General features: G+C 32.4%; 102 protein-coding genes and 2 tRNA genes (2 of these 104 cut by a window edge). 58 read left to right on the forward strand and 46 right to left on the reverse strand.

Going from position 1 to position 115,343, the window contains the following annotated elements:
* From MHM83_RS04320 to MHM83_RS04365, 10 genes are all read right to left on the reverse strand, one after another.
* Positions 1-213 carry the beginning of a DUF4126 domain-containing protein gene (locus MHM83_RS04320; RefSeq protein ID WP_239178542.1) on the reverse strand. Its footprint begins 360 nt before the window's first position, so only the first 213 of its 573 coding nucleotides appear in the window; the start codon lies at positions 211-213; its stop codon lies off the left edge, out of view.
* A 78-nt stretch (positions 214-291) separates the two neighbouring features.
* Positions 292-2,256: a protein-disulfide reductase DsbD family protein gene (locus MHM83_RS04325; protein ID WP_047790330.1), complete on the reverse strand. Its 1,965-nt coding sequence runs from the start codon at positions 2,254-2,256 to the stop codon at positions 292-294.
* 25 nt (positions 2,257-2,281) lie between these two features.
* A complete protein-coding gene (gene tilS / locus MHM83_RS04330) occupies positions 2,282-3,595 on the reverse strand; it encodes a tRNA lysidine(34) synthetase TilS (RefSeq protein WP_159616922.1) in 1,314 nt (437 codons plus the stop codon).
* Between the two features lie 11 nt (positions 3,596-3,606).
* A complete protein-coding gene (locus MHM83_RS04335) occupies positions 3,607-4,431 on the reverse strand; it encodes an alpha/beta hydrolase (protein WP_239178545.1) in 825 nt (274 codons plus the stop codon).
* Positions 4,431-4,943, reverse strand: a complete 513-nt coding sequence (locus tag MHM83_RS04340; RefSeq protein ID WP_239178547.1) for a hypothetical protein — start codon at positions 4,941-4,943, stop codon at positions 4,431-4,433. The genes MHM83_RS04335 and MHM83_RS04340 overlap by 1 nt, the downstream gene beginning before the upstream one ends.
* Positions 4,944-5,009: 66 nt before the next feature.
* A complete protein-coding gene (gene pabB, locus MHM83_RS04345) occupies positions 5,010-6,326 on the reverse strand; it encodes an aminodeoxychorismate synthase component I (protein ID WP_239178549.1) in 1,317 nt (438 codons plus the stop codon).
* 230 nt (positions 6,327-6,556) lie between these two features.
* Positions 6,557-8,995, reverse strand: a complete 2,439-nt coding sequence (locus tag MHM83_RS04350) for a sodium-translocating pyrophosphatase (RefSeq protein ID WP_239178551.1) — start codon at positions 8,993-8,995, stop codon at positions 6,557-6,559.
* A gap of 120 nt (positions 8,996-9,115) precedes the next feature.
* Complete coding sequence (locus MHM83_RS04355; protein WP_239178553.1) at positions 9,116-9,643, reverse strand: inorganic diphosphatase; 528 nt, start codon at positions 9,641-9,643, stop codon at positions 9,116-9,118.
* A 104-nt stretch (positions 9,644-9,747) separates the two neighbouring features.
* Positions 9,748-12,276, reverse strand: coding sequence for a DUF5686 family protein (locus MHM83_RS04360; RefSeq protein ID WP_073182570.1), 2,529 nt, complete (start codon positions 12,274-12,276; stop codon positions 9,748-9,750).
* Positions 12,277-12,353: 77 nt separating this feature from the next.
* Positions 12,354-13,334 carry a pyruvate dehydrogenase complex E1 component subunit beta gene (locus MHM83_RS04365; protein WP_047790318.1) on the reverse strand — a complete coding sequence of 327 codons (981 nt, stop codon included), beginning with the start codon at positions 13,332-13,334 and terminating at the stop codon, positions 12,354-12,356.
* A 215-nt stretch (positions 13,335-13,549) separates the two neighbouring features.
* On the opposite strand from MHM83_RS04365, the gene MHM83_RS04370 reads away from it, so the two are divergent.
* From MHM83_RS04370 to MHM83_RS04500, 27 genes are all read left to right on the forward strand, one after another.
* Positions 13,550-14,290, forward strand: a complete 741-nt coding sequence (locus tag MHM83_RS04370; RefSeq protein WP_073182571.1) for an electron transfer flavoprotein subunit beta/FixA family protein — start codon at positions 13,550-13,552, stop codon at positions 14,288-14,290.
* 105 nt (positions 14,291-14,395) lie between these two features.
* Entirely contained in the window at positions 14,396-15,349 is a 954-nt protein-coding gene (locus MHM83_RS04375; RefSeq protein WP_073182572.1) for an electron transfer flavoprotein subunit alpha/FixB family protein, read from the forward strand.
* A 148-nt stretch (positions 15,350-15,497) separates the two neighbouring features.
* Positions 15,498-16,106, forward strand: a complete 609-nt coding sequence (locus MHM83_RS04380) for a bifunctional nuclease family protein (protein WP_239178555.1) — start codon at positions 15,498-15,500, stop codon at positions 16,104-16,106.
* Positions 16,107-16,121: 15 nt separating this feature from the next.
* Complete coding sequence (locus MHM83_RS04385; RefSeq protein ID WP_073182573.1) at positions 16,122-17,867, forward strand: NupC/NupG family nucleoside CNT transporter; 1,746 nt, start codon at positions 16,122-16,124, stop codon at positions 17,865-17,867.
* Between the two features lie 105 nt (positions 17,868-17,972).
* On the forward strand, positions 17,973-18,155 hold the full coding sequence (locus MHM83_RS04390) for a hypothetical protein (RefSeq protein ID WP_047790313.1): 183 nt from the start codon (positions 17,973-17,975) through the stop codon (positions 18,153-18,155).
* A 114-nt stretch (positions 18,156-18,269) separates the two neighbouring features.
* Positions 18,270-19,094, forward strand: coding sequence for a thymidylate synthase (locus MHM83_RS04395; RefSeq protein WP_047790312.1), 825 nt, complete (start codon positions 18,270-18,272; stop codon positions 19,092-19,094).
* A 64-nt stretch (positions 19,095-19,158) separates the two neighbouring features.
* Positions 19,159-19,344: a hypothetical protein gene (locus MHM83_RS04400; protein WP_047790311.1), complete on the forward strand. Its 186-nt coding sequence runs from the start codon at positions 19,159-19,161 to the stop codon at positions 19,342-19,344.
* 18 nt (positions 19,345-19,362) lie between these two features.
* Entirely contained in the window at positions 19,363-19,848 is a 486-nt protein-coding gene (locus tag MHM83_RS04405; protein ID WP_159612989.1) for a dihydrofolate reductase, read from the forward strand.
* A gap of 56 nt (positions 19,849-19,904) precedes the next feature.
* Positions 19,905-20,798: a gliding motility-associated ABC transporter ATP-binding subunit GldA gene (gene gldA / locus MHM83_RS04410; RefSeq protein ID WP_239178558.1), complete on the forward strand. Its 894-nt coding sequence runs from the start codon at positions 19,905-19,907 to the stop codon at positions 20,796-20,798.
* 282 nt (positions 20,799-21,080) lie between these two features.
* Entirely contained in the window at positions 21,081-21,656 is a 576-nt protein-coding gene (locus MHM83_RS04415) for a DUF4255 domain-containing protein (RefSeq protein ID WP_047790308.1), read from the forward strand.
* A gap of 6 nt (positions 21,657-21,662) precedes the next feature.
* Positions 21,663-22,733, forward strand: coding sequence for a hypothetical protein (locus MHM83_RS04420; RefSeq protein WP_239178560.1), 1,071 nt, complete (start codon positions 21,663-21,665; stop codon positions 22,731-22,733).
* 29 nt (positions 22,734-22,762) lie between these two features.
* Positions 22,763-24,916 carry a phage tail sheath C-terminal domain-containing protein gene (locus tag MHM83_RS04425; protein ID WP_239178562.1) on the forward strand — a complete coding sequence of 718 codons (2,154 nt, stop codon included), beginning with the start codon at positions 22,763-22,765 and terminating at the stop codon, positions 24,914-24,916.
* A gap of 44 nt (positions 24,917-24,960) precedes the next feature.
* Positions 24,961-25,407, forward strand: coding sequence for a phage tail protein (locus tag MHM83_RS04430; protein ID WP_047790305.1), 447 nt, complete (start codon positions 24,961-24,963; stop codon positions 25,405-25,407).
* Positions 25,407-25,844: a phage tail protein gene (locus MHM83_RS04435; protein WP_047790304.1), complete on the forward strand. Its 438-nt coding sequence runs from the start codon at positions 25,407-25,409 to the stop codon at positions 25,842-25,844. Before MHM83_RS04430 ends, MHM83_RS04435 begins: the two co-directional genes overlap by 1 nt.
* 1 nt (position 25,845) lies before the next feature.
* Positions 25,846-26,007, forward strand: coding sequence for a DUF5908 family protein (locus tag MHM83_RS04440; protein WP_164505160.1), 162 nt, complete (start codon positions 25,846-25,848; stop codon positions 26,005-26,007).
* Complete coding sequence (locus MHM83_RS04445; protein WP_239178564.1) at positions 26,007-26,693, forward strand: CIS tube protein; 687 nt, start codon at positions 26,007-26,009, stop codon at positions 26,691-26,693. Before MHM83_RS04440 ends, MHM83_RS04445 begins: the two co-directional genes overlap by 1 nt.
* A complete protein-coding gene (vgrG, locus tag MHM83_RS04450; RefSeq protein WP_239178566.1) occupies positions 26,694-28,439 on the forward strand; it encodes a type VI secretion system tip protein VgrG in 1,746 nt (581 codons plus the stop codon). It abuts the gene before it with no gap.
* Between the two features lie 4 nt (positions 28,440-28,443).
* On the forward strand, positions 28,444-28,734 hold the full coding sequence (locus MHM83_RS04455; RefSeq protein ID WP_173359354.1) for a PAAR domain-containing protein: 291 nt from the start codon (positions 28,444-28,446) through the stop codon (positions 28,732-28,734).
* 2 nt (positions 28,735-28,736) lie between these two features.
* On the forward strand, positions 28,737-29,150 hold the full coding sequence (locus MHM83_RS04460; protein ID WP_047790300.1) for a GPW/gp25 family protein: 414 nt from the start codon (positions 28,737-28,739) through the stop codon (positions 29,148-29,150).
* Positions 29,151-29,158: 8 nt separating this feature from the next.
* Entirely contained in the window at positions 29,159-32,335 is a 3,177-nt protein-coding gene (locus MHM83_RS04465; protein WP_239178568.1) for a baseplate J/gp47 family protein, read from the forward strand.
* Positions 32,323-35,523: a hypothetical protein gene (locus MHM83_RS04470; RefSeq protein ID WP_239178570.1), complete on the forward strand. Its 3,201-nt coding sequence runs from the start codon at positions 32,323-32,325 to the stop codon at positions 35,521-35,523. The genes MHM83_RS04465 and MHM83_RS04470 overlap by 13 nt, the downstream gene beginning before the upstream one ends.
* A 45-nt stretch (positions 35,524-35,568) precedes the next feature.
* Complete coding sequence (locus MHM83_RS04475) at positions 35,569-40,680, forward strand: PKD domain-containing protein (RefSeq protein ID WP_239178572.1); 5,112 nt, start codon at positions 35,569-35,571, stop codon at positions 40,678-40,680.
* Positions 40,680-42,542 carry a contractile injection system tape measure protein gene (locus MHM83_RS04480; RefSeq protein ID WP_239178574.1) on the forward strand — a complete coding sequence of 621 codons (1,863 nt, stop codon included), beginning with the start codon at positions 40,680-40,682 and terminating at the stop codon, positions 42,540-42,542. Before MHM83_RS04475 ends, MHM83_RS04480 begins: the two co-directional genes overlap by 1 nt.
* Positions 42,543-42,566: 24 nt before the next feature.
* A complete protein-coding gene (locus tag MHM83_RS04485; RefSeq protein WP_239178576.1) occupies positions 42,567-43,658 on the forward strand; it encodes an eCIS core domain-containing protein in 1,092 nt (363 codons plus the stop codon).
* A 12-nt stretch (positions 43,659-43,670) separates the two neighbouring features.
* On the forward strand, positions 43,671-47,933 hold the full coding sequence (locus tag MHM83_RS04490; RefSeq protein ID WP_239178578.1) for a DNA/RNA non-specific endonuclease: 4,263 nt from the start codon (positions 43,671-43,673) through the stop codon (positions 47,931-47,933).
* 12 nt (positions 47,934-47,945) lie between these two features.
* Complete coding sequence (locus MHM83_RS04495; RefSeq protein WP_083574792.1) at positions 47,946-49,286, forward strand: ATP-binding protein; 1,341 nt, start codon at positions 47,946-47,948, stop codon at positions 49,284-49,286.
* Between the two features lie 11 nt (positions 49,287-49,297).
* Entirely contained in the window at positions 49,298-50,119 is an 822-nt protein-coding gene (locus MHM83_RS04500; protein ID WP_073182591.1) for a hypothetical protein, read from the forward strand.
* Between the two features lie 4 nt (positions 50,120-50,123).
* Here MHM83_RS04500 and MHM83_RS04505 read toward each other — a convergent pair whose 3' ends face one another.
* Both MHM83_RS04505 and dnaE read right to left on the reverse strand, forming a co-directional pair.
* Complete coding sequence (locus MHM83_RS04505; protein WP_047790294.1) at positions 50,124-50,480, reverse strand: hypothetical protein; 357 nt, start codon at positions 50,478-50,480, stop codon at positions 50,124-50,126.
* An 8-nt stretch (positions 50,481-50,488) separates the two neighbouring features.
* Positions 50,489-54,862: a DNA polymerase III subunit alpha gene (gene dnaE / locus MHM83_RS04510; protein WP_173359363.1), complete on the reverse strand. Its 4,374-nt coding sequence runs from the start codon at positions 54,860-54,862 to the stop codon at positions 50,489-50,491.
* A 239-nt stretch (positions 54,863-55,101) separates the two neighbouring features.
* Between dnaE and MHM83_RS04515 the strand changes: the two genes are divergently transcribed.
* From MHM83_RS04515 to rimM, 3 genes are all read left to right on the forward strand, one after another.
* A complete protein-coding gene (locus MHM83_RS04515; protein ID WP_028891302.1) occupies positions 55,102-55,293 on the forward strand; it encodes a cold-shock protein in 192 nt (63 codons plus the stop codon).
* Between the two features lie 171 nt (positions 55,294-55,464).
* Positions 55,465-55,968: a 30S ribosomal protein S16 gene (locus tag MHM83_RS04520; protein ID WP_047790292.1), complete on the forward strand. Its 504-nt coding sequence runs from the start codon at positions 55,465-55,467 to the stop codon at positions 55,966-55,968.
* Positions 55,969-55,984: 16 nt separating this feature from the next.
* Positions 55,985-56,512, forward strand: a complete 528-nt coding sequence (gene rimM, locus MHM83_RS04525; protein ID WP_173359428.1) for a ribosome maturation factor RimM — start codon at positions 55,985-55,987, stop codon at positions 56,510-56,512.
* Here rimM and MHM83_RS04530 read toward each other — a convergent pair.
* The gene (locus MHM83_RS04530) at positions 56,509-57,012 is read right to left on the reverse strand and encodes a GNAT family N-acetyltransferase (protein ID WP_073182593.1); all 504 of its coding nucleotides are present in this window, start codon (positions 57,010-57,012) and stop codon (positions 56,509-56,511) included. The genes rimM and MHM83_RS04530 overlap by 4 nt on opposite strands.
* Before the next feature lie 52 nt (positions 57,013-57,064).
* On the opposite strand from MHM83_RS04530, the gene MHM83_RS04535 reads away from it, so the two are divergent.
* Positions 57,065-57,655 carry a PhnA domain-containing protein gene (locus MHM83_RS04535; protein ID WP_239178580.1) on the forward strand — a complete coding sequence of 197 codons (591 nt, stop codon included), beginning with the start codon at positions 57,065-57,067 and terminating at the stop codon, positions 57,653-57,655.
* A gap of 20 nt (positions 57,656-57,675) precedes the next feature.
* Positions 57,676-58,029, forward strand: coding sequence for a hypothetical protein (locus MHM83_RS04540; RefSeq protein WP_159489035.1), 354 nt, complete (start codon positions 57,676-57,678; stop codon positions 58,027-58,029).
* A 4-nt stretch (positions 58,030-58,033) separates the two neighbouring features.
* Here the strand turns inward: MHM83_RS04540 and MHM83_RS04545 are convergent, their stop codons facing one another.
* Together MHM83_RS04545 and MHM83_RS04550 are read right to left on the reverse strand one after the other, a co-directional pair.
* Entirely contained in the window at positions 58,034-59,089 is a 1,056-nt protein-coding gene (locus MHM83_RS04545; RefSeq protein WP_125066673.1) for a nucleoid-associated protein, read from the reverse strand.
* 33 nt (positions 59,090-59,122) lie between these two features.
* On the reverse strand, positions 59,123-59,722 hold the full coding sequence (locus tag MHM83_RS04550) for a ribonuclease HII (protein ID WP_239178582.1): 600 nt from the start codon (positions 59,720-59,722) through the stop codon (positions 59,123-59,125).
* 70 nt (positions 59,723-59,792) lie between these two features.
* Here MHM83_RS04550 and MHM83_RS04555 point away from each other — a divergent pair, with 70 nt between their 5' ends.
* Positions 59,793-61,751: a putative porin gene (locus MHM83_RS04555; RefSeq protein ID WP_239178584.1), complete on the forward strand. Its 1,959-nt coding sequence runs from the start codon at positions 59,793-59,795 to the stop codon at positions 61,749-61,751.
* Between the two features lies 1 nt (position 61,752).
* Entirely contained in the window at positions 61,753-62,004 is a 252-nt protein-coding gene (locus tag MHM83_RS04560; RefSeq protein ID WP_047790285.1) for a hypothetical protein, read from the forward strand.
* Here MHM83_RS04560 and MHM83_RS04565 read toward each other — a convergent pair.
* The 3 genes from MHM83_RS04565 to MHM83_RS04575 all read right to left on the reverse strand — a co-directional run bounded on the left by MHM83_RS04565 (position 61,966) and on the right by MHM83_RS04575 (position 65,344).
* Positions 61,966-62,334 carry a GNAT family N-acetyltransferase gene (locus MHM83_RS04565; protein ID WP_239178586.1) on the reverse strand — a complete coding sequence of 123 codons (369 nt, stop codon included), beginning with the start codon at positions 62,332-62,334 and terminating at the stop codon, positions 61,966-61,968. The genes MHM83_RS04560 and MHM83_RS04565 overlap by 39 nt on opposite strands.
* A 130-nt stretch (positions 62,335-62,464) precedes the next feature.
* Positions 62,465-63,949, reverse strand: coding sequence for a Na+/H+ antiporter NhaC (gene nhaC / locus MHM83_RS04570; RefSeq protein WP_047790283.1), 1,485 nt, complete (start codon positions 63,947-63,949; stop codon positions 62,465-62,467).
* A gap of 195 nt (positions 63,950-64,144) precedes the next feature.
* The gene (locus MHM83_RS04575) at positions 64,145-65,344 is read right to left on the reverse strand and encodes an aminotransferase class I/II-fold pyridoxal phosphate-dependent enzyme (protein WP_239178588.1); all 1,200 of its coding nucleotides are present in this window, start codon (positions 65,342-65,344) and stop codon (positions 64,145-64,147) included.
* Positions 65,345-65,507: 163 nt separating this feature from the next.
* Here MHM83_RS04575 and MHM83_RS04580 point away from each other — a divergent pair, with 163 nt between their 5' ends.
* On the forward strand, positions 65,508-65,966 hold the full coding sequence (locus tag MHM83_RS04580; RefSeq protein WP_159489047.1) for an Lrp/AsnC family transcriptional regulator: 459 nt from the start codon (positions 65,508-65,510) through the stop codon (positions 65,964-65,966).
* On the opposite strand, the gene MHM83_RS04585 is transcribed toward MHM83_RS04580, so the two are convergent.
* From MHM83_RS04585 to MHM83_RS04600, 4 genes are all read right to left on the reverse strand, one after another.
* Positions 65,961-67,061 carry a DUF4407 domain-containing protein gene (locus tag MHM83_RS04585; RefSeq protein WP_239178590.1) on the reverse strand — a complete coding sequence of 367 codons (1,101 nt, stop codon included), beginning with the start codon at positions 67,059-67,061 and terminating at the stop codon, positions 65,961-65,963. The genes MHM83_RS04580 and MHM83_RS04585 overlap by 6 nt on opposite strands.
* A 163-nt stretch (positions 67,062-67,224) precedes the next feature.
* A complete protein-coding gene (locus MHM83_RS04590) occupies positions 67,225-68,652 on the reverse strand; it encodes a M56 family metallopeptidase (RefSeq protein WP_239178592.1) in 1,428 nt (475 codons plus the stop codon).
* Entirely contained in the window at positions 68,652-69,020 is a 369-nt protein-coding gene (locus MHM83_RS04595; protein ID WP_047790279.1) for a BlaI/MecI/CopY family transcriptional regulator, read from the reverse strand. Before MHM83_RS04595 ends, MHM83_RS04590 begins: the two co-directional genes overlap by 1 nt.
* 136 nt (positions 69,021-69,156) lie before the next feature.
* A complete protein-coding gene (locus MHM83_RS04600; RefSeq protein WP_239178594.1) occupies positions 69,157-70,545 on the reverse strand; it encodes a dipeptidase in 1,389 nt (462 codons plus the stop codon).
* A gap of 101 nt (positions 70,546-70,646) precedes the next feature.
* On the opposite strand from MHM83_RS04600, the gene MHM83_RS04605 reads away from it, so the two are divergent.
* Positions 70,647-70,728, forward strand: a tRNA-Leu gene (locus tag MHM83_RS04605).
* A 271-nt stretch (positions 70,729-70,999) separates the two neighbouring features.
* Here the strand turns inward: MHM83_RS04605 and MHM83_RS04610 are convergent.
* Both MHM83_RS04610 and MHM83_RS04615 read right to left on the reverse strand, forming a co-directional pair.
* A complete protein-coding gene (locus tag MHM83_RS04610; RefSeq protein WP_239178596.1) occupies positions 71,000-72,064 on the reverse strand; it encodes a PD-(D/E)XK nuclease family protein in 1,065 nt (354 codons plus the stop codon).
* A 29-nt stretch (positions 72,065-72,093) separates the two neighbouring features.
* A complete protein-coding gene (locus tag MHM83_RS04615) occupies positions 72,094-72,345 on the reverse strand; it encodes a helix-turn-helix domain-containing protein (RefSeq protein ID WP_239178598.1) in 252 nt (83 codons plus the stop codon).
* Positions 72,346-72,433: 88 nt separating this feature from the next.
* On the opposite strand from MHM83_RS04615, the gene MHM83_RS04620 reads away from it, so the two are divergent.
* Complete coding sequence (locus MHM83_RS04620; RefSeq protein WP_239178600.1) at positions 72,434-73,186, forward strand: hypothetical protein; 753 nt, start codon at positions 72,434-72,436, stop codon at positions 73,184-73,186.
* 309 nt (positions 73,187-73,495) lie between these two features.
* Here MHM83_RS04620 and MHM83_RS04625 read toward each other — a convergent pair whose 3' ends face one another.
* From MHM83_RS04625 to MHM83_RS04640, 4 genes are all read right to left on the reverse strand, one after another.
* Positions 73,496-73,942: a hypothetical protein gene (locus MHM83_RS04625; protein ID WP_239178602.1), complete on the reverse strand. Its 447-nt coding sequence runs from the start codon at positions 73,940-73,942 to the stop codon at positions 73,496-73,498.
* Between the two features lie 2 nt (positions 73,943-73,944).
* Entirely contained in the window at positions 73,945-74,397 is a 453-nt protein-coding gene (locus tag MHM83_RS04630) for a helix-turn-helix domain-containing protein (RefSeq protein WP_239178604.1), read from the reverse strand.
* Positions 74,398-74,417: 20 nt separating this feature from the next.
* Complete coding sequence (locus MHM83_RS04635; RefSeq protein WP_239178606.1) at positions 74,418-74,981, reverse strand: hypothetical protein; 564 nt, start codon at positions 74,979-74,981, stop codon at positions 74,418-74,420.
* 93 nt (positions 74,982-75,074) lie between these two features.
* The gene (locus tag MHM83_RS04640) at positions 75,075-76,055 is read right to left on the reverse strand and encodes a phage integrase SAM-like domain-containing protein (protein ID WP_239178608.1); all 981 of its coding nucleotides are present in this window, start codon (positions 76,053-76,055) and stop codon (positions 75,075-75,077) included.
* Positions 76,056-76,590: 535 nt separating this feature from the next.
* Here MHM83_RS04640 and MHM83_RS04645 point away from each other — a divergent pair.
* Together MHM83_RS04645 and MHM83_RS04650 are read left to right on the forward strand one after the other, a co-directional pair.
* Positions 76,591-76,672, forward strand: a tRNA-Leu gene (locus MHM83_RS04645).
* 901 nt (positions 76,673-77,573) lie between these two features.
* Positions 77,574-79,964, forward strand: a complete 2,391-nt coding sequence (locus MHM83_RS04650) for an outer membrane beta-barrel protein (RefSeq protein WP_239178610.1) — start codon at positions 77,574-77,576, stop codon at positions 79,962-79,964.
* A 10-nt stretch (positions 79,965-79,974) separates the two neighbouring features.
* Here MHM83_RS04650 and MHM83_RS04655 read toward each other — a convergent pair whose 3' ends face one another.
* The 4 genes from MHM83_RS04655 to MHM83_RS04670 all read right to left on the reverse strand — a co-directional run bounded on the left by MHM83_RS04655 (position 79,975) and on the right by MHM83_RS04670 (position 83,177).
* On the reverse strand, positions 79,975-81,072 hold the full coding sequence (locus MHM83_RS04655) for a helix-turn-helix domain-containing protein (RefSeq protein ID WP_159612940.1): 1,098 nt from the start codon (positions 81,070-81,072) through the stop codon (positions 79,975-79,977).
* 15 nt (positions 81,073-81,087) lie between these two features.
* The gene (locus MHM83_RS04660; protein WP_159612938.1) at positions 81,088-81,783 is read right to left on the reverse strand and encodes a hypothetical protein; all 696 of its coding nucleotides are present in this window, start codon (positions 81,781-81,783) and stop codon (positions 81,088-81,090) included.
* Between the two features lie 140 nt (positions 81,784-81,923).
* Positions 81,924-82,628: a M48 family metallopeptidase gene (locus MHM83_RS04665; protein ID WP_239178613.1), complete on the reverse strand. Its 705-nt coding sequence runs from the start codon at positions 82,626-82,628 to the stop codon at positions 81,924-81,926.
* 144 nt (positions 82,629-82,772) lie between these two features.
* On the reverse strand, positions 82,773-83,177 hold the full coding sequence (locus tag MHM83_RS04670) for a hypothetical protein (protein ID WP_239178615.1): 405 nt from the start codon (positions 83,175-83,177) through the stop codon (positions 82,773-82,775).
* 221 nt (positions 83,178-83,398) lie between these two features.
* Between MHM83_RS04670 and MHM83_RS04675 the strand changes: the two genes are divergently transcribed.
* The 18 genes from MHM83_RS04675 (at position 83,399) to MHM83_RS04760 (ending at position 102,971) form a co-directional block, all read left to right on the forward strand.
* A complete protein-coding gene (locus tag MHM83_RS04675; protein WP_159612932.1) occupies positions 83,399-84,328 on the forward strand; it encodes a T9SS type A sorting domain-containing protein in 930 nt (309 codons plus the stop codon).
* 794 nt (positions 84,329-85,122) lie between these two features.
* Entirely contained in the window at positions 85,123-86,910 is a 1,788-nt protein-coding gene (locus MHM83_RS04680) for a ParB/RepB/Spo0J family partition protein (protein ID WP_159612918.1), read from the forward strand.
* Positions 86,911-87,160: 250 nt separating this feature from the next.
* The gene (locus tag MHM83_RS04685) at positions 87,161-87,322 is read left to right on the forward strand and encodes a hypothetical protein (RefSeq protein WP_159612916.1); all 162 of its coding nucleotides are present in this window, start codon (positions 87,161-87,163) and stop codon (positions 87,320-87,322) included.
* 17 nt (positions 87,323-87,339) lie between these two features.
* On the forward strand, positions 87,340-88,176 hold the full coding sequence (locus MHM83_RS04690; RefSeq protein ID WP_159612914.1) for a DUF932 domain-containing protein: 837 nt from the start codon (positions 87,340-87,342) through the stop codon (positions 88,174-88,176).
* Between the two features lie 108 nt (positions 88,177-88,284).
* A complete protein-coding gene (locus tag MHM83_RS04695; protein WP_159612912.1) occupies positions 88,285-88,701 on the forward strand; it encodes a hypothetical protein in 417 nt (138 codons plus the stop codon).
* A gap of 353 nt (positions 88,702-89,054) precedes the next feature.
* Entirely contained in the window at positions 89,055-89,459 is a 405-nt protein-coding gene (locus MHM83_RS04700; RefSeq protein ID WP_239178617.1) for a hypothetical protein, read from the forward strand.
* Positions 89,460-89,573: 114 nt separating this feature from the next.
* Entirely contained in the window at positions 89,574-90,341 is a 768-nt protein-coding gene (locus MHM83_RS04705; RefSeq protein ID WP_159612908.1) for a DUF6577 family protein, read from the forward strand.
* A complete protein-coding gene (locus MHM83_RS04710) occupies positions 90,334-91,443 on the forward strand; it encodes a nucleotidyl transferase AbiEii/AbiGii toxin family protein (RefSeq protein WP_159612906.1) in 1,110 nt (369 codons plus the stop codon). Before MHM83_RS04705 ends, MHM83_RS04710 begins: the two co-directional genes overlap by 8 nt.
* Before the next feature lie 5 nt (positions 91,444-91,448).
* Entirely contained in the window at positions 91,449-92,867 is a 1,419-nt protein-coding gene (locus tag MHM83_RS04715; protein ID WP_159612904.1) for a hypothetical protein, read from the forward strand.
* Between the two features lies 1 nt (position 92,868).
* Positions 92,869-93,780, forward strand: a complete 912-nt coding sequence (locus MHM83_RS04720) for a hypothetical protein (protein ID WP_159612902.1) — start codon at positions 92,869-92,871, stop codon at positions 93,778-93,780.
* A 738-nt stretch (positions 93,781-94,518) separates the two neighbouring features.
* Positions 94,519-94,863 carry a single-stranded DNA-binding protein gene (locus MHM83_RS04725; protein ID WP_159612900.1) on the forward strand — a complete coding sequence of 115 codons (345 nt, stop codon included), beginning with the start codon at positions 94,519-94,521 and terminating at the stop codon, positions 94,861-94,863.
* A gap of 75 nt (positions 94,864-94,938) precedes the next feature.
* Positions 94,939-95,388: a JAB domain-containing protein gene (locus MHM83_RS04730; RefSeq protein ID WP_159612898.1), complete on the forward strand. Its 450-nt coding sequence runs from the start codon at positions 94,939-94,941 to the stop codon at positions 95,386-95,388.
* A gap of 11 nt (positions 95,389-95,399) precedes the next feature.
* Positions 95,400-95,597: a hypothetical protein gene (locus tag MHM83_RS04735; RefSeq protein ID WP_159612896.1), complete on the forward strand. Its 198-nt coding sequence runs from the start codon at positions 95,400-95,402 to the stop codon at positions 95,595-95,597.
* A gap of 432 nt (positions 95,598-96,029) precedes the next feature.
* Positions 96,030-96,410: a BfmA/BtgA family mobilization protein gene (locus MHM83_RS04740; protein ID WP_159612894.1), complete on the forward strand. Its 381-nt coding sequence runs from the start codon at positions 96,030-96,032 to the stop codon at positions 96,408-96,410.
* 11 nt (positions 96,411-96,421) lie between these two features.
* Complete coding sequence (mobB, locus tag MHM83_RS04745; protein WP_239178619.1) at positions 96,422-97,453, forward strand: MobB family relaxase; 1,032 nt, start codon at positions 96,422-96,424, stop codon at positions 97,451-97,453.
* A gap of 5 nt (positions 97,454-97,458) precedes the next feature.
* The gene (locus MHM83_RS04750; protein ID WP_159612890.1) at positions 97,459-99,039 is read left to right on the forward strand and encodes a type IV secretory system conjugative DNA transfer family protein; all 1,581 of its coding nucleotides are present in this window, start codon (positions 97,459-97,461) and stop codon (positions 99,037-99,039) included.
* Between the two features lie 203 nt (positions 99,040-99,242).
* Entirely contained in the window at positions 99,243-102,347 is a 3,105-nt protein-coding gene (locus MHM83_RS04755; protein WP_239178621.1) for an HsdM family class I SAM-dependent methyltransferase, read from the forward strand.
* Positions 102,348-102,350: 3 nt separating this feature from the next.
* Positions 102,351-102,971 (forward strand): hypothetical protein, encoded by a 621-nt coding sequence (locus MHM83_RS04760; protein WP_159612886.1) that lies wholly within the window; start codon positions 102,351-102,353, stop codon positions 102,969-102,971.
* Between the two features lie 107 nt (positions 102,972-103,078).
* Here MHM83_RS04760 and MHM83_RS04765 read toward each other — a convergent pair whose 3' ends face one another.
* The 8 genes from MHM83_RS04765 to MHM83_RS04805 all read right to left on the reverse strand — a co-directional run bounded on the left by MHM83_RS04765 (position 103,079) and on the right by MHM83_RS04805 (position 110,241).
* Positions 103,079-103,270 (reverse strand): hypothetical protein, encoded by a 192-nt coding sequence (locus MHM83_RS04765; RefSeq protein ID WP_239178624.1) that lies wholly within the window; start codon positions 103,268-103,270, stop codon positions 103,079-103,081.
* Between the two features lie 70 nt (positions 103,271-103,340).
* Positions 103,341-104,195 (reverse strand): DUF4138 domain-containing protein, encoded by an 855-nt coding sequence (locus MHM83_RS04770; protein ID WP_159612884.1) that lies wholly within the window; start codon positions 104,193-104,195, stop codon positions 103,341-103,343.
* A gap of 31 nt (positions 104,196-104,226) precedes the next feature.
* On the reverse strand, positions 104,227-105,156 hold the full coding sequence (traM, locus tag MHM83_RS04775) for a conjugative transposon protein TraM (RefSeq protein ID WP_159612882.1): 930 nt from the start codon (positions 105,154-105,156) through the stop codon (positions 104,227-104,229).
* Positions 105,157-105,186: 30 nt separating this feature from the next.
* Positions 105,187-105,801 carry a conjugal transfer protein TraK gene (locus tag MHM83_RS04780; protein ID WP_159612880.1) on the reverse strand — a complete coding sequence of 205 codons (615 nt, stop codon included), beginning with the start codon at positions 105,799-105,801 and terminating at the stop codon, positions 105,187-105,189.
* An 11-nt stretch (positions 105,802-105,812) separates the two neighbouring features.
* Positions 105,813-106,637, reverse strand: coding sequence for a hypothetical protein (locus tag MHM83_RS04785; RefSeq protein WP_239178626.1), 825 nt, complete (start codon positions 106,635-106,637; stop codon positions 105,813-105,815).
* 5 nt (positions 106,638-106,642) lie between these two features.
* Positions 106,643-107,275 carry a conjugal transfer protein gene (locus tag MHM83_RS04790; RefSeq protein WP_159612876.1) on the reverse strand — a complete coding sequence of 211 codons (633 nt, stop codon included), beginning with the start codon at positions 107,273-107,275 and terminating at the stop codon, positions 106,643-106,645.
* Positions 107,276-107,279: 4 nt separating this feature from the next.
* Positions 107,280-109,682, reverse strand: a complete 2,403-nt coding sequence (locus MHM83_RS04795) for a TraG family conjugative transposon ATPase (protein WP_159612874.1) — start codon at positions 109,680-109,682, stop codon at positions 107,280-107,282.
* 271 nt (positions 109,683-109,953) lie between these two features.
* The gene (locus tag MHM83_RS04805) at positions 109,954-110,241 is read right to left on the reverse strand and encodes a hypothetical protein (protein ID WP_086030969.1); all 288 of its coding nucleotides are present in this window, start codon (positions 110,239-110,241) and stop codon (positions 109,954-109,956) included.
* A 189-nt stretch (positions 110,242-110,430) separates the two neighbouring features.
* Here MHM83_RS04805 and MHM83_RS04810 point away from each other — a divergent pair, with 189 nt between their 5' ends.
* Positions 110,431-111,060: an N-acetylmuramoyl-L-alanine amidase family protein gene (locus MHM83_RS04810; protein WP_159612869.1), complete on the forward strand. Its 630-nt coding sequence runs from the start codon at positions 110,431-110,433 to the stop codon at positions 111,058-111,060.
* A gap of 107 nt (positions 111,061-111,167) precedes the next feature.
* Here the strand turns inward: MHM83_RS04810 and MHM83_RS04815 are convergent, their stop codons facing one another.
* The 6 genes from MHM83_RS04815 to MHM83_RS04840 all read right to left on the reverse strand — a co-directional run.
* Complete coding sequence (locus tag MHM83_RS04815) at positions 111,168-111,830, reverse strand: ATPase (RefSeq protein WP_159612867.1); 663 nt, start codon at positions 111,828-111,830, stop codon at positions 111,168-111,170.
* Positions 111,814-112,566, reverse strand: a complete 753-nt coding sequence (locus MHM83_RS04820) for a hypothetical protein (protein ID WP_159612865.1) — start codon at positions 112,564-112,566, stop codon at positions 111,814-111,816. Before MHM83_RS04820 ends, MHM83_RS04815 begins: the two co-directional genes overlap by 17 nt.
* A gap of 3 nt (positions 112,567-112,569) precedes the next feature.
* The gene (locus tag MHM83_RS04825; RefSeq protein ID WP_159612863.1) at positions 112,570-112,854 is read right to left on the reverse strand and encodes a helix-turn-helix domain-containing protein; all 285 of its coding nucleotides are present in this window, start codon (positions 112,852-112,854) and stop codon (positions 112,570-112,572) included.
* Between the two features lie 295 nt (positions 112,855-113,149).
* Positions 113,150-113,887 (reverse strand): RteC domain-containing protein, encoded by a 738-nt coding sequence (locus MHM83_RS04830; RefSeq protein ID WP_239178803.1) that lies wholly within the window; start codon positions 113,885-113,887, stop codon positions 113,150-113,152.
* Between the two features lie 135 nt (positions 113,888-114,022).
* Complete coding sequence (locus MHM83_RS04835; protein ID WP_159612859.1) at positions 114,023-115,279, reverse strand: MFS transporter; 1,257 nt, start codon at positions 115,277-115,279, stop codon at positions 114,023-114,025.
* A 6-nt stretch (positions 115,280-115,285) separates the two neighbouring features.
* Positions 115,286-115,343, reverse strand: partial view of a DUF1304 domain-containing protein gene (locus MHM83_RS04840; RefSeq protein WP_159612857.1) — the end only. It continues 305 nt past the right edge of the window; the window shows 58 of its 363 coding nt (coding positions 306-363); its start codon lies beyond the right edge, outside the window; the stop codon is at positions 115,286-115,288.

The raw sequence follows: 115,343 nt of genomic DNA on the forward strand, positions 1-115,343 counted from the left end.
AGGAATATAATATGCAAATATTTCTAATATTGTAGCTACACCTAATGCTATAATAGTAGGGGTACTTGCTACCCACAGCCAGTTTTCATTTAATGGAATAACATTGTAATATCCTGCTAAGCTTAACGTAAATAGAGGTAAAAATACTCTAAACCCTACGGAAGCAGCTAAGCCAATTCCTAAAAATATGCTGATAATAGTTTCCGGTGTCATATATTTTTTATTGAAAGATATAAAAAAAGCCTCTTTTTTAAAAAAGAGGCTTTTAAATATATAATATTTATATTATAATTAGTTAGAGTTAAATCTATCTAAACCAGTTTTTAACCAATTATAGTATGTTCCGTGATCTGTATATTGTTGAGGTGAGTTTAATATTTCAAGTTCAGGACTCATTAGTACATAAAATGGTTGAGAAGCTGTTTTAAAGTTAGCAGACTGGAAAGTAGCCCATTTATCACCATAGGTTCTAATTCTTTTTACTTTCCCATTAGATTTAATAAAATCAAATTGCTCTTCTTCTGGTAACATTCTTTGATGATCATCAACATATAATGAAATTAATACATAATCATCATTTATTAATGAGTAGATATCTGGTTGACTCCATATGTTTTCTTCCATTTTACGACAGTTAACACATGCCCATCCTGTAAAATCTAATAAAACAGGCTTGTTAACAGATTTTGCGTAAGCTATACCTTCATCAAAATCTTTAAAACAGTTTAAGTTTAAAGGACATTGATTGTCTTTTTTGTATATACTATGGAATTTAGGTGGAGCAAACCCACTTAATAATTTATTTTGACTCCAAGAAGGGTTTTCCATTACACCAGGAGCTAAGTATACTGCTAAAGCTAAGGCTCCAATTCCTACTAAAACTCTAAATAAGGTCATTTTACCATACCTTTTTCCTATGAAACCAAATAAGTACAGTGCTAAAAGGAACGCAATTAAAGCCCATATTCCAATAAAAATTTCTCTTTTTAGTATTCCCCAGTGTCCTACTAAATCAGCATTTGATAAGAATTTAAATGCAAAAGCTAATTCAATAAATCCTAAAACAACTTTAACAGTATTTAACCATCCACCAGATTTTGGTAACGTGTTTAACCAGTTAGGGAACATCGCAAAAAGAGCAAAAGGTAAAGCTAATGCTAAACCAAAACCAACCATACCTACAGATAATTGCATTGCTCCTCCACTTAATGATCCTGCTAATAATGAACCTAAAATAGGTCCTGTACAAGAAAATGATACAATAGCTAAAGTTAATGCCATGAAGAAAACTCCAAGAACGCCTCCAACATTTGAAGCGCTATCTGCTTTATTACTCCAAGAACTAGGTAGTGTTAATTCATAAAAACCGAAGAATGAACCTGCAAAAAATATTAGTATTACAAAGAAAAATAGGTTTAACCATATGTTTGTTGAAATACTATTTAATATTTCAGGATCTAAAGTATCTAAGAAATGAAAAGGAAGACTTATTAAACCATAAATTAATACGATGAAAAAACCGTATAGGATAGCGCTACCAACACCTTTTCCTCTTTTTTCTGTACGTTTTGTGAAAAACGATACAGTTAAAGGAACCATTGGAAATACACATGGAGTTAGGAAAGCTAATAATCCACCAACAAAACCTAATAGGAAAATATTTAAAAGACTATTATCTTCCTCTTCTTCACCAGTATTTGTGTCTGTTGAGCTTTTTAATAAAATTGTATTTTTTAAGTCTAAATTTAAAGTTTGAGATAGTTCTTTACTTTTGTCATCAACTTCAGCAACTGTTTGTGCTACTTTTTCACCTGTTAAAGAAAATGTAAAATCTTCATCAAAAGGTAAACAGTATTCTTTACAAACTTGGGCATCAAGATTTAATGTAACTTTTGTTAAAGTTGAGTCTGAAACAGTAATTCTTTGAATTAACTTACCTTCGTCAACAAAGAAGATTTCATCTTTTCCCCAGATTTCACTAAACTGAGTTTCTGTTTCACTTTCTTTTGCTTTACCATTTAAGGTATATCCAGATTGTCCTTCTGCTGGTGCAATTGTCATAGGTAGTGAAGCATCTTCAGGGTTATATTGAGAATATAAATGCCAGTCTTCAGCAATTAACACGTCAAAAATTAAGTCGTACTCAGTATCAGAGATTTTCTCTACCTTAGGAGTAACAACTACGGGGTTATCGTCAGATTGAGAATAAACCGCTAAACCTATGAATAATAAAAATAGAGTAAAGAATTTTTTCATTCTATATGTAGTTTGATGGGGTTAATTAAATACTAATTTTTAATAGTTTGGTTGTTTTTTCTGTTGGTAAAAAGCGTCTATCTTGTCGTTTTCCTACTATCCAAATAACTTCGTTTTTACTAGAACAGAGCAACCAAATTTTATTTTTGTTTACAATTGATATTTTTTCGTCTTTAAAATATTTACTTACTTTTTTTCGACCTATCATTCCTTTAGGATAAAAAAAGTCGCCGGATTTCCACCGTCTGAGTTTTAGAGGGAAGTTAAGAAGTTCATAATCAACATAAATGTTTTCTTTATTAATGTTAGTTTTTTTTAGAACTTTTTTTAGTTGCAGCTTTATCGGTGCTGTAATTTCTTTGTTTTCCTCCCTAATAATGAAATATTCCTTTTCAAAGGAACTTTTTTCATTAGTGCGTAAAAGTAATAAAAAATCTCTGTCTTTCAACAAAGTATAAAATTTTGTTAAAATCTGCTTGCCAGATTGTGCATAAATCAAGTTGTAAACATCGTTCCATTCCGTGAATTTATAGGACTTTAGCAGCTGGTAGAGGTATGCTTTTGGGTTGGATAACTTTAACAGTTTTTCAATATTTATTTTTAATAAATCTCCCTCTTTTGAGACAATTTCATGGGTAATGTCCGCTATTTTATCATCAATAATTTGTTGAGACTCTTTTAAATGATCAATTGTTTTATTGAAGTTTTTTAAAACGCTGTCATTCAATTCTTTTAGTGTAGGTACAATCTGGTGGCGTATTTTATTTCGAAGATATTTGGTTTCTGAATTACTTTCATCTTCACGCCATTCAATATTATTGTTTTGGGCAAAGGTTATAATCTCTTCACGAGAAAAAATAAGTAAAGGTCTAATGATATTTTTATTAATTGGAGGAATTCCTGTTAAGCCTTCTAAACCAGTACCTCGAGAGAGATTAATTAAAAATGTCTCTAAATTATCATCAGCATGATGGGCTGTTAATATATAATCAAAATTATTTTCTTTACTTAGGGAGTCAAACCAACTGTAACGTAACTCTCTTGCTGCTAGTTGTGTTGATAATTTATTTTTAGTAGCATATTCATTAGTGTTAAAGCGTGTTGTAAATGTTTGAATGTTCAAACTTTTTCCTAATTCTTTAACAAAGAGTTCATCTAAATCACTTTCTTTTCCTCTTAGTTGAAAATTACAGTGTGCTAACGAAATATTAAATTGTAGTTGATGTAAGAGGTGTGTTAGTACCACACTATCAACTCCTCCAGAAATAGCAATTAGTAACTTTTTTTCTTTTAAAAAAGAAAATTGTTCGTCAATATGTTTTGCTAATTGTTGGAGCATGTGAATAATAATTATTGTAATTGAGTGTTTAGCCAGCTTACAACATCTTGTAGCATTTCTTCTTTACATAAGTCATTTTGTAACTCATGATATCCTCCTTCGTATAGTTTTATACTAGCTTTAGGCGTATTGTTAGCAAAAGCCTCCGTGCCTTTATAATCAATAATTTTATCGCCTGTACCGTGTAATAGTAACATTGGTGTTTTTAAAGAAGGTGCATTTTCAATAGCCCATTCACCAGCATCAATAAAGGATAAAGAAAAATTAGGGCTCACCTTATCATGAACTAATGGGTCATTACTATACTTTTCAACTTCAACAGGATCACGAGATATATCGTTAGCATCTAACTCATTTCCTAAAGTCACTGAGGGAGCTATTTTTTGCATTACTTTTCCTAACGAAAGTTTCCAAGCAGGTGGCTGAAAAGCTAAACGTAAAAAAGGACTGGTAGCTATAACACCGTTTAGATGATGTTTTTCTCTAAGCGTGTAATTAATTACAGTGTTGCCTCCCATAGAGTGCCCATATAAAAACGTAGGTTTATCACCAAAAACCTCTTTAGCTTTATCAATTAGTTTAGTTACACTTTCTAATACATAGTTGTAACCTGGGTTGTGTCCTCTTTTTCCTATTGTTTTTCCATGGCCAAAGTGATCAAAAGCAATTACCCCCAAATTATTATCGGTTAGTTTTTTTGCAACATGTTTATACCTTCCAGAATGTTCTCCCATTCCGTGAACAATTACCACTATGGCTTTTACAGTTTCTGGTTGCCAATACTGACCAAAAAACTCAGTTTTATGAAAATTGAATGTGAATGTATGGTGTGTCATTAGTCTCTTGTAATGTTTCCGTCTTCTAAAATATTAAAAATAATAGTAGAAGGAGAGTCAGAAATATATTCAACTAATTCAATACTATTTTTATTAAGAGTAGAGGTGGTTTTTAACATTCCTTCCGCAATTTCGTCATAAGCCAATACTTGACTATTAATTATATTAAATTGTTTATCGTAAGTTACCAGCATAGAGATTAACTCAGTATTATTTGGATAGAAATAATATACTACTGATTGAAAGCTTTCTGATATTTTTGGGAGATAGGAAACACCAATTTTAGCATTCTCTTCATCTAATTGCTCTTCAAAAATTGAAGGAAGTTTTAAAAGCTCTTGTTGTGGTTTTGTTAATAATTTACCCTCTACATGATTGCTAAAGTTTGTGCTATCAACCAAAGGAACATTTTTAGTAGGATAGTCGTTTAAAAACGAATACTTGTTTGCTTTACAAGACGTCATTGATGCAATAATAGCAACGAATAGTATAAGTTTAATTGTGTTTTTCATTTCTTTATTTTTTGTAATAGTTTTTTGATTAGAAATACTTTTTCTGAGTATTTGCTATAAATATAGTTAACTTTTGTTAGTGTGAGTTAAAACATATTTCATAGCCTTGGCTTTGAGTAAACATTCTTCATACTCCTTTTCTGGAGTAGATTTTGCTGTAATAGCCCCACCAACTGAGTATGAAACGTATTTGTTCTCGGAATTGTATAAAATACTTCGGATAACTACGTTAAAATCGAAGTCGCCATTTGGAGTAAAATAGCCGACTGTACCAGAGTATAGGCCACGTTTGGTTTCTTCTAGGTCTTCAATAATTTTCATGGCGGAAATTTTTGGAGCTCCGGTCATACTTCCCATTGGAAAAGTATCTTTAATTACATCAACTGGGTGTGTGGTGTTTTCAATTTCTGAAACTACGGTAGAAATCATTTGATGTACTTGCTTAAACGAATATACTTTACATAGTTCTTCTACTTGGACACTTCCTTTTTTAGCTGTTCTTGATAAGTCGTTACGAACTAAATCTACAATCATAATATTTTCTGACCGTTCTTTTTCATCACGAGCTAAATCGAACGCAATTTTTTCGTCTTCAATCGGATTGATTAAACGTTTTGCGGTTCCTTTTATAGGTTGCGAAATAATTTTTGAACCTTCTTTTCGCAAATAGCGTTCTGGAGTTGCCGATAGTAAATAATGATTGTCGTTTCTAAAAAACGTTGCAAATGGAGGTTCCGATATTTTGTTTAACTGTGTGTATACTCTATAGGGATTTATAGCTGTGTTTTCTGCATAGAATTCTTGACAAAAGTTAGCTTCATAAATATCTCCTCTATGTATATGTTCTAATACTTTTTCTACTTTTTGATGGTATTCATCTTTATGGATACGTAATTTTATTTTTACTTCATCTGTTTCTTCTTGTTGATAATTATCAATAGAAGGGTTCGTTTCAATGATATCTTCAAAATCTTCTTCTAACTCATCATCAATCATTTGTAAATAATGAAATTCAACAGTATTTCCTTTGATGAATAGTAGTTTTTGAGGCTGAAAAAAATACAAGTCAGGAAAATGAAGTCCGTCAAAATTCTTAGAAGTTAGTTTTTCTACATTATTTTTAACATCGTAACTAATGTAACCAAAGATGTAATCTTTGGTGAAAGACTGATATTCTTTTAGTTTATCAAAAGCATTATAGTAATCTGTTTTAATAGAAGTAAACTCTTCTACAGCTAAAGCACAATCGAAAGAGCTATATTGTTGCTCGTAATTGTTAGAATCTAGCCAAATAGCTGTTTCAAATTGTTTAGCCCAAACAAACAGTTTTTGCTTGAAGAGCTCAGGGGTGTCTATAGAAAAAATACGGACGGTTCTTGACATCGCCACAAAAATAAGAAACCCGATAGAAATACTACTATCGGGTTTGAGTTTTATATAATTTTGAGGGTTATACCATTTACAACTTGAAATTACCGTAATAAAACACCTTTTTTCCCTTTCTTCTTCATTTAAAAAAGAAAACGTAGCTAAGGCTATGTCTGATTTTTGAAACTTGGATAAAGAAAAAAATCATCATTTTCTTTTACCGTAATTTCAAATCATAACTGGTATTATTCTTTTTTTGAGTTTTCGTACTCTTTAATTTTTTGTTCAACTTCTTCTAAAGTACCTTCAAAAGTTTTTTCTTCAGTTGTTTCTTCACCGTTTTTAACAATTGTAGTAGAAATAATTGCTTTAGCAATACCATCATCATTCTTTTCAATAGTTACTTTAATGATATTTTCTAACTTGTTCTCAGTAGTAAATTCAGTATCAGTAGAAAGTTTTATTTCATGTTTTTCACCGTTTTTGTCAATCCAGACTTTACTATTTTCTGTCTTTTCATGTGTTTCAGAAGAAGTATGTCCGCCTAATATTGGGGCAATAACTAAACCAACTAAACACGTAAGTTTAATTAAAATATTCATTGATGGTCCAGAGGTGTCTTTAAAAGGGTCACCAACAGTATCACCTGTAACAGCTGCTTTATGCGCATCAGAACCTTTGTAAGTCATTTCTCCGTTAATTTCAACACCAGCTTCAAACGATTTTTTTGCATTATCCCAAGCGCCACCAGCATTATTTTGGAAAATAGCCCACATAACACCCGATACACAGACACCTGCCATATAACCACCTAAAGGTTCAGCACCAAAAACCAATCCGATAATAATTGGAGTGATGATAGTAATTAAGCCTGGTAAAATCATTTCTTTTAAAGCAGCTTTGGTTGAAATATCTACACATTTTGCATATTCAGGAGTACCAGTTCCTTCCATAATTCCTGGAATTTCTCTAAACTGACGACGAACTTCATGGACCATTTCCATAGCTGCTTTTCCTACCGATTGCATGGCTAATGCTGAGAATATAACAGGAATCATTCCACCGACAAATAACATTGCTAATACATCAGCTTTAAAAATATTTATTCCGTCAATTCCTGTAAAAGTCACATAAGCAGCAAATAAAGCTAAGGCTGTTAAAGCTGCGGAAGCGATGGCGAATCCTTTACCAACTGCAGCAGTAGTATTTCCTACAGAATCTAATATGTCGGTACGTTCACGGACGTGATCTTCTAATTCACTCATTTCAGCAACTCCACCCGCATTATCTGCAATAGGACCGAATGCATCAATAGCTAATTGCATTGCCGTAGTTGCCATCATTGCTGAAGCTGCTAAAGCAACTCCGTAAAATCCAGCGAAATAATATGAGCCATAAATAGCTGCAGCAAATAATAAAACAGATAAAAAAGTAGATTTCATACCTACCGCTAAACCTGCAATAATATTAGTTCCTGCACCTGTAGCACTGTTTTGAACAATAGCCAACACAGGCTTTTTGCCTAAGCTAGTATAGTATGAAGTTACCATTGAAATTAGAGCTCCTACAGCTAAACCAATACAGGCTGCCCAAAACACATTAATAGCTGCTACTTCTTTAAAACCTGCACCAAAGAATTTCATTTGCATAGTTTCAGGGAGCATCCATTTTATTAAGAAAAAACTAGCTGCTAAGGTTAAAATAATAGCAACCCAGTTTCCTGTGTCTAATGCTTTTTGTACTTGAGCTTCTTTAGCTGTGTTATCTTTAATTCCTACCAAGAAAGTTCCAATAATGGAAGCAATAATACCAACTCCTGCAATTACTAAAGGAAGTAAAATAGGTCCCATTCCGTTAAACGCATCAGAAAATGAAGAATCTATTGACATGTCTCTAATAACATAGTTACCAAGTACCATGGCTGCTAATACAGTTGCTACATACGAACCAAATAAATCTGCTCCCATACCTGCAACATCACCAACATTATCACCAACGTTATCTGCAATGGTTGCTGGGTTACGAGGATCGTCTTCAGGAATTCCTGCTTCTACTTTTCCAACTAAATCGGCACCTACATCGGCAGCTTTGGTATAAATACCTCCACCAACACGAGCAAATAAAGCAATAGATTCAGCTCCTAAAGAAAATCCAGCCAAGGCTTCTAATACAACAGTCATTTCTTTGTAAAAGTTACCTCCATCTGTAATAAATTGACCAACAAATATTAGAAAAAATAAACTTAGACCTAAAACAGCTAAACCAGCGACACCAAGCCCCATTACTGTTCCACCACCAAAAGATACTTTTAAAGCTTGGGGCAGGCTAGTTTTTGCAGCTTCTGCGGTTCGTGCATTAGCATCGGTAGCGATTCGCATTCCTATGTTTCCTGCGAGTGCAGAAAAGATTGCTCCGATAATAAATGCAGGAACAATCATAATACTTGTTGTTTCTACTACCTGAGAGATTCCGAATAAGGCTAATGAAGCGATAATAACAAAGATTAGTAATAATCGATATTCGGCAGCTAAAAAAGCAAGAGCTCCTTCTTTAATACTTTTTGAAATAGATTTCATTTTATTATTTCCTGCATCTTGTTTTTTAACCCAGACCATTTTTATATACATAAAAATGAGTCCTAAAAGTGCCAAAATAATAGGCACATATATCATGTTTTGTTTCATGTTATTGTTATTTGATTAGTTATAAGTGTTCGTAAATATAACAAAATCAATAACTAAACAAAAAACCTCTCAGTTTCAACTGAGAGGTTTTTTGTTTTATAAAAGGAATTTTTTTATAAATTAGATAGTAAAATTTCCATTTGTTTTATGTTCGCTATTTTCATAACGCTCTAAACATTTATCTAATATTTCGTAGGCTTCATCAGCATTACCCCAGTCTCCAATATCAACTTTTTTCTTTTCTAAGTCTTTGTATACTTGGAAGAAGTGAGTGATTTCTTTTTGACGGTGTGGATTTAGATCAGTAATATCGTTGTATCTGTTCCAAATTGGGTCAGAAACAGGGACACAAACTATTTTTTCATCTGGCCCTTTTTCGTCTGCCATATGGAAAACACCAATTGGTTTTACTTCCATAACACACATAGGAAAAGTTGGTTCAGCACCCAATACTAATACGTCTAATGGGTCACCATCTAACGCTAAAGTTTGAGGGATAAATCCATAGTCTCCAGGATACATCATTGATGAGAATAACATTCTGTCAAAACGAATTTTTCCTAAATCAAAATCGTATTCATACTTGTTTCTACTACCTTTTGGTATTTCAATTAAAACATCAACTGTTTTTCTTTCTTTTGCGGTCATATATTCTAAACTTTTCTTCGTTTTCTAAAAATCGGTTTGCAAAAGTAGTGATTTATTAGTTTTTTTAAAGAAAAAACAAAGGTATTTTATGGTTAAATGTATGATTATAAGCCGGGTTTAATACCAATACGGATAGCAAATTTAGGTGTTGGAGCAACAATTGATCCTGCAGGAGGTGTATAATTACTTCTCCAAATAGCGTCAATTCTCAGAAAACGTAAGTTACCATATCCAATATTTTCTAATCCTACACTGTATTCGTAATATAGTTTGTTTGGAGCGTTATAGTTAACATTATGTGCTCCACTACTATTGACTAATCCATCATTTATAGCTCTATTTTGTTGAGAAATGTTCCCGTAAGCAGCTCTAAAAGAAACTAAGCTTCTTAGTTTTAGTTTTTTTAATAGGGGTATTCTATTTAGAATATAACCATTAAAATGGTGTTCAAAATGTCCTGCCAAATATTCATCAGCTACAAAATCGTAGTAATTTAGTAGCGCGAAAGTGTCTTTAACTAAAGAAAATGTTTGGTTGGCAGGGATAGGGCTTAATAAGGCAACTGGAACTGTTCCAAATGTTTTTCCAGCTTCAAAACTAGCGTCTAAAGTTCCGAATTTACTTAATAAAATAGGTTGGCTGTATTTAAACTGAATTTTATCGTAACTGTGAGTTCCGTTAAAAGGCCCTTTGTAACCTCTTCGGTAGTTCAGTACAAAAGTAGGGAATACATTTCGTCCAAAACGCCTTTCTACCCCCAGTCCATATACAAACCTTCCGGGAGTGAAAGAAACATAAATATCAGAAGCCACATCAGTAACTTGTGATTGAATATTTCCGTTTTCATCTCTGTAATTCATAGAGAAATCTTTCTCAGAAGCTGATTTAATTTTTGAGTGAGAAAAATTAAAACCTACATGTAAGTTTTGCTGAATTTGATAATCAAAGTTTGCAGCTATTTTTTCAACATCAGATAAAAAGAAATTGTCTCCTCTTGAAAATAATGCAGTTGTTCCAAAGCTTCTTCCTAAAAGTTGTGTTGTGTTTAAAAGAGTACTACCGAGTTGCTCAATATCGTTTTGGTATGCAACTCCAACGGCAATTCTAGGTTTGTAAGATAAAAGATAACGTGCTTCTGCACCATATTTTACTCGTTCGTCTTTAAAGCCGTAAGCAATATGCCCACCTAAACGAAAACGATCGTCTTTGGTTACAAAGGTTCTGAATCCAACTTTAGTTCTAAAGCCTTCTACTTGGTTACTGGCAAAAGCAGTCCACAAAGGTCCAATTTGAACACCTAGTTTGGTGTTTATATAACCACTGGCTACCGTGTTTATTAATCCTGTTAAATTTTTTATTTGTTTTTTTTCTTTAACACTTTCAATTAGTTTGTGTGTTTTTTTACTTTCATCGGTTTGAATATTCTTCCAGTAAGAATCTTCTTTTTCATATTGATCAGGTCTAATTTTCTCAATAGTTTGTTCATAAAAGTTTTTAGGAAGAGCTTTGTTTAAGACATAATTCTTAAAAGTAATATCTTTTTTAATTGTTAATCCTTTATTGCTTTCGTTTTTATCGATGAATGTAAAATCACCTTCATAAGCATTTTTGGTAGGGATGTAAATACTGTCGTTTCGTACCTCAAACTCTTTTTCAAAGCTAAGTCCTCTTACAAAGTTTAAATTAATACTTTTATGAACTTTCATTTTTAATTTTTTGATAGAAAAATTTTTGTCAGCTACCCAAAAATTACCTTGAAAGGCCAAATCTCCATCGCGCCTTGGAAAGAAATAAATATTGTAAAGCTTTTTATTGTTGTTTACGACACTATCGTAAAGAACATAGTCATATGTAGAAAAACCATCAGTAGATAAAGGACTGATAAAAGGCTTTTGAAGTAATGTAATGTTGTTTTTAAAAACATCAATATTTTGAAAGGTGTTGGCCATTCGGTCAAAAATAAAACCCTGAGCGCTAAGTCCTTCTGATTTCTCAGCCTCTATGTCTTCTCTGATATTATTATTTTTGTTGTCTCCATAGACATTGGCAACTTGTTCATTTAAATAAATAGGGATATAATAGTTTATTCCGTCGCTATCATACTTTATTTCTTGAAGTGCTTGTTTGTATTCTTTCTTAAATATCTTTTTTAAGAAAAGAGTGTCTAAATTATTAAGACCTATTTCTATGGATGTGTTTTTTTTATATTGATAATGATCAACTAAATCAAGTCCATTTTTTCTTTTACGTTTCCAAATTTCTTTTAAAATTCTATAAGCAGGATTTTCTTTTTTCTTTAACCTTTTTTTAGGTTTGGTAACGATAACAACTTCTTCAAGTTCATTACTTTCTTCTTTTAAAACAATATTCAAAAACTTTGTTTTTTGACTCACTTTAATAGTGTGAGTTTGAAAACCTACAAAGGAAATTTCTAGTGTGCCCCTATATTTGTTGGTTTTTAGGAAAAACTTTCCATTATCGTCTGTTGTGGTTCCATAAGTGGTGTTTTTTAGAATTACATTAACGAAAGGCATAGGAGTGTCAAATTCGTCAACCACTTTACCTTGTATAGTTAATTGTGCACTTAAAATACTGGTAGTTAGTAGCAGTAATAAGGTAAGAAGATGTTTCATTATTTTTTTACTACAAAATCCTTTTGACCTGAGTCAAAAGGATTTTAATTTATTTTTTCAATTTCTTTTTTCTTCAATTACTTGCGGTACATCACTTCTTTTACTGCTGAAATAACATCATTCGCATTAGGTAACCATTCTTCCAATAATACTGGAGAATAAGGTGCAGGAGCGTCGGCAGTTGTAATTCTTTTAATAGGAGCATCTAAATAATCAAATGCTTCGTCTTGTACCCTAAAAGTAATTTCTGATGAAACACTACCAAATGGCCAAGCTTCTTCTAAAATAACTAATCTATTTGTCTTCTTAACAGATTCTAAAATAGCTTTATGATCCATCGGACGAACTGTGCGTAAATCAATAATTTCAATAGAAATACCTTCTTTAGCCAATTCGTCAGCAGCTTTGTATGCTTCTTTAATAATTTTACCAAAAGAAACTACCGTAACATCGGTACCTTCTCTTTTAATATCAGCAACTCCAATAGGGATGATATATTCTCCTTCAGGAATTTCCATTTTATCACCATACATTTGTTCAGACTCCATAAAAATAACTGGATCATCATCTCGAATAGCAGCTTTTAATAAACCTTTAGCATCGTATGGATTAGAAGGAACAATTACTTTTAATCCTGGGCAGTTTGCATACCAACTTTCAAAAGCTTGTGAGTGGGTTGCTGCTAATTGACCTGCAGAAGCTGTTGGTCCACGAAAAACAATAGGGCAGTTGAATTGTCCACCACTCATTTGACGGATTTTTGCAGCATTGTTAATAATTTGGTCAATTCCTACTAAAGAGAAATTAAAAGTCATATACTCAACAATAGGGCGGTTACCATTCATTGCTGATCCTACAGCAATACCACCAAAGCCTAGTTCGGCAATAGGAGCATCAATAACACGTTTGTCACCAAACTCGTCTAGCATTCCTTTACTGGCTTTATATGCTCCGTTATACTCAGCAACTTCTTCACCGATTAAATAAATGCTTTCATCTCTACGCATTTCTTCGCTCATTGCTTCGCAAACGGCTTCTCTAAATTGTACTGTTTTCATACGTTTTATAAGTAGTTGTTTATCAAGAGTGCAAAAATAATAAAAATAGGGGTAATATTGTAGTTTTAAAAACAACAAATGATTATGTAATAATAATACCTTAATTTTGAGACTGATTAATGTTAAGGAAAAAATTTATTATGCGTGCATAATAAATTAAAAAAAATCCTTAACTTCGTGGCATAAAATTAAGTTTCTTTAAAACAACGATATATATGAAAATATTAGTTTGTATCAGTCATGTACCTGATACTACTTCAAAAATCAACTTTACTGATAACGATACAAAGTTTGATACTAACGGGGTTCAATATGTTATTAATCCATACGACGAGTTTAGCTTAACTCGTGCCATGTGGTTTAAAGAAAAGCAAGGAGCGAGTGTAACTGTAGTGAATGTTGGAGGAGCTTCTACAGAGCCTACTTTACGTAAAGCGTTAGCAATTGGAGCAGATGATGCAATTCGTGTAAACGCTGAACCAACTGACGGTTTTATGGTAGCTAAAGAATTAGCTGAAGTTGTTAAAAATGGAGGATATGATTTAGTATTAGCAGGAAAAGAATCAGCAGACTATAACGGACAAATGGTTCCTGGAATGTTAGCTTCTTTGTTAGATTTTAACTTTGTTAATGGATGTGTTGGTGTAGAGGTAGACGGAACAAATGTTACTTTGAATAGAGAGATTGATGGAGGTGAAGAAAAAGTATCCTCTACTTTACCAATGGTGATAGCAGGTCAAAAAGGAATTGTAGAAGAAAAAGATTTACGCATTCCTAATATGAGAGGTATTATGATGGCACGTAAAAAACCATTAAACGTGGTAGAACCAACTGGAGCAACAGCAGCAACAGCAACTCAAAACTTTGAAAAACCAGCACCAAAAGGAGCTGTTAAGTTAGTTGATAATGTTGATGATTTAATTGATTTATTACATAACGAAGCAAAAGTAATTTAATCAGTTGAACTGTTTTAATAGAGTTTAAAAGAAAGAATAAAAATACTTGTTAGTGCTTAGTTAATGATTAAAAACTGACCACTAACGACTAAAAAATAAATAAATATGTCTGTATTAGTTTTTGCCGATTCATCGGAAGGAAAATTCAAAAAAACAGCTTTTGAAGTTGTTTCATACGGAAAAAAAGTAGCAGAACAATTAGGAAGCGACTTAGTAGTGTTAACTATTAATGGAGGTGATGCTTCTGAATTATATACTTACGGAGCAGAGAAAGTAGTAGAGGTAAAGAATGACTTATCTTCATTCAATGCTAAAGCATATGCTTCAATTATTAAACAAGTAGCAGAAGCAAAAGGAGCTAACACGGTAATTATCGATTCTAGTGTTGATGGATTAACTGTAGGACCGTTAGTAGCTGTAGCTTTAGAAGCTGGATATGCTTCAAATGCGGTAGCATTACCAAGTAGCACTAGTCCTTTTGTTGTTAAGAGAAAAGCATTCTCAAATAAAGGCTTCAACAATACTGAAATTTCAACTGATAACAAAGTAGTGGGTGTTGCTAAAAACTCATATGGAGCACATGAAAATCCGGTAAGTGGTTCTACTGAGAGTTTTGATGCTACATTACCTGAATTAGGAGTGAAATCTGAAAATATTAATAGAGCAACTGGTAAAGTTACTATTGCTGATGCTGATATTGTTGTTTCTGCAGGTAGAGGTTTAAAAGGACCTGAAAACTGGGGAATGGTTGAAGAGTTAGCTGATGTTTTAGGTGCTGCAACTGCATGTTCTAAGCCTGTATCTGATTTAGGATGGCGTCCTCATAGCGAACACGTTGGTCAAACTGGTAAGCCTGTAGCTTCAAACTTATACATAGCTATAGGTATTTCAGGTGCAATTCAGCATTTAGCAGGAATTAATGCATCTAAAGTAAAAGTAGTTGTTAACACAGATCCAGAAGCACCTTTCTTTAAAGCTGCTGATTATGGTATTGTTGGTGATGCTTTTGAAGTTGTACCTCAGTTAGTAGAAAAATTAAAAGCTTTTAAACAAGCATAAAATAGTGGTAATTTTTTCTTTTTCTAGAAATTAGAGTTCAACTCATAATTTTTAGTAAATTGTGCCCACTTTAGAAGGCTGTCTAAAATTTTAAGCAAAAGGCCTAAATTTAGACAGTTTTTTTGTATTTTATGATGATTGATTGTACATGAGTTTAATTAAACTAACTATAAAAGGGATTTCGTATAGCCAAACACAAAGTGGGGCATATGCTTTAGTGCTAAGTGAAATGGAGGGAACCAGAACACTTCCTATAATCATAGGAGCGTTTGAGGCACAATCAATAGCAATAGCCTTGGAAAAAGAAATCCGTCCACCAAGACCACTTACTCACGATTTATTTAAAACGTTTTCTGATCGATTCTCTATCACCGTTAAACAAGTAATTATACACAAGTTAGTTGATGGAGTATTTTATTCAAGCTTAATTTGTGAAAGAGAAGGAGTAGAAGAGGTTATTGATACAAGAACATCAGATGCTATAGCATTGGCAGTTCGATTTGAAGCTCCAATTTTTACATATGAAAACATTTTAGATAAAGCAGGTATTTATCTAAAAATGGATGAAGAATTAACAATTGAAGAAGATTTAGAATCTGATGAAGATGAAATCGAGTTTTCAATAGAAGAAGAAGGAAAGGATAATTACTCACACTTGTCACTTAAAGAATTACACGAACAACTTAACGATGCTGTAGCCAATGAAAATTATGAGTTGGCAGCTAGAATTCGTGATGAAATCAGCAAACGTTCTTAATTTAAAATATTAAAAATGAAGAAACTATTTACTTTCATAATGCTTTGCGTTACGATGATAACTTTTAGCCAAAGCATTGAAAAAAAGTGGAATTTCTCATCAATTACAACAACAGAAGGAGATTCAATTGTTTCTATAGATCCTACAGATATTTTTACTTTATCAGAAGGAAACTTTACATACTCTTTAGTAGAAAAAGATAGTTTACAAGCTTCAGGAAACTATATTCATCAAAACAACTTATTAATTTTTAACTACAAGCAACCCAACGATACAGTTCGTTATTACAACGTGGTTGAATTAACAGATGAAGTTTTAACTCTCTCAGAAAAAAACATACTATATAATTTCACAACAGAACCAATAGTTGTTTTAGGGAAAGACGTTGAAGAAGTAGTCAGTAAAACAAAAAAGATAATTCCAAGTCAAGGTTTTTCGATGCAAAGTTTGTGGAGAGGAGCTCTAGGGATGATAACATTACTAATTATTGCTTTTTTATTTAGTGCAAACCGAAGAGGTATTGATTGGAAAACAGTAGGATTAGGGTTGGCTTTTCAGTTATTAATAGCAATTGGGGTTTTAAAAGTTCCTTTTGTTCAAAAAACATTTGAGCTAGTTGGAGGCTTGTTTGTAAGTGTGTTAGACTTTACAAGAGCAGGAAGTGAGTTTTTATTTAGCGGTTTAGTTGCTGATATGGATTCTTTTGGATTCATCTTTGCTTTTCAAGTACTACCTACCATTATATTTTTCTCGGCATTAACATCAGTATTGTTTTATTTAGGACTAATACAAAAAGTAGTAAAAGGCTTAGCTTGGTTATTATCTAAGTTTTTAAAAATATCAGGAGCTGAAAGTTTATCAGTAGCAGGAAATATTTTCTTAGGTCAAACAGAAGCACCTTTATTAATTAAGGCATACTTAGAAAAAATGAACCGTTCTGAAATCTTGTTAGTAATGATAGGAGGAATGGCAACCGTAGCAGGAGCAGTATTAGCAGCTTATATAGGGTTTTTAGGAGGAGATGATGAAGCGTTACGCTTATTATATGCAAAACACCTATTAGCAGCATCTGTAATGGCAGCACCAGGAGCTATTATCATTTCCAAGATATTATACCCACAAACAGAAGAAGTAAATACAGATGTACAGGTTTCATCAGAAAAAATTGGTTCAAATATTTTAGATGCTATAGCTAATGGAACAACTGAAGGCTTACAATTGGCAATGAATGTTGCAGCTATGTTATTAGTTTTTATTGCTTTTATAGCCATGATAAATGGTATTTTAGGAAGTATAGGAGGTTTTGATGGAATTGAATATTTTGATTGGAAATTTACTTCCTTGAATAAATTAATTGAAGGAACTACACCTTATGAAGCATTGTCATTAGAATTTATTTTAGGTTATGCTTTCGCTCCTTTAATGTGGTTAATTGGTGTTGCTAAAGAAGATATGGCATTAATGGGACAGCTATTAGGTATTAAATTAGCTGCAAGTGAGTTTGTAGGATATATCCAGTTAGCTGATTTAAAAAATGCAGCAAGCGCTACACATTTAACCTATAACAAGTCAGTAATTATGGCTACGTATATGTTGTGCGGTTTTGCCAATTTTGCTTCTATAGGAATTCAAATAGGAGGAATAGGTTCTTTAGCACCAGGTCAACGTAAAAATTTATCTGAGTTTGGAATGAAAGCCCTAGTTGGAGGTACAATTGCTTCGCTAATGTCTGCAACCATAGCAGGGATGATTATAGGATAAAAATAAAAGGTTATAGGTAATTGGTTGTTTTTTAACACAATAGTTTTGTTTATTCTTTTTTTTTGATATATTTATACCAATATTAACCCCCAAATTAAATCTATCATGAATAAACTTAAAAGTTTAAAAGGAATTAAAGTGTTATCAAAAAATGAGCAAAACCAAGTTAGTGGAGGTCGTTATACCTATTGTAAAGGTACACGCATGTGTTGTACAAGATTTGCAAATGGTCAAGAGTTTTGTGACTACGGTTACTGTCAAAGTAACGGAACTTGCGTTTGGGCATAGTTATAGTTGATAACTTATTAATATAATTTTAAAAGCATCTACATTTTTTGTAGATGCTTTTTTATTTTTACGTTGTTAAACAGTTCAAGAATTTTAACGATTAAAAGCAGAAGGATGAAGCAGTATCACGATTTAGTAAAACACGTTTTAGAAAACGGAAACGAGAAAGGAGATAGAACAGGAACAGGAACTAAAAGTGTTTTTGGATATCAAATGCGATTTGATTTAAGTGAAGGGTTTCCTATGGTAACAACTAAGAAGTTACACCTAAAATCGATTATTTATGAATTACTATGGTTTATAAAAGGTGATACAAATATTAAGTATTTGCAAGAAAATGGTGTACGTATATGGAATGAATGGGCTGACGAAAATGGTGATTTAGGTCCAGTGTACGGACATCAGTGGCGTAATTGGAATAGTGATGAAGTAGATCAATTAAAAGAAGTCATTGAAACCTTAAAAAGTAATCCAAACAGCCGTAGGATGTTAGTGTCTGCATGGAACCCTTCTGTGTTACCAGATACATCAAAGTCATTTGCAGAAAATGTAGTGAATGGTAAAGCAGCACTTCCACCATGTCATGCTTTTTTTCAATTTTATGTAGCAGATGGGAAACTTTCATGCCAATTGTACCAACGTAGTGCAGATATATTTTTAGGAGTTCCTTTCAATATTGCATCGTATGCTTTATTTACAATGATGGTTGCTCAAGTTTGTGGTTATGAAGCAGGAGAATTTATTCACACATTTGGTGATGCCCATATATATAATAATCATATGGAGCAATTAGAGTTGCAATTATCACGTGAACCAAAACCTCTTCCTAAAATGAAAATTAATTCAGCCATAAAAAATATTGAAGATTTTACTTTTGAAGATTTTGAATTGGTTGGTTACGATCCGCATCCTCACATAAAAGGAGTTGTGGCAGTCTAATTTAACTTTATTTTATATATATTGTTTAGTAGCTTTGTAAGAAATCACTAAAAAAGTTATAAAAATGAATATAGACGTTGATGTTTTAAAAGAAGATCTCTACGATAAAATAGCCGAAATTAATGATGAAAATGTGTTAAAAGCAATCCACACGTTGGTTGATAACATGAAAAATGAAACTTTTGAAGAGGCTACAACAGAGAAAAGAGATCTTACAGGATATATTAAAGAATGGGTGAAAAATATGTAAGCCACACAAACTAAACTTATGATTACACTCATAGCTGCAATTGCAAAAAACAATGCTTTAGGGAAAGATAATGACTTAATTTGGCACTTACCTGCCGATTTAAAACGCTTTAAAAAAGTTACTACAGGGCATCCTATTTTAATGGGACGAAATACTTTTGAAAGTATTGGAAAACCTTTGCCTAATCGTACATCTATAATAATTACTCGAAACAATAATTACTTTGTTGATGGCTGTTTAATGGCTAATAGTATTGAGCAAGCTATAGAGTTGACTGAAGGAAAAGATGCATTTATTATAGGTGGAGCACAAATTTATAAGGATGCTTTAGAACAAAATTTAATTGATAGGTTAGATATAACTCTTATACATCACGAATTCGAAGCAGATGCTTTTTTCCCTGAAATAAATATGGAAATATGGAAAGAAGTAGCAAGGGAAGATTTTAAAGCTGATGAAAAAAATAAATATGACTATAGCTTCGTTTCTTATGAGAAGCGTTAACTTTTGTTATCCTAAACTTGTTTTAGAATTTCATCCTTATACTCAGAAAACTCAAAATGTCAATACAACTTACTGAAATATCAAAAACTTACGGAACACAAAAAGCAGTAAATAATATTTCCTTTTCAGCAAAAAAAGGAGAAATAGTTGGTTTTTTAGGCCCCAATGGAGCTGGGAAATCTACAACAATGAAAATCTTAACAGGGTTTATTCAGCCTTCAGAAGGAACTGTATTGGTAAGTGGAATTGATGTAATATCAAATCCTATTGAAGCACAAAAAAAGATAGGTTATTTACCAGAGCATAATCCGTTGTACCTGGATATGTATGTGCGAGAGTATTTACAGTTTCAAGCATCTCTACACAATATAAAAAACTCTAAGGTTAATGAGACTATTGAAAAAGTAGGGTTAACGATTGAAGCACACAAGAAAATTAATCAACTATCTAAAGGATATCGCCAGAGAGTTGGTTTAGCTGCGGCTATACTACATGACCCAGAAGTGTTGATTCTAGATGAACCAACAACAGGATTAGATCCAAATCAATTAGTTGAAATACGTCAATTAATCAAAGAACTAGGAAAAGATAAAACAGTACTACTATCTACACACATTATGCAAGAAGTAGAAGCAATGTGTGACAGAGTTATAATTATTAATAAAGGAGAAATAGTAATTAACAAACCTATTTCAGAACTTAAAACAGACAACGAACAAGTAATTAAAGTAACGTTTGATTATAAATTAGAAGAACAGTTTATAAAACGCTTACCTAATATAGTATCGTACAAAAACACTCTAGAAAATAACTGGATACTTGTTTTTAATTCAAAAGAAGATATGCGTCCAGTAATTTTTGACTTTGCACAAGAAAATGGGTTAAAAATTTTAGGATTAAATACCGAAAATAAAAACTTAGAAAGTTTATTTAGAGAGTTAACTCAATAGAAAAATAACAACCTAAAAAGAAAGACTCCTTGCATACATTATGTAAGGAGTTTTTTGTTTTACTTACTTGATATCTCTAAAATTTAAGCTTTACTATTTAAAAAAGTAAGGGTGATTTCCCCCTTTTTACTACCTGTAATTCTATTAGAAAATATTTAGGAGAAACTACTTTTTTAAAAGAGTTTTTCATTGCGGTTACTCTTGGTAAGAGCGATTAATTTTACAATGTCTGATTGCTAACCCTTCAATCTACAAGCAAAACTAACCAAACTTACTATTAAAATGATTTTTGAAATATTACAAATCATTACCGAAGAATTAAATGATTATTTCGATGAAAAAGCTGTAGACCTATCAAATATAGCTATGGCGGACGGAGATGGAAATTCCCCAGCAAACACTCCAGATATTTCATTAACATTAATCAATACACAAGAAGAATTTGCGCTAAAAAATACTTCTAACAATCGTGTAGAAGGAACTACAGTTAGTTACAGAAACCCAAAAGTATATTTAAACCTTTATGTTTTATTCAGTGTAGATAAATCCAGTTATGCTGAATCTTTAAAGAGTTTAACAAAAATATTAGCCTTTTTCCAGGGGAAAAAAGTATTCACACATCAAAACACCAACTTTGAAGGTATAGATGGATTAGGAGACCTAAAGACGTTTAAATTTATTACTCAACTATATACACCTTCTTTTGAAGAGTTAAATTATATATGGGGAACTCTAGGAGGTAAGCAGTACCCATCTGTACTTTACAAAATAACATTACTAGAAATAGAAAGGGATGTTGTGACTAATGAAGGAACAGTAGTCTCAGGTATTGAACAACAATCAATAATTAAAAATTAAATGATTATGTACAAAACACTGTTCAATATCAATATATACCACTCTTACTTCCTAAACGAAGGAGAACGAACTTTTTTCGAATTAAATGGAGGAAATAATGGAGTAACACCTCTTACAGAAGAAGAAAAAAAACGTTTAGAAGAACAATATGATATCAGCAAGTTTCTATCAATTCAACCTACTGAAGAAACTAGAAAGAGTTTAAAAAATCATAGACTATTACTTAGAAACCATAAAAAGGGAGTTCGAGTACTATCAGAAACAATAAAAGTAACTACAGAAGAAGGAAATCAAGAAGTAGATAGATATAGTCCAATAATTACTTTATCTGATTCACTAACGTTAACTTTTTACTTAAAAGTACACCATCCTTATTTTGAAAATTTTTCAGACATAATTGAAAAGAAGGAGGAGCAACTATATTACTTATCAAACAAAAGTTCCTCAGCAATCAATTTATTTGAAGCAATTTCAGAAGTAAAAAAATGGAGCTCTTTTTTGATTTCAGATAGTGAAACAAGAAAGCTTTTACATCAACTAGAAAGTGAAAAAGAACTTGAAACAGTTACACCAAACTTAGTAACTATTGCAAATGTAGAAGCATCAGAGTTAGATACTATTGAGTCTAAAATAACGAACGCCATTCCTCTAAATGAAGAAGAGCAAAAGGTGATAGTTGCCATCAATTCTTTTGTGCAAAGAATTAAAAATAATGGGGTAATAGGTGTTGTTCAAATCCAGATATCAGGAGACAATAACACCAACTTAACAGAAGAAATATTAGCTAAGAATGAAGAAACAGAAGTCTTTGATGTATCAAAACAATGCTTATTAAAAGAGTCTCCTGAGTTTGCTGTTTGTATTGAAAACAGAAACACTTTTTGGCGTTACATGAAAAGAAGTGAAGGCCTTGTAATGACTACGTCAGAAGAAAAACCATTGACATTTAATGGACGTGTAGAGATAGAGAAACAAGACGTTATACCAGAACCACAAGAAGATTATTATTTCCCTAATCCTACTCCTGAAAGTATTAAGAAAGAATCACAAGATTATTATTCGGAAGTATTTATATAAACAAAAATTAAAATTTAAAACAAGTAATTATGTCAGCGTACAAAACACCAGGAGTCTACGTAGAGGAAATTGTAAAGTTTCCGCCTTCGGTAGCTCAAGTAGAAACAGCAATTCCAGCTTTTATTGGTTATACCGAGAGAGCAACTAATAAGGTTAAAGGAGATTTGAAAGGAATTCCTACTCGAATAACATCGATGTTGGAATATGAAACATATTTTGGAGGAGCAAAACCAGAAACAACAATTCAAGTAAAAATTACAGATGTAAGAGTTAATGGAGCTAACGAAAGGAATATTGTAGTTAATCAACCATCCGAAAGAGAACCTTTTTTAATGTATTACTCTATGCAAATGTACTTTGCTAATGGAGGGGGACCATGTTATATTGTTTCTGTAGGTAGATATGGAGATGATTTAGATACAAACGATACAAAAATTGTTAATGTAAATGACATTGATTTAATGACTCATTTTACCCAAGGATTAAATGATGTAAGAAAAGTTGATGAACCAACATTAATTTTGTTTCCAGATGCAACTGCAATTTCGTCTGATACAACTTTTTATGATCTTTATGAACTAGCATTACAACAGTGTAACGAATTACAAGATCGTTTTACGATTATTGATACAAGATCTTATAACGCTGATAGTCCAACCGACCCTAATATAGGTATACTAAGAAGTGAAATAGGTTTAGGAAAAGATTACCTTAAGTATGGAGCAGCTTATTACCCACATTTAAAAACAATTTTAGATTATAAATTCGATAAAAACAGTGTAAGCATTACCCATGTAAATGAAGCAGATCCACAAGCAAAAGTTGTAATTACAAACAATTTAAATGCTATAGATGTTGCAGCAGCTGTAAAGAGTATTTCTGATAAATCTGGAGCTACAGACTTAGCAGGTTCTTTGGCAGAGGTTGTAAATTATTTATATAGTATAAATACAGGAGGAAAAGAAGGACTTAATTTAGAAGAAAGAAATTCTGAGTCTAAAGATTATACAGGAGCAAGACCATTGACATTACACGGTAATTTAGTAAAGTTATTAAGTGACTTGGAAGCGTTAATTGATGTGAAAAGTAAAATTAATGTTGAGGCAAAAGCCGCAATATCTGCTCTTGAAGATGAATTAGCTGCTGCGGCAGATGTTACAGATATTCAAGGGAAACTAGCAGCTTTTAATTTATTATTTGAGGACACAGATAAGGTTGAGCAAGTATTTGAAGAGTTATCAAAATTAACAATTAATTTAAAAAACTTTATTGATGATGGTAACACTACTAAAATTAAGAATGTAATTGAAAATAATACTTCGAATATTGTAGATGAGGTAAACAAATTGATTACAATTACAATGCCTGCTTCACCAGCAGAAATAGCTCCAGTAGCAAAAGGAGATACTACAATTTTTGATGGAATTGAAACTTCTTGGGATACTTTAAAGGCTTCTATTGTTGATGAGGTAGCAGTTGATCCTCAAAATATAGATTTAGATACAAATAATGGGGAATTGCACGGTAGAAGTTTAGGAAGTATAGAGAGTTCAGATAATGAAACATACAACCTAATTTTAACTGAAATAGGAAACTTACCATTAGTATTACCACCTAGTAGTGCAATGGCAGGAGTATATGCGAGAGTTGATTCAGATAGAGGAGTATGGAAGGCACCAGCCAATGTAGGTCTTACTTATGTTATGGAGCCTACAGTAAAAGTTTCCCATGAAGATCAACAAAACTTAAATGTAGATACAGTAGCAGGTAAATCAATAAATGCAATTCGATCTTTTGTAGGTAAAGGAAATCTAGTATGGGGAGCAAGAACTCTTGCAGGAAATGACAATGAATGGAGATATGTATCTGTAAGACGTTTCTTCAACATGGCAGAAGAGTCAATCAAAAAAGCAACAGAACAATTTGTTTTTGAACCTAATGATAAAAACACTTGGGTGCGTGTAAAAGCAATGATTGACAACTTCTTAACACAACAATGGAGAGCAGGAGCACTTGCAGGCCCTACACCTGAAAAAGCATTTTATGTAAGTGTTGGTTTAGGAGAAACCATGACTGCTCAAGATGTTTTAGAAGGAAATATGATCATAGAAATAGGTATGGCAGTAGTACGTCCAGCTGAATTTATCATCCTTAAATTCTCTCACAAAATGCAAGAAGCATAAGTAAACTAACTAACCAAAAAATTATAAATAAAAAATAAAGAATCATGGCAGAATCATATCCAATGCCAAAGTTTTCCTTCGAGGTAACCTTTGGAGATACGAAATTTAATTGTACAGAAGTATCAGGGTTAAGTTTTGATAATAAAGTAATAGAATATCGTGGAGGAGCAGATAAAGAATACCACAAATCAAAACAACCAGGCTTGTTCGAGTATAGTAACATTACTATGAAGAGAGGAACCTTTGTAGATGAAAGTAAACAGTTTTACAAGCAATGGGCTAAAACAGTTTATTTCCAAGAAGGAGGTGAGCAGTTTAGAGGAGACTTAACCATCAAGTTATTAGATGAGACAGGGCAACCAGCAGTAGTATGGGAAGCTCAGAATGCTTATATCACTAAAGTACAGCCTACAGATTTAAAAGCTGATGGTAATGAAATTGCCATTGAAACTGCTGAATGGGCAATTGAGAAGCTAAAAATGTCATCGTAATGAGCTATCATCCACCAGTAGGATTTAGTTTTAAAGTAGAGTTTGAAGATATCTCAACTTCAAGCGGCGACAACTCATTTCAATCAGTTTCAGGTCTCACGGTAGACCTTGAAACTGAAGAAATAGCCGAAGGAGGAGAAAATAGATTCAAACACAAAATACCTGTACGTTCCAAATACCCAAATTTAGTACTGAAAAGAGGGATGCTTGTAGACTCGGAAGTAATCAAGTGGTGTAAAAAAGCTTTAGGAAACTTTGAAATACAACCCGTAAACATCAATGTAATGTTATTAGGAGAAGACGAACAAGCCATACAAACTTGGAATGTAAAACATGCATATCCTGTAAAATGGAATGTAGGTGACTTTAACGCTGAAGAAAGTAAACTGGTTATTGAAACACTTGAGTTAACCTATAATTATTTTAAAATAGTATAAGATGCCTATAACCATCAAAGAATTACATATTAAGATTAATGTGGATGAGAAATCAGAATCACAAGGAAAAACAAGTGGATCAAAAAACGGAAATACTGCAGCTATAGTTTCAGCATGTGTGGAAGAAGTAATGGATATTCTTGAAAGGCAAAAACAACGATAATGAGTCAAGGAGAGTTAAAAAAATTAGTAATAAAGGCCTATTCTGACGATAAGTTTAAGGATGAAATAGCCAATGGAGAGTTTACAACACTTATAAACCCAGAAAAGTATATGATTGCTTATAAGCCAGAATATACTGAAGAGCAAGGGCAAGGTACAAGTGGCTCTCAGCCTAAGTTTACAAGAATACCTCCTCAAGAATTAGATTTAGACTTGTTATTTGATAGTAGTGGAGCCATTGATGGAAAAAGTAATCTAAAAGATGGAATCATAGACAAAATTGAAGCATTTAAAAAAATTGTTTTTGAATACAAAGGAGAAGAGCACAAACCAAACTATTTAATGATTAAATGGGGAGCTCTCCTTTTTAAAGGCTCTTTAGTCGATCTTTCTATAGAATATAAATTGTTTGCACCAGATGGAACACCATTACGTGCCAGTGCAAAGCTTAAGGTAAAGGGTACTATTGATGATGATTTACGAGTAGCAAGAGAAAATAATCAGTCCCCAGATTTAACACATTATCGTAAAGTAAAGTCAGGAGACACTTTGCCACTTATGTGTCATCGTATTTATGGAGACTCCAAGTATTATTTAGAAGTAGCTCGTATTAATAAAATAATACAGTTCAGAAAATTACAACCTGGGCAAGAAATTTTTTTTCCACCCTTACAAAAATTCGCATAAATGAATAATACAGGAACTATACAAACCTCAAAAAGTGCCGATTTAGTCACTTTTAAAATCTTGATTGAAGGAGAAGAACTCTCGAAACAATATGAGGTGAAAAATATTACTGTTTCAAAAGAAGTAAATAAAATACCAACCGCTCAAATTATTTTAATTGATGGAGAAGCTTCACAGAGAGATTTTAAATTAAGTAATGAAGAGTTGTTAATTCCTGGGAAAGAAGTTGAGATTACGGCAGGGTATCATTCAGATGAAGAAACCATTTTTAAAGGAATTGTTATCAAGCATAATCTAAGAATTAGAGCAAATTCAGCACAGTTAATCGTTGAATGTAAAGACGAAGCGGTAAAAATGACTGTAGGTAGAAAAAGTAAGTATTTTTATGAAAGTACTGATAGCGATATTTTTGAGGAAATCATAGGTGATTACAGTTTATCAAAAGATATAGAAGCTACCAATTATAACCATGCAGAATTAGTACAATACAATGCGTCAGATTGGGATTTTGTAGTTTCAAGAGCCCAAGCAAATGGGAAACTGTGTTTTGTTGATGATGGAACCATTACCATAGCCAAACCCAATGTAAGTCAGTCAGAAATTGAAACCGTAACCTTCGGAGGTTCCTTATTAGATTTTGATGCAGAAATAGACGCACGTCATCAAGTTAAAAAAGTAGCAGCTTATAGTTGGAATCATGCTGACCAAGAAGTAGTCGAAATTGAAGGAAAAGATCCAAATGTAAGTTTAAACGGAAACTTATCGGTTTCAGACTTAAACAAAACAATAGGTTTAGAAAGTATGGAGTTACGACACGGTGGTGTGGTAACCGATACCGAATTACAAGATTGGGCTGATGCTAAATGGTTATTTCAACAATTGGCAAAAGTAAGAGGGCGTGTAAAGTTCCAAGGAATCCCATCGGTAAAACCAAATACCATTTTAAAACTAGAAGGAGTAGGAGACCGATTTAACGGAAATGTATATGTAACGGGAGTTCAACATGTTATTTCAGAAGGAAATTGGGTAGCCAATGCACAATTTGGCTTATCAACAGAGTGGTTTTCTGAAACCTTTGAAATTTCAGCAAAACCAGCTTCAGGATTATTACCAGCTATTCAAGGTTTACAAGTAGGAATTGTTTCTCAATTAGAAGAAGATCCTGACGGAGAAGATAGAATTTTAGTGCAAATACCTATTGTAAATAACGAAGAAGAAGGTATTTGGTGTAGAATTGCTTCGCCAGATGCAGGAGAAAATAGAGGTATTTATTTCCGACCAGAAATAGGTGATGAGGTTATTGTAGGGTTCATCAATGATGACCCTAACGATGCCATTGTTTTAGGAATGTTGCACAGTAGCGCAAAACCATCTCCAATCACAGCAACCGATGATAATCACGAAAAAGGAATCATTACCAGAAGCGAAATGAAGGTGTTGTTTGATGACGACAAAAAAATAATCACCATTGAAACACCCGCAGGAAAAATGATTACGCTGGATGAAGATGAAGGAGCCATAACGATTGAAGATGATAACTCTAATATAATTACGATAAACAGCGATGGAATATCAATGGAAAGTGCTGGAGATATTTCATTAAAAGCGTCAGGAGATGTAACTATTGAAGGAACTAATGTGAGTATAGCAGCAAATGCAGAATTTAAAGCAGAAGGCAGTGCTGGAGCAGAAGTTTCAACAAGCGCTATAGCAGTTTTAAAAGGCTCATTAGTTCAAATAAATTAAAAAAATGGGGAATCCAGCAGCAAGAATAACAGACATGCATGTATGCCCAATGGTAACAGGAACGGTTCCTCACGTTGGAGGACCAATTTTACCAGCAGGAGAACCTACCGTATTAATTGGAGGATTACCAGCAGCTAGAGTAGGTGATATGGCTACTTGTACCGGACCACCAGATAGTATAGTGGCTGGTTCAGGAACAGTATTAATAGGTGGAATGCCAGCAGCAAGAATGGGAGATAGTACTTCACATGGAGGAACTATTGTGTTAGGAGAACCAACAGTTTTAATAGGATAATAATGGAAAATAAAAAAGCATTTTTAGGAATAGGTTGGGGTTTTCCGCCAGAGTTTTCAAAAGATCTAAGTGAAGTCATTATGATTTCTGAAGAAGAAGACATTAAAAGTAGTTTAGAAATACTGTTAACTACTCGATTAGGAGAACGTGTTATGCTTCCTAATTACGGTTGCAACTTACAAGAGCTTCTTTTTGAAAAGTTAGATAGAACGCTAATAACCTATGCTAAAGATTTAATAGAAACAGCAATTTTATATCACGAACCAAGAATTGATGTGATTCATATTGATGTTTCAGAAACAGATCCTTTAGAAGGAATGTTGATTATAAAAATTGAATATAGAATTAGAGCTACGAATAGTAGAACCAATGTGGTTTTCCCTTTTTATAAAGGAGAAGGAACCGATATAAACTAAGATACATCATGAGTAAAATCATTTCTAACATATTGCAACGAAGTGGAACAGGTCAAGAGCTACGATACATTGAAGCATTGAATCCTGAAAATTTCGAACTTCACGATTTTACTATAGAAGATTGGATATTGTTTGCTTATAATTTTGCCAAAAAACTAAATTATTTTCCTACAGAAAATCACGAAGTAGCTTCAGGAGATTGGCAACATTTTTTCAAAAAACTAACCACATCAACTATCCCTTTTAGAGGAACAAGAGAATACAATAAATTAAAAGAGAATATTCAGACAACTCTTGAGGGGTATACCCAAGAAGGAAAATTAAGTCCGCATTTAACTTTATTCGTATGTTTTTTAAAGTTATTAGAACATTCAAAAGAACGATTTAACAATTTAACCAAACGTCACTTAGATTTTTATTACAAAGAAATACTTCAAGTTCAAAAAAGAGAACCAATTCCAGATCAAGCACATGTAATTTTTGAACTAGCTAAAAAAATAACGGATGAACGAATAGAAGAAGGCACTTTATTGGATGCGAAAAAAGACAGTCTTGGGAATCCGTTAGTATACGAAACAGAAGAAGAGTTAATTGTTAATAAAGCATCAGTAGGAGTTATAAAAACAATTTATAACAACAACACAGCAGAATTAAAAAAGATAAAAGTAAGTGAGGTAGCAAATACGAAAGATGGGATTGAAGAGGAATTACCAGAAGACGAACCATATTGGTACCCTTTTGGGTATCCAGCAAGTGAAAAGAATGCTACTGAGTTGCCAGATGCTGAACTTGGGTTTTCTATTGCTTCACCGATGTTGTGGTTACAAGAAGGAGATAGAACAGTAACAGTTACCATTAATTTTAAAAATAATTTTGAAGAAAACTCTTTTGATGTAAGTAAATTATTGCAAGCAGTTCAAATTTTTGGAAGTGGAAAAGAAAAATGGATTGAACCAATATTGGTTGCTATTAACAATGTAAATGATGGAGTGTTAATTACTACGAATCAAATAAGTTTCAAATTTAGCTTAGGATATGATTCAGGTGCATTAGTAGGATATAACGAAGAGTTTTTACTAACAAAATATAATACTTCACATCCGTTAGTGCGTTTTGAGTTTGATGTTTCAACTACAGTAGGGTATGATTTTTACAGGTTTTTAGCTGGAAACGTGCTAGAGAAGATTACTATAAAAACAGATGTCAAAGGAGTAAAATCAGCAACTGTTGAAAATGATAATGGAGTTGTAAGAACCAAAAAACCATTTCATCCTTTTACAACTCGTCCTATTGAGGGTTCAAATTTTAGTGTAAGCTATAACGAGGCCTTTTCAAAAAAGTGGAATAACTTTACTGTAAACTTACGCTGGAAAAACACTCCAAATGATTTTAAAGAGTGGTATCAGGCATATTTAAAACCATCAAGTTACTCTTCAATCGAAACATATGGAGATGAATTAGGTGAAGATATAGATTCAAGAGAATTAATAATAGAAGACCATACTTACTTTAAAACGAAAAAAAGATTATTACATGCAGCGGGAGAAGCAAAAGAAACCATAGGAGAAGTCCAGAATTTGTTAAAAAAAGAAGTAGATGAAGAAAGCGAAGAAATAACCTATACTTCAGAGTTTAAGGCAAAAAATACAGGAAGTAGTTACGAAATAGATAAAGCTGGTCCTTTGCAACTAACATTAGAACAATCATTTTTACATCAGTTGTACCCTAAGTTGTACGCATTAGCAGTAAGTGCAGAAGACAAAGGCATTAACCTTCCTAACGAGCCATATACACCATTAGTAGAATCAATTTCTGTTGATTATATAGCAGAAGAAACTATTGTGATGGAAAATATGAATTTGGAAGGAAATCGTATTCAGCTTTTTCACGAACATCCGTTTGGGCAGCATGAAGAAAATTATGCAGAAAAGAAGTATTTACAGGAGGAAAAAAATATCATCGATGTTTTTGATAAAGATACAGTCCAAGCTTTTTTAGTTCCTAAGTATTGTTTAGGAGGTCACTTATTTTTAGGAATAGAAAATGTAGAGCCCCAGCAAAACCTTTCACTGTTAATCCAAGTATTAGAAGGAAGTGAAAACCCATTAGTAGAAAGTTTTGAAGAAAATGAAAAAATACAATGGTCAATTCTTTGTAATAATAAATGGAAAACGTTAGAGAATAATATCATTACTAATAATACAGACAACTTCTTAAAATCAGGAATTGTTAAGTTTTCAATACCTAAAGAAGCTACTTCAAATAATACATTATTACCATCAGGATATACTTGGATTAGAGCCCAGATGAATAAGTCATATGATGCAGTATGTAAAGCGATTGGAATTCACGCTCAAGCAGTATTAACTACCTTCAAAAATAACGATAATGAGGTAAATCATTTAAAAAATGGGTTACCTAGTGAGACCATTAAAAAAATGGTGACACGCATTCCGAAAATAAAATCAGTTTCACAGCCTTACAATGCATTTGGAGGAAGCACAGAAGAATCTGATGCTAATTTTTATAGAAGAATAAGCGAGCGTTTACGTCACAAAAACAGAGCTATAACTTTATGGGATTATGAACACTTAATTCTTCAGGAGTTCCCTGAAATTTATAAAGTGAAGTGTTTAAATCATACTTCAGAAACAAGTTTTACAGCAGCAGGTCACGTTACTTTAATTGTGGTACCAGATACCGTAAATAAAAATGTATTTGATATGTATCAACCAAGAGTTAGCAAAGCTACTTTAAATAGTGTTATGAATTATATCAATTCATTAAACACCTTGCATGTAAAAGCTGAAGTTATCAATCCTAATTATGAAGAAATAACGATTGGTTTAGAAGTTAGTTTTTATGAAGGATATGATGAAAACTATTACACCGAGCAGCTAAAAACTGACATCACGAAATTCCTATCACCTTGGGCGTTTGACGAAACCAAAGAAGTAACCTTCGGGATTATGCTGCACAAAAGCATATTGATTGACTACTTAGAAAAACTGACTTATGTAGATTATTTACAGAATGTAACCATGAATGGTGATGCCAAGGTGTACAAAATAGAACCAAGTAATCCAAAATCAATATTAGTATCTGCTAAAACACATAATGTAAGTACTGTATTAACTACCTGTAAAGGAACTAAAAAAATCATAGAACAAACATGTCAGCTATAAATGAACATATCAATATACCAAAGAATATATCTACCAAAGATGACTTAGATTTTTCTTTTTTAAGAAAAGAAGGAATCTCTTATTTGGAAAAATTAGGAGGTAAGTTATGGACTGACTTCAATTCACATGATCCAGGAGTTACTATTTTGGAAATGTTGTGTTATGCCATTACGGATTTAGGAATGCGTATTGATACACCATTGGAAAACTTATTAGCATCCAAAGATTCGAATTTATCGCTACAAGCACAATTTTACAAAGCTTCAGAAATTTTCCCAACCAAACCAGTCAATGAATTAGACTATAGAAAATTGTTTATTGATTTAGAAGGAGTAAAAAATTGTTGGCTACGAGTTTATGACAAACAAGTGTTTGTTGATTGCAAGAATAACAAATTAAGCTATAAAAAGTTTGAAGACATTCTACCAGAATTTCAAAAAGATTTTAAGCTAAAAGGATTGTATTCGCTATTAGTTGATTTAGAAGAAGGTTATACAAAAGAGCAGATTTTTCCGAATATCAAAACAGCTTATCATGAGAATAGAAATTTATGTGAAGATTTAATAGAAATAAAAGAAGTAGACACGCAACCGATTGCTATTTGTGCTAATGTTGATGTAATTCCTGAAGCAGATGAAGAGTGGGTATATGCTAATATTTTATTCCAAATAGAAAACTACCTATCTCCATCTTTAAAGTTCTATTCAATTCAGCAAATGCTAGATAAAGGGTATGCAACTGATGAGGTTTTTGATGGACCTATTTTAAAGAATGGATTTATAGATGTAAAAGAACTGAAAAAAGCAGAATTGAGAAAAGAAGTGCGCCTTTCAGATGTGATGAAAATTATCATGAACATTGAAGGGGTAAAATTAATTAAAGACATCTCTGTAGGTTTTTGTGATGAAAATATAGTCCAAGAAAATAAATGGGTAGTTTGTATTGACCCTGATAAAAAACCTGTGTTATGTGAAAAGAGTACGTTTAATTTTAGCAAAGGATTCCTTCCTCTCAACTTAAACTATGATAGAGTAGATGAGTATTTAAAACAATTAAAAGAAGATGAAATAGAATCGCAACAAATAGCAGATGAAGACAAGGTTTTATCGTTGCCAAAAGGAAGTTCAATAGGAGCTAACGAGTACACTACTATTCAAAATGATTTCCCGGATACTTATGGAATCGGTCAAGAAGGATTAGCCGTACATGTTACGAATGAAAGGAAAGCAAAAGCAAAACAATTAAAAGCCTATCTAACATTTTTCGATCAAATCTTAGCAACCTATTTCAAACACTTATCAGAAGTAAAAACATTATTGTCTATTAGCGGACAAGAAACGCGAACATTTTTTACACAAGCGATAAAAGACATTAAAGATTTTGATGAGCTTATAAGTGAATATCCACAATCAAATGATGATGAATTAACAAAGCTTTTATTCAATCAGTTTGATAACAATGTGGAACGCAGAAATTCTATTTTAGATCATTTGTTAGCGCGTTTTGCAGAACGATTTGGAGAATACACATTTATTATGAAAGCGTTGTATGGAACAGCAACTGATGAAATTGTACTATTAAACAAAGAAGCCTTTTTAAAAGATTATAAAGTGATTAGTAGTGAAAAAGGGCTTGCTTTTAACTATTACAAACAAAACCAAGATAAATTATGGTATACAAATAACGTATCTGGATTTCAAAAACGAATAGCACGTTTAATGGGGATTTCCAATGAGAAAAGAAGATATTTAACGGAAACCAGTGTAGATATTTATGAAGTATCAGAGGGTAGTAACACATATAGATGGAGATTAAAAGATACTAATGGAAACATATTACTATCAGCAACTGAAAACTATGCTAAAAAAGTTTTAGCTATTGAAGAATTATACTTTGCAGTATTACAAATTGTGCAAACCAAGGAAAAAGATATAAAGGAAGCTTTTGAAGAGGGTATTACAAATAATATGCAAATTGGATTCATAAGAATTCATAAATCTACACCATCAAAACCTTCTATTCCAGTAAAGTATTCTTTTGATGTTATCAATCCAGAAAAGCCAAAGAGTAGTTCTGATTACATCATTGCAAAGCAATACAAATACTATACTAACATCAATGATTTAAAAGAAGCATTGTTAGAGATAATTTCTTTTCTAAAAAAAGATTTCAGAGAAGAAGGAATGTTTTTAGTAGAGCATATGCTATTGCGCCCAGATGTTACAGAGTCTTATGTTGAAATATACGAAGAAATAGAAGGAAGTAATACCTATCGATGGAAATTACGAGATAATGATGGAAACATCTTGTTATCAGCCCAAGAAAACTATGCAAGTGAAAAAATTGCAGTAGAAGGTTTCTATTTAATTGCACAGCAAGTTTTACAAATAAAAGAAATTGATTTAGAGAGAGTATTTAAAAAAGACATTGTAGATAAAAAGAGAGTTGGGCACATAAGGATCCATAATGCTACATTATCAAAACAACCAAATTCTGTAAAATATTGGTTTAATATAGTTAACCGTGAAAAGCATGAAGATAACAGTGAATCGAGTCTTGCAAAGTCAAGTGAATATGAAAATAGGAACGCATTAAAGAATGCTTTAAAGAAACTTCTCTGCCTACTAAAAAAAGATTTTTTAGAAAAAGGGATTTATAATGAAGAACAGATGATTTTACGACCAAAAAACACGAGTAACAAAATAGAAAACTTCCTACCTATTTGTGCAAAAGATTGTGAAGATTGTGGAACGATTGATCCTTATTCTTATAGAGTCAGTATTGTTTTACCAGGATATACATATCGTTTTTCAAACCCAGATTTTAGACGCTATATGGAAGATGTTATCAGGCAAGAACTTCCAGCACATGTACTACCAAGAATATGTTGGGTAGGGGAGCGTAAAGGAATTATATCTGATAATGAAAATGATTTGTTGCAGTTTGAAAATGCATATAAAAAATACCTGTTTGCAAAAACAAACTTAGAACAAAAACAACCTGTAGAAAATAACGAGCTGTTAGATTTAATACATGCTTTGCAGCAGTTAAACACGATTTATCCTGTAGGAAGATTAACCGATTGTAATGCAGAAGACGAAGCATTAGATGGAAGAATTATACTAAATCAATCTAGTATAGGAAACATACAATCAGAAAAAGAAAATAATAACGAAGAAAACTCATAAAAATAGTACGTGTTTATTTATTAACACAGCCAAAACATAATACGTATGGAAACGACTAATCTGAAACTAAGAGAAATTACAACTGAATATAGTAAGTTTAATGCTAATCAAGTGTTAACAGAAACACAACTCAATACATTTATCGACTATTTTGAAGATCAAAACCGTTTGTCGAGATTAGGTTTAAGTGGTGTTGGAATAGCCTGTGGGTTTGAGGTAACTCCAAAATTTACTACAGATAAAACAGTTGTGTCGAGTATTGAAATTACTCAAGGAGTAGCAGTAACTACTGATGGAGATTTAATTCAGTTTTTTGATTTAATAAAAGAAAACATAAAATCAAAAAAGTTTTCATTCTACAAAAAATTTGAGGATACCGACGGCAAATACGAGCGTTTTAGAAATACTCAAAAAAAGCAATATAATTTATGGGAATTACATAGTGAAGAAAATGAGTCGCATACCCCTTTAATTGAGTTTCCAGAGATACAAAAAATGGCTGTTTTATTGTATCTCGAACAATATCCAAACGAAGATGTATTATGTAATAAACTAACATGTGATAATCAAGGTATCGAGCAGATTAATAAGCTACGAGTATTACTTATAAGTATTGAAGACTTAGAAGCTATTGCATCAAAAGACACTATTTTTTTAAAACACAATTGGTATAAAATTAATGATGAGTTACCTGTTGTAAAAGCAAAAAGAGTGGTGTTAAATGAGAAAAACACCAAAACATTTTCAGAATTAAAAGCTCAGTTTGATAGTGTAATTAAAGACAAAAGTATAAGTGTAGATTTAATTGATGGTTTTGATACGATATTCTCAAAATTTCAAAAACCATCAATAACTACTAAAATAAAAGCATTATTTAATTATAGTCCGTTTGCTATTCCATTAGATTTTCAATACAGGTACGATGTTATCAAAGATTTGGTAGATACGTATAATGAAATTAAAGAACTTTTACTTCATATTAATGTAAACTGTTGTCCAAATATAGGAGCTTTTCCAAAGCATGTAATGTTAGGAAAGTTGGAAAAAGAAACAGCATATCCAGAATTACGTCACCGACTTTATAAATCAACTATTGTAGGTCATGAAAATGAAAACCTTCAAAAAATACAGTTGTTAATTAATAGAGCAATTGCTATTTCGAGTAATTATATAGGAAAAACAAAATCAGAAGATGTGGTAATAACCCCATCAAAAGCATATACTCCTTTAAGCGACAAAGCAATTCCTTTTTATTACAACGTTTCTTCACAGTTTTTAAAGAATTGGGATTTTAATAAAACAAAAAATTATAGAGACAACCAAAATTTAAGCTATCAAAAAGAGAATCTTAAAAAATCAGAAGCAATTCAAAACCCATTATCATATAACATTGATAACAATGACTTTTATAGAATTGAAGGGCATCAAGGAAAAATGTATCGCGAAGCACTAGCGAAAATTTTGGACGATAAAAAAAAATACGGATTAAATTTTGATGTGAAAACACTTTCCATCAATACTACGAAACAAAACATCAACATTAATAATTATGAATGTGAGTTTGAAGATTTAAAAATGTTGTTAAACGCATGGAGAGCAGAACAAAATTGCATTTTATCAGAAGTAAGTAAAACATTTTCAGCGTTTAAATTAACCAATCCAAAGGTTAACATAGTAGTGGATAGGTTAATTCCATCAAAAGATAAAAGAATAAGTGCAACTGAAGAAGTAGCAGCGGACACTGCTTTTATGGACAAAGAAGTAATAAATAAAATGAAGTTTCTTTCTAAGGAAGAAACTAAAAAACGAGAAACAATATATAAATACAATAAAACTGTTTTAAATAAATACCAAGACTATCTGATTAATAAAGAAAATATTGTAAAAGAAAACTTAACGAAAGAGGAAGACTCAATAGGCTATTTAATAGATCGTGTAATAGGTAAAAATAAAGAAGGATCCGCAAGTGATATTATTGTTGAATTGAATAAAGAAACCGAGGCTATAAAAGAAAAAGAAGTTTGGAAAGAAGAACCAATACTTAGTGATTTTATATTAACAGACCTTACAGAAACCTTAGTTCATACGTATATTTTAGATACAAAAATTCCATTAAACATAAGAGATATAGATAGTCTTGTACTAGCAAGTTATAAACTAACAATAACAGAGCTGTGTAAAAAAGTAAAAAACCTACAAGCAAAGTACAACACTACCTCATTAGAAGTTTCAACCAAACAAATTTTAGGTTTATTAATTAATCAATTATCTATTGTTTGTTGTTCAGGAAAAAAATTAGAAACATTACTTGCAGAAATAGATAAGAGAAAGAAAAAAATTTTAGAAAGAATACAACTTTCAGAATTTGTAAAACAACATCCAGGTCTTGAACATAAAGCAGGAGTTATTCCAGGAGGAACTTTTGTAATGGTATACGTTACCGAAAATGCAGCAGATAAAAACACGTTTGATGATGTAGTGCTAAACATCGTATTTAAAAATCAACCAGTAACTTCAGATAAAGAATTAGACATTACAAATAAGTTTATAAACTCGAAAGATTTAGCTATCAGTAAAGATGAGATTAGTTATAAAAATGGAGGAATAATAAAGCTATGGGATAAAAGTTCAACTATAGAATTTTCATTTGTAGATGCGAATTATTTCAAAACACCACACACAAAATATATTAGCAACAATATTGTGCTTGTAGGCGAAACATTAGCAGAAACAGTTAGTAATTTTTCAGCTTTTTTAAATGGAATTTGGATTCAAACAGGAATGTCTAAAACTCTAAAAGCTGAAGAAACAGTTATAAACGAAGACGGTTCTGTAGGAATGCGTATTATTATTAAAGACCATTTGGTACCTAAAGATGAATATTTTTTACAGGTATATAACCCTGTTGTTTTAGAAACTAACAAAAAATTATATTTCGAAGAAAATACTGTAATTAAAGAAAATGAAACACTGAAAAATACAGTAGTAGCAGACTTTTCGCTACCATATATGTGTTGCTCGGATTGTGCTCCAGTGAATTTCATAATTCCTAAAGAACCACCATTTTTAAGCTTGCCAGTAAGTACTATTTGTTTGAAAAAAGATATAGAAATTGACTCTTTACTATTTACTGTAAGACCATTAGATGGAGAAGTAAAAGCAAATGTGCCTGAAGGTGTGGAGTCAGGAGTTTATTTAGATGAAGAAGATAAAAGATGGAAAATTGATGTAACTAAAATAGATAAAAGTTTATTAGGTAAACCAATTAAATTTATGGTTAATGATGAGCCTACAGATTGTGAACTTATTGTATATCCAGCGTTAGAGTTATTAGTTGAAGTAGAACAACCTATTGAATATAATGAGAATAAATCGAAAGCAAGAGTAACCTACGTGTTACATTGGAAAGACACTGATTTTGTAAATGCTAATTTCTTTAATAACGTCAAGTACTCTTGGGACTTTATGGGAGATGGTACCAGAGTGGAACGTACACCTATAAATAATAAAGTTTTTTATAATTATGAATTACCAATTGATGATATAAACAATGAGATACAACCAGGATTGAAAATTTCATTAGGACCATGTTCGAAAGAAATACCTATAAATCCAATAAAATTTGATACACTAACACCATCTGAATTAGCTATTCAACCATCATATTGTATCGATTTCACTAAAGAAAAAACAGCAAGAATTCCATTTACGAATGTTAATGGAACAATAACCATTGCAGATGGAGCCATAAATGGAGTAACGATTGAAAACAATGAACTAGTTGTTGATGTAGCAGTTTTTGAAAATTATGGTCAAATAATTGAGTTTTTAGAAGATGGGCAAACAACCAATGCAAGAATAAAAATTTATGAAGTTAAGCAAATAAGTATTTCAGAACAAAGTGAATCGAGGTTTGTATGGAAAGATGGACAATTATTTTACGAAGCAGCTTTCGAAGCAATACTTCCAGAAGGTGTAAAATCTAAAGAATTAAAGTATCAATGGAGTGTTAACGGTATTGAGTCTGGAACTGAATTTTTTAATCCTAAATTACCAGTTAAAGAAGGAGTAGAAAATACATATACAGTAACACTTACAATTACTGATAATAATAGCTGTTTTTCAACCGCAAAGTTTATAAAAACTATTGCATTCCCAGAGTTTACAATAAACATACCAACCACTTTTTGTTTAAGTGATGAAGAGTCTTATCCTGTTGAAGTAAGACCAAAAATTGAAGGAGTACAACTCACAGGTGGAAATGTAAAGTTTAATGAAGAAATAAAATCATGGGAGTTTGTACCAGCTAATTCTGGACTAACTAATTCAGGAACTGTAAGTATTGGTATTGTAGGAACATTTGTAACACAAACAATTAACCTTACAGCAACACCACAAGCAAGTTTTACACATAGTTTTGATTCAAAAACTAGAATAGTATCATTAACAAATACTTCAGAAAAGGGAGACGAGTATGTTTGGGTAATTAATGGAGTTGAAAGAGAACCTCAAATAAAAAGAACAACAATAACAGAAGACCTGAGCAACTTTGATGGAGATTCAGTAAAAGTCTCTTTAACGGTAGCAAGTAAGTGCGGAGAGCATACAACAACAGAAGTTATAGAAATAGAAAAAATACAAGATAAAACCTGTGAGGAAATAACAAAAGGAGCAATTGACAATTACTATAAATCGAATAAATTTAGTATGAATGATGGAATTGTTGGAAGTAAGGTTAACATGACTGTAGTAGTTCCTACAAATGATATATATATAAAAATAATAGACGATAAAAGCAATTCTTATTTAACTGGAAAAAACAACAATCAATTAACTGAACTGTTTTTAGATTTATTAAATAATACGTGGATGCTTTCTTTACAGAACGCTGATAATAGAGCGTTACTTGTAAAATATTATAAAGCACAGGTAAGATTATTCTTTAATATTCTTCATTGTCAAAAGCAAACAGTTTTAGAGTCAGATGAAATCAAACAAGACCTCCTAGATTTGTTAATTGAAATTAACACAGGGTTTACGGAAGGACAAATAAAAAAAGAAGAAGCTTTATTAGAGTTTTTAAGAAAATGTTCAGTAGAAATTCAAGCCGAATACATATCTAAGTTTATAAAAGAAAACTTAATACAAACCGCATAATGGCTGCCCTAGAACATACCATACAAAAAGCATTTGTTGAGGTAAATACGAAAAGTAAAAAAGTAGCAGAAGAGTGTAAAAATACTATCGAAAACTTTTTACAGAAAGAAGTATTTCCAGAAATAGAAAAATATTTTAACTCTCAAGAAATCGAGTATGAAGCAAACATTCAACAAATAGAAAATTTAAATATTGAGGTTAATATATCTAATAGCAATACATCTATAAACGATAGCAGCACAAAGAGAGAAATAAAAGAACAACTTATAACAAAGCTAAAAGCAATTTTTAAAGCACCAGAATTGCACAAAGTAACTATAAAAAAGGTTACTACAACAGAATCTAAATTAGATACTTTTTTTCACTTTTTGCAACACGGTACAACAGCTTGGTGGAATCAAAAAGAAGAGAAAAGTTTTACAAAAAAGATGTTGTTTGAAATAACAGAAAGTCAATTTTTTGAAGAGCGCTTTTTAAAATCATTAAGAGATCAAGTTCAACAGAATAGATTGATTCAACAGTTTAAGACTGAAGAATTACAAATATTATTCCTAGGAGTTTTCAGTAAACCAGAAGGATATGAGGCTTTCCTATCAACAATTAAAAAGTTTGATTTTAAGAATCATGAGATAAAAAACAGCGTATGGGAGTTTTTTATTAAAGCAACAATTAATAATGATTTTTCAAGAATAGTAGATGAAATTCTAGAAGAAATAATAATATTAAAAAGAACAACATTTCTAAAGGATTATACAGAAGAGTTAATGTTTTTTTTAGGAGAATTGATTTTGGAAAGCACAATATTTAAAAATCAAATTAATGTCAAAAAACTAAAAGAGCTTGGGATTAAAATTGATAAAAATAAACTTAAAAATGTTGATAAAAAACATCAAAAGCTAAAAGAAGGAAATATAGAAGTTTCTGAAGGGTTTGATAAAAATCATAAAAAAGATAAAGAAGTAAATACCATTCAATCAAATAAAATAGACTTTGAAGTTACCAACCATGGTCAAGATATAATTAAGGAAGAAAATCTAGAGAAGAATAAAATTGTAGATGAAAAATTAACATTTAAAAATAAAGAAATAAACAGTCTTAAATTACCTATTTCAGTTGAAGAAAAAGAGAATAAAAACAAAAAAGAAACCTTAAAGAAGCAAACATCATCAAAAGAGAAAAGTAAAGAAGTAAAAGAAGAATTAAGAATAAAAATGCAAGCGAAAATTAAGAATCTTTATGAAAATAAAGAAGTAAACTTAAAAACGGAGAAAATTACTGAAGACCGAAAGAGAGCTGAATATAAAAGGAGACATCAAGAAGCATTAAAAAATACTTTTCTAAGAAAAAAAGAAGTTATAAGCGAGCCTAAATCACATCTTATAAAAAATGCGGGATTAATTTTATTACACCCTTTTTTAAAACAGTTTTTTAATACATGTGGTTTTCTAGACAATGAGAACAAAATTATCAAACCCAATGAAGCAGTTCACTTGCTACATTATGTAGCAACTAAAAAAGAACAACAGTTTGAAAACAATTTAATTTTCGAAAAATTTTTGTGCAACCTACCCATACAAAGTTCTATTGAAAGAAATGTAGTACTGAGTGATGAACTTAAAGAAAAATCAGAGGAATTGTTAAGAGCAGTACTTCAAAATTGGGCGGTTTTAAAAAACTCTTCAAACGACCTATTGCGTAATGAGTATTTACAAAGAGAAGGAAAACTAGATTTAACCAAGGACAATCCTACGCTAACAGTTGAAAGAAAAACACAAGATATTTTAATAGATACCAAATTACCATGGAATTTAAGCTTATGTAAACTTCCTTGGATGAAGGAATTAATCTTTACGAATTGGTAAAATATAACTAAAACTTTAAAAGTCATGTTTAAAAGAGATAAAAAACCAGAAGCTAATAACGTTCAAGCAAAAGATAAAAAAAAGGATTTGTTTATTCAGCCGAAGCTAGCATTTGGAAGAAAAGGAGATCAATATGAAGTTGAAGCAGATAATATGGCTGATAAAGTTGTAGGAAATAATAATGAAGCTAATTCAATACAAAAAAAAGAAAATGAAGAAGAAATACAGCAAAAACCACTGGCTTCTGAAGTAACACCTTTAGTACAAAAAATGGAAACTACTGAAGACGAGCAACCCGTTCAAAATATGGAGGAAGAAGAAGTGGTACAGAGTAAAGAAGAGGAAGAAACAGTACAATCGAAGTGCGATGATTGCGAAAAAGAAGAGAAAGTACAAAAGCAAGAAGAAGAGGAAGCTGTGCAGTCAAAAACGGAAAAATCTACTTCAACAAAAAATAAACCTTCTTTTGAAAGTAAGTTAAAAAGAGGAAATGGAGGTCAAAAAATGGATTCACAAACACAAAGTGAAATGGAGTCAGGTTTTGGAGCCGATTTTAGCCGTGTAAACATCCATAATCACTCAGAGGCTGCTCAAATGAGTCAAGAAATAGGAGCACAAGCGTTTACGCATGGAAACGATATCTATTTTAATAAAGGAAAATACAATCCAAACTCCAAAGAAGGAAAATATTTGCTAGCACACGAGTTAACACATACCATTCAGCAAAAAGGAATGGTACAGAAGAAAATTCAAAAACTTTCTGATCCTGAATGTTCACCAACCCATTCACTACCTCATAGAGGAAATTGTAGAAGTGGCTTTATTCATACGTGTTATTCAGAAACGTTTAAGCCATCCAGTAGTTCAGCTCTTAAAGGGGAGGTTTCAGTAAGTTATAATAGATCAGGGAGTATAGGACCAGAAGATTTTAGTGTGCAAGTATATAAATGTGGTATGATATGGGATACTTGCATAGGAAGTAAAAGATTAGGACCTAACATACCAGGCACATTAAATTTTTCTATAGCTAGTGTTACACCTGGAGATAGTTATTATATAAAAATCTATTCAAGATCTCATTTAAAGCTTGATGCAAACTACCGTATTTGGCAGTAAAGACAATAAGTAATGTTTAGAGCAAAACAAAATATAGCAAAACCTTCTAATCCTTCTTTAAAAAGTAAGGAAGCATCACCTTTTATTAAGCCAGAAATGAAGGTAATCAAACCTGAAAAAAAACAAGAGGAAGTTGCGCTAAAAGAACCTAAAAAAATAAAAAAAGAAGAGTCAGTAACTCAAAAAGCATCAGTTTTAGAAGCTTCTGAAAAAGAAAAAGGTGAAAAAAAAGAAGGAGGAGATAAAGTTGAGACTCTTAAAAAAGTAGCAGAAAAGCAATCTTTTAATGGGGTGAAAAATAGTGCAAAAGATGCAAGTGTTTCTGTGACAGAACCGAAAAGTAATAACACTACTCAAGTAAAAATAGAAGCTAAAGAAGGAAAAAAAGAAAAGGAAGAAACCTCAGAAAAAGATAAAAAAGAAGAAGGAGCAGTTAAAGAAAAAAAAATACCTAAAGCACCAACAAAGCCAGAAGATGATCCCGCTTTTCAACAACAAATAAAAAAAACAGAAAAGGTAAAAGAAGAAAAATCACAACATCCAGATCCAGAATCTAAGGTAGGTGAACAGCAGCAAGCAGGTCACCCATCAGCAGCTGTACAATCAGCTAAAAACGATCAGCAAGCACATGCAGATTCATTATCAGCAACCTCTGAAGAAGAAAAAAAGAGAGAGCCATTTACACCAGAATCGTTTAAAAAACTTTTAGAAAAGAATTTAGATGATTTAGAAAAGCAACTTCCTAAAAACTCAGAAGAAGCACAAGAGTTTAGAGATGAGAAGCCTATTCAAGGGATAAAGGAAAATATATCAGGCCAAGTTACAGCTGAAAGCGATAAGTTAGCAGGACCAATGAAATCTGAGGCAGATAAACCAGCTCCTGCTTCAGGACAACCAACAGTAGAAGCTGTTCCATTACCTCCTACAAATTCAGGGAGTACCCCAAAACCATTAAACGCTAAAGCAGCAATTCCAAAACCTAAGACATCTCAAGAGATCTCAATGGAAAAAGAAAGTCAGTCATTAGATGATTATATGGCTGAAAATAAAGTAACGGATGAACAATTAGCAAAATCTAATGAACCTAAATTTACAGGAGCTCTAGAAGAAAAGAACAGTGCCCAAACCGAAGCAAAGTTAGCGCCAGTAAAGTATAGAAAAAAAGAACAAGTTCAGTTGGGGGTAGCCCAAAAAACAGCGACTGTAAATAGTAAAGAGGGATTAGATCAAATACAAGCAGCTAAAGTATTGTCAGAGAATAATGTTTTAGCTAGTCAAACGGAGAATAAAACAAGCGATAAAACAGAGCAAGAAAAAATATATGCCGAGTTTGAAGCAATTTATGAAGAGACAAAAAAGACAGTTACAGAAAGTTTAGAAAAACTCTCAGAAGATGTAGATAAAAAGTTTAGTGAAGAAGCAGAGAGCGCTCAAAAAACCTTTGAAGAAAATGTTGAAGATGGCTTAGGCGAAATTTATGGATGGACAGTAATAGATGATTGGATTTTTGGTGAAGATACGGAAGCTATAGATAAATTATTTAGAGTTGAAAAAGCAAAGTTTATCAGTAAAATGAACTCGGTTCTTGATGATATTTCAATTATCATAGCTGATGGATTGAATGGAGCTTTAGATGCTATTGCAGAAGGAAAGAAAAAATCAAAAGAGAAATTTGACAGTTTAGACGAGTCGCAAAAGAAATTGGCGGAAGATGCATATAGTGACTTTAATGACCAGTATGCAGATTTAGAAGACACAGTTTATGAAAAACAAGAAGAATTAGCGGCTGATTTAGCACAGTCATACAAAGAAAATGTTGATAGTTTACAAGAAAAGTTTAATGAAATAAAAGAAAGCGTAAGTGCCGGTTGGATTGGCGCTGCTTTAAATGCATTAGCTGGTGTTATAAAAACTATTTTAAAAATAAAGGATATGCTGCTTAATCTACTAGCAGCAGCTGTAAGTGCAATAGGAGCTATAATTTCTGACCCAATAGGGTTTTTAAGTAATCTAATACAAGGAGTTAAACAAGGTTTTGTTGATTTTGGGAACAATATCAAAAAACACATGATTAAGGGAGTAATAGAATGGCTTACAGGTTCACTAGGTAATGTAGGTATTACTTTACCAGATAATTTATTTAGTCTTTCAGGAATATTCAGCTTAGTAACTCAAATGTTAGGATTGACATGGGATTATTTTAGGAGTAAAGCGGTAAAGTTATTAGGAGAACCCGTAGTTGCTGGTATGGAAAAAGCTGTTGAAATTTTTCAGATAGTTAGAAAAGATGGTGTAATGGGGCTCTGGGAGTATATAAAAGAACAGTTCAGTAATCTCAAAGAAATGGTTATGGATGCCATTCGAGATATGATAATTACTAAAGTTATTGAAGCGGGTATAAAATGGGTTATGGGCTTGTTAAGTCCAGCAGGAGCTTTTGTAAAAGCTGCAATGATGATTATAGATATTGTAAAGTTTTTTGTTGAAAGGGCGGCACAAATTTTTGAATTAGTTACAGCATTTATAAATAGTATTAAAGCGCTAGCAGAAGGAAATGTTAAAGCTGTAGCAAAAGGTATCGAAACTGCTTTAGCCAAAGCAATACCAGTATTAATAGGTTTTTTAGCTGCTTTGGTTGGAGTAACAGGACTCACCGGAAAAATCCAAAAAATAATTAAAAAAGTTAGAAAGAAAATTGACAAAGCCATTAATAAAGTTATTAAAAAAGCTAAAAAAATCTTTAATAAGATTTTAGGGAAAAAGAAACCCAAAAAAGGGCATGCAAAGAAGATAAAAGATGATAATAAAAAGCAAAAACCAGCAAAATTAACAGCAAAAGATAAAGCGAAACATAAAAAGATTGTAGGTAAGATAGAAAAGAAATTAGGAGAAAAAGCAAAAAAAGGAGAACCGTTTGATAAGTTTTATACAAGAAAAAAGAAAGAAGCTAAAACCCTAGAAAATAAATACCAACCACAATTAAAAAAAGGAATAAATTTAGATATAAAGTTTAATGCATTAGCTAAAGATAAAGAAGATAACGATGTAGATATTAAAATTAAAATAGCACCTAATGATACTACTGGTAAGGTACAAGCAAAAGGAGATGAAAAGGATAATTTACCGTTGCTAGATCAATACTTAAATAAAAAGGTGGTAGATAAAGAAGGTATTCCATTAGAGTCTTTTACCAAAGCATTAAAAACAGATATTAATAAAATAGACAAGAAACAAGTTTATATTCTTGATAAGAGAAATTCTAGCTATAAGTTTAGAACAGGAAAAGGATTTGGTTCATATCCTAATATATACATTGAAAGTGATGGAACTGAAGAAGGAGTCTTAAAAAAAGGAAAATCCAAGTCTTACAAACCAGCACATGGAAACTTTATTCCAGATGAAATGGAATTAATGGAAAAGAATGGAGTATATACAGCCGAATATAAGACAAAAAGAGCTGGAGACGCAAAGGAAGCAAAAGCAGGAGAAGATAGTCCAACATTTGAGATAAATATCACTTTTGATGAGGCTATAAAAGGTATTTCAGACAAAGTACAAACTAGAAAAGTAAAAGGATTCAATTTGTCAAGTAAGCCAGATGGAATTGGAAGAGGAAAATGGGATGGAGGATCAGCAGGAAAAGATGGTACTCCAGGATTTGATAATGCTCATATTATTGGAGATCAATTTGGAGGTTCAGGAGTTAATTCGGCAATGAATATTTATCCATCATCACCAATGTATAATCAAAAAGAAATGGCGCATGTTGAGAATAAGTTGGCCTCTTTCTTCAAATCTAGAGGAACAAACTTTAATATGGAAGTTACTGCAAAAATAAAGGATGATGTAAATGTTAATAATCAACTAAAAGGAGTTTTAGATACTGAATTCGGTAAAGACAATAAAGGGAAGAAAAAGGTAGATGAGAAAATTAAAGCAAAGGCGAAAAGCACTTTGACAAAGGCTTTACAACAAGCTATGACTATGGATATTGATAACTTACCAGGTCAGTTTTTAAATACTACATACAAATCAAAGGGAATTGCTTCTAAAGACGATACAGAGGTAGAAGGAGATAATCTACAAACAATTGGTGTAGAAATGGAAAAAGACAAGCGATACGATAAAGACAAATACAAAAAACTAGGAAGTGATTTCTCTAAAAATGGAGAAGGTACAGAGCTATCTATTGGGGCCGATCAAGGCTATGATGCATCTATAGAAAATTATAAAGCAAAATTTGCTAATGACGGAACGAAAAAAAAGAAATTATAAAATAAGGTAATTATGTACATAGAGGTAGATCAAATAAATAAAATAGGAGTATTTAAAGTACTGCAAGATTTTATTACCAATAGAATTGATAGTGAATTTAATGGGTATAAGCAACCAAATTTTGAATTAAACTACAATGGAGTACCTTCTCCTGTGATTGCTTTTATGAATGATAAAAATTTAGTAACTGAAGATGTTATTCTATTACTATTGGCTTTTGTACCTCACATGTTTCCAAATTTTTTAAACAATATCATTAGTGAGTTTTTGCCACAAGGAGGTGAGTTTCCAGAGTTTGGAGGAGTAAAAGGGAAAAATCATAGAGGAATTATACCTACAGGTGAAACAGCCCTTTATATTTTAGGAGGTAATGATTTTGCTTCAAGAGAAAGAGGTTTACAATTTATTTTAAGTGAAAGTAAATTGTTTAGAGATAAGGTGTTGAGAATTGAAAAGCAACTTGAAGAAGAGCCTTTAATGAGTGGTAAGCTAATTTTGGCAGAGGAATATGTACACTTGTTTTTAACAGGGAAAGAATTAAAACCACAAATGAGTCAAGATTTTCCTGCAAGTTTAATTACTACAGATTTAGAGTGGGAAGATTTAGTATTACAAGAAAAAACATTGAACAATGTTAAAGAAATAGAAAACTGGTTAGCATATAAAGAGATACTGTTAAATGATTGGGGAATGAAAACAAAAATAAAACCCGGATATAGAGTTTTGTTTTGTGGAATTCCAGGAACAGGAAAAACACTAACAGCTAGTTTACTTGGAAAATACACAGGTAAAGATGTTTACAGAGTAGACTTGTCAATGGTTGTTTCAAAATTCATAGGAGAAACAGAAAAAAACTTGTCCAAGTTATTTGATAAATCCATTAACCAAGATTGGATTTTATTTTTTGATGAAGCCGATTCAATTTTTGGTAAAAGAACAAATGTAAGAGATGCTCATGATAAATATGCTAACCAAGAAGTTTCTTATTTATTACAGCGAATAGAGTCGCATCCAGGACTAATTATTTTGGCTTCAAACTTTAAAAACAATATTGATACAGCTTTTACCAGACGTTTTAATAATATTATAGAATTTGAAGCTCCTGGTTATACAGAAAGATTAATGTTATGGGAAAATAACTTGCCAGATAACGTTGAATTAGAAGATACTGTAAGCGTAGAAGAGTTAGCTAAGAAATTTAGTTTAACAGGTTCTAATATAGTGAACATTATTCAATATGCATGTTTACAAACTATTGCTAATAAGAAAGAAACAATACAAAAACAATATTTAATAGAAGGTATTAAGAGAGAATATACAAAAGAAGGAAAAACAATTAATATCAAACTTTAAAAAGAGAAATAATGAAAACAATCAATAATATAAATGGTATTCCTCTACATTATGCCAGATTAACGAATCACCCTTATGGAACAAGAGGAGAACAACGTAATTTTTCAATTGATGAAAGTTTCTTAAGTATTTTAGAAAATGCACTTCAAGAAGTTTTTGAGCATTGTCCTCTAGGGATACCTGAAGTAATTACAACTGCAGGAATTTTTGTTGATAAGCCAGGGCAGCATAGTCACGGAAAAGCATTTGATTTAGATGCTGTTTTTTGGAGTAATGAAACCTTAGTTACAACTAATTTTATTCATCAAAAAGAGTTATATCTTGGAATAGAGTCCTTTTTAAGAAAGCACTTCGGTATTGTATTAAACTATTATTACCCAAACCATAAAGATCATTGGCATGTTGATACGAGTGTACCTGTTGATTATAATCAAACATCAAAATCAGAAACACTGTATTTACAATTAGTTTTAAAGTATATATATAAAGAAGAAATTTTGGTAGACGGTATTTGGGGACGCCAAACTTCAGGAGTAGTCAAAGAAGTTTTTGAAAGATTAGGAATCAATACACCTATAACTACAAAAGCAAACTATATAAAGTTTTTAGATATAACAGGAAAAATTGCATTTAAGTTATATGAAGAAAATACTTCTCCTAAACACTTGTTAAGTAACTTAACAGAAGTAATTGAAAATTTACCACAACAAAACAAAACAGCAGTTCGAGAAGCACTCAATAGTTTTTTAAATCACGAAGAAACAGCAACATGGTTGGGCGATTTTGAAGAAAATCATAATTTGGATGCTATTATAGAAGAAATTACAGACTAAAGCTTTATTTGGTAAACTGATTTTTAAACCAAACCTTTTTCCAAACTCTTTTTAAAATCAAAAAAGTAAGACATTCGGTGTATACATTAATATCTGTTGACTCGATATTTTGTGTGTCTTTTTCAGAAACATCTATACGGTATAAAAGATTTGTATAAGAATTAAAATCATGTAAAATTAATTCCTTTACTGATTTTTGAAGTTGCTCTTTTAACTCAGAAGGGGTGCTATTTGCAGAAAAATCTAAATCAAATCCAGTTAGACTAAAATCTTTGTTAAGTTGAACTATAAGTTGTTTATATAACTTTTGGTTAGCTACATTTGTTAATAGGTCGATACTGTTTTGATAACTAGGTAGCATTTTGGTTATTAATTCAACTTATAATTTATAAACTGTTCGTCTAATGCTTTTAAAAACTCACTAGACACTTTAATTTTAGTTGTTCTACTAGGTAAGTTTAACTCTATTTTTTCTTCGGCATCCCAAATGGTAAAATACAAACTTTGTGAGCCTTTGTTAGTAGCAAACAAGTGTTGTAGTTCTTTTATAGTATTATCTTTTACTTCTTGTAGAGGAATTTTTATGGTGAGTTTTTTACACATTTTATCCATAATATCGTGTAATAGTAAAAACTCATTAAATCCAACTCTAGGTTCACCTTTCACACCTTCTTTATTAGTCCAACCAGGTTTGATCGTAGTTTTGATAAATAGGAACGAATTTGGAACCAAAAAGTGTTTAAACTTTAAGTAATCTTCACCAAAAATTCGAAATTCAAAACTATCGTTATAATCTTCCATTGTAAAAGCAGCCCATCCTTTACCTGCTTTTGATACACGATGCTGTACATCAGTAACGATTCCAGCAAAAGAAAGTCCTAAACCTTCATATTGAGCGATGTTTTTAAAATGTGCTAGAGAAGCGTTGCAAAACTTTAGTTCATTTTTAAAATCATCAAGTGGATGTGCAGAAATATACATTCCTACTACTTCTTTTTCACGAGCTAACAATTCCATAGTTCCCCAAGTTTCACATTCAGGAATTAAAGGTTCAGGTAAATCAACATCCGAAGCTTCTCCAAATAAAGATACCTGAGATGAATTCTGATTTTCTTGAAACTTATTTCCAAAGCGAATAGCCTTTTCTAAAAAAGTTTGTCCTTTTTCATCTTTCACATAATATTGAGCTCTGTGAGTATCTGTAAAAGAATCAAAACCACCAGCTAATACTAAACCTTCAAAAGCTTTTTTGTTAGCAACACGTAAATCAACACGTTTTGCTACATCAAAAATAGAAGTGTAATGCCCATTTTCTTTGCGTTCATCAATAATTGCTTTTACAGCAGAACCACCAACACCTTTAATTGCCGCCATACCAAAACGAACAGCGCCATCTTTATTTACAGAAAATTTAGCATACGATTCATTTACATCTGGACCCAATACCTCTAACCCCATGCGTTTACATTCCTCCATAAAAAACGAAACCGTTTTAATATCGTTCATGTTGTTGGAAAGTACTGCAGCCATGTATTCAGCAGGGTAGTGGGCCTTTAAATAAGCGGTTTGATAAGCAATCCAAGCATAACAAGTAGAGTGCGATTTGTTAAAAGCATAAGATGCGAAAGCTTCCCAGTCCTTCCAGATTTTCTCTAGGGCTTTTTCATCATGACCATTGGCCTTTGCTTGATTCACAAACTTAGGTTTCATTTTCGCTAGTACCGCAGCTTGCTTTTTACCCATTGCTTTACGAAGTACATCGGCTTCACCTTTGGTAAAATCAGCTAACTTTTGCGAAAGTAACATTACTTGCTCCTGATATACTGTAATTCCGTATGTTTCTGCTAAATATTCTTCCATTGCAGGAAGGTCGTACTGAATTTCTTCGTCCCCATGTTTTCTTCTAATAAAAGAAGGAATATATTCTAAAGGACCAGGACGATACAGAGCGTTCATTGCAATTAAGTCAGCAAAAACCGTAGGTTTTAACTCACGCATGTACTTTTGCATTCCAGGAGATTCGTATTGGAATATACCTACAGTTTCTCCCCGTTGGAAAAGTGCATAAGTTTCCTCATCATCAATAGGGAAATTTTCAGGGTCAAGCTCTACACCATGACGTGCTTTTACAATTTTTACCGTATCCTTGATTAGGGTTAATGTTTTTAACCCCAAAAAATCCATTTTTAATAATCCTGCACTTTCTACTACCGAATTGTCAAACTGGGTAACATACATGTCGGAATCTTTGGCAACAGATACCGGTACGAATTTGGTAATATCATCAGGAGTGATAATCACCCCACAAGCGTGAATTCCAGTATTACGAACTGAACCTTCTAAAATTCTAGCTTTGTTAATGGTTTCTGCTTCCAGACCATTACCATTGGCAATAGCTTTTAGCTCATTTACCATTTCTATTTCTTCAGAACGAAGTTTTTCTTTTAATCCTTTCTCATCTAAAGAAAAGATTTTTTTCAATTTCATTCCTGGAATTAACTTGGCAATTCTATCGGCTTCAAATAGAGGTAAGTCAAGTACACGAGCAGTATCACGGACGGATGATTTAGCTGCCATGGTACCATAGGTAATAATTTGTGCTACTTGGTTAGCACCATATTTCTCAATTACATAATCCATTACGCGGCTACGACCTTCATCGTCAAAGTCGATATCAATATCGGGCATCGATACACGTTCAGGGTTTAAGAAACGCTCAAAAAGTAAGTCGTACTGGATAGGATCTATATTAGTAATCCACAAACAATAAGCAACTACCGAACCAGCTGCAGAACCACGTCCTGGACCTACTGATACATCCATGTTTCGTGCTTCTCGAATAAAATCTTCTACAATCAAGAAATATCCAGGGTACCCTGTTTTAGCAATTACATCAAGCTCAAAATCTAAACGTTCTCGGATTTTATCGGTAATTTCTCCATAACGTTTTTTGGCTCCTTCATAGGTTAAATGACGTAAAAAATTATTTTCACCTCTTTTTCCTCCATCTTCAAGGTCTTTTTCATCTCTAAACTCTTCTGGAATATCAAAAGCAGGTAATAATACATCACGAGCTAAGCCAAAAGGTTCTATTTTATCTACAATTTCTTGAATATTAATAATTGCTTCGGGTAAATCGGCGAAGAGTTTTTTCATTTCTTCAGTAGATTTAAAATAGTATTCGTCGTTAGGTAAACCATAACGATATCCTCTTCCTCGACCTTTAGGAGTAGCTTGTTTTTCACCATCTTTTACACATAATAAAATATCATGTGCATTAGCATCTTCTTTATCTAAGTAAAAAGTATTGTTCGTAGCAACAATTTTAATATCATGCTTTTTAGAGAATGAAAGAAGAGTTTCGTTCACAACTCTTTCATCTTCTTGTCCGTGACGCATCAATTCGATATATAAATCTTCTCCGAATTGTTCTTTCCACCAAAGTAAAGCTTCTTCTGCTTGAGCTTCACCTACATTTAATATTTTACTAGGAACTTCACCATATAAATTTCCTGTTAATACAATTACATCTTCTTTGTATTGCTCAATAACTTTTTTGTCGATTCTTGGAACATAGTAAAAACCATCCACGAAAGCAATGGAAGACATTTTTGCTAAATTGTGGTATCCCTTTTTATTTTTAGCAAGTAAAACGACTTGATATCCATTGTCTTTTTGACTTTTATTGGTATGGTCTTCACAAACATTAAATTCACAACCTACGATAGGTTTTAAAACACTTTGTGTAGGTTCTTCTCCTTTTTCTAAGGCTTCTTTATTAGCCGCTTCAGCTGCTTTGTTGTGCCCTAATACAGCCTGTACAAAATGGAAAGCAGCCATCATGTTACCAGTATCAGTCATGGCAACTGCAGACATATTATCTTTAGCAGCGGCATTTACTATGTTACCAATTTGAATGGTAGACTGTAAAACAGAATACTGTGTATGGTTGTGTAAGTGAGCAAACTTAACACCTTCAAGCTCTGCTAATCCTTCTGCGGTAGAAATTGTATTAGCTTCTTCAGTTTCAGATGACTTTCTTTTACGGATTTTTTCACTTTCCTTTTTAAGGTTTAAGTGCTTAAGTCCGATTACCTGTATTGGGTTCGGATTTGCTTCTGTATAACGTTGAAAATAATCAGAAGGAACGTCTAACTGTTCTTCTGTGTACTGACGTAAACGAATTAATTCTAAGAAACATCTTGTAGTTGCTTCTACATCGGCAGTAGCGTTATGTGCTTCTCCAAAACCTGTTCCGAATAAATGATTGTGTAATTCGGTAAGAGTTGGAAGTTTAAACTTTCCTCCACGACCACCAGGAATTTGACATAATTGTGCCGTATGCTCGGTACAAGTATCCAAAACAGGTAATTCTGTTAAATTGTTTTCAACACCTAAACGATGAAACTCACACCCCATAATGTTGACATCAAAACCAACATTTTGACCAACAATAAACTTCGTTTTTTGTAATGCCTTGTTGAATAGTTCTAACCCTTCACTCAATTGAATTCCTTGTTCGATAGCTAAATCAGTAGAAATTCCGTGAATACGTTCTGCATCGTACGGAATATTGAACCCGTCAGGTTGTATTAAGAAGTCATTGTGTTCAATTAAATTTCCTAATTCATCATGTAATTGCCACGCAATTTGTATGGCTCTAGGCCAGTTGTCGGTATCGGTTATTGGAGCATTCCAGCTTTTTGGTAATCCAGTAGTTTCGGTATCGAAAATTAAATACATGGGCAAAATTACTTATTGAAGTGTTTTGGATAAAACAAAGTGTAAAAATACGAAGAATTTACATTGTTATTAAGAGAAGTTATTAACGAGTGTTTTTACTTAATGTAAAGGCTTGAATAGCTGATTGTAATCAGTAAATAGATGTTAAGTGTAGGTTAATTTTAAAATAAAAATGAAAAAAAGTGATTGATAATCAATTAATAAGATTACATTTGTACTTTAATATAATATTTTTTACAATGAAAGAAGGAACAGTAAAGTTCTTCAATGAATCTAAAGGTTTTGGATTTATTACAGAGTCAGGATCAAACACAGAACATTTTGTACACGTATCAGGTTTAATCGATGAGATTAGAGAAGGTGATACTGTTGAGTTTGAACTTAAAGAAGGAAAAAAAGGATTAAACGCAGTTAGCGTTAGAGTATTATAATATACCTCACAATTTATTTTTCTTAAGAGCCTGTTTAACAGGCTCTTTTTTATTGTAATAAAGTTGTTTTTTTACTTTTAATTGAAAAATATTTTATAATTTTGCGCCCACTTATTACGAGATAATAAGATTTATTAATAACCAAGGTCGCGAACCTTAAAAATTAAAATTATGCCTGTAAAAATTAGATTACAAAGACACGGTAAAAAAGGAAAACCATTTTATTGGGTAGTAGCTGCTGATTCAAGAGCTAAAAGAGACGGTCGTTTCTTAGAAAAAATCGGAACTTACAATCCAAATACTAATCCTGCAACTATCGACTTAGATGTTGACGGAGCTGTAAAGTGGTTACAAAATGGTGCTCAACCAACTGATACTGCTAGAGCTATTTTATCTTATAAAGGAGCTTTATTAAAGAATCACTTAGCTGGTGGAGTTAAGAAAGGTGCTTTAACTGAAGAGCAAGCAGAAGCTAAATTTACTGCTTGGTTAGAAGAAAAAGCAGCTAAAGTTGCTGGTAAAACAGAAGGTTTAGCAAAAGCTGAAGCTGACGCTAAAGCAAAAGCTTTAGAAGCTGAAAAAGCTGTAAACGAAGCACGTATAGCTGCTGCAACTCCTGCTGTAGAAGATAGCGAGGATGCTGCTGCTGAATCAGGTGCTGATAGCGAAGAATAAAAACTGTACTACGATGATGCAAAAAGAAGATTGCTTTTATCTTGGCAAAATCGTTAAAAAACATAGTTTTAAGGGTGAGGTAGTTATTAAGTTAGATACTGATGAACCCGATCTTTACGAAAATTTGGAATCAGTTTTTGTCGATTTAGGCAATAATCTGATTCCTTTTTTTATTGAAAAATCTTCCCTGAGTAAAGGAACTATGTTTAGAGTGAAATTTGAGGATGTTGATACGGAGGCAGATGCCGAGGCTATTTTACGTTCTGAAGTTTACCTTCCATTAGATATGCTTCCTAAACTTTCTGGAGATAAGTTTTATTATCATGAAGTGATAGGTTTTAAGGTTGTTGATACTTCTTTTGGAGAGGTGGGAAATATAGTAAGTATTAATGACTCTTCAGCGCAACCTTTATTTGAAATTGATAGAGAAGGAAAAGAGATTTTCATTCCTATGATTGATGACTTTATTAAAAAAGTAGATAGAGATACTAAAACTATTAAGGTAGAAACTCCAGAAGGGTTAATTGATTTGTATTTGAGTTAAAAAACATACTCAAATACACAATCTTCCCCGTCTTCAAAAACTTGTTGCATCCCAATAAACTCAAAACCTAGGTTTTTTAATAGTTTTTGAGATTTTTCATTTTTTGGCATCGTCAAAGCTAATACTTTGTCTTGTTTGAATTTAGTACGGACGTATTCAATAATTAGTTTTGTAGCCTCTGTTGCATATCCTTTACCTCTTCCTTCGGGTAAAAATGCGTATCCAATATCAATAAAATCTAACTTGTCTCTTTGCAATGCTGTAGAGGCTCCAATGGGTTTGTTGGTTTCTTTTGAAATAACCGTGAAAAAACCAAGTCCATTTAATTTAGAGTTTTTAAACAAAGTATCCTTTAGGTAGATACGGGTTTCTTCAATAGATTTTAAATTTTTATCTCCTATAAATTGAATCCAATCAGGATCATTAAATAGTTGAAAATAAAAAGGTGCATCGCTCACTAGAGCTTCCTTAATAATTAGTCGTTCGCTTTCTAATAACATAGCCTAAATATATAATTAAAAATGTACTTTTGCGAAGCAAAAAAAGAATAAAATGAGTTTATTACAAGAATTACAAGATAGAAGCGGAAATCAATGTGAATTATGCGGATCAAAAAGCGATTTGTCAATTTATGAAGTACCACCAATTTCAACAGGAGGAGTTGATGGGAGTTTGTTGGCTTGTAGTACTTGTATTGAGCAAATTGAAAACTCAGAAGCTACAGACGCTAATCACTGGCGTTGTTTAAATGATAGTATGTGGAGTGAGTTTAGAGCAGTGAAAGTTGTGGCTTGGAGAATGTTACACCGTGTCAAAAAAGATGGATGGTCACAAGATTTGTTAGATATGATGTATTTAGAAGATGAAGAGTTACGTTTTGCAGAAGCTACAGGTGAGCATTTAGATGAAAGTGAAAAAATAATTCATAGAGATGTAAACGGAGCTATTTTACAAGCAGGAGATAATATTGTGTTGATTAAAGATTTAAAAGTAAAAGGTTCTAGCATGGTAGCAAAGCAAGGAACTGCTGTACGTAGAATTTCGTTAGATCCTGAAAATGCTAAATATATTGAAGGTAAAGTGGGAGCACAAACTATTGTGATTATTACCGATTATGTAAAAAAAATGGCTGAAAAGGAATAGTTTTTTATATTTAGAATAAAATGTCTGCTAAATATTACAAAGAAAAACATTTACAAGCAACAAGATATAAAATAGAGAACGTTATCAGGCAGCAAGATTTTTTGTTAAGACACAGATGGAAAGTAATTGCTGCTGGTATTGTTTTTAGCTTTTGGGCTCCAACTTATGGTGTGGGGCATTCTTTTTCTAATAAAAAATCAATGCTGCAAAAAACAGAATATAGTTATTTAAAGTTAGTAATGCTTTGCGCAACTATTTATATGATTTTCTGCATTCTTTATCATTTTTCTAGCAGACATCAGGATAAGAAAAAACTAAAAGAATTGAAAGAGTTAGAAAAAAGATTGGAAAAAGAAATTTCGGAGTTAAACTAACTTTTTACTTCTCAGTATTATAATACACCTTATAAAACTTCATTTTCTTGTCTTCATCGTATCCTTGTTCTAAATATTCAGCAGAAGCATCAGGAGCATCAACATCAATTTTAATTTGAATATTGGTGTCTAATTTAATTTCAGTTTTAAACTTACTTTTTTCTTTCTTTAAAACAACATCAGATACTTCAAAATTATTACGAATTAGTACATCGTTTAATTTTTCAAAGTGCTGCTTGTAATCTTCAAAAAGATCTTTATGCTTGTCTTCTTCAAAAATTTCATCTTTGAAGCCATGATAATCTACACTTTCATGCTCTTTAAAGTAATCAACAGTATTGGCTAAGAAATTACTTTGTTCTTGTTTTCCAAATTCAGGTTTTATAACCTCTTCAGAAAACTCTTTGCACATTTCTAAGTAATTTTGAGTATGTAAGTTACGATCATCAGCATATTTAACACTTAAGAAGTTTTTAATCCAGTATTGCGCATCATATTGGTTGTTATCTACCGATAAAACGACAGTTCCTTCTGCATCAGTAGAGTTTAAAATTAAACAACCCTTATCCAATCTTTTTGTTGAAATTCCTTTTTGAACTACTACATCAAAACTATCGTCATCTAAATAGGTTTGAAAGAAGTCTACCTTACTTTCAATTTTAAAAACACCAACGGCCTCAGTTAAAACATCTTTATATTCAATGCCTTCAAAATAAGCTACAATTACATCCCCCGTTTTAATATTGGCAGAGTTTGATTGTTCGTATAGGTGATTAACAATGTTTTTAGAATGTTCAATAAAAACTTCGTTGCTATCATCTTCAAAAATATCAGAAGTATATTTATTGATTTCGTTTAGACGAACATCAGCATGATGACTAAAGCGGTAACTCTGAGTAACTGAACCGAAAGGCTTCAGTAAAAAAGGGAGTAACAATTCGTAACTTTCTTCATCAAAACGCACTAGACTTTCAGAAAAGGCATTCTGCCCGCTATTGTATTTGTTAGCTACTTTGTGAATGATACATTTGTTAATTTCGGTGCGAGTTCTTTTAATCATCTTCTAAAAAATTGGAAGACAAAAATAGAAAAATTAAAGTTTCAATTTTAATTGTTCTGGCAACAATTTAAATGATTTTCGGTGATAGGGAGTTGCTCCAAATTGACGAATAGCTTCGCGATGTTCTTTTGTAGGGTATCCTTTATTTTTCTGCCAGTTGTACTGCGGGAATTCTTGATGAATTTTCTCCATATACTCATCACGATAGGTTTTGGCAAGTACAGAAGCAGCTGCGATACTCATAAATTTAGCGTCGCCTTTTACAATGGTTTGATGTGGAGTTTCTTGATAGGGTTTGAATTTGTTTCCGTCAACAATAATAAACTCAGGTTGTACATTTAATTGTTCTATTGAACGATGCATTCCAGTAATAGATGCTTGTAAAACGTTTAGCTCATCAACCTCTTCTTGATGTATAAAAGAAATTCCAAAAGCTAGTGCATGTTCTTCAATATAAGGTCGAAGTTTTTGTCGTTTTTTTTCAGAAAGTTGCTTGGAGTCGTTTAGCAATTCATGCTGAAAATCACCTGGTAAAATTACAGCTGCTGCAACTACAGGTCCTGATAAACAGCCTCTACCAGCCTCATCTGTTCCTGCTTCTAATTTATGCCCGCTATAGTTTAATTGCAACATGCTACAAATTAACAGTTTTCAAAGAAATTAATCGTGATTTTTGTCGTTAAATTATTTTACTTTTGTTGTTATGAAGAAAAATTTCTTAGTATTTTTTTGTTTGATAAGTGTTCAGATAATTTTTGCCCAAAAAAGAACGGTTGATGGAGGTTTGGGGATAGGAAGAGGTGGATTTGACCAAAACATAGATTCATTGCCCGATAATGAGATTAATGTAAAACTTAGTAGAAAAACTAAGTACACTGATTATAAAATTATATCACATAAAAATGATACTACCATTGTAGATACTACATTAACAATTCAAAAAGAGTATAAATTCAATTTCTTAAGAAAGGATAATTTTGAATTATTGGCTTTTCATAATCAAGGACAAACTTTTAACAATTTAGGGTACGATTTTACTAATATTTCTAAGTTTCCTAATATAGGTTTTAGAGCAAAAATGTTCAATTATTTTGAAATTGAAGATGTGAATTATTATCATGTGCCCACCCCTACAACAGAAATAATGTATCGTACAGGGTTAGAGCAAGGTCAGGTATTGGATGCGCTTTTTACAACAAATTTTTCTAAACGATTTAACGTATCGATAGCTTATAAAGGACTTCGTTCTTTAGGAGCTTACAGGCGTTCTTTAGCTAGTACGGGTAATTTTAGGGTTAGTTTTAGTTACGAGACTCCTAAAGGACAATACGGGATTAGAGGGCATGCTGTAAATCAAGATTTTTTTAATCAAGAAAGTGGAGGACTAACCGAAACTTCTTTAGAGGCATTTTTAGCAGATGATCCTAATTTTAGCGGAAACAGAGGTAGAATGGATGTGAATTTGGGTAATGCTGAAAGTACTTTAGATGCTAAGAGATTATACTTTGAACATACTTTTAAATTACTTTCTTCAAAAGATAGTGTGAGTCAAAAAGACTTTTCTAATTTAAAACTTGGGCATTCATTTACTAGAGATTCTAAGTTTTATCGATTTACTCAAGGTACAGCATCAGATATGTTTGGTGATGCAAATATTTCGAGTAACATTAATAATAAAACTATTTATTTACTATATAATAATCAGTTTTTTTTAGATTTTAATTCAAAATATGTACTAGGAAAATTTCGTGTAAAAACAGAATTATCAAATTATACATATGGATATGAAAACTTACAGAATAATACAGTTGGAATTACAAAGAATAAGCTGAAGGGAGATGCAATTTCGTTTGGAGCTGATTGGAATGGAAGAATAGGGAACTTTCATGTAAATGCTTCTGGAAGTCTTACCCCAGGAAGTGGTCGATTGTCAGGGAATTATCTTTCAGGGGAAGCTTTCTATAAAAAAGATAGTGTACTTACTGTGAAAGGGAGGTTAGGAATAAGTAACAAATTACCTAATTTTAATTTTTTATTACATCAAAGTAGTTACGATGATTTTAATTGGGAAAATAATTTTTCTCAAATAGGGACACGTACATTGGGAGGGGTTATTGAGTCTAAATGGGGAAATGCTTCGTTGGATATCACTAATATTAGTAATTACACGTATTTTGATGAAAATGGTCAACCGAAACAGTTTTCAGGAGATGTAAACTATTTAAAGGCAAAGGCATCTAAAGAATTTACCTTTGGAAAGTTTGCTTTAGATAACACTTTAATGTATCAAAAAGTAGCAAGTGGAAATAGTGTTTTTAGGGTTCCAGAATTTGTTACTCGTAATACACTTTACTATACAGATGAATGGTTCAAAGGAAAACCTTTGTTGGTACAAATAGGAGCTACATTTAAGTACTTTTCAAAATATAAAGCAAATGCGTATAACCCTTTATTAGCTGAGTTTACTTTACAAAATGACACAGAAATAGGATATCCTACAGTAGATTTGTTTTTCAATGCTAGGGTTCGTAGAACTAGAATTTATTTTAAAGCAGATAACATAAGTTCTTTTGTGTTAAAAAAGAATTATTTTTCGGCTCCAAATTACCCGTATAGAGATTTCGTAATTCGTTTTGGAGTAGTGTGGAACTGGTTTATATAAAATGAAAGAAAAGCTGCGAAAAAATTGGAAGTTGTTTTTAATAGCAAGTTTAACCTTAGGTTTAGCACCTTTTAGACCACCACATATTGTTGGGAAGTTACAATGGATAGCAGGAGGGAATGCCTTTTCAGGAGAGCACGCTATGCAGTTTATGGATTGGTTTGATGTTTTTTTGCATGGAACTCCTTGGGTACTTTTAATAGTATCAACTTTATTACATGTTTTCAGGAAAATAGAGCTCCATTTCAGATAAAAAACGTCCTTTAATACTGCTCTCTCGTTTCCCAATTATTTCAAAACCATGTTTTAAATAAAAAGCATCCGAGTTTGAGTCTGATAAAACATTTAATACAGCACAAGAACCGCCTATACAAGATTTTTTTACATGTTCTAGTAGTTTAGAACCAATTCCTTGGTTTATAAATTTAGGGGAGACAAATAAAAAATCTAAAAAACTTGTTCTAATATTAGCTCGATATAAAACATAAAAACCAGCTGTAGTATCGTTAACTTGAAATTTGTAAACATTACAGTTGGTAAACATTTTAGGGGAGACTGTTAAGTCGTTTTTCCACTCTTCCATTTATTCTTTGGAATATCCCCAATATGCTTTTGAACTTATGGCAATTTCAGTTAATAAGTTAGCGTCTTGTATTTGAGCTTTTACAATCATAAAAAAAGAAGCTCACGAAAGGTGAGGTTTATAAACGTTATTATTTAGAAGCTAGTTGTTTTATTTTAATTCTGAATGCAGCAAATAGTAATGTTGTAAAAGGGCTTAGCCAATTAAACATGGCATAAAAAGCATAATCTATAACAGGAACACCTAAAACACCAGAATGATAAGCTCCGCAAGTATTCCAAGGAATTAAAACAGAGGTAACAGTACCAGAATCTTCTAAAGTTCTACTTAAGTTTTCAGGAGCCAACCCTTTATCTTTATAAGCTTGTGCGTACATTTTTCCAGGTACAACAATTGCTAAATATTGATCAGAAGCGGTGAAATTTAAACCTATACATGTACCAACAGTACTGGCAAATAATCCGAATACTGAATCAAATAAGCTTAACATAAAACTGCTAATTTTAGCTAAGGCTCCAATAGCATCCATGACCCCACCAAAAACCATTGCTAATAAAATTAACCATACGGTCCCAAGCATTTTTTTCATACCACCGGCAGTAAATAAATCTTTTAACACTTCATTATCAGTAGTTACAGAGGTTTCTACGGTTATAGCTTGCATTATTCCTCTGTAGGCAGATTCAAAATCTAGCTTTTCAACTCCAGAAATTTGAGAAACAACATGAGGTTGAAAAATCAAAGCAAAAGCACCACCCAATATGGTTCCAGCTAAAAGAGCGATTAAAGGAGGTGTCTTCTTAATAATTAGAACTAAAACTAATACAGGTACAAGAAATAACCATGGGGTTATATTAAAAGCTTTGTTAATGTCGCTAAGCATTTGTTGAGTATTCGCGTCACCAGTTGTAGTTTGGGTAAATCCTAAAATAACAAAAAAGATAATAGTTACTATAAATGTAGGTACAGTAGTATAAGTCATATATCTTATATGTGTAAACAAATCTGTTCCAGCCATGGCTGGAGCCAAGTTTGTAGTGTCTGACATTGGAGACATCTTGTCGCCAAAATAAGCACCAGATAAAACTGCACCAGCAGTCATACCTAAAGAAATACCTAAAGCTTCACCAATACCAATTAAAGCTATACCTACTGTTGCTGAAGTTGTCCAAGAACTTCCAGTGGCAACAGATATAACTGCACATATTATTAAACAAGCTACTAAAAAGATAGTCGGGTTTAAAATTTGAAGCCCGTAATAAATCATTGAAGGTATAATACCGCTTACAAGCCATGTTCCTGCAAGCGCACCTACCATTAACAAAATTAAAATAGCACCTGCTGTTGATTTTATGTTTTCAGCAACTTCTTCAATCATTCTTTCGTAGGAAACTTTATTTTTAAAACCTACAATAGCCGCAACAGCTCCACCTAATAATAAAATAAATTGATTACTTCCACTTAAAGCATCGTCTCCAAATACATATACATTATATGCAAGCATACCTATTAAAGCGAAAACAGGAATCAAAGCTTCCCAAATACTCAACTCTTTATTTTGAATTATTTTTTGATTTTCTATTTCAATTTTAGATAGGTTTTTGTCGTCTTGCATGTATGGTATTTTTTTCGGCTTGTAATGTTACGATTTTGTAGAGAATTACACAAATCGAATTAGTTTACAATATTTTTTAAAAAAAATTGAATAGAAATACTATATAAACAAAAATGTCATTTTAAAAAATGTGAAATGGTTTAGTGCCTTTCATTTTGTTTAAAATGATAGAATCGAGAAGATATTATAAGTGTTTTACAAAACGCCTACTTTTTTCATGCAAGTTTTCATCATTTGATAGGTGCGCTCTATGTCATTATCTAATCCAATAGAAAAACGAATTAATCCATCGGTAAGTCCCATTTCTTTTTGTTCTTCTAAAGGAATTTCTGATGACGTTGAAGTCCCTGGAGCTGAAAATAAAGTTTTGTAAAAACCTAAACTTACAGCTAAGTACCCTAGATTTTCATCCTGCATTAATTCCATTAAAGCATTGGCTTTGTCTAGAGATCCAGCATCAATAGTTAGCATTCCTCCAAAACCATATTCTTCATTCATCATTGATTTAAACACCTTATGAGAAGGGTGTGATGGTAATCCTGGGTATACAGTTTTTAATCCGTCAGCTTCAAACTTTTCAGCTAAATAACTCGCATTTTTACTGTGTTGCTTTACTCGTATATGTAAAGTTCTCATGTTTTTCAGGATTGAAGAAGCGCGTAAAGAGTCCATAGAAGCTCCTAATAACATACTTGCCCCATCAATTACACTTTTTTGAGAATTGATAAAATCTGCAGTTCCACAAATAACTCCTCCCATAGTGTCAGAAGAACCATTGATGAATTTTGTTAAACTGTGAATAACAATATTGGCACCCAATTGAGCTGGAGAAATTGATAGAGGAGAAAATGTATTGTCAACTACCAACTGTAAATCATGCTTTTTAGCTAATACTGAAAGAGCTTTAATATCTGCGACCTCTAATAACGGATTGCTTACAGTTTCGCAGTAAATCATTTTAGTATTTTTGTTAATGGCAGCTTCTACTCTGTCTAACTTTGTAATGTTTACAAATGAAGTTTCAATTCCTATTCTTGGAGTAAAGTTTTTAAGAAAGGCATAAGTTCCTCCGTAAATAGTTCTACTTGAAACGATATGATCTCCAGCCCCACATATTTGTAAAATAGTAGGAGTAATGGCTCCCATACCAGTAGCTGAAACATTAGCAGTTTCAGTACCTTCCATAGCAGCTAAAGCTTCAGATAGGTATAAGTTTGAAGGAGATGAGTGGCGAGAGTATAAATAACAACCATCTGTATTCCCTTCAAAAGTATCAAACATGGTCTTTGCTGATAAAAAAGTATAGGTAGAAGAATCTGAAATAGAAGGGTTAACTCCTCCAAATTCTCCAAAGTACTGTAGATCTTGTATGTTGTTTGCAGGTTTAAATTTCATATCGATTAAAGTTAATTATTAGTAGACTACTAAGTTCTGTTTTAGTTGTTTAAAAATCAATACAAAGCGGTTTTTGTAGAAAATTACACTAATTTTATGTTTGTATTTAGTTTTTTATTAGTTTGTGTTCAGATAAGTTGTAATAAAATAGATTTTTTTTCAGATGAAGTTAGATAATATAGATAAGAAGTTATTAGGGTTACTTCAAACAGATAGTAAACAAACAACAAAACAGTTATCATTGCAATTAGGTCTTTCTGTAACAGCTGTTTATGAGAGAGTAAAGAAGTTGGAAAAAGAGAAGGTCATTAAACAGTATGTTGCGTTGCTAAATAAAAACAAAATAGAAAAATCATTTTTAGTTTTTTGTCATATAAAGTTAGAGAAACATAACAAAGATTATATAGCTCTTTTTGAGCGTGAAATTAAAAAATTAGAAGAAGTAACAGAGTGTTTTCATGTAAGTGGAGATTATGATTATGTGTTAAAAATTTATGTGAAAGATATGGATGCTTATAGAGAGTTTATGATTAATAAAATTACAGCATTAAAACATGTTGGAAGTACTCACAGTATTTTTACAATAGGTGAGGTTAAAAACTCAATAGCAATAGCTTTATAAAATATTTTGTTGATTTTTATAAAAAGAATCAGCCTGTAGCTTCATAAGGTTACGAGCCATCTTTTGTTTATAATTGTAGAGTTCTTCTTCTGTTTTTAAATCAGAGTATATTTTGTTGTTGAGGTCTATATCAGTGTGTAAAATAGCTTCTCGTTGATGAACTTGTTGTTGAATCCAAGTTTTAACTTGAGATTCATGGTTTTCCAATTTATAATCGTATTCACTTTTTGAGCTAATAAGTTTGGCAAAAATAGGAGCAGTTTCTATTGCTAAAAATAGTAGGAAGATAAAGAAAGAAGGTAGCCAAGGTAGTTTGTTTAAAGCATTAACACGAGCCATTAATCCATCAAAATTAGAAATAATAGGTTGTGTTTGTGTTTCTTTTAATTTTTGACTTTCGATCAAATTAGCAATAGCAGTTTCTTTCTGTTTTATTTTTTCGGTATTTTCAGCTTTTAATTGATTAAGTTCTCCAAGGGCAGTATCGTGTTTATCTCTTTTCTCTTTGTAAACAGGTCCTCTGCCAATTAATTTGGTGCCTTTTCTTCCTTCGGCTTCAGCTATATAGGTTTCATATAATTTATTTACCTCGCTTTCTTTCGTTGTGACCTCATCTTTTAAAGAAGTGATTTCAGAATTAATTTTTGTTATTTCAGGAGTGAATTGTTGTGCAATTTGAGTTTTGTTATCTAAAGTCATCTGATTTTTTTCAGTCAGTAATACTTGATTGATTTCCTTTTCGAAAATTTTTAATTCTAATGGTTTAGAAATCACCACAGTAATTATCATAGCAAGTAACAATCTAGGAAGTATTTGTATAAGTTCTTTTCGTTTAGACTCTCTTTTTTTAATAGTAGAAACAATAAATCTATCTAAATTAAAAATGAGTAACCCCCAAACAATACCAAAGAAAATAGCGGTGTAAATATTATCAAAAACTGTAAATAAAGCATAAGCAGAAGCAATGGTAGCCATTAAAGCAGTGAAGAAAACGGTAGCACCAATACCAGCATATTTGTTTTGTTCACCATTAGCACAATTTTCAAGCAAATCTAAATCAGCTCCAGAACAAAGAAGGAAAAATCGTTTTAACATAAAATAAGCTTATAGCTTAATAACGACAGATTTAGGATTTTGTTACAAAAAAAGCCTCATTTAAGAGGCTTTTAACAAGTATGTGTTTTGAATATCAGTTATTTGTTGCTAGTTACATATACTAACCCTGTACCATCTTTATTTTTTTTAACATCAACTTTTCTTATGTCTTTAGGTGCAATTTTGTGTAATTTTTCTTTAGAAATAAGTTTACATCTAAGTAATATTTTATATCAGAGGTGTTAATGTTATTTGTGTTTTTAGTAACTTTTTTGCTATAAAACTTGATGATTTTTTTATTGTTTTTAGCTTGTATTAAGGTTCTTAGTCCTTTTTTATTTTTAATTAACTTAATAACTTCATTATAACTCAGCTTTTTGTCATCGAAATAGAAATCAGCATTTTTGTTTTGATATATGTATTCGATAGCATTTATTGAAGGAGGTGGAATGTTTGAGGTTTCTTCTTCTCTAATAACTCCATAGCTATGGGGTGGAGGTGGAGGTATGTTTAAAGCTTTACCTTTTATAACAATTCTACTTGTAGGGCTTGGAGGTGGAGGGAGTTGTCCCTTTTCATTCTCTGTTAATTCTGAGATTTTTTTAGTTATTTTATTTCCTTTTTCATCATGATAAGTTATTTCCGCGTCTTCATGATTAATACTTTTTTTATACACTGTTACTGATGAAGGAATTGAATCTTTTGAAGTTTCAGTAGAGAGTACATGTTTTTTTGTTGTTTCTGCTTCAACTCTTTCAGCAAAGAGAAAAGCGAATCCTGCTATTACTGGTATTACTGCCAGTTTTTTTAGCAAAATTTTGGTACGAGAACTTTGTTTTGTCATCATTAATAATCTTTTTTTAGTTAATAAATAATTCAAATTACTGGCCAGGTAATATTCGTTGTTCCAAGTAGCTCTATTTAATAGTAAATACTGATACTTAGTAGTGTTTTTATGTGTAGTAATCACTTTGTTGTCTGCTAAAAACTCATGATTTAGTTTTATTGCTTTTTTAAGAAATATAAATGTTGGATTGATCCAAAAAATAATTTGTAAAAGTTCAATCAATAAGATATCAAACGTATGCTTTTGCAAAGCATGTGTTAATTCGTGGGTATAGAGTTCAGTTTCTATTTTGTTTGTGTTATATTCTTCTTTATTGATAAAAATGTAGTTCCAAAAGGTATGTGGGCTAATAGCATCATCTACTAACACAAGGGTAGCTTTGTCTTTTTTTATTTTTTTATACTGTTTTATCTTTAAGAAGATATTAAATAGGTTTTTTGTAAAGCGGATTAATAAAATGATAGCTACAATTGTATATCCAAGAAATAAATATTGGGTATAGCTAATTTCCTTAACAGGATTTACATCCAAATTTGAATCTGTAATCAAGGAAGGGACAGCCTTTAAAGTATTCGGAATAGTTTCTATATAGATCTTATAAAAAGGAGCTATAAACGAAAATAATACACTACCCAATAAATAAAACCGATTGAATTGGTGCATTTTTTCTCGTTCTAATATCAAATGATAAAAGAGAAGCAGCAATGCTAAACAAATTCCTGATTTGATAAAATACGTTATCATTATTGTTGCTTTTTAATTTGCTGATCGATAATTTTTTTTAAATCTTCTAATTCTGAAACTGATAAATCTGTTTTTTCAGTAAAAAATGAAGCAAATTGACTAGCAGAGTTATTAAAGAAGTTTTTAATCAATCCGTTTACATGCTTTGAAAAGTAGTCTGACTTTTTTACCAAAGGAAAATATTCTCTCGATTTTCCATCCAATGTATAATCTACAAATCCTTTATCTTTCATTCTTTTTAATAGTGTAGCAACTGTAGTTGTGGCAGGTTTTGGTTCAGGAAACTCTGCTAAAATATCTTTCATAAAAGCTTTTTTTAGTTTCCATAAATATTGCATCACTTGTTCTTCAGTTTTCGATAATTGCATTTCGATAAAATTTGAATTATATTCTACAAATGTAGAAATAAATTTTAATTCTACAGGTGTAGAGTTTAAAATGTTGCAAAAAAAAATAGCCTTGAATGAGTTTCAAGGCTATTTTATTAATGTTATTAAGGATGAATTATTTTGATAATTCCGTAAAATATTGATAAAAATACGGGATAGTTTCAATTCCTTTCAAGTAATTCCACACTCCAAAATGCTCGTTTGGTGAGTGAATGGCATCAGAATTTAATCCGAATCCCATTAAAATGGTTTTACTCTTTAATTCTTGCTCAAACAAAGCAACAATTGGAATGCTTCCTCCGCTTCGTTGCGGAATAGGAGTTACTCCAAAGGTTTCTTGGTATGCTTTACTTGCAGCTTGGTAGCCAATATTATCAATAGGAGTTACATATCCTTGACCTCCATGATGAGGTTTTACCTCTACTTTTACTGATTTTGGAGCAATACTTTCAAAATGTTTTTTGAACAATTCAGTAATTTCTTCCCATTTTTGTCCTGGTACTAAACGCATTGAAATTTTAGCATAGGCTTTTGAAGCAATAACAGTTTTTGCTCCTTCACCTGTATATCCTCCCCAAATTCCGTTTACGTCTAAAGTAGGGCGAATAGAGTTACGCTCGTTAGTAGTGTAACCAGCTTCTCCATGAACATCATCAATATCTAAAGCAGCCTTGTATTCTTCTAATGAGAAAGGTGCTTTCGCCATTTCATCACGCTCTTCACGAGACAATTCTTCTACTTTATCATAAAATCCTGGGATGGTAATATGATTGTTTTCATCGTGTAATGAAGCAATCATTTGTGTTAAAATGTTGATAGGGTTTGCTACAGCACCTCCATATAAACCAGAGTGTAAGTCTCTATTAGGTCCAGTAACTTCAACTTCTACATAACTTAATCCACGTAAACCAGTAGTAATTGAAGGAATGTCGTTGGCAATCATTCCTGTATCAGAAATTAAAATCACGTCGTTGGCAAGTTTCTCTTTGTTTCTAGGAACAAACCACGCTAAACTTTCTGAACCTACTTCTTCTTCACCTTCAATCATAAATTTCACGTTACAAGGTAGGTTGCCAGTATGAGTCATGTATTCTAATGCCTTTACATGCATATACATTTGCCCTTTATCGTCACATGCACCGCGTGCAAAAATTGCTCCTTCAGGGTGAATGTCTGTTTTTTTGATAACAGGATCAAATGGAGGAGAAGTCCATAAATCGATAGGGTCTGCCGGTTGTACATCGTAATGACCATATACCAATACTGTTGGTAAATTAGGATCTATTATTTTTTCTCCATAAACGATAGGGTATCCAGGAGTTTCACAAATTTCTACTTTATCACAGCCTGCTTTTTCTAAACTTTCTTTTACAGTATCAGCAGTATTTAATACGTCTTGATTAAAGGCTGGATCAGCACTTACTGATGGAATTTTTAATAAATCGATAAGCTCATTAATAAAACGATCTTTATGTTGAGCTATATAATCTTTTACGTTTTGCATGTGTTGTATATTAATTAGCATCAAAAATAAGAAAAATAGTATACTTCTTCTTTGTAGTTTACAAGTATTGTTTATATTTGCATCCACAATTTCAAAAGTACGCGGGCGTGGTGGAATTGGTAGACACGCTAGACTTAGGATCTAGTGCCGTGAGGTGTGAGAGTTCGAGTCTCTCCGCCCGTACTTAATCAAGATGCAATTAGCTTATTTTTAGTTAATTGCATTTTTTGTTTCTTAAGATTTGCACACTATTTGCACATTTTTTCTGAATTATTACTTTACTGTAGGTTAATAATTAATTGTTTACAATGAATATTGTTTTATATTATTCTAAGGTGTTAATCAAGTAGAATAGACCTAATAATTTACGGCATATCTAGAAGCTTTATTTAAGTTCTTTAGATGAAAGTTAGAAGACATTTTTTTAGCTATTAATAATAAAAGACCTCTAAATTTATCTTCTAGGTAATTGAGTATACTCGTCTAATATACTTTCTAATTCATCTAATTTTTGATGAAGATATTTTTTAATTTCAGTTATATGGTCTTCACAAGATAAAAACGCTTGTAAACTTTTAGTAGAGTATATAGATGAAGAACCAGTATGTAATTCTAAATTATCAGGTTCCCAATTGGTATAACTGTTTACTATTTGTTTAAAAACTTGTGTTATTTGTTCTCTTTTTTTTGTCCTTGATTCTATTTCAATAGCAATTCCGATTTCAGGATATTCTTTCTCATTATTGGAATTCATCCAATACCCCAATGAAACAGACATGTGGTCATTATGATATAACCAATAAGTGTAGTTGTCATTTCTTCCTAATTGGGTTAAGGCTGTAGAAGATTTTGGTGCAGCTCTATTGATTTCTTCAAATCTTTTGGATATTTCTCCAAACATAGTTTCATCCATCATATTTTTAACTTTAGAGAAATTAGTTAATGTTATTATGTCTGAAGGAGTAAATTGATTATTCATAGATAAATTTATTTGTTTCATGAATTTTAATAATTCTGAAATAATTGTGGAGTTTTTGTATTGTGTTAAAAAGGAGAATATTTGATACCAACGTAATTGGACAAAATTAATTTGAGAGTTACAATTTTTTAAAATGGTACTAGTATGTTTTTTATCATAATCTCTAGTTAGGTAAACAAGGGTTTTATTTTTAAAAGGCTTTTTCTCTAGATGATCTGCGTAACGTCGTAGTTGATTATATCCTTCTGTTGCGTTTATTTTATTCTCAAAAAATACTAAACTATCCTCCATTGATATAACAATATCAGGACGACTACTGATGTTATGGGATTCTAATTTAGGAAGTTCTACTTGAGTTGATACGCTACCAAATTCATTTGCCTTTAAAGCTCCTATTTTAAAGTGTTTAAGAAACTCTTTTAAAACATCTTGGTTTTGTGCTAGGGTATAGGCAAATAGCTCAGTTAAGTAATCCTCTAAAGGTTCGTTATGGTTTCTTGCCTTTAAATCGAAGAGTATTTTAAAAATTCCCTTTGTCATTTATTTTTTCAGGCAAAAATAAAAAAAGATTAAAGTTTTATTTTAAAAAACTCTTGAAGTTCAACTTCCATAGCAATAGCTAATGCAGATATTGTTACTACGTTAGGTGTAACTATGGCTTTCTCAATTTTATATAAGTATTGTCTATCTTTTCCTACTAATTCAGCAAGTTGTGTCTGGGTTAAGCCTTTTTGTTTTCTAATTTCTTTAACACGGTTACCAATTTTTATTGGTATCTCAGATTTTAATACTTCTAACCTTTTCTCTGATAATTCTATCATATTGTAAATGTCCAATATGATAAATGATATTTTGTAACCTTAAATAACTACATTTTTGTATATTTGAGCGAATTAAAAATAAAATCTTATGAAAAAATATTTAGCAAGTATTATGATTGCTTTTCTAGTGTCGTGTGGAACAAGTACAAAAGAAGAAACCCCTAAGGAGAACTCTGAGAAAGATAACTTAACAGAGAAGGTTATTCAAACTGAAAAGGTAGAAGAATTAGTAAAGAAAAAACAAGAGGAAAAGAAGTTGGAAAAGCTTCGCTATTACATGAATAACTCTTCTGTAACAGATGAAAATGGGATTTCTTACAAGCTAAAGGTAGTTAAAACCATTATTGGTCAGGAAAATATGTATACTTCTAAAAAAATGTATGTTACTGAAGGAGATATAGGCTTTGATAAATATGTTGTAGTAAGTTCTTATCGTATTAAAACTCTTTTTAAACTTAAATCTAATGGAAAAGTTATTGATAACATTGAGCTAGAAGGTTTTTTAGTTAAATCTCAACTCAATGGAGATACTAAATATAATTTTTGGGATTCAAAATTGAATAAATGGGTTGTTAAAACTAAACAAGATGTAATAATGTTACGTAATATGAGCTGTAATGATAGTTTTATATATTATCCTCAACTCGATTCAAAAACACACAGAAAAAATAGAGTTACTGAATTTACAAGTGTTTGGTGTAATTTTGGTATTGGAGATGATGTAAAGAACGCAAAAATAGAAGCAATAAATAAATGCGGAATGCTTGAAGATAATCTTAAAAATATTCAATATACAACTGATAATCTTTTGGATATTAATAATGTTTTTAAAAGCAATTAGTTTACTTAAATTAACAGTTGAGAATGTAAGTTTTAAGCTCTCTAATTATTTGCAAAAGTTGTCACTCTGTCTTTTTACTTATAATAGTATAAATACACTATGACAACTTTTGCAATGATAAAAGTAACTATAAAGAAATAGAAATGACCCTTTAAGGGTCATTTCTTATTAAGGCGTTAACCCTAATTCTTCATACTTTTCTATCCTGTAAATTAAATCTTCATTTTTGATTTCCCAACTTCCAAATATAGAGGCTTTTCTACAAGACCTCCATTGTTGTTTATTCCAATCGAAGAAAGTTAATATATCTTATTCTCCTACTTCAAAAGTAACGTCTTTTTTTACTAGTTCTTTAACGTTAATAGTGTGAAGTAAAAATTTATTAAAAGAAGTATTTTCCGTTTTACTATGTAAAACCCCTCTTGTAGTTCCCACCGTAATCATTACGAGGTGTCTAACAAACTCTTTTGGTATAGTTAAGTTCGTGCTAGATTCGTTTAGGAAATTATTCCAAGTATCTTCGTTTATTTCAAAGTTACAAGCAATCTCGATTATTAAAAAGGGAGAGTCTTCTTGACTAAAATTTGCAGAGAAGATTATTGATAGTTTTCTTGACTTAATATTTATTCCAAATTTCACACCTATTTTTAGGTTCAAATCTTCGATATCTTCTTTGTAAGACGATTCGATAATAGCAAATTGTTCTGTTGTTATTTTCGTTAAAACAAACCCTATTTTTTCTTTTTTGGTTGGCATGATTAACTGGCTAATTCGTAGTTTGGTTTAGTTTTTTCTTCAGGAGTGAAAAAATCATTAACATTATGGATAGAGTAGTAAACAGAATTATAGTTTGTAGCTTCTGTGTACTTATTGTTCTCAATAATTGTTTGATGTTGTGGAACTTTAATTAATGAGATGTTAAGAATTTTCTCAATTTTCGTAATTGTTTCTAGTTGTAAATTCTCTGTGCCTTTTAAAAGTTTACTAACGTATTGAGGACTGCATTTCATTTGGTCAGCTAACTCTTTCTGATTTTTAGGGAATTTGTTTGTCTTTTTATTATTACTTAAAGCAGATAAGACTTTAACTGAAATTTGAAATGAAATGTCTAACCAATCTTTATTGTCTCGTCTGTATCTAGCTTCATCAATCCAAGAGGTATCTTTTATTGATGATTCTTTTATACTATTTATTAATTTATCGATACTCATAGGTGCTCTTTATAAATATTTTATTTTAGTTCATAAAAGCCAATATCATCAATATGATTTTGATCATGTTCTATTAGCAAATTACGAAGTTGTTTTAACTTTTCTAATTCAAGAGTTAAATGTTCTCTATTGTTCATAGTTCTAGTTAATTTTATGGCTCCACCACAAACAATAAAGAAATTTACACTGAGTCTTAAAGCATATAATCTAATCCATGTTTTTTTGTTTTCACCATAGGCTTTGTTTCTTTCATATTTTTCACCAAGATGGCTGTCACTTAAAGGTTTAAATAAAGAGGATAAAGTTTCGTTTTTATTAGTTTTACCATTTTCAGCAACTTCTAATATTTTTTCTTCAAAACTATTAGCTTCATTTTTGGTTCTTACAATAGCTTCGTCAATATTTATACCATTCCAGTATGGATCGTTTAAATCATTAATGTTTTTTTCGAAAAATTCTCGTAAATATATAGGATCTCTCCAACGAGTAAAACATTTTCGAAACTCATTTTCATTGTCATTTAAAACTGTGATAGAGTATAAACTGTCCTCTACAATCTCTGCAAATGTACTACTTATTTTCATTAAATCAACCTGTGAGTTTATTTTTTAACTACAAAATTAACATATTTACAAGTTGATTTAATAAAGTTTAAGTGTTAAGTTATTACGAAGTTATTAACTTGATTTATATAGCTCTTTAAATTGTTTAGCATAATCGTAAGATGTTTTACCGATATAACCGAGAAATGTTTTCTCGCTTCTATGTCCTGTAACACTCATAATTAAATAATTAGGAAGCCTTCCGAAGTTGTTCGTACAGAAGGTTCTTCTACAAGTATGAGTTGAAATTAATTTCCATTTCTCATACTTTCCTAATTCTCTACGTTTTGAGTCTTTATTAAATAGAAATCCTTCTGTTAATTGATTAATTCTAGCAAGTTTACATACTTCTTTCATGTATTGATTAAACTTCTGTTGGCTAATCTTATGAGGAAATCCATTAGATATAATTTCTTTTACTTCATCAAGTACAGGAATAGTAACTAAATTACCCGTTTTCTGTTGCTTTAATTCGATAACTTCTAGGTCATTTCTAGTATGAAAATTATCTAAAGTTATGTTGAGTAAATCTCCTGCTCTTTGACCTGTATAACAGCCTAAAAGAAGCCATTTACGGACGTTTTTAAGGCTTTTTAAGGGGAGTTCTATATCTTTTATAGATTCCAATTCTTCTGGTCTTAAAACGATTATATATTCGTTTTTTGTCTTGTATCCAGATACTTTAAATAATTGTGGATGTGTTTCTAAACCATTAAATTTAGCGTCGTTACAAAGTGTTTTAATAACACTTAACATTCTACCTGCATAACCAGAAGCATATTTCTTAACATCAATCATCCAATTAACAAAACGGTTGCTAAAATCAAGATTTACATCTTTAATTTTGATAGCTTCTTTTCCTTGAAACTCAATTAAGAACTTTTTTAAAATTTTAAAATCGTCAATTCTTGATTTAGACAACCCGAAAGTTCCTTTAGCATTTTTAATAGTCGATGACTTATTTATGTAGTAATCTACGTAGTTAACTAAAGTTAAAGGAAGTTTATGTTTTGTGTTAGTAGTTCTATTAAAAAAGTTGTTAATACAGTCTTGCAACCAAAGTTTATTAATGTCAGTAACTTCAAAATCAATATTGAATCTATTATAAACGAATTCTTCAAGATTAATAATTGTTGATTTTACTTTTAAAGATTCCTTACAGTTCGCCTTAGGGATATTTTAATTGCTTGTTTTTAGAATCAAACCAGTAACTTCTTTTCGATTTAAATTCGGTATTAATAAAAATATCGAGTTTATTGTTTTTATCCTTATGAGTAAATCTCATAGTTAATGAACCAAAGTCTTTTATAGACCTAAAAATAAATTTAATTGATGCCATTTTTTGCACACTATTTGCACACTAAAGCATAAAAACAGTTAAAATGTGGTGATTTAAGAATGTTGTGAAATTAAGTCTGTTACAGTCTTAAGTCCAATAAGTACGCGGGCGTGGTGGAATTGGTAGACACGCTAGACTTAGGATTTAACCTAATAAAAGTTCTTAAAATATTGAAAAAGCGGGCGTGGTGGAATTGGTAGACACGCCAGACTTAGGATTAAACCAAATAAAAAGTGTTAAATTGCACTTTATGCGGGTGTGGTGGAATTGGTAGACACGTCAGACTTAGGATCTGATGCCGCAAGGTGTGGGGGTTCGAGTCCCTTCACCCGCACAAAAGCCGAAGATTTATCTTCGGCTTTTTTTATTGAAAAAACTAAGCGAAAAAATGGACAGGTACAACATAGGTACAACATTTTCACTTTTTTCAAGATAAATATGGTTTGGGATAACTTAATCTCAATTAATATCAAGCGCTATTTCTCACAATAAGAATTCATGAAATTTAGGTTTTCTTGACCCTCGTTCTTCGATTGAGAGTTTATTATCATACAATATTTCCGAAAGTTAAACTCGTAAAATACTTGCATCAAAAGACTACGGCATAAAGTCATCGCTTATGCCTCTGCTCATTTATTCCGTTTCCTTTTGAGCCAAGATTTTATCTTCCGTTTGGTTCACTGCTCAAATATGGTTTAATCAAAAACTTGAGTATTATGACAACAAAAACAAGTAATAAAGTAAAATATATAATAACTTTTAAAGTGTCCAGAGATTTCAGCAAACTATAAATCCAGACTTGGCCACTTGGAAAATTAAACCATACTAGAAACAGGCTAGAAAGACCTTTGATGAAAAGTTATTGAATCAACTTTATAAGAACACTCCTATTGTTTATAGTGAATTTAGAAATGGTTGAGAAGGTTATAGGCAATCAAATTCGTATTTGTAATCAAATAATTTCTATTGGTGCTAAGTACAAGTCTAAATTTTTTAACAAAATGAGATAAACAATTATCTCTACTACATTTTTCTACCGCATTTACTTCAATAAGTTTTGTTTAATTACAATATAAAAGAGTATTAAAACACCGACATGCATAGTTGAAATACAGTATTTAAACTCAAAGTAAATTGATATATCGATACTACAAACGGTTAATGAACTTCCATTAACAAATTTATAAGATGTAACTAATGATGCTTTGAATACTATTGCTTCAAAACTTAAAAGTATGAAAGCAATAATTCAAAACATTTTTCTGGCATTAATCCTAATTTGTTCAAATATACATATAGGTAATGCCCAAAATTCAAACGACTTTTCGTTAACCATTACAGGTCAAGTTATAGATAAAACATCAAAAAAGCCCATAAGTTATGCTACTGTTGTTGTAAAATATGCAGAGGATGGTAAGGTTATTACCGGTGGTATATCAAATGACGATGGTCAATTTGTAATTAAGGATATTTTATATGGGTCAAAGATTATCGAAATTCAATTTATCGGTTATAAAACCGTTGTAAGAGAGATAAATATAGATAGTAAGTTAACAGAATTGGGTGTCGTAGCGCTAGAAGAGGATACAGAACACCTAGACGCAGTTGAAATTATTGCAGAACGTTCTACCATAGAACAGCGCATTGACAGAAAGGTTATAAATGTTGGTAAAGATTTAACAACGGCTGGTGCTTCGGCAGCTGACATTATGGGTAATATTCCTTCTGTAGATATAGATCAAGACGGGAATTTATCGCTGCGAGGCAATTCTAACGTTCGTGTGCTTTTAGATGGGAAACCAACAAATATTAGTGCCAATCAAATACTACAACAAATCCCTTCAACATCTATAAAAAAAATTGAATTAATAACAAATCCTTCAGCTAAATACAACCCTGAGGGGATGAGTGGTATCATAAATATCATTTTACATAAAAATACAAATACAGGTTTTAATGGTTCTTTGAGCACAGGAGTTGTTGTTTGGGATAATGTACAATATAATGGAAGTACAAATATTAATTACAGATCCGAAAAGTTTAATCTTTATGGAAGCTACGGACTTAACAATAGAAAAAGAAGAGTAAAAGGAAGTATTTTAAGACAACAAGACAATTCTAACGAAAAATGGAATTCAGCAAGCGATAGCAATTCACACTTATTCAAATTAGGCTTAGATTATTTTTTAAACGATAAAAACACATTATCTATTTATACAAACCAGAATATTTTTGATAGTAATGTTTTAAGTAAAAACAGAGTTTTATTTAGTAATCAGACTGATTTTATTTATCAAGGTTACGATAGTGAAAGAGATAATATTAATGCAAGCTATAATTTTGATTATAAGCATATTTTTGACAAGAATAATCATACTTTAGAGTTAGAGCTTGATTACAATACCTATAATGGTAATGAACTATCAGATTTTCTCATTGAGAACGAAATGAGTACTAATAGCTATCTAGATGATATAGGCAACACCAGGAATAATATTATAGTTAATCTAGATTATGTAAGTCCCTTATCTGATAATGCTAGCTTAGAAATAGGTGCCGAAGCTCGTTTACAAGAAATCGATAACATGTTTATAACATCAAATAGCGATAGTTTTAATTCTAGTTATAGCTACAATAGAGATATCTATTCATTTTATACAAGCTATACAAAAACTATAGGGAAGTGGGACTATCAGGTTGGCGCTAGATTAGAAAACTACGATGTAAAAGGCCTTTTTAAACAAGTAAATGCCAATGTTGAATTATTTGAAGATAAAATTTTCAGTGTTTACCCTTCAGCTTTTCTTAAATATACGCCAAATACCGAAACGCAAAAAAACTCTTATCAAATAAGTTTTAGCAGAAGAGTAGATAGACCTGGTCTAGACCAAATTAATCCAATACGAGTTTGGTCTTCTGCTCGTGTAACAAATGTTGGCAATCCCAATTTACGACCACAGTTCACTAGTTCAATAGAAGCTAATTATACAAGAAGACTAAATAATAAAGGCAGTATTACTAGCGGTATTTTTTACAGGACGATCTCAAATGAGATTACACGATTTGCATTTCAAGATCTGCAACAACCTTCAAGAATATTGTTTTCTTACAATAATTATGAGGATAATACAGCTTATGGTTTTGAACTATCTGGAAATTACAAACCTCTGAATTGGTGGAATTTTAACGCTAGCTTTGATATTTATGCACAGACCCAAAAAGGTGTAGCAGAAAATGTTGAAGTTGAAGTAGATAATGTATTATATAACATTAAAATGACCAATAATTTTAAAGTTAATAATGATCTCACTTTTCAATTATTTGGTTTGTATAGAGGTGCAAATAAAAATTTACAATTTGAAACCGAAGCATTCTACTTTGTAAATGCTGGTGCTCGTTATAGCTTCGCAAACCGAAAAGGGACATTAAGTTTAAATATGAATGATATTTTTAAAACACAACAATTTTCATTTAATGGTTACAGGCCTATAACACAAAAAGGTGAGTTTAGCTGGAACAGTAGAACTATATATATTGGTTTGTCTTACCGTTTTGGTGGAAAGGGTAACTCTGCAAAACGAAAGAAGCGCGACAATAATGAGAAAAGAGGTAGCGATTTTTTATAAAAATCGCTACTCAATTATTAAAATATTGTGAAGGTGTAGTGCCCATAAGATTTTTAAAAGACTTTATAAAGGTGGCTTTAGAGTTAAATCCTACCTCTTGTGCTATACCAAATAAGGTTAAGTCATCTTTTTTAACTTTGGCAACTTCAATAAATTCTTTAATTCTATAGTAGTTGACATATTCAAAAAAGTTCATACCTATACGTTCGTTGAGTAACCGTGCCATTTCTGGATTTGAGATACCGATCATTTCAGATAATTCAGCTTTTAAAAGTTTATTATTAAGATATGGCTTTTTATTTTGCATAAGCGAATCAAGCTGTGCTTTTAAGCGATCTAAATCGTCATTGTTAAACTTAGATTGATTGTATTTTTTCACAACATTTAATGGCTTTCGCTGATATATTTCTGATGAAATCATACTGTAATAAGCAATAAAGAGCACTATAAATGATATAATGAGCCAAACAATAGTTCTAAAATCACGCTCTATCATTATTGGACCAAATAAACTAATTACATAAATAACAGACCAAACTACTAAACAAATTCCTATAGCGATATGTAGGTTGTAGAAAAAAGAATTTTTTACAGAATAAGAGAGCTCATTTTTTAATTTATCCCTAAATGTCAAAAGACTTCGAAAGCTAATAAACCAATATGTCGTATTTACTATTAAACCCATAGCATGGAATAAATAGATAACTCTGTCACTTTCGCCAGATAACATACGATTTTTTAAATCGATATTAGAGGGTAGTACAAAGTAAAAAACCACAAAAAATGAGTAACTTAGAGCAGGTAAATAATGGACTAAATCTGCAGCTTTGAAGTCTTTTCCTAAAAACGATGTTCTTGTAAATAAATAAATGGTAGTGCCAAAAAGTAAACCTGCTAGTTCTGAAAATGCAATCAATCTAAAATCTTGTCCAAACAAGCCTTGTATATGTAGTATTTTTCCAATCAACCCTATAAGAATGGCAACAATTAGAACGATTAGGTATTTATTAACAAGTTTTCTTCTTTTTGAAGAAAATACATACACGATAAGTAAAAGCACACATTGCAAAAAAGCAAAATAAATTAATTGATTATAGATGGATTGCATTTTATTTATATTAAATTATTTAATCAAAAACTGATTGACATTTAATAATCCCTCAGTGTCCATTTTATTATTTTTCTTGTGAAACTCTTCAAATTCTTCCTTGCTATCCCATTCTGTAATCACAAAATAATCTGGATTATAATAGTATTTAAACGGCGATTTACCATTGATTAATTCTACTACAGTCTTACCACCACTTGTCTTAGATTCCTTTTTATATTCTTTTAAAAATGAATCAAAATTTTTGTCATCCTTTTTCCAATAGGCTGTGGCCACATTATATTTTTCTTTATTGATGCTAAAAGTAACGTCTTTTGGCATTTCATAATAGGTTAAATTAAAAATCGAAAAAATAGTTCGCCTCTGTTCATCAAAATCCGGTACTTTAGTATATATATCCGTTAAAAAAAATTCGCGTTTTTCAAGATTGTCCCATTTACCAATAATGAATACATTAGGCTCTATATTACCTTGCAAATTTGAAGTGCCAGAAGCTTGTAATAATTTAAAACTCTCTTTAACAGCAACAGTAAAAGCCGTTTCCCTGTATCGTTTGTATTCCTTTTCTATATTCGGTTTTCGCTCTACTAGTAAAATATCCAATACCTCACCTTTTTTTAAGGTAAATGTTTTAATTGTTTCTTGACTATACCCAATTTGTGATACTAGTGAGAAAAGGAATAAGATTGTTAATTGTTTAATTGCTTTCATAATTTTTGATATTAGTTTAAATTCATTTTCAGCTAAATTATGTAGCCATTAAGAAAACAATCTTAAAATAAATACAAGTTGGGTTTATATACGGTTTTTATACGTTTTATGAGTTGTTCTTACAGTGTTTTTTAATGAATTTAGAACTCTAAGTTTTTTAGTCTTTTTTCTATTTTAGGATGATTAATGTTTCCTTTTGTTAATTTTCCTTGAGATAATTCATCCAGACGTTTTAAGGCATTAATCATGGATTCTCGACTATTTTTGATGGCAGAAAAGGAATCTGCATCATATTCTAAAAAATACATGATTTTGTTAGGGATATAGTAAATAACAAGTCCAAATAAAGCCCCGCCTAAAAACACGGAAAGTCCTTCGAAAAATTTATTTGGGAAATCAAAATCATCCATTACCGACCTTCCAAAAAGATATAACGTTAAAAATGTTACGTTTAGAACGTACATAATGAATATGTGCTTTCTTTTGTGATGTCCAATTTCATGATAAATAATAGCTTTCAATTCTGAGGGATTTAAGTTCTCCTTTAAATCTTTAGCTAAGATTATGATTTTATAAAACGGAATAATGCCAGTAGCTATGGCGTTGGTGCTGATTTTGTCTGTAAAAAAAACTTTAAAATTCAACCCATCTTCGTTGAGTTCCTCTTCTGTCGAAAAACTTCTTTGGTGTCTTTTTGATAAAAGGACATTTTGAAGTGGGTTTAAAATAAACCAATAGCCATAAAGAGACATTGATAAAAGGGTGAAAAATAGTATATCATTATCAAAGTCTTTAACAAAGATAGATGGTAAATATAGTATTCCCCCTAAAAAAAGTGATGCCAAAAGTATAGATAGTAAATTGTCTTTGATAATCGCTATATCTTTTTGTTTGGAAAACACATAAGTTATTAAATACTGAATAAATAATATAAAAAAGCAGATGCTTGGGTAGTAGAGTAGTTCCACCATATTAGTGTTAATGTATCATTAGTTTCTGTATACTTTTCTTTCTGTTATTTTTTCATCATATTTTTCGATAAAAATGTCGATTTGGTCATTATTTAATTTACCATCTATGGTCATTACGTCTTGTTCAATAAGCCATTTGATAAATGATTTATTCCAGTAGCCTAGTGTGGTTTCTAAGCTCTTTTTAGATTTGACAAATAGTATTTTTTTATAACCATCATTAATGTTGCTCACAACATTAATAATTTCATTTTTTGTATGTAACTCATAAATGACATACTCATTATTATGAGACTTCTTTGCATATCTCAATGTCTCTTTACCATTAATAAAAATGACATTATTTTTCATTTTTACTTTTTGAGCATGACAAACTGTTAAAAATAGAAAAAAGGAACAGATTAAAATTAGATTGTTTTTCATATAAAAATTGGAGTAAACATTGATATTAAAAAAGGTTGGTCTTTTTAAAAACATTGCTAAAATAAATCATCGACTTACAAAAGGTTTCAAATTGACTGAAAATAGGTTTAAATACCGTTTGTGTACCATCTTGATTCTTTTTTTTCAAGTACCCATAGTTCATTTTTTAAATTTAGCATCAATATTATTATAGATAAACATTAAATAAAATTTTGAAGATTATGAAAAAACTTTTACTCAATTTATGTGCAATTATTATTGTAAGCAATAGTATTCTGGCACAGACAGAATTATACTTTGAAGACTTTGAAGATATTACAGATATGGATGGATATCAGCTTAAAGATGGCTCTAGTAGTGACATACCATTTCAATCTGCAAATTCGGGAACAGATTATATTTTGAGAGATACACCATCGACTTTTAATATGCCAACAGTTGCCACTGGATTTACAGGTATGACAGTAGGGTTTGAAGATGTTGATGTTGCTGGAGGTATTTCAGGTGTACCATATATACAAACAGACCAAATTAATATAACCAATTATGAATCTTTAAATTTTGAAATGCGCATTGCTGCACCACGTGGTGCAGATGGAAATCGCTTTGAAGTAGGTGATGAAGTTAGAATTGAAGCTTCAATTGATGGAGGAGCATATAACGTAATTGGAAGAGCTGGAGGAGCAGTTAATAGAAATTATTATATAGATGTAAATAATGATGGGATTACAGGTTCTGGAGACGATGTTTTATTGACAGCAGTTTCACAATTAATGAATTTTAATATTGTTGGCACAGGGAGCACATTAGATTTAAGAATTTACTTAAATAGCCCTGACCCTCAAGAAGAAGTAGTTATTGACGACATTAAAGTACAAGGAAGTAATACTTTGGGAACAGATAGTTTATTTTCAAAGCAATTTAGCATTTACCCCAACCCTACTTCTAGTAAAGTAAACTTGAATTTTAAAGAACAGTATAAATACATTACTATTGCTGTGGGAAATGTAATTGGTCAAAGTATTCTAGTAAAAAAATATAGTTTGATAGATCAAATATCATTTGATATAAACGGTAAGCCTGGTATTTATTTTATAAAAGTTTCAAACAATTTAGGCGAATCGTCAAAAATAAAAATTATAAAAAGATAAACATATGTCAACAACGTAAAAAATTAAATCACGTGTTCTTACAATTTGATTTACTAAGATCCTTAATCTATCAGATAAAATGGAGATAATATATAGTTAACGGGAATAGTATTGAAAAGTTGATTTTTCCTATTAGTCTATAGTTCTAGCTTAAGTTATAATATAACAATACAATTAAAACAGAAATAATCAAATTATATAATACTTAGATTTGATCATTACAAATACATTCCATTTTTAAATTTAAAATGAAGATTTAAATTAATGAAAAAAAGCAACATATTTATTCTCGGCATAATGTTTTTAATACTTGGATTGACACTTTTTAATAACCAAAAGTTATTACGATATGTTTTTATTGGTTTAAGTATAGTTTCCTTTTTTATTTCGATAAAAAGGAATGAAAAATAAAAACTTCACTAAGATATGTGTGATTTTTTATCTGTTTTGAGACTACCTACCAAAGCCTTAGAGAATTTAATACGGTTTTTATCTGCAAATTCAGTTGCTATAACATGCAACAAAATTATGCATAAAACGATTTTAGAATAATAGAATGAAACTAACCGAAAGAGTATCCAATTAATTAAAAAGTTTAATCGTTCTTTTTGTTAGAGGTTTTTTATCATACAATATTCCCGAAAGTTAAACTCGTAAAATACTTCCATCAAAAGACTACGGCATAAAGCCATCGCTTCTGCCCCTACTCATTTATTCCGTTTCCTTTTGAGCCAAGATTTTATCTTCCGTTTGGTTCACTGCTCAAATATTGTTTAATCTAAAATTTGAGTATTATGACAACAAAAGCGAGTACCACAAGAAAGCGTAGAATTACAACGACTACTGCGAAGAAAGAATTGAACGGAAAGAAAGTTCCGGCACTTCAAATTGAGAACATTCCCATTGGCAAAATCAAGCCTGACCCTAAGCAACCGAGAAAGACCTTTGATGATAAGCAGCTACAACAGCTTTCGGATAGCATCAAGGAATTTGGGGTATTGCAACCAATAACGGTTCGCAAATCTGGAAAGGACTTTATCATCGTAATGGGTGAAAGACGGTTTCGCGCAAGCAAAATAGCGAACAAGAAAACGATTCCCAGTATCGTAAGAACTTATGAAAACGACGAAGTGCTTGAAGTTCAAATCATCGAAAATCTGCAACGAAAGGACGTAGAGCCTACCGAAGAAGCCGAAGCGATAGCTTATCTGAGTGACAAGTATCAACCCTCTGAAATCGCAAAGCGTTTGGGTAGAACGGATAATTTTATCAGACAACGTCTCAAGCTAGCAGGATTGATTGATGGCTTCAAACATTTTGTACGCAATGGCGAAATGACCATTTCCTTAGGTGTCGGTGTAGCGCTCTTTACACCAGAGGAACAACAGATGATGCTGGAAACAATGGGTGAAACTTTTAATGCGCATCAAATAAACAAGATGATTAACGATCAAACCTATGATTTAGAAAAGGCATCATTTGATGTTACAAATAAGACTTTGGTGCCAAAAGCTGGTTCGTGTGTAGAATGTCCATTTAATGCGGCAAATCAAGGGAATCTTTTTGGCGAAGGTAAAATGGTTTGCGCTAAATCGGCTTGTTTTGAGACAAAGAAATCCAAATCGTTTTTGAACTTGATTGAGAAAACCAAAAAAGAGAACATTCTTTTAATTCCTGAAATTCGCCTGTATTGGGCAGATGAGGAAAGCAATCAGCTTATTATTTCCCAATTGGAAAAAAATGGATTTAAAGTGTATCTACTAGATGATGTTGAAATTATCGAAAATCCAATTGAACCTACAATAGAAGCCATTAAGATTGAATATCAGCATTACGATTATTCAGAAGATGAACTTAAAGCGGAATTTGATGAAGCGATGCAGGATTACGAACAAGCATTGATAACTTACAATTCTGTAAAGGATAATGGATTTGTAAACGGTATCATCTTTCATCCTGAAACTTACCAACACAAAGAAATTTTCGTAAAGGTGAATGAGAAATCAGAAAACAAATCAATTGATTACTCAACACCATTGGCTAACAGAAAAATGGCAGATTGTACGCCCGAGGAACAAATCATTAAAATCAACGAAAGGGAAACCCGTAAGAGGCAGATTGAGAACAATAAGCAGTTTGAAGAAGTTGTCAAAATGATTCGTGAGACAGATTATATCAATACCAAGAAAATACTTTCGGTGGATGAAATGGTAGCATTCTCAATTTCGCTTTTTGAAAATAATGTGGACTATACAAGCCAACAGAAATACTTTTCAGGATTGTTGGGCGATACATCAAAAATGACCAGAATTGATGTTGCGGAAAATTTCAAGAAGAACTTTAAAAAGGAAATCTTCCACAAATTGATCCGCTACATCCTCACGAAGCAAGTCCATTTTGGCGAAAGTAATCACGTTAACAATCTCACGAATATTTCATTCTACAATGCGATGCAGGGATATTACAAATCCAGAATTGCAGACATTGAGAAGAGCTATGCTGAGAAACGAAACAAGCGTGAAGCACGTTTGAAAGAGCGTATAGCAGTTCTTGAAAAGAAAATTCAGGAACTCAACGATTAGCTTTTGTTGTTTGAAGAAGGGTTGGCATTCGTGTCGGCCCTTTTTCTTTTTTATAACATTAAATGGGTATTAAGAAAAAAGTCAATCAATATCGGTGCAAAGGTAAACTCGTAAAATGCACCCATCAAAAGACTACGGCATAAAGCCGTTGCTCGCATCCATTTCTGATTTATTCCGTTTCCTTTTGAGCTGTGATTTTAGCTTCCGTTTGGGTACTGCTCAAATATTGTTTAACTAAAATTTCAACATTATGAAACAAGTATCAACAAAGGTGAAGATTTCAGCCCAAGAAACCGAGGCACATTATCAATCTAGTAAAGAAAATTACAAGATTGAAGGTGCCGAAAGTCATCTAGCCTACTACAGAGAAAAGCATCCAGAGTATTATGCTCTTCTATCACAAAATGTTTAACCTTAAATTCAGAAGCTATGTATTTACAAAATTTACAACAGGATGAAATTTTTGTTCCATCAGAAATGAAATCCTTAAAAACCTTAACGCAGATGGAATCTCGACGTGGACTTGAAAACGTCATCATTTCAAATGGAAAAATTGTCAATGTGGTATCGAACAGCTACGGCCACATCCCAAACCAACTGTTTTTTAAGAAAGCAGAAGAAATGTTGATTGATGCTGGACTGAACTACCACAAACGTACTATCAACAAAATCGATAGGTCGTTCATTACCGACTTTATCATTGACGACAAAAGCCAGTTTACGGTCAAGAATGATAAGGATTTGATACTGCCGATGCTTCGGTTCAAGAATTCATATGATGGAAGCGAAAAGACCTCTGGCCACTTTGGTTTTTACCGAAAAGTATGTTCCAATGGTCTTCACGTCTCACAGGCTGAAATCGAGTTTTCGATTAAGCACAGTAAGAATAATACAGACCTAATAATGCCAAGGTTGAATAATCTGTTTGATAAATTTCTGGATAACGAGTTCTACACCATCACCAAGAAATTCGACAAGATGAAGGAATTTAAAATCATCGACACCAAGGAATTTGTAAAGGCGATATTGGATAGAACGAAGTTGTTCCGCTATGAATGTAGCGACAAGAACAGCGACCCATCGAAGAAGTCGCGTGAAGTCATAGAAACTCTAAACTATGAGGCCTTATTGCTCAATGAAGAACCGAATTTATGGTTAGGTTATAACGCCTTCAACGCAGTATTGCACAACACGTTAAAGAAAAGCTTTGGCCAACAAGAGCGGTTGGACAAGAAACTCTTTGATGAAGTCTATGCCCTGGCATAGATTTAGAGGTTTATCCAGTACCTATCTAAACTGGATTTTTTCTTTTTAATTTTCAACTTTTAGGCGGAAACAAATAATAAAGTATATTGTGCATTATTAACTATAGTTGTGGAAAAGCTTACTGAAAATAGAACTATTGAATTATTGATGCCTTTTTTGGTACAACAAGGCTACGCAATAGAAAGTTTCTGCTTGGGACAAACTAGAGGTTATGATATTGTTGCGGTAAAAAATAATAGGAAGCTATTCGTAGAAGTAAAAGGTGCGAAAGCGCATAACGATTCACCCACTAAGAAACGCCCATTTTTTAATTCAGGCCAAATTAAATCACATTTGGGAAAGGCTATAATAAAATGCCTCGAAACCAAAGTCGCACATCCTGAAGCGACAATAGCTATTGCCCACCCAGAGGACGAGCAAATTAGAAGAGCAATCGATGGGATAATTCCAGAGCTAAATAAAATAGGAATTAGTCATTACTGGGTAAGTGCCAATGGAACTGTTCAACTTGATTCACACACTTAAATTTGAACCACTCTTTAACTAAATCATTAGACAGCATATTCAAATTCTTGGAAAAGAACCGTGAATTTAACCATACTGTACAGACAAAATCATATTACCGTTTTTTGTCGCCATATAGCAGTACGCAAGAAAAAGTATATTCCCTTCTACATCATATCGTAAATACACAAAGCAGACCAAATATAAACAGGCTCTCAGATTTTTTTCAAAAGATATATACCAACCAGCATCTCTTAACAGGCTTTCGCAATTTTGTTGAGTTTCTCACAGAAAAAGAGTGCGAAGAATGTAATTACGAACTGCTGTTTAATGCACTGTTGAAACAAGATGGTTGGGGAAAAAAGACATCTGCATTGTTTACAAAGACCATTTACCACATTCATAGGGGTAGTTACGACCAATCATTACGAATATGGAATGATGCCCCACAAGAGATAGATTCCAGCGAAAAATTCTTTTTGCCTGTAGATACGGTGATTGAAGCAATCTTTTATAAACTTGATTCATCAGAAAAATGGAATTTTGATAACATCAATTCCGTTTTACAACAAATCTATTCATCTGAGCAGATGGAAATTTGGGATGATTTGTGGTTTTGGGGTTTTATCACACAATTGGGTTCTGGTTTACAACGAGAACATATTTGGAACGAACAAAAATACTGGGCATTGCTTGAGACCGATAAAGACAAGATTGTTATTGAAAAAATACAATCAAAATCTTTGGAATTTCTGTCAATATTGAACTCTGACCAGTAATCACTTTAATAATCATTAATCAAAATTTTACCACTTAATTTTGATAGTGGCAATAATTTGTTTTCAAATATTTACCACTTTTTTGTATTTTTGGCAATGTTTTGATTTTTAATTATGCCAAAAATTATAGAAAATAGACTCATAGAAGCCTTTAAGAACCGTAGTTCATTCAATAGGGGTGAACTATATGACTTTTATCTCGATTTTGAACCAGACCTCAAAGAGAATACGTTTGGTTGGCGAATCTATGACCTTAAAAAAAAGGATATCATTAAAACAATAGGACGTGGGCTATATGTTATTTCCTATAAGCCTAAGTATAAAGCCGTCCTGTCTGATAACATTTATAAAATCGCTCGCAAGACCAACGAGCGTTTTGAGGATATAAAATATGCAATCTGGGAAACCCAATGGCTTAATGAGTTTACCCAACACCAAACTTCCAATCAAATAATTATTGTCGAGGTAGAAAAAGAGTTTATAGATTCATTCTATTATTACCTTAATGATAATCTGAGAATGGATTTTTTCCTAAATCCAGATGAGAAGGAAATTCAGTTTTACATTTCAGAAAGTAATGTGCCAGTTGTTATTAAGCGTTTGGTGACCAGGGCACCCATTCAAAAAATAAAAAACAAGAAGGACGTTGTAGACATAGCCACACTAGAAAAGATAATGGTTGACCTATTTGCAGATGAAAACCTCTTTCATTTTTACCAAGGTCCTGAAATGGTACATATCTATGAAAATATCATAGACAGGTACAGCATCAATTTTACCAAGATGTTCAGCTATGCAAAACGACGTAAAAAAGAACAGGAAATCAAACAATTTATAAGTAACCACATTCCAGATTTCTTAGAAGATATACCATATGATTGATAAAAAAAGTTTTACAAAGGAATGGCTGGATAACTTTCGTTCAAAAAAAGAACATAAGTCCATTAACGTTACTATTTTAGAAAAAATGGTTCACGCATTGTCCCTGTTGGAACATTTAAAATTAGCCGGACTTGATTTTGTGTTCAAAGGTGGTACATCACTTGTGCTCTTGCTAAATGAAGGTAATCGATTTTCAATCGATATCGATATTATTTCGAGTATCGAGCGTAAAGAATTAGAGGCAATATTAGATACGGTAATAGCCAATTCACATTTTACAAAACACGTATTGAACCAACGTAGAAGCTATAAAGAAGGTGTGCCAAAGGCACATTACACATTCGAGTTTCAGTCGGTGTATAACCCAAATGTGCCAGGAACTATTCTATTAGACATTCTTTTTGATAGTCCACACTACCCAGAACTTATCGAATCACTAATTGAAACACCTTGGCTCTCTGTTGATGGAATAGTAACAACGGTAATGACACCATCCATTAATGCCATATGTGGTGATAAGCTAACTGCATTTGCGCCAGAAACTATAGGTATTCCCTACTATAAACAAGACCAGCTGTTTGCAATGGAAATCTGTAAACAATTGTTTGACTTGTCAAAACTATTTGAAAGTATTACGGATATGGCCACAGTGAAAAAAAGTTTTTCTGCTTTCGCGAAAGCAGAACTATCTTATCGCAGTTCGGATGCTAATTTTAGTAAAAGGAATCTCAGTGATAAAGATGTGCTGTGGGATTCTATAAATACCTGTGCAATTATTGCACGACGAGAGCGCAATCTAACTACTGAAGCAAAAAAGAAATTTGCGGATTTAAGTTCCGGCATACGAAGTTTTGGCAGTGCATTTTTGATGACAGGAAATTTTAGAATTGAAGAAGCATTGTCAGCATCAGCCAGAGTCGCTTATTTGAATGCCATACTGCTACAAGAGGAATTAGTTGAAATAGAATATTATAAGAATCAGGATACCAGCAAACTGGCCATAAAACATCCAGATTGGGCATTTTTGAACAGATTAAAGCGACAACCGGATAAATCCATATTTTATTATTGGTATAAGACGGTAGAATTATTAGTAAATTAACGTGAATGGAATTTAAATATATCATAGAAATTTGTGTCGCTATCGATATTGCAATTTTGGGTATAGCATACCCTATTATCGTAGACAAAATATCCAATATTGGTTATAAGTTTTCATCAAACTATTTGGCCAATGCTTTTGAAAGTGAATTTCCACAGACCAAATTTCTTGGAATACTACCAGGAAGATCAAGAAGAATAACAGTTTTTGAGTGGGTTTTATTCCTTACAATCGGATCATTTATATTCCTAATATTAGACCTCGAACCTCTTTTTTGGAAGGATTACTGGTGTATGCAAAACTCAGCTAGAATCTTAGTATTGCTATCAACAATTGCATTGGTTGTGGTTTTTATTATTTGGTTAGATAAAGTATCACTCTATAATGGTAAGTCCACACGTTTGCTTACCTATATTATTTCCAAATACCGAAAGCTGGAGAAAGACGAAGATGACAAATTCTATTTCAAAATCATCAATGAACTGGCGATATTCGCTATCAGAACACAGGATAAGGGTTTGGAAGAAACATTAGTTACGTTCTACACAGAAGAATTTAACAATTACCGTGCAAACTTCATAAGGCCTAGAGAAGAAGAGAAACCTGATGGATTTGAAAACTTTAAAGTTGAGTTTAATCACGAATTTCATAATGGCATAAGGGAAATCATCAGGGAAGTTGCTAAGGGTAGAAATGAAGACTTGCAAAGTCTTGAATATTTTGTTGTAAGTGGTATATGGCTGATGGGGCAAGGCATATTTGAAACACCAATCTCTAACGAAACCTACAAGGAGCTTTGGCGAAATGTTGTACTCATATCAAACAATGCCAAATTTGTGGGGAACTATTGGGGTACGGCACATCAATATTTTAGTTTTGGATTACAACGCGTGTATGGCACTAACTACAACTTTGAAACCCACACATACGATAACCAGTCATTAATAGATAAAAGGGATAACGAAAGAAAACGTTTTTTTGAGTTCCACTTGGCATTAGGCGGTTTATTGATTTATCAGAAAAACTATGAGGCTATTAAAACGCTGTTTACATATACACAGCATCAGCCACCAAAATATGTTCTGTTACCTAATAATATGACAGAGATTTTTACTTGGTTTAGTAGTTTCAAGGATGAATTTGGTAGAGGATATTATCCTATTGATTTATCATATCCTTTCCCAGGATTGGATAATTTAGGGAACAGAAGGCGCGTTACTTTTTACATATGCCAATATTTAGCACTGCTCTTTTTAAGACAATTTAAATTAACCGAATATAATACCTACGATAACTTCACTGCGCAACCTACCTTACCTCAGACCGAAGTATTGGAATTATTACGTTGGCAAGAATCCATAAATTATTTCAGGTTCTGTTTGAAAAAAGTATTGAAAGATAAAAATCTCTTAAAGACAATATAATATGAAGAAGAAAGAGATAAAGAAACTAAAGGCGAAGTCATCAAAATTTATAGATGTTCTCGAAATATCCATTGAAAAAGCTATTGAAGATGCAAGATTAAATGCAGATATTGACTATGATAAAGAATGGGATTTTCTAGTCAATTCTAAAGAAGCCATTGTAAAAGCATTAGAAAATTTTGATAGTATCCAGAATTCTGCTGAAAATTTTGATGGGCAACCTACTATTTCCTTCGGTGTAAATGGTACAATGAATCTGTTTCAGAAATCTGCGTTTACATCCGGAGATATCCCGCATCTTAATGCGGACACTATATTATCCCAACAGATAGTGTACCAGAACATTAATTATTACATTCCAAACGCATTTCTATCAGCTAGAAAAAAAAGGTATCTTCTTCGTAAAGATGACTTGGTAAAAGGAATTGAAAGATTAGGTTTTGATGCAGAAAGAGATGTGATTATAGCAATGAATCTAAATATCTATGGGATAGATGATTTTAATAAAATTGAGGATAAAATTATTAGTATTCCATCTACAGGCCTTAAAAATGTACTGTTCGTTTTACCAAAAGCTGATTTGCCTATTCTAAAACATAAGGACCTTGATGTTGATGAACAAAAAGAACACCAACTAGGGATATTAGATGAAGATAGAAAAATTTACGGCTCTTTAATCGACTTAACACAAGATGGTAATTCTAAACATAGGGACAAATGGAAAAATTCCAACATAGATTTTGCTACCGATTTAAAAGTACAACTCACCATTGCTTTTATTACGGAAGTTGTTTGGAAAGCCAATGCTAATGTTGTTCAAATCAATATTGAAAACTCATTAAAGGAACAGGGAATCGTAAACGAACTATCAGATGTAGAAGAACTGATACCTAAAAGAGAAGATAAAAATTAAGATTAGAAATCCATACCAATGAATGTAACTGGAAAAGGAGGATTTAGTATTGTTAACCACTCAGCACATTTCCCTTTATTTAGTTCCTTCCTGCCGAAAAGGCAGGAAACACTTCATTCCGAGAAAAGAGCTTCACTACAAATATCTTGGACACAATCCCCAATTTTAGCTTTCCACTCCGCTGACCCTTCCCGATACGCTGGGAAGGAACATTACATTACTTAGCCAAAATTGTGAATTAAGTCCGCCTTTCATCGGAAAGCCATCACTTCGGTTTTCTTAACAGAATTTACGGTAAGTCCTTCTTGAGTGCTTCCTCGAAAATTCTTAAAAACCAAATTGCTGTCTTACACATTTTAAGGGGTTTATAATGGATAAAGCCTTTATTGTTTTTCGGGTCGTCGAAAAACAGGCACGACATAACCAATTCTAGTTTAATCACAGCTACTTGTTTCGCTTAACTGTCGGTACGCTCAAACGCAACTGCGTTTAAAAGAACTGCTAATGCCCTTATGGAACTTGTCAAGACTATACGAGTTTTAGTGAAAAATAAGGCTTCTACTTCCTTGAAATTCCAAGGAATTTACTACGTCGCAAACACACCTGATTTTACACTAAAAGTCTTGACAAAACCCACTCTATCCATTGTGCGGTGCACGAAAGAAAAGAACAAACACCCCTTAAAATTTAATCACAGTTGAATTGAAAAGGGAATTATTAATCTTTAAATCTTTTATTATGAGTACTATTAAAAATCACGTACAGTTAATTGGAAACGTTGGACAAGAACCAACCATTACGAACCTTGAAAACGGAAAGAAAGTAGCCCGTTTTTCACTCGCCACAAATGAGTATTACAAAGACAGCAAAGGCGAAAAGCAGACAGATACGAATTGGCATACAATTGTAGCTTGGGGCAAGACTGCTGAAATTGTAGAGAAGTACGTGGAAAAAGGAAAAGAAGTTGGAATATCAGGAAAACTAAAATCCCGAAGCTACACAACTGATGATAACGAACAACGCTATGTTACGGAAGTTGTAGCTGATGAAATCCTATTACTTGGAAGCAAGGGAGATAAGTAAACCTAAAATGAAAGAGGGCGTAACCGTCGAAAGATCCGCCCTCTTTTTTTCATTCACACTTTAATTAAATGCACAATGAAAGCACAAGTTAACGAAATAAAAATAAGTTATAAAGGCGGTCTAAAATCCAAAGATTGGATTCAGGTTTCGTCTTCTGCACAAGCTGCGGAAGTCCTTTTTCAAAATTGGGATAAACGTACAATGGAATTACAAGAGACGTTTAAAATTGTACTCTTAAATAACAGTAATAAAGTGAAAGGTATTTGCCAAATTTCACAAGGTGGAATTGTAGGAACTTTAGTGGATATGCGCATACTATTTGCAACTGTATTAAAATCACTTTCGGTAGGTTTGATATTAGCACATAATCATCCAAGCGGTAAATTGGAACCGAGTAGAGCAGATATAGAATTGACTAACAAAATCAAGAAAGCTGCATCTGTTTTTGATATTCGATTGTTAGACCATTTGATTTTTGCGCCCAATGGCGATTACTATAGTTTTTCAGATAACGGAATTTTATAAAGAAAAAGACTATGGTATATCTCAATTTTACGGACTTGAGCGAAGAGGCTCAAAACCGACTTTTAGAAATTTCTAAAAAAGATGTGGAACGAAAATTTGGGGATGCTATCCGCAAATACGTAAAGGAAAATTATACCTGTTTTGAAACAATGATTGAGGAAGAAGCGATACGTAATTTATATACCTATAAATATGTGTTCAATATATAATTTAGTTAATTTTTAAATCCAACACCTCTGATTTTTCAGAGGTGTTTTTGTATGTAATTCAAATCGGATTCAAGAAAAAAAAATGTATCTTTACATTGCTGAAATTCAGCACGCAAACTAAAGTAAGGTTATCCAATTTTGACTTTCGCCGATACCCTTACACATCGAAAAATAACATATCGGAAAATCATTTTCCTTAAAAAAGGCAATCGGCTTTTTAGCCGGATTGTATGGATTTTTGTCCCGCGAGCGGGACGAAAAGGAATAGCAAGAGGGTAACACGCTTCGCGATGTTTCAGATTCCTTTCTGCTTTTAACAAACTGTAAATCAGTTAATTAAGTTTGTTATGGTTTCCTAACAATCAAAGATTTGCGACAAACGGGCTGAGAACGTCCATTTTTAGGGGAGATTTTGCGACAAATCGGCAAAATATGGACTCATTTACTGGAATTAGATTCAAAAAAGAAACTGCAAAACGTTTCCAAACTTTCTCACGCACTTACTTCAAATCGCACACCGAGGCAATGGCCACGATGCTCGATTTTTTCTTCTATAACGAAATTTCGCCAAAGGAAAAGTTAGGCCCGACAGGGCGAACTATAGAGGCCAAACTTTTAAAAAGAATTAATGCTATTATCGCCATAATGAGGGATGTTGAAAAGACGCAAACCAAACCAACTGTAGCTATGATTCAATCCCTTTTTGAAACGGAAGAGTCAATCAAGAAACCGCTTATTATAGAAAAGAAGTATGCAGAAGAAAAGAAAGAAGTACGCTTTTGTGAAAAGCAAAGTTCAAGTAATCAACTCTAATTTTTTGAGCTATGTACATAACAATAACACCTCAAAAACTGGGTAACAATTATTCACAAAGTTCAGCTGATTTTGTCGAGTATTTAGAGAAGGAAAATGAAGGTTTGGAACAGCAGGATATGGAACATTTTTTCAATCAGTATGGCGATGAAATTTCGGCTGAAGAAGTAGTCAAAGAAATTGACGGAAACACAGCAAAATTAAAAAAGACAGAACCCAAGTTTTATTCGATTACGGTCAGTCCTTCAAAATACGAATTGAGAAAATTACAGAACAATAGCCAAGATTTAAAACGATACACCAGAGAACTGATGAAGGATTATGTTACCAGCTTCAATCGGGAAATCAATGGACGGCCGATTACAATAAACGATATAAAATACTTCGCTAAAATTGAACATCAACGAACCTTTAAAGGAACGGACAAGCAGATAAGAGAGAACCAGCCTTTTGCTACCAAAATATTGCAACTCAAAACGGAAATCCGAAATATAGAGGAAGGACGAGCTGAAGGGAATATTAAAAAGATGAGAACCAAAATTGCCAGATTGGAAAGTCAGGCACCACATCGGCAAAATGGAAAACGTATAGTTCAGGGAATGGTAAAAGACGGGAACCAAAGCCACATTCATATCATCGTGAGTAGAAAGGATGCTTCCAATTCGGTCAGCCTTTCTCCAGGGAGTAAGCACAAAGCTTCTGAAGTTGAAATGCACGGTAAGAATGTCAAGCGTGGTTTTGACAGGGATAAATTCTTTGAGAACGCAGAAAAAACATTTGACAAGACTTTTGGCTATAAGCGCAACTTCGCTGAGACGTACAAGGCACGGAAGGATTTTGTGAAAAATCCCAAGCTCTACTTTGCTGCCTTGATGAAATTACCTGCTAATGAAAAAGCATTGGCTTTTAAAATGATGAATAGAACCGGATTGCCCTTACCACCTAACATCCCTTTAAGCCAAGCACAAATTGCACTTCGGGTTTTCAAGCGCCTAAGACACGGTGCAGAAGTAGCCATAAAATCAAGTTCCATCGGAATCTAATTGGAATGCAGATAGATAATCTCATAACAACATTTTCAATTATTGGTTTTGCCAGTACTGTTTTTTATGCGATATTTCGGATAAGCAAGTATGCGTTTCTTTTGAATATAGCAATGCTTTTATTTCTCTTATTTTATATTTCTGAAGGGAATCAATTAGTATTGGTATTGTTGTATTTGGTGTGTCCGCTAATGCTAATTAATACAGGAATGTATGTTTTTCTGCATAAATCTGAAGACAAACAAAATGGAAATACTAAATACCAAGTCAGTTTTTCTACTAATAAAGGAAACTTCAAACTGGATAATATTAAACGTGGCGCATCCGTCATCGGATCCGCCGGAAGCGGAAAAACTGAAAGTGTCGTATATGGATTTCTAAAGCATTTCCGTAAAGAGAATTTTTGTGGAATTATTCACGACTACAAGGATTTTGAACTTACTGAAATGGCATACCCATTGTTTAAGGATAGTGATATTCCGTTTAAGGTCATTTCCTTCGATAAAATTATCCATCGGGTAAATCCTATTGCACCTCGCTATATAGAGAACGAGGAAAGTGTAAACGAGGTGTCAAGGGTATTGATTGAAAATCTTTTGGAGCAACGAGAATCTGGAACAACAGGTACTACAAAATTTTTTAACGACGCGGCCGAAGGATTGATAGGTGGTTTGATTTGGAAATTGAAAACCGACTATCCCAAATACTGCACGCTACCACATTTGATAGCAATTTATCAGTTATTGGACACGGACAGCCTTATTCAGTTTTTGGAAACCAATACTACATCGAGAGCAATGGCAGATGCTTTTATAAGTGGCAAGGATTCTGACAGGCAAACTGCTGGTGTCAAAAGTACCTTGGCCAATGCACTAAAGCGCATTAGTACACAACGTATATTTATGGCTCTCTCTGCAGATGAAGTGCCTTTGAATATCAATAGCGAAGATAATCCTGCCATCATTTCCGTAGTGAACAATCCAAAATATGAGACATCATATTCGCCCGTAATTGCAACCATTGTTCACACTATTACAAAACAAATGAGTGTGCGTAATTCCAGACCTTCGTTTTTGTTGATGGAAGAAGCACCGACTATACGCCTTTTGAATATGCACCGTATTCCAGCGACCTTACGGAGCTATGATATCGCCACTATTTATGTAATGCAGGACAAAATCCAAAACGATATGATGTATGGCGACAAGGCAAGTAAGGCGATTTTAAGCAATTTGTCCTATCAGTTTTTTGGAAAGGTAAACGACCCGGATACTGCAAAATACTATGAACGCTTTTTTGAAATTATTAAAAACCCGACGAAAAGTATTAGTCGTGGGCATAATCTCGATTTTGATACACGTATTACGACTGGAGAAAAGGAAATTCCAAAGATAAGATCTGACGTTTTTTTCAGATTAAAACAAGGTGAGTTTATTACTTATGCTGATGGCAACGATAAGAAAGTTCAGTTTAAATTGGCTAACATTAAACGAGAGTTGCCAAAGGAATCGAAGCAATTTTCTCAGGCTGATTTAGCGGCGAAATTTGAGAGGGTTTATGAGGAAGTTAGGTCGATTTTTAAGTAGCTTTTTTATTAGTTTAATTAAAATATCATGGTCAGAATATGAGTGATGAATCTATACATAAAACGAGTAATTGCTTTATCCAATTTTTTGGAATATTTCCAAATAATAGTAAAACTTCAATTATCAAAATCACAAAATCATTTGTACCTTTGGAATTAATTTAGCTTATAACTAACTATCAAGTATTTTGGACAACTTTCGATATGATTAATTTTAATTTAATAGAAAATTTAGGTTTGGATAAAGCCGTATCTGTCACTTCGGATCCTATTCAAGTTTCTGATAGTCAAATGGTTGTAATTAATCAAGTCAAAGACTTCGGTATTGATGAAATTTACTTCAGTACTGATGAAAATAACAATAGTTTCCCCGCGGTTTTTTTAAAAAAGGTTGAAAGATTTGATGACCATGCGCTTCATCAGGTTGCGAAGGCGCAAAAAAAAATATGGAACTTCAAAAAGGTAATTTTTCTATACGTTTATTCGGAAACTGAAATCCGTATCTACAACTGTGCAGAAAAACCTCTCATAATCAAATCAGACGATTTTGACTATAAAAAGGAGCTTAAAACACTCGAAATTGAGTCTTACAAGTTCAAGGACAAAACCAAAATCAAACAGCTTCAAAACCTTTTTTCAACCATTGCCATTGATACAGGTATTATATGGACATTGGCGGAAGCCTATGAAATAAGAAAGAAGATAAGTCTTCAAAGAAGGGTTGATAAATACCTTGTAGAGAGCCTTACCTATACCGCCAAGCAATTGCAGGAAGAAGGGCTAGAAATTGACTTTATTCATAAAATAATAATGCGCTCTCTATTTCTTTTGTATTTGGAAGACAGAGGTGCAACGGATGAAAAATTTTATTCTGAAATAAAAAAAGGAGCTAAGTCTTATTTTGACATTCTAGACGATACTGATAAAACATATTCTCTTTTTCAAAAATTAGAAGAATACTTTAACGGTAATGTTTTTACAGTTGATAGTAATGAATCTATTTCCAAAGAGCATTTGCTGATTATCAAAAAGTGTTTTATAAATGGTAATGATAATTCCATTCAGCAAAATCTATTTGAAGATTTACGCCTATTCGATTTCAGTATTATTCAAATAGAATTATTGAGTGAAATCTACGAGAATTTCTTAGCTGAAATAAACCCTGCCTTAAAGCAAGATACAGGCACATTTTACACACCGCCCTCTCTGGTTGAACTTATATTGAATGAGAAATTACCAATATCTAGGTCGGAAAAAGAATTTAATGTTAAGGTATTAGACCCAACGTGTGGTTCGGGTATTTTTTTGGTTGAAAGTTTTAAACGGTTGGTCAAGCGACACGAAAATGCCAATGGAGAAAAACTTACGGACTTTAATGAATTGAAAAAACTACTTACGGATAATATCTTTGGTATAGAGATACATCCTCAGTCCATCAAAGTAACAGCTTTTAGCCTTTATCTGGCTTTGGTGGATAACTTAAATCCCAAAACAATTTGGCAAAATAAGGATTATCGCTTACCATATTTGATAAATGACCCTACTGATGATACCCTGTTTGAGCAAGGTAACAATCTGTTTCGAAGTGATACTATTCGGCAAAATCCGGAAGTAGAACAAATAGACTTTGATTTGGTGGTTGGAAATCCGCCTTTTGGTACTAAGAACCTATCCCAATCTATTCGAGATTATAGCGATAAATTTGGCTTCGCTAAAGAAATGGTTCTTCCATTTTTACACAAGGCGACAACCTTTTCTGAAAACGGGGAAATAGCATTGATTTTCAATACCAAAATCCTTACCAATACCAAGATAACATATCAAAATTTTAGGAAGTGGCTTTTCAACGAGTGCTATGTTGAGAAGATATATAACTTTTCTATATTGAGGAATGCACCAAAAGACTTTGGAGGTCAATTATTTGGTTCGGCTACAGGACCAATAAGTATTGCATTTTACAGAAAAAATGAACCAAAGAAAAAATCTAATACAATTGTCTATTATGCCCCTAAGACATACATTAAATCCAATGTGATAGAAGGTGTTAGCATTGATGGTACAGATTTGAAATATCTTCCTCGTGAAGAATGCAAAAAACCGACTTCAAAAATTTGGAAAATTGCAATGTGGGGTGGAATAGGAGATATTAATTTAATACAAAAACTCAATACTTCAGACAGTCTTGAACAGTTTATTTCGGATGAAAAAATTTACAGAGGCTCTGGGTTACAATTTTTGAATAATTCTACTAAGAATCCAAAAGTAGACAACGAAATTCCAAACAGATATATTGCCCCTTCAAATATTAGACGTTACGTTTCACATTCATTTTCAGATTTGAATTCTGGACTTACTCAGAGATCAAAGGAAATATATGCTAAATATTACGATGTACAAGTTGAGGACTTACCCACGATTAACGTGTTTAGGCGTGTGGGTGCAAAGAAAACTTATTTTGCGCCACATATTTTAATAAAGGAAGGTCTTTCTAATTGGAAAATTTGTGCTTCATACGAAGATGAAGCCTGTTCGTTTAACAGTAAAGTTTTAGGACTTAGTCACTCAGACTCAAAAGTACTCAAAGGATTAACTTGTTTTATAAACTCAAAACTTGCCTATTATTATCTTTTTTTATGTTCTGCATCTATTGGAATCGAGAGAGAAGAAATCAAACCAAATGAAGTTTATAGACTACCATTTTCTTTGACTAAAAAAAACTTATATCATCTTGCTAACATTTATGATAAGATGATAATTGAGGGATCTAAAATTTTCAACACTAACTCAAAAAAGTTTGAAAGGGAAATTGATAGGTATATCTCTAAATGCTTTGATTTTTCAATCGATGAAAGTTTAATTGTAGACAATTTTGTAGAATTCACAATTCCATTATTAATCAAGAAGCATCAATATGTCCTCGGTCCAACCAACAAAAATGAAATTCGAGATTATGCTAGAAAAATTTCAAAGTATTTAAACGACTTCGTGCAAAGCCAAAATCTATATGCTAACTGTACTGTTTATGAAAATATAAATCATTTTTCACCTTTAATGATAATCAAAATTATGTTTGGAGATTCTGAAAAGGAAGTTTCAATATCTACTGTAGATTTACAAGACATTTTGCGGGATTTGGATAAAGAACTATGGCAAAAGAAAGCAACTAATATCTATTTCAGAAAAAAATTAAACTATAAGACAGGTAACGAGATTTTTATTGTTCGTCCCAATCAGAAACGATTCTGGACTCAATCGATGGCGATTGAGGATGCTTCAGAATTAATACTGGAAATCCTTAATGAAGTATAATAAATGGGATTAAACAAAGTAATAGTTGCCAACTTCAAAAGAGGCTTTGAAGAAAAATGCTTTCAGCTGATAACAGAATCTTATGTTTCAGCTATGGAAACCAAGTTCATCAAACTGAACTGGGATGAAAATGACATTACTTCAGAATTACACGAACACATTAAGGAAAATCCGCTAAGATTAAAGTGGAGCATCGTTACGAATGTTGAGCAGCATTTACCGAAAGATGATATAGGTAAGGAAAAGGGGTTTGCAGCAAAACTGCCTAGAATAGACCTTAGATTGGTAACTATAAATTCATCCTTAGAATATGAATACTATATGGAGGCCAAAAACCTTAAAGAGAAAGATTCTGGCTTAAAACGACGTTATATTGATACTGGAATTAACAGTTTTGTTTCCAAGAAATATGAAAACGGATGCCTACTTGGGTATGTTCTTGAAGGAGATTTAAACAATACCGTGGATGGAGTTAATACACTTTTAAAGAAAGACAGCAGGCAGTCTGAATTTTTGAAACCTAAAACCAATTATTTACACGATAAGTATTACGAATCGGAACACGTTGATGATTTGGTGATAAGGCATTTTATGTTCGATTTTACCATTTTAAATAGTGTTTAAAAAGAGCCTTTTTCCCTAGGCCCTTTATTAATCACTTTCCACTGGCCATCTTCTTTAACCAATTTAAAAATACCAGGTTTAGGGTCATAGGCTGTGAAATATTTTATCTAGGTTATTTCACCAACCATAGCTTCATCAATAATCTTGAAGTCGGATTTTAAATTTTTATCCTGAACGAACATTTCTTGAATGCTGGAAAGATTCGCATAGCCCTCTGCAATAGTATGCTTTTTTAGAGAAACTTTATCACCGTAATAAAAACTTTCGGCAACAACTTTAGCAGTTTCAGTAGGAGACATATCTTTATTTCCTCAACAGGAGATGAAGAGCGACACAAGTAGACAAATGACTAAATTTTTCATAATACTATTAATTTGGGTTATTGATATATCTATGTGAAATTTTAAGTTCAATATTGCGCTCGCCGCCTTTCTCGTTCAATTCCAAAATTACCCTGCGCTCATTTGATAATGAGAATTTAGGCATCACGTAAACCAATCGTACCATTTTGCCTTCCACGATTTTTGAAAGCAAGAGATGTTTGTAAATAGGTTCTTGGTACAAACGCTGTAATGATTTTCTTTTTCCCTTTTGTCGCGTTTCGATTGAGAGGTTTAAAAAATTCAAATCGTAATCCATTGAAGAATTATTCTCAATCCGCATAACAAAGTAGAGCTCTTCTTTATCAAAAACAATATTTTCAATAGTCAAGACAATGCCTTGAGTACGCTTCTTAATTCGACCAACACGCTGGTTACTATTAAGAAGATAGGAGCAGAATTTTTGATAGTAATAAGTTCTGTTATCTATATTTTCTTCTGTAGAAACAACCTGAATCGAATCAGGTATTATTGGCTTTTCATTCCCAATACTACTCGATAATGGGATAAAATAATTGAGCTTTGACAGTTGCTTTTTATAACTAACAATATACGAAAAAATTGAACCATTTTTACTGACTACCAGAAGATTACTGTTTTTACCAGGCTTTGCCTGAAGTAGTCCAAAATATTGTTCCTTTTCACGATTATAAGTAAATACAAAATTATCCGAACCGGTTATGCCTTGGCGTATGGGTTCGGGGAAAAACAGGGCAACGTTTTTGGTGTCGTTTGCATAAATGGTATCGAGAACTAAATTTGTTTGCGATTTAGTCTGTGCCAAGCACAAGAGAGGTGTAAAAGCAGAATTGACAAGAGCTAAAATGATGATATATTTTTTCATAAGTGTGGTTTTTAAATGCCCATTAGGGACTTCATAATTTTGGTTTTAGAATTAATTTGTAATTATTGAGCACAGTTACCTTCACACTTCGGTTACTACGTCTGAAAACCTGTGTAATTCCACTTACTTGAGGAACAGTAGGAATATTGATGTCGCCAATAACATCATCTAAAACTTCCGTGGTAGCCTCTGCCCGAAAATTGTTTTGTACATAAATGCCCTCACTGCCATCCAATAAATCAAATGCCTTGAGTTTAGTAGGATGATGATTTATGTTCTCAATTTCGATTAAGGCACGATTTGGTTGAAAACTGATAAACCCAAAAACGGGTGTATTCTTTGGTATAAGCTTACCATTGATAGTTGCTGATTTGGTAAGCCGCATTCGTAATCGGGTATTCGCTTTGACAACCTGGTCGCCATCAACCACTACATAAATCGTTTCATCTGTGTTGCCAATTACCGAAACTTCATTGGGTTTAGGCGAAGCGGCAAAGAACAGTTGATGTTCCAGCCCCAATTCCTTAGCCAGAATTTTTTGTTCACGCTTTAGTTCAGCTGAGTCGATTCGTGGCGTGTGCTCTTGTACGACTTTTTTTTGTCCTAAGTTTCGATACTTCTTTTTAGAATATTGAATCCTACTAGCATTGTATATACTATCCACGATACGTTCTTTTTCGAGTTCGGGTAAATCAGGATTGTAAAGACCTGTGGAGTCTAAAAGTTTTTCATCATATATGCTAGGTGCGTTATTCTCGCGCACTTCCTTTAAATCATTGATGGCATCCAATTTTGAGTCATATTCTTTTTGGTTTTCGTCCAAGTCAGGTACTAAGACCTGTTTAAGATTCTCATTTTCAATATCGTCATCGCCCATAACCATCATAGAGTAGGAAATGAGGAATATGAAAATTACAGCTAATACAGATGCAAAGACGATTTTGTTCTTATTTATCTTCATAATTATAGTTTTTAAGTGCTTATTATCGACTCAACTTTCGTTGTTTATTTTCTTTAAGGTGTTCTCGAAATAGTCCGTAATTAACAAACCGTGTGGATTGTTTGGAAAGTTTCTGTCAACTAGAATTAAGTTTCCGCTAGAAACCAATTCGTAGGTGTCAATTATTGAACCTCTATTGATTTCAAAAATGGTAACAGTCCTAAAGACATACATTCCGTTTTGTTCTTCGATTTGTGAATCTATGCTCAGTACTTTTTGAACTAATGAATATTGCAGTAATCGGTTGTAGACACCATCAGCTTTTTTCTGGCGATAGAGGTTATCCACAGAACTGTTACCTAGCCACAGAGCTTTTTCAAGATTCCGTTCGTAGTTGCTGGCATCGATATTATAGAAATAGTTGTGGAACAGGTCTAAATGGGCTAAGGCCTCGACCTTGAAATTTTCTTTTTGCGTGACGAGCTTGAGCGGAATAATACTACCATCAGTATTTATGGCAAAGGCACTATTAAGTGCTTCCCTATTCGTTTTAAAAGCCATCCAAAGCGAAAAAGTGCTAGATAGCATTGCAAAAATGACAACTGTCAACACGATAAATCTGTTCAACTTTAAAACTGCATAGATGTTTTTGTAATGTGTTTTCATTTTCGTTGGATTTAACTGGTAAATAATCTGAGGGTAAATGATGTGGCGCGCTTATATAATTTAAACTTTAGAAACACAATGAATCCAACCGAGCCAAGCTGAACCACAGGTGCAAAAAAGCCCTGGCCAATATCTGTTCCAAACAGGTTAGTCCAGAAATTCGTATTGATTTCATTATAGAGCGCATTTACAAATATGTTGACAAGGAAGAAGGCCGGCACCAACATATAGACCGCAGCGTACAATTTGAAAAATGTGTATGCAAGTGAACGGAACTTTTCAAAAACAGCAAGGCTTATGATCAATGGAAAAAAGGCCTGCATGATACCCAATAGGAAAAAACGTTCAGCGAGAAATAAGGGATATATGAACAGGTCCAAAATCCATAGTATAATGCCAATAATAAAAGCTAGTATTTTGAATCCATAAAGAGGTGTAACCAACGCTTCATACAATAACGTCATAGCATTTTTAGCAGCATCGATTAGGTTAACGTCTTCTTCTATTGGTATATCTTGCATTTGTAGAGGAAGTAATGCAGGTGCCGTACCACGATATTGCGCTTCAATAGAAACCAATATGCCATCAAAGAAACCCAATACCTGAGTAGAAAAGATAACCAGGAGAACTATGGCAAAATTCTTAGCCAGTTCCCCTGGACTCAACCCCCAAGTGTAACCGTCCTTATCCGCAATAACTTCGTTATATTTTTTAAGGATATTGACTAGAAAGAACAATACAGCTAGCGTTTTCATTCCTGCAATGGTGTATTGCGAGAAGCTACTATTCTGTATCGTTTGAAAAACGGTGTCGATATATTCCAATCCGATTGACATTTCTTTTAATACTTAGTTTCTCGGTTATTGATCTTATCCTGCATTTTTCTAAATGAAATAATATCACGATAGCGTTTCGTCTTTGTTATGATATTTGAAACCATTTCCTTTGACTCCTGTTCTTTCTCTTTCAACACTTCAGCACGTTCAGCATCAGACATCTTTAGATTATCACTAGATAAGATTTCACCCATAAAATCAACCGTATCCAAAGAATTTTGCACTATGGCATCGAATGATTCTGCGACCCGTGTAACTTCCTCGGGTTTTATGTATGGCGAGTTTAAGATGTCCTGTAAATCGTTTTGCATTATATTGATAAGACGTTGATTGTTTTGTGCAATTTCCTCAACTGCTTGTAACTGTTGAACAACGCTAGATACTTTTTCTATAGCGTCTTTAGCATCTTTTAGGAATTTTACAGACTTAATCATTTCGGCTGTCTGCTTTCCTGACTCTATAAGTTGTTTTACCAAGCTTACAAAGTTGGTATTGTCATAAACTGGCATTCCTTGGGCGTTAGTAGTATTGGGTAATAGAAGGGCAACTGTTAAGAATAGCCCGAATAAGATTGTTTTGATTTTTGTTTTACTCATTAAAGAGTATTTGTTTTGGTATTTGTGAATCTTCGATTTCATAATATTATGTTTTAGATGTGAATTCTTTTATAGCTAATTCCATATCATTGGTCTTTTCATAAATGGTCATTATGGACTCATTTTCCTGTCCATCAGTTAAATAAGCTGCATACACTTCTTTAGGAACTTCAAGCCTAAAAATGTTGCTTTCCTTGCCTATTTTGATGAACATTTCCGTGTATTTCCGTGGTCCGGATAGGTTATTTTTGATGGACTTTAATTGGTTCAGGTCGTGACTTGATAGATTGAGCCTCTTGACCAATTCGTCATAACCTTTTTCGTTGTTTAGGCTATAGATGACTTGTGTGTTTTCAAGAATACTAGCTGATGTTGAATTGTTGGGAAGCTGATTAATGGACTGAAGGATAATACCAATAGCACCATTCTGTTTACGGATGGCTTGATAGTAGAATTCCACACTTTCCAGTACGTTATCAAACTTCAGTTGTTTTGCAAATTCATCGAACAAGATGATGCCCTTTTCAGCCCTGTTTTTCCAAATAGTTCTTTGGATGGCAGACTTGATGAGTTTGAGCATTACAGACAGGATTTCCTTGTTGTTCTTAACTTCATCTAGTTCAAAAATAATCAATCGCTTATCTTCAATTTTATAAGTCAGGTCTTCGCTAACTTCAAAAAGGAAACTATATAGACCATCGCCGACATATTCAGACATTACGTGCAAAAAGCTGGTAATATTGAAATAGTCTGGATGGATTTTTAAGGTGTTCAGAAGGTCTTTCTGATTCCTCTCTATAAAATTGTAGAAACCATCCAGTGAATGATTTTCTAAAGTATTGTTGTAATAGTGGCGTAATATCTTTTTTACCGAAACCGATTGTGCCTTTGTTACTTTTAAATCTAATGCGAACAGTTCAAACAGAAAGACTGATAAATCTTCCAGTCGTTCAGGTGTCAAGTCATTCGTATCACTTATATAAAAAGGATTGATTCCGAGATTTTTACCACTTTCATAACGAAGCACGGTATATTTCTCAGGATAGAGTTTGGCAAATTTTGTGTAGGATCCGCCGAGGTCAATTATGACCAGACGGACGTTACTTTCAAAATATTGCCTTAGTATATTGTTTGCCAAGAATGATTTACCCTCACCCGTTGGGGCGAAAATGGCAAAGTTGCGTGCCTTGATACGCTTCTTACGCTCGTCCCATACATCCTTTAAAACGGGGATATTATGTTCACGGTCGTTAAAGATGATTCCGGTTTTATCAGTCTTATAATTGGTATTGTTGATGAACAGGCATAAGGCGTGCTTTAAATCGCTAACATATAAATCGTTGTTTGAAAAGTTTGAAGAGAAACAGCAGTAACTATTCAATATATAATTTTTGCGTTCCTCGCCTCGCGGATAGTATGGAATGATATCCAACTCTTTGAACTCAGTCTTTATTTTAGAAGTAATTCTATCTAGCTCTCTGGCTTCCCGAGCCCAATACACAATATTTAAATGGCCACGAATAACGCGTGCATTGTCATCGGCATTGATTTGGTCAAGAATGTGCTGAATTTTTCCAAGTACGACTTTGTTTTGTGAGCCGAAGTTGGAACTCTTGTTCAGTTCTTCGACTTTCTTATCCAACAGTTTACGCCATTTCTGTTTGTCATCCAAATAGAGGATTTGATTGACAATATGGTTTTCATTAAGCGTAAGCCCTAAACCATCAATAAACCCTTGATGAAATACAAAATCGTCAGAAGTGAATTTCTCATTGGTCTTGCTACTCTGTACACTTTCGCCAAAGCACAGTTCGCTATTGATGGCCAGGGCATCAAAATAGTTTTCACCGATATTGACGCTTTTTTTATCTAATATGATATCAGTATCAAACCCCTCATTGAAACCATTGAAGTAGTCATTTGTAAGTTTTTGTATGTCGCCAGCATTATGGGGAACAAAAGTCATTTTCCGACTATTGTTTATGAAAGAAACCGAATCACCGACAGAACCTATGAAGCTCTTAACATTGTCATCTAATTGTTGAACAGTCCCTTTGGAAACTTTTCGGAAAGGGTTGACATATTTTGGATTGTTCAGGGCTTTATTCTTAGTGAGTGTAAAGAACAGAAAGCAACGATGTTCCATATAACTACGCCCTTTGAAATGGTCGTGTGTCGCTTTTTCTAAAAACGTCGTATTCGGAAGTGCTTCTGAAGTATAAATTTTTTTTAGGTATATATCCTGTTTATGAACCACTGTGCCTATTGGAAGCGATTTCAATGCTTGAAACCAGGCACCGTGTATATCCTCAAAGTCTTTTTCTGATAAGGAATAGATTTCTGGTAATGTTCCTTCATAGCATAGGACAACATTACCGTTATTGGCAAATATGATATTGTCCTGAATATCCGTAATAGGTTGATATGCCGAAAGGTTAATCTTGTTCATAATCAAAGCCAGAGTTTCTTTTGTTACTAATTATTCTTGGGAAGGCTTTAGCTATCTGAAATAGTTGTGAGTTATGGGTTATTCTGGTCAGGGCTACGTACAAGGCAGCGTTAAAAACCAATACGCCAATTATTATCCCAAAACTGAAAGAGAAGATGATAATAAGTAGCGATGCCAAAATAGAAGCCATCATTAGAGCAAAGAGAGAAACAGGCAGGCCAAAAATGACCGCCCCTTTCCTAATGTTTTTATAGATCTCGTAGCGCTTCATTTACACTACAATTCCTATTAGGTATGTGAAGATGCCGACAACGGCTCCAGCAATCAAAACAAAGACGAGTACTCTAGTAATTCCTTTTTTAAGGTCTGCATTTTCACCAAAGAAATGACCTGCATTGAACAAGAAGCCAACTAAGAAAATGACACCAAGTAGAATTGGGAAAATAGCTCTTATGGTATCGCCCACATCGTTAACGGAATCTTCAATTCCACCAATTTGAGCAAAAAGTGATGTTGAGAGCAACGATAAAAAAGTTGCTAAGTAGATTGATTTTTTCATAATAAAACTGTTTAGATTTTTTATTCATTTTCTCTTTCTGAAATTTACATATATTTGCTTGTAAATATCTAAAAATCAAATATTTGTGAATAAAATATTATTTGAAATCAATTGAATTCAATTACCATTATTTGGCATCAAATTCTATGGGTTTTTTAAGGAAAGTTGTTGATAACCCAAAAATTAAAAATGAAAAAAGTCCTCAAAAACGTCAGTTTTGTCTTTTTACTTCTAAAAATGTGCATCGTTTTTGGACAAGTAAGAGGTACTCAAAAACGAATTGTAATTGACGTTGGACACGGAGGAAAAGATTCGGGTGCAATAGGAATAAATAAAATCCAAGAAAAGGACGTCGTATTGAATATCGCAAATGCTATTTTGGAGCTAAATAATGGGTTAAAAAACCCTCATGACATTTATTTAACCAGGTATAGTGATACGCTTATTTCGTTATCAGATAGAACAAGGCTGGCCAAAGCTCTTAAAGCAGATTTATTTGTTTCTCTGCATTGCAACCATTCGGATAATGTAAATGCGAGAGGAGTAGAAGTTTATGCTTCGCACCAACAAAATAGTAATTTAAAGGAATCTATTTATATAGGTTATAAAATCGAAAAAGCCCTTTGTAAAGAAATTGGATATAAGAGTAGAGGTGTGAAGTTTTCCAATTTTCAAGTACTTCGGGAAACGACAGGCCTTTGTGCTTCAGTCCTTTTGGAATTGGGATTTTTGAGCAATAGCGATGAAGGACGTTATATTTCAGATTCTAAAAGCATCCAATTAATTGCCAAAACTATTTTGAAATCTATGCAAAACTAATATTATTATGAAAGACCTATTTTTAGAAATAACCAAGAGTCTAAAAGCAATTGTAATCCAATTTATTTCAGAAGTGATTTTAATATATAAATCATTAAGAAGCTAGATTACTTTCGTTTATCTCCTGCATTTTTATCAAAGGCAATCAAATTGAACAGTTCTCGCATTCTACTTCGAACACGGTTTCCATACCGTTCTTCCAATTCCTCTGCATTAAGGTTGGTAGTTGCGTGGGTTTTAATTTTATGTTTGGTATCTAAGTAAAGTTCATAACGAGAGAGTAGTACTTCACCCATTACGTTTAAATCCTTGCCGTAAAACCGACCCACTGGTTCTACGCCTAAATCATCAAAACAATAGAATTTGGTATTGCCATATTCTTCAACAGTTTTAAAGCCTAAATGGTTAAAACTAAACGTCACGTTTCTACAGGGAATCATTTCATAAGGTCGTTGCATTGGTACGATATGTCGTAATAATTTCATCAAACTGGTCTTACCACATCCAATAGGCCCTGAGAGCAAAATACCTTTATTGATATCAATTCCGTAAGATTCGCAATTACTCTTGTCCCTTATGAAGTAAGAACAGAGTTTTAGCAAAATATCTTTGTCCTCGTCGTAAATCCTGAATTTTTTACCAAAGAGCAACTTACCCTTGGCATTCAAATAAATCAAGATTTTTGGAAAGTCGTAGATTACACTTTTTCCATCAAATTTCCCTAGCGAATACTCCACGCCACCTTCGGTAATTTTAGAGGGGTTGCCCATAATCTTTGTTTTTAGTGGTTCGCAAGTTGTCCTTGATTTGGGATGCCTGATTTTTGTTTTGTTTGTTTTCAGATTCGAACAATTCGGCTCTATCCATCCAGTTGATGGCCACTGCTCGCCAATCGCGGATTGGTTCATCATTACCAGTATGCCAATTTCGGTTGGTGTAGTGCTGGTAAAATTTTTCAGCTTCTGTGATATTAAAATTCTTTTCCTCAAAAAAATCGACAACGGCCTGACAGTCCTTTGGCTGTTTTATAAAGTTTTCTTGTTTGGTATTGTTTGTATTAGGTACCACTGCTTGTCCATTGGCGGGACGGTGTTGGTACACTGCTTGTACATTTTTGGGATGGTGGTGTCCCTCAAGCGGTACACCTCTGGGATAGTACTGCTCTGCAAGCTGTTCCAATATGGGATTGTACTGTCCCGTAGCTGGTTCATCACCTGTACCTATAATGGACATCTTGATTTTACTGCCTTTATACGGATTGTTGGAAGGAAAGTAATATAGATATTCCCACGAGTGAAGTTCGGTTATGCATCGATGGTAAGTTGATTTTGACCCAATTTTGGCCACTCGCATAAGTTCCCTACGGTTTACATAGAATTCGTCCGCAAAACGACAGCTATTCCATTCTTGGAATAATGCCATATACAGACTGATATGGGTTGGATTTAGGCGGTCATCAAAATAGAACTTTTCAAAAGCCGCGTTAAGTAGCTTTATGTAGTTCATTAGTTAAGGTTTTTTACCGTGTTGAATACGGTTGGCGGACATTATGTTTTGAATTTCTTCTGCATCATAATAAATAATGCCACCAACCTTTGTATAGGGTAGTGTTCCATTGATACGAAGATTTTGCAGTGTGCCAGGACTTACTTGTAATAAATCCATGACCTCAGAAGATTTAAGATACCTCTTAAGTTTGCCTGTAGCTTGTTTTGACAATAATTTTTTAATGTCATCGAGTAATTCCATTTTAAATTCTCGAAGATCCTCAGTAGTTATAATAGACGTCGGCATAATAGAACGATTTTTAATGAAAGAGACTATCATATCCCTGTCGATAAATTTGATAGTCTCTAATCTGATTTGACTTTCGTTCTACAAAAATGAATTGTTTTATTGGATTTTAATCCCAACGAACACCCAAGTTGGGTGATTTTACTTATTCATTTTCAATGGTTTAAATTGGTTTGGTTTAGTGTTTGATATTAAAATTGTCTATACTAAATGATGATAATTAAAATTAATTTGATTTTTTCCCAAGTACTACCCAACTTGGGTGAAAATTTAACATTTTATGTACATCAATAAACTACCCATCAGTTTCTTCCATACGTCTTAATAATGTCATCTTTAATCTGTCTATAAACTTGGTTTGGTCAATCTTCCGTTCTCTTATTTCAAGAAAGGTTCTATACACGTTACCGAGATTAAGGTTAAAAATTTCCTCACAAGCTGATGCCATTTCCTTAATTCCAGCCGTTCCACTCTTAATAGCACCAGATGCCTGTAACGCATAAATTAATTCTATCAAATCTGTTTTAGAAGCAGTCCACCCAAGCCGATCTCCATTGGCTAGTGTGTTAAGATTATTAATCCTACCTAAACGAATATCCCTTAAATTACTTAATTCTTGCACATAATGATTAATTAGCAAGTCATAAGCAATAATTTTAGCAACTGCATTGTCGTGGCTTGTAGAAAACTCTGCGTCAGTATAAAAATGAGAAGTGTCTGACACTAAATTGATTTTATCATTTCCTCTAAGAAAATAGAATTTATCTAGAACTGTGGATTCCTCTCTATAATATTTAATAAAGTCCAAATTTCGCCTATTGTTTTCTTGAAGCTTCTTAATTTCTATATCAATAAACTCTTGCTGTGACTTTATGGTACCTGCTGGTCTATGGATCATGAAATAATAAAGTTTGGCATAAAACTTTAAACGACTATAAACATAAGGTTTCTGTTTTTTAAAGAATGTGATCTCTTCTTGTTTGTTCGTAAATTCATTTTCCCTTACACATATTCGTAATTTTTGCAAATACATTCTAGAAATAGAAATTCCCTTCTCAATATTACTGAAATCATTAAGGTTGGATTCTTCGATTATTTGGATTTCGTCCTTATAGTCATTTAAAATTTTATCGATTAACTTGTACAAAATACTTTGAGCTTTAAAGGTTTAGTTTTCCATAATTGAAGTGTGGTTAAGATCATCTTCACCTTCGTATGGAGTTTTGAGAAAGAACAGAATTCCTATGACTCCCAAAACAATGCTCCCAGCAATTATAAAGGGATAATAAAACCCACCTGCAGTCAGCCAAGTCCCTAAAACGGGACCTAGGATCTGACCAATACTGTTGGTTGAACTCTGTATGGAAATGTTTCTGCCAGTATTTTTCTTTGATATTAGTGAAACCGCAGAAAGCAGATTAGGTGTTATCATCGCACCTCCGGCAGCAAACACAATAATTAATCCATAAACTAAAAACTCACTATTGAAAAAAGGAAAGGCAATTAAAGATATTCCTACTATTAACAACCCTAGAGCAATTTGTTTTTTAGTAGATAAAACCTTCTCTCCATAACTTGCAAAAACTGGTTGTAAAACTGCCATAACAGAACCGCATAACATAAACCCAATTCCGACTTGATTACTGTTAAAACCTAGTTCATCTTTACCATAGATTGAAAATACTGTTTCAAAAAGCGTTACTACAAATTGGATGATAAATGACAAAACCAGTAATATGACAAAATATTTGGTGAAGGTGAATTGTAAATTCACTTTTTGAGTTGTGAGTTTGCTAATTTTACTTGTGTTTTTAAGTCGTTTTAACACAACAAGAAGAACAATAAACCCTAATAGTGCGACAAACAGAAAAGGGACTGAAAAACGATTGAAATGCAATTGCCCAATTGAGTAATTTAAGTGTAGATTAGTTTGGGAAAGAAGGCCGCCAAGTACAGGTCCAAAGATAACACCAGAACTTACCGCTACACCAGACCAAGACATTATTTTCGTTCTTCGTTTTTTTGAGGTAATATCACTTAAGTAAGCATTACTTACAGGAATAACAGAAGAAGTAAAAATACCACCAAAAATACGTGCTACATAGAGCATTGTAAGCGAAGTCGCTAAACCAGTAAGTAATTGCATTATAACAAAGCCTATAAGACCGATGATGATAATAGGTTTTCGACCATACCTGTCTGATAGTTTTCCCCAAAGTACTACGAATAGGAGCTGAAATAATGGATAAATACTCGTTAAGAGACCAACATGGAAATTAACTAAATCTGTATCTAAATTAGCTTTTAAAGCCAATCTTTCGGTGTAGTAAGGAAGGGTAGGTAATAGAATCCCATACCCAAGCATTACAATGAATAGACATAGTAATATGAGTACAATCATTTTGATATTTCTACTCTTATTCATTTTAAATTAGCTTAAGAGAATACATATAAAAGCAGCTGCAGCTGGTATTGCTTGTGTGTACAGT

Source organism: Tenacibaculum sp. Mcav3-52 (genome assembly GCF_022347665.1).
GTDB lineage: Bacteria > Bacteroidota > Bacteroidia > Flavobacteriales > Flavobacteriaceae > Polaribacter > Polaribacter mesophilus.

Excerpts from the sequence above, each read along its gene's own strand:
- MHM83_RS04395 (WP_047790312.1), top strand. The coding sequence starts at position 18,270 with ATGAAGCAGTATCACGATTTAGTAAAACACGTTTTAGAAAACGGAAAC.
- MHM83_RS04715 (WP_159612904.1), top strand. The coding sequence starts at position 91,449 with ATGGAATTTAAATATATCATAGAAATTTGTGTCGCTATCGATATTGCA.
- MHM83_RS04630 (WP_239178604.1), bottom strand. The coding sequence starts at position 74,397 with ATGAGTATCGATAAATTAATAAATAGTATAAAAGAATCATCAATAAAA.
- MHM83_RS04585 (WP_239178590.1), bottom strand. The coding sequence starts at position 67,061 with ATGTTAAAACGATTTTTCCTTCTTTGTTCTGGAGCTGATTTAGATTTG.
- MHM83_RS04445 (WP_239178564.1), top strand. The coding sequence starts at position 26,007 with ATGAGTCAAGGAGAGTTAAAAAAATTAGTAATAAAGGCCTATTCTGAC.
- MHM83_RS04485 (WP_239178576.1), top strand. The coding sequence starts at position 42,567 with ATGTTTAAAAGAGATAAAAAACCAGAAGCTAATAACGTTCAAGCAAAA.
- MHM83_RS04710 (WP_159612906.1), top strand. The coding sequence starts at position 90,334 with ATGATTGATAAAAAAAGTTTTACAAAGGAATGGCTGGATAACTTTCGT.
- MHM83_RS04805 (WP_086030969.1), bottom strand. The coding sequence starts at position 110,241 with ATGAAAAAATCAATCTACTTAGCAACTTTTTTATCGTTGCTCTCAACA.
- MHM83_RS04615 (WP_239178598.1), bottom strand. The coding sequence starts at position 72,345 with ATGATAGAATTATCAGAGAAAAGGTTAGAAGTATTAAAATCTGAGATA.
- nhaC (WP_047790283.1), bottom strand. The coding sequence starts at position 63,949 with ATGCAAGACGACAAAAACCTATCTAAAATTGAAATAGAAAATCAAAAA.
- MHM83_RS04620 (WP_239178600.1), top strand. The coding sequence starts at position 72,434 with ATGAAAAAATATTTAGCAAGTATTATGATTGCTTTTCTAGTGTCGTGT.
- MHM83_RS04795 (WP_159612874.1), bottom strand. The coding sequence starts at position 109,682 with ATGAACAAGATTAACCTTTCGGCATATCAACCTATTACGGATATTCAG.
- MHM83_RS04810 (WP_159612869.1), top strand. The coding sequence starts at position 110,431 with ATGAAAAAAGTCCTCAAAAACGTCAGTTTTGTCTTTTTACTTCTAAAA.
- MHM83_RS04560 (WP_047790285.1), top strand. The coding sequence starts at position 61,753 with ATGAAAGAAAAGCTGCGAAAAAATTGGAAGTTGTTTTTAATAGCAAGT.
- MHM83_RS04705 (WP_159612908.1), top strand. The coding sequence starts at position 89,574 with ATGCCAAAAATTATAGAAAATAGACTCATAGAAGCCTTTAAGAACCGT.
- MHM83_RS04660 (WP_159612938.1), bottom strand. The coding sequence starts at position 81,783 with ATGAAAGCAATTAAACAATTAACAATCTTATTCCTTTTCTCACTAGTA.
- MHM83_RS04670 (WP_239178615.1), bottom strand. The coding sequence starts at position 83,177 with ATGAAAAACAATCTAATTTTAATCTGTTCCTTTTTTCTATTTTTAACA.
- MHM83_RS04690 (WP_159612914.1), top strand. The coding sequence starts at position 87,340 with ATGTATTTACAAAATTTACAACAGGATGAAATTTTTGTTCCATCAGAA.
- MHM83_RS04500 (WP_073182591.1), top strand. The coding sequence starts at position 49,298 with ATGAAAACAATCAATAATATAAATGGTATTCCTCTACATTATGCCAGA.
- MHM83_RS04725 (WP_159612900.1), top strand. The coding sequence starts at position 94,519 with ATGAGTACTATTAAAAATCACGTACAGTTAATTGGAAACGTTGGACAA.
- MHM83_RS04770 (WP_159612884.1), bottom strand. The coding sequence starts at position 104,195 with ATGAAAAAATATATCATCATTTTAGCTCTTGTCAATTCTGCTTTTACA.
- MHM83_RS04520 (WP_047790292.1), top strand. The coding sequence starts at position 55,465 with ATGCCTGTAAAAATTAGATTACAAAGACACGGTAAAAAAGGAAAACCA.
- MHM83_RS04575 (WP_239178588.1), bottom strand. The coding sequence starts at position 65,344 with ATGAAATTTAAACCTGCAAACAACATACAAGATCTACAGTACTTTGGA.
- MHM83_RS04760 (WP_159612886.1), top strand. The coding sequence starts at position 102,351 with ATGGGATTAAACAAAGTAATAGTTGCCAACTTCAAAAGAGGCTTTGAA.
- MHM83_RS04545 (WP_125066673.1), bottom strand. The coding sequence starts at position 59,089 with ATGATTAAAAGAACTCGCACCGAAATTAACAAATGTATCATTCACAAA.
- MHM83_RS04350 (WP_239178551.1), bottom strand. The coding sequence starts at position 8,995 with ATGAAACAAAACATGATATATGTGCCTATTATTTTGGCACTTTTAGGA.
- MHM83_RS04765 (WP_239178624.1), bottom strand. The coding sequence starts at position 103,270 with ATGTCTCCTACTGAAACTGCTAAAGTTGTTGCCGAAAGTTTTTATTAC.
- MHM83_RS04635 (WP_239178606.1), bottom strand. The coding sequence starts at position 74,981 with ATGAAAATAAGTAGTACATTTGCAGAGATTGTAGAGGACAGTTTATAC.
- MHM83_RS04550 (WP_239178582.1), bottom strand. The coding sequence starts at position 59,722 with ATGTTGCAATTAAACTATAGCGGGCATAAATTAGAAGCAGGAACAGAT.
- MHM83_RS04335 (WP_239178545.1), bottom strand. The coding sequence starts at position 4,431 with ATGACACACCATACATTCACATTCAATTTTCATAAAACTGAGTTTTTT.
- MHM83_RS04750 (WP_159612890.1), top strand. The coding sequence starts at position 97,459 with ATGCAGATAGATAATCTCATAACAACATTTTCAATTATTGGTTTTGCC.
- MHM83_RS04415 (WP_047790308.1), top strand. The coding sequence starts at position 21,081 with ATGATTTTTGAAATATTACAAATCATTACCGAAGAATTAAATGATTAT.
- MHM83_RS04495 (WP_083574792.1), top strand. The coding sequence starts at position 47,946 with ATGTACATAGAGGTAGATCAAATAAATAAAATAGGAGTATTTAAAGTA.
- MHM83_RS04390 (WP_047790313.1), top strand. The coding sequence starts at position 17,973 with ATGAATAAACTTAAAAGTTTAAAAGGAATTAAAGTGTTATCAAAAAAT.
- MHM83_RS04650 (WP_239178610.1), top strand. The coding sequence starts at position 77,574 with ATGAAAGCAATAATTCAAAACATTTTTCTGGCATTAATCCTAATTTGT.
- MHM83_RS04830 (WP_239178803.1), bottom strand. The coding sequence starts at position 113,887 with ATGTATTTGCAAAAATTACGAATATGTGTAAGGGAAAATGAATTTACG.
- gldA (WP_239178558.1), top strand. The coding sequence starts at position 19,905 with ATGTCAATACAACTTACTGAAATATCAAAAACTTACGGAACACAAAAA.
- MHM83_RS04515 (WP_028891302.1), top strand. The coding sequence starts at position 55,102 with ATGAAAGAAGGAACAGTAAAGTTCTTCAATGAATCTAAAGGTTTTGGA.
- MHM83_RS04365 (WP_047790318.1), bottom strand. The coding sequence starts at position 13,334 with ATGAAAACAGTACAATTTAGAGAAGCCGTTTGCGAAGCAATGAGCGAA.
- MHM83_RS04505 (WP_047790294.1), bottom strand. The coding sequence starts at position 50,480 with ATGCTACCTAGTTATCAAAACAGTATCGACCTATTAACAAATGTAGCT.
- MHM83_RS04590 (WP_239178592.1), bottom strand. The coding sequence starts at position 68,652 with ATGATAACGTATTTTATCAAATCAGGAATTTGTTTAGCATTGCTGCTT.
- MHM83_RS04370 (WP_073182571.1), top strand. The coding sequence starts at position 13,550 with ATGAAAATATTAGTTTGTATCAGTCATGTACCTGATACTACTTCAAAA.
- MHM83_RS04435 (WP_047790304.1), top strand. The coding sequence starts at position 25,407 with ATGAGCTATCATCCACCAGTAGGATTTAGTTTTAAAGTAGAGTTTGAA.
- mobB (WP_239178619.1), top strand. The coding sequence starts at position 96,422 with ATGTACATAACAATAACACCTCAAAAACTGGGTAACAATTATTCACAA.
- tilS (WP_159616922.1), bottom strand. The coding sequence starts at position 3,595 with ATGCTCCAACAATTAGCAAAACATATTGACGAACAATTTTCTTTTTTA.
- MHM83_RS04480 (WP_239178574.1), top strand. The coding sequence starts at position 40,680 with ATGGCTGCCCTAGAACATACCATACAAAAAGCATTTGTTGAGGTAAAT.
- MHM83_RS04730 (WP_159612898.1), top strand. The coding sequence starts at position 94,939 with ATGAAAGCACAAGTTAACGAAATAAAAATAAGTTATAAAGGCGGTCTA.
- vgrG (WP_239178566.1), top strand. The coding sequence starts at position 26,694 with ATGAATAATACAGGAACTATACAAACCTCAAAAAGTGCCGATTTAGTC.
- MHM83_RS04420 (WP_239178560.1), top strand. The coding sequence starts at position 21,663 with ATGTACAAAACACTGTTCAATATCAATATATACCACTCTTACTTCCTA.
- MHM83_RS04400 (WP_047790311.1), top strand. The coding sequence starts at position 19,159 with ATGAATATAGACGTTGATGTTTTAAAAGAAGATCTCTACGATAAAATA.
- MHM83_RS04405 (WP_159612989.1), top strand. The coding sequence starts at position 19,363 with ATGATTACACTCATAGCTGCAATTGCAAAAAACAATGCTTTAGGGAAA.
- MHM83_RS04835 (WP_159612859.1), bottom strand. The coding sequence starts at position 115,279 with ATGAATAAGAGTAGAAATATCAAAATGATTGTACTCATATTACTATGT.
- MHM83_RS04540 (WP_159489035.1), top strand. The coding sequence starts at position 57,676 with ATGTCTGCTAAATATTACAAAGAAAAACATTTACAAGCAACAAGATAT.
- MHM83_RS04720 (WP_159612902.1), top strand. The coding sequence starts at position 92,869 with ATGAAGAAGAAAGAGATAAAGAAACTAAAGGCGAAGTCATCAAAATTT.
- MHM83_RS04815 (WP_159612867.1), bottom strand. The coding sequence starts at position 111,830 with ATGGGCAACCCCTCTAAAATTACCGAAGGTGGCGTGGAGTATTCGCTA.
- MHM83_RS04790 (WP_159612876.1), bottom strand. The coding sequence starts at position 107,275 with ATGAAATCGAAGATTCACAAATACCAAAACAAATACTCTTTAATGAGT.
- MHM83_RS04785 (WP_239178626.1), bottom strand. The coding sequence starts at position 106,637 with ATGTCAATCGGATTGGAATATATCGACACCGTTTTTCAAACGATACAG.
- MHM83_RS04825 (WP_159612863.1), bottom strand. The coding sequence starts at position 112,854 with ATGCCGACGTCTATTATAACTACTGAGGATCTTCGAGAATTTAAAATG.
- MHM83_RS04595 (WP_047790279.1), bottom strand. The coding sequence starts at position 69,020 with ATGCAATTATCGAAAACTGAAGAACAAGTGATGCAATATTTATGGAAA.
- MHM83_RS04535 (WP_239178580.1), top strand. The coding sequence starts at position 57,065 with ATGAGTTTATTACAAGAATTACAAGATAGAAGCGGAAATCAATGTGAA.
- MHM83_RS04425 (WP_239178562.1), top strand. The coding sequence starts at position 22,763 with ATGTCAGCGTACAAAACACCAGGAGTCTACGTAGAGGAAATTGTAAAG.
- MHM83_RS04355 (WP_239178553.1), bottom strand. The coding sequence starts at position 9,643 with ATGACCGCAAAAGAAAGAAAAACAGTTGATGTTTTAATTGAAATACCA.
- MHM83_RS04755 (WP_239178621.1), top strand. The coding sequence starts at position 99,243 with ATGATTAATTTTAATTTAATAGAAAATTTAGGTTTGGATAAAGCCGTA.
- MHM83_RS04740 (WP_159612894.1), top strand. The coding sequence starts at position 96,030 with ATGGACTCATTTACTGGAATTAGATTCAAAAAAGAAACTGCAAAACGT.
- MHM83_RS04340 (WP_239178547.1), bottom strand. The coding sequence starts at position 4,943 with ATGAAAAACACAATTAAACTTATACTATTCGTTGCTATTATTGCATCA.
- dnaE (WP_173359363.1), bottom strand. The coding sequence starts at position 54,862 with ATGTATTTAATTTTCGATACCGAAACTACTGGATTACCAAAAAGCTGG.
- MHM83_RS04470 (WP_239178570.1), top strand. The coding sequence starts at position 32,323 with ATGTCAGCTATAAATGAACATATCAATATACCAAAGAATATATCTACC.
- MHM83_RS04440 (WP_164505160.1), top strand. The coding sequence starts at position 25,846 with ATGCCTATAACCATCAAAGAATTACATATTAAGATTAATGTGGATGAG.
- rimM (WP_173359428.1), top strand. The coding sequence starts at position 55,985 with ATGCAAAAAGAAGATTGCTTTTATCTTGGCAAAATCGTTAAAAAACAT.
- MHM83_RS04530 (WP_073182593.1), bottom strand. The coding sequence starts at position 57,012 with ATGTTATTAGAAAGCGAACGACTAATTATTAAGGAAGCTCTAGTGAGC.
- MHM83_RS04675 (WP_159612932.1), top strand. The coding sequence starts at position 83,399 with ATGAAAAAACTTTTACTCAATTTATGTGCAATTATTATTGTAAGCAAT.
- pabB (WP_239178549.1), bottom strand. The coding sequence starts at position 6,326 with ATGTCAAGAACCGTCCGTATTTTTTCTATAGACACCCCTGAGCTCTTC.
- MHM83_RS04380 (WP_239178555.1), top strand. The coding sequence starts at position 15,498 with ATGAGTTTAATTAAACTAACTATAAAAGGGATTTCGTATAGCCAAACA.
- MHM83_RS04460 (WP_047790300.1), top strand. The coding sequence starts at position 28,737 with ATGGAAAATAAAAAAGCATTTTTAGGAATAGGTTGGGGTTTTCCGCCA.
- MHM83_RS04565 (WP_239178586.1), bottom strand. The coding sequence starts at position 62,334 with ATGGAAGAGTGGAAAAACGACTTAACAGTCTCCCCTAAAATGTTTACC.
- MHM83_RS04685 (WP_159612916.1), top strand. The coding sequence starts at position 87,161 with ATGAAACAAGTATCAACAAAGGTGAAGATTTCAGCCCAAGAAACCGAG.
- MHM83_RS04625 (WP_239178602.1), bottom strand. The coding sequence starts at position 73,942 with ATGCCAACCAAAAAAGAAAAAATAGGGTTTGTTTTAACGAAAATAACA.
- MHM83_RS04555 (WP_239178584.1), top strand. The coding sequence starts at position 59,793 with ATGAAGAAAAATTTCTTAGTATTTTTTTGTTTGATAAGTGTTCAGATA.
- MHM83_RS04385 (WP_073182573.1), top strand. The coding sequence starts at position 16,122 with ATGAAGAAACTATTTACTTTCATAATGCTTTGCGTTACGATGATAACT.
- MHM83_RS04325 (WP_047790330.1), bottom strand. The coding sequence starts at position 2,256 with ATGAAAAAATTCTTTACTCTATTTTTATTATTCATAGGTTTAGCGGTT.
- MHM83_RS04455 (WP_173359354.1), top strand. The coding sequence starts at position 28,444 with ATGGGGAATCCAGCAGCAAGAATAACAGACATGCATGTATGCCCAATG.
- MHM83_RS04475 (WP_239178572.1), top strand. The coding sequence starts at position 35,569 with ATGGAAACGACTAATCTGAAACTAAGAGAAATTACAACTGAATATAGT.
- MHM83_RS04820 (WP_159612865.1), bottom strand. The coding sequence starts at position 112,566 with ATGAACTACATAAAGCTACTTAACGCGGCTTTTGAAAAGTTCTATTTT.
- MHM83_RS04655 (WP_159612940.1), bottom strand. The coding sequence starts at position 81,072 with ATGCAATCCATCTATAATCAATTAATTTATTTTGCTTTTTTGCAATGT.
- MHM83_RS04430 (WP_047790305.1), top strand. The coding sequence starts at position 24,961 with ATGGCAGAATCATATCCAATGCCAAAGTTTTCCTTCGAGGTAACCTTT.
- MHM83_RS04680 (WP_159612918.1), top strand. The coding sequence starts at position 85,123 with ATGACAACAAAAGCGAGTACCACAAGAAAGCGTAGAATTACAACGACT.
- MHM83_RS04600 (WP_239178594.1), bottom strand. The coding sequence starts at position 70,545 with ATGCAAAACGTAAAAGATTATATAGCTCAACATAAAGATCGTTTTATT.
- traM (WP_159612882.1), bottom strand. The coding sequence starts at position 105,156 with ATGAAGATAAATAAGAACAAAATCGTCTTTGCATCTGTATTAGCTGTA.
- MHM83_RS04490 (WP_239178578.1), top strand. The coding sequence starts at position 43,671 with ATGTTTAGAGCAAAACAAAATATAGCAAAACCTTCTAATCCTTCTTTA.
- MHM83_RS04780 (WP_159612880.1), bottom strand. The coding sequence starts at position 105,801 with ATGAAAACACATTACAAAAACATCTATGCAGTTTTAAAGTTGAACAGA.
- MHM83_RS04580 (WP_159489047.1), top strand. The coding sequence starts at position 65,508 with ATGAAGTTAGATAATATAGATAAGAAGTTATTAGGGTTACTTCAAACA.
- MHM83_RS04360 (WP_073182570.1), bottom strand. The coding sequence starts at position 12,276 with ATGAAACATCTTCTTACCTTATTACTGCTACTAACTACCAGTATTTTA.
- MHM83_RS04735 (WP_159612896.1), top strand. The coding sequence starts at position 95,400 with ATGGTATATCTCAATTTTACGGACTTGAGCGAAGAGGCTCAAAACCGA.
- MHM83_RS04465 (WP_239178568.1), top strand. The coding sequence starts at position 29,159 with ATGAGTAAAATCATTTCTAACATATTGCAACGAAGTGGAACAGGTCAA.
- MHM83_RS04610 (WP_239178596.1), bottom strand. The coding sequence starts at position 72,064 with ATGACAAAGGGAATTTTTAAAATACTCTTCGATTTAAAGGCAAGAAAC.
- MHM83_RS04375 (WP_073182572.1), top strand. The coding sequence starts at position 14,396 with ATGTCTGTATTAGTTTTTGCCGATTCATCGGAAGGAAAATTCAAAAAA.